The organism is Pseudomonas sp. 05N432 (genome assembly GCF_056396945.1).
Genome location: NZ_JBFTMM010000002.1, coordinates 286,252 through 398,997, shown reverse-complemented (window position 1 = coordinate 398,997; position 112,746 = coordinate 286,252). Strand labels below are relative to the sequence as shown.

General features: G+C 56.5%; 106 protein-coding genes, 2 tRNA genes and 5 pseudogenes (2 of these 113 cut by a window edge). 60 read left to right on the top strand and 53 right to left on the bottom strand.

What is annotated here, in order from left to right; translation table 11 throughout:
* Positions 1-360: the 3' portion of a TauD/TfdA family dioxygenase gene (locus tag AC1DHT_RS04195; RefSeq protein WP_427536685.1), read on the top strand. 510 nt of this gene lie to the left of the window's left edge; 360 of the gene's 870 nt are visible here — the last part of the coding sequence; its start codon lies beyond the left edge, outside the window; its stop codon occupies positions 358-360.
* A 365-nt stretch (positions 361-725) separates the two neighbouring features.
* Here the strand turns inward: AC1DHT_RS04195 and AC1DHT_RS04190 are convergent, their stop codons facing one another.
* A complete protein-coding gene (locus tag AC1DHT_RS04190; protein WP_427536687.1) occupies positions 726-893 on the bottom strand; it encodes a helix-turn-helix domain-containing protein in 168 nt (55 codons plus the stop codon).
* A gap of 571 nt (positions 894-1,464) precedes the next feature.
* On the opposite strand from AC1DHT_RS04190, the pseudogene AC1DHT_RS04185 reads away from it, so the two are divergent.
* The 6 genes and pseudogenes from AC1DHT_RS04185 to AC1DHT_RS04160 all read left to right on the top strand — a co-directional run.
* Positions 1,465-1,560: pseudogene (locus AC1DHT_RS04185) on the top strand (glycine betaine/L-proline ABC transporter ATP-binding protein); the annotation flags it as partial.
* 135 nt (positions 1,561-1,695) lie between these two features.
* Complete coding sequence (gene hutH / locus AC1DHT_RS04180) at positions 1,696-3,234, top strand: histidine ammonia-lyase (RefSeq protein WP_427536689.1); 1,539 nt, start codon at positions 1,696-1,698, stop codon at positions 3,232-3,234.
* 614 nt (positions 3,235-3,848) lie between these two features.
* Positions 3,849-4,613 (top strand): transporter substrate-binding domain-containing protein, encoded by a 765-nt coding sequence (locus AC1DHT_RS04175; RefSeq protein ID WP_427536910.1) that lies wholly within the window; start codon positions 3,849-3,851, stop codon positions 4,611-4,613.
* A 67-nt stretch (positions 4,614-4,680) separates the two neighbouring features.
* A complete protein-coding gene (locus AC1DHT_RS04170; protein WP_054596120.1) occupies positions 4,681-5,397 on the top strand; it encodes an ABC transporter permease in 717 nt (238 codons plus the stop codon).
* Positions 5,398-5,418: 21 nt separating this feature from the next.
* Complete coding sequence (locus tag AC1DHT_RS04165; protein ID WP_427536691.1) at positions 5,419-6,156, top strand: ABC transporter permease; 738 nt, start codon at positions 5,419-5,421, stop codon at positions 6,154-6,156.
* An 18-nt stretch (positions 6,157-6,174) separates the two neighbouring features.
* Complete coding sequence (locus AC1DHT_RS04160; protein WP_427533213.1) at positions 6,175-6,966, top strand: ABC transporter ATP-binding protein; 792 nt, start codon at positions 6,175-6,177, stop codon at positions 6,964-6,966.
* Positions 6,967-7,075: 109 nt separating this feature from the next.
* On the opposite strand, the gene pdxR is transcribed toward AC1DHT_RS04160, so the two are convergent.
* Entirely contained in the window at positions 7,076-8,629 is a 1,554-nt protein-coding gene (gene pdxR, locus AC1DHT_RS04155) for a MocR-like pyridoxine biosynthesis transcription factor PdxR (RefSeq protein WP_427536693.1), read from the bottom strand.
* A gap of 92 nt (positions 8,630-8,721) precedes the next feature.
* Between pdxR and AC1DHT_RS04150 the strand changes: the two genes are divergently transcribed.
* From AC1DHT_RS04150 to AC1DHT_RS04140, 3 genes are all read left to right on the top strand, one after another.
* Positions 8,722-10,293 (top strand): FAD/NAD(P)-binding protein, encoded by a 1,572-nt coding sequence (locus tag AC1DHT_RS04150; protein WP_427536695.1) that lies wholly within the window; start codon positions 8,722-8,724, stop codon positions 10,291-10,293.
* Between the two features lie 3 nt (positions 10,294-10,296).
* Positions 10,297-11,514, top strand: coding sequence for a multidrug effflux MFS transporter (locus AC1DHT_RS04145; protein WP_427536697.1), 1,218 nt, complete (start codon positions 10,297-10,299; stop codon positions 11,512-11,514).
* Positions 11,515-11,837: 323 nt separating this feature from the next.
* Positions 11,838-13,040, top strand: a complete 1,203-nt coding sequence (locus AC1DHT_RS04140; protein ID WP_477761257.1) for a tyrosine-type recombinase/integrase — start codon at positions 11,838-11,840, stop codon at positions 13,038-13,040.
* A gap of 72 nt (positions 13,041-13,112) precedes the next feature.
* Here the strand turns inward: AC1DHT_RS04140 and AC1DHT_RS04135 are convergent, their stop codons facing one another.
* A complete protein-coding gene (locus tag AC1DHT_RS04135; RefSeq protein WP_477761256.1) occupies positions 13,113-17,198 on the bottom strand; it encodes a KAP family P-loop NTPase fold protein in 4,086 nt (1,361 codons plus the stop codon).
* A gap of 327 nt (positions 17,199-17,525) precedes the next feature.
* Here AC1DHT_RS04135 and AC1DHT_RS04130 point away from each other — a divergent pair, with 327 nt between their 5' ends.
* The 3 genes from AC1DHT_RS04130 to AC1DHT_RS04120 all read left to right on the top strand — a co-directional run bounded on the left by AC1DHT_RS04130 (position 17,526) and on the right by AC1DHT_RS04120 (position 19,377).
* Positions 17,526-17,861 (top strand): hypothetical protein, encoded by a 336-nt coding sequence (locus tag AC1DHT_RS04130; protein WP_477761255.1) that lies wholly within the window; start codon positions 17,526-17,528, stop codon positions 17,859-17,861.
* Between the two features lie 143 nt (positions 17,862-18,004).
* The gene (locus tag AC1DHT_RS04125; protein ID WP_477761254.1) at positions 18,005-18,973 is read left to right on the top strand and encodes a DUF932 domain-containing protein; all 969 of its coding nucleotides are present in this window, start codon (positions 18,005-18,007) and stop codon (positions 18,971-18,973) included.
* Between the two features lie 86 nt (positions 18,974-19,059).
* On the top strand, positions 19,060-19,377 hold the full coding sequence (locus AC1DHT_RS04120; protein ID WP_477761253.1) for a hypothetical protein: 318 nt from the start codon (positions 19,060-19,062) through the stop codon (positions 19,375-19,377).
* A gap of 27 nt (positions 19,378-19,404) precedes the next feature.
* Here the strand turns inward: AC1DHT_RS04120 and AC1DHT_RS04115 are convergent, their stop codons facing one another.
* Positions 19,405-19,752 (bottom strand): helix-turn-helix domain-containing protein, encoded by a 348-nt coding sequence (locus AC1DHT_RS04115; protein ID WP_477761252.1) that lies wholly within the window; start codon positions 19,750-19,752, stop codon positions 19,405-19,407.
* Between the two features lie 131 nt (positions 19,753-19,883).
* Here AC1DHT_RS04115 and AC1DHT_RS04110 point away from each other — a divergent pair, with 131 nt between their 5' ends.
* Positions 19,884-20,222, top strand: a complete 339-nt coding sequence (locus AC1DHT_RS04110) for a hypothetical protein (protein ID WP_462045245.1) — start codon at positions 19,884-19,886, stop codon at positions 20,220-20,222.
* A gap of 236 nt (positions 20,223-20,458) precedes the next feature.
* Positions 20,459-21,046 (top strand): hypothetical protein, encoded by a 588-nt coding sequence (locus tag AC1DHT_RS04105; RefSeq protein ID WP_477761251.1) that lies wholly within the window; start codon positions 20,459-20,461, stop codon positions 21,044-21,046.
* A gap of 388 nt (positions 21,047-21,434) precedes the next feature.
* Here the strand turns inward: AC1DHT_RS04105 and AC1DHT_RS04100 are convergent, their stop codons facing one another.
* The 5 genes from AC1DHT_RS04100 to AC1DHT_RS04080 all read right to left on the bottom strand — a co-directional run bounded on the left by AC1DHT_RS04100 (position 21,435) and on the right by AC1DHT_RS04080 (position 30,225).
* On the bottom strand, positions 21,435-23,243 hold the full coding sequence (locus tag AC1DHT_RS04100) for an AIPR family protein (RefSeq protein ID WP_477761250.1): 1,809 nt from the start codon (positions 23,241-23,243) through the stop codon (positions 21,435-21,437).
* Positions 23,243-24,256, bottom strand: a complete 1,014-nt coding sequence (locus AC1DHT_RS04095; RefSeq protein ID WP_477761249.1) for a PD-(D/E)XK motif protein — start codon at positions 24,254-24,256, stop codon at positions 23,243-23,245. The genes AC1DHT_RS04100 and AC1DHT_RS04095 overlap by 1 nt, the downstream gene beginning before the upstream one ends.
* Entirely contained in the window at positions 24,256-27,075 is a 2,820-nt protein-coding gene (locus tag AC1DHT_RS04090; RefSeq protein WP_477761248.1) for a Z1 domain-containing protein, read from the bottom strand. The genes AC1DHT_RS04095 and AC1DHT_RS04090 overlap by 1 nt, the downstream gene beginning before the upstream one ends.
* A gap of 13 nt (positions 27,076-27,088) precedes the next feature.
* Positions 27,089-28,534: an ATP-binding protein gene (locus AC1DHT_RS04085; RefSeq protein WP_323562909.1), complete on the bottom strand. Its 1,446-nt coding sequence runs from the start codon at positions 28,532-28,534 to the stop codon at positions 27,089-27,091.
* An 89-nt stretch (positions 28,535-28,623) separates the two neighbouring features.
* Positions 28,624-30,225: a DNA cytosine methyltransferase gene (locus tag AC1DHT_RS04080; RefSeq protein ID WP_477761247.1), complete on the bottom strand. Its 1,602-nt coding sequence runs from the start codon at positions 30,223-30,225 to the stop codon at positions 28,624-28,626.
* A gap of 29 nt (positions 30,226-30,254) precedes the next feature.
* Here AC1DHT_RS04080 and AC1DHT_RS04075 point away from each other — a divergent pair, with 29 nt between their 5' ends.
* Positions 30,255-30,668, top strand: a complete 414-nt coding sequence (locus AC1DHT_RS04075; RefSeq protein ID WP_477761246.1) for a very short patch repair endonuclease — start codon at positions 30,255-30,257, stop codon at positions 30,666-30,668.
* Positions 30,669-30,699: 31 nt separating this feature from the next.
* Here the strand turns inward: AC1DHT_RS04075 and AC1DHT_RS04070 are convergent, their stop codons facing one another.
* Positions 30,700-31,713, bottom strand: a complete 1,014-nt coding sequence (locus AC1DHT_RS04070) for a hypothetical protein (protein WP_477761245.1) — start codon at positions 31,711-31,713, stop codon at positions 30,700-30,702.
* Positions 31,714-32,134: 421 nt separating this feature from the next.
* Between AC1DHT_RS04070 and AC1DHT_RS04065 the strand changes: the two genes are divergently transcribed.
* The 3 genes and pseudogenes from AC1DHT_RS04065 to AC1DHT_RS04055 all read left to right on the top strand — a co-directional run.
* The gene (locus tag AC1DHT_RS04065; RefSeq protein ID WP_477761244.1) at positions 32,135-33,025 is read left to right on the top strand and encodes a hypothetical protein; all 891 of its coding nucleotides are present in this window, start codon (positions 32,135-32,137) and stop codon (positions 33,023-33,025) included.
* A gap of 259 nt (positions 33,026-33,284) precedes the next feature.
* Positions 33,285-33,533: a hypothetical protein gene (locus AC1DHT_RS04060; RefSeq protein WP_477761243.1), complete on the top strand. Its 249-nt coding sequence runs from the start codon at positions 33,285-33,287 to the stop codon at positions 33,531-33,533.
* A gap of 24 nt (positions 33,534-33,557) precedes the next feature.
* Positions 33,558-33,705, top strand: a pseudogene (locus AC1DHT_RS04055) (Tn3 family transposase); the annotation flags it as partial.
* Between the two features lie 31 nt (positions 33,706-33,736).
* Here the strand turns inward: AC1DHT_RS04055 and AC1DHT_RS04050 are convergent.
* From AC1DHT_RS04050 to AC1DHT_RS04040, 3 genes are all read right to left on the bottom strand, one after another.
* On the bottom strand, positions 33,737-34,123 hold the full coding sequence (locus AC1DHT_RS04050) for a hypothetical protein (RefSeq protein WP_477761242.1): 387 nt from the start codon (positions 34,121-34,123) through the stop codon (positions 33,737-33,739).
* A gap of 265 nt (positions 34,124-34,388) precedes the next feature.
* Positions 34,389-35,051 carry an inovirus Gp2 family protein gene (locus tag AC1DHT_RS04045; RefSeq protein ID WP_477761241.1) on the bottom strand — a complete coding sequence of 221 codons (663 nt, stop codon included), beginning with the start codon at positions 35,049-35,051 and terminating at the stop codon, positions 34,389-34,391.
* 493 nt (positions 35,052-35,544) lie between these two features.
* Positions 35,545-35,766 (bottom strand): AlpA family transcriptional regulator, encoded by a 222-nt coding sequence (locus AC1DHT_RS04040; RefSeq protein WP_477761240.1) that lies wholly within the window; start codon positions 35,764-35,766, stop codon positions 35,545-35,547.
* Between the two features lie 746 nt (positions 35,767-36,512).
* Here AC1DHT_RS04040 and AC1DHT_RS04035 point away from each other — a divergent pair.
* Positions 36,513-37,760: a hypothetical protein gene (locus tag AC1DHT_RS04035; RefSeq protein ID WP_477761239.1), complete on the top strand. Its 1,248-nt coding sequence runs from the start codon at positions 36,513-36,515 to the stop codon at positions 37,758-37,760.
* A 397-nt stretch (positions 37,761-38,157) separates the two neighbouring features.
* Here the strand turns inward: AC1DHT_RS04035 and AC1DHT_RS04030 are convergent.
* From AC1DHT_RS04030 to dapA, 5 genes are all read right to left on the bottom strand, one after another.
* Positions 38,158-38,247 (bottom strand) — tRNA-Ser (locus AC1DHT_RS04030).
* Positions 38,248-38,331: 84 nt separating this feature from the next.
* Complete coding sequence (gene purC, locus AC1DHT_RS04025) at positions 38,332-39,042, bottom strand: phosphoribosylaminoimidazolesuccinocarboxamide synthase (RefSeq protein WP_019692525.1); 711 nt, start codon at positions 39,040-39,042, stop codon at positions 38,332-38,334.
* Positions 39,043-39,070: 28 nt separating this feature from the next.
* Positions 39,071-39,829: an MBL fold metallo-hydrolase gene (locus tag AC1DHT_RS04020; protein ID WP_103319983.1), complete on the bottom strand. Its 759-nt coding sequence runs from the start codon at positions 39,827-39,829 to the stop codon at positions 39,071-39,073.
* A gap of 4 nt (positions 39,830-39,833) precedes the next feature.
* Positions 39,834-40,949, bottom strand: a complete 1,116-nt coding sequence (gene bamC / locus AC1DHT_RS04015) for an outer membrane protein assembly factor BamC (protein ID WP_427530310.1) — start codon at positions 40,947-40,949, stop codon at positions 39,834-39,836.
* Positions 40,950-40,966: 17 nt separating this feature from the next.
* Entirely contained in the window at positions 40,967-41,845 is an 879-nt protein-coding gene (dapA, locus tag AC1DHT_RS04010; protein WP_427536706.1) for a 4-hydroxy-tetrahydrodipicolinate synthase, read from the bottom strand.
* A 329-nt stretch (positions 41,846-42,174) separates the two neighbouring features.
* On the opposite strand from dapA, the gene AC1DHT_RS04005 reads away from it, so the two are divergent.
* Together AC1DHT_RS04005 and AC1DHT_RS04000 are read left to right on the top strand one after the other, a co-directional pair.
* Complete coding sequence (locus AC1DHT_RS04005) at positions 42,175-42,735, top strand: glycine cleavage system transcriptional repressor (protein ID WP_019692529.1); 561 nt, start codon at positions 42,175-42,177, stop codon at positions 42,733-42,735.
* A gap of 10 nt (positions 42,736-42,745) precedes the next feature.
* A complete protein-coding gene (locus AC1DHT_RS04000; RefSeq protein ID WP_427536708.1) occupies positions 42,746-43,219 on the top strand; it encodes a peroxiredoxin in 474 nt (157 codons plus the stop codon).
* A gap of 125 nt (positions 43,220-43,344) precedes the next feature.
* Here AC1DHT_RS04000 and AC1DHT_RS03995 read toward each other — a convergent pair whose 3' ends face one another.
* Both AC1DHT_RS03995 and AC1DHT_RS03990 read right to left on the bottom strand, forming a co-directional pair.
* Positions 43,345-44,415, bottom strand: coding sequence for an AI-2E family transporter (locus tag AC1DHT_RS03995; RefSeq protein ID WP_477761238.1), 1,071 nt, complete (start codon positions 44,413-44,415; stop codon positions 43,345-43,347).
* A gap of 30 nt (positions 44,416-44,445) precedes the next feature.
* Positions 44,446-44,685 carry a sulfurtransferase TusA family protein gene (locus tag AC1DHT_RS03990; RefSeq protein WP_427530302.1) on the bottom strand — a complete coding sequence of 80 codons (240 nt, stop codon included), beginning with the start codon at positions 44,683-44,685 and terminating at the stop codon, positions 44,446-44,448.
* 97 nt (positions 44,686-44,782) lie between these two features.
* Between AC1DHT_RS03990 and AC1DHT_RS03985 the strand changes: the two genes are divergently transcribed.
* Positions 44,783-46,216: a M48 family metalloprotease gene (locus tag AC1DHT_RS03985; RefSeq protein ID WP_427530300.1), complete on the top strand. Its 1,434-nt coding sequence runs from the start codon at positions 44,783-44,785 to the stop codon at positions 46,214-46,216.
* Between the two features lie 64 nt (positions 46,217-46,280).
* Here the strand turns inward: AC1DHT_RS03985 and AC1DHT_RS03980 are convergent, their stop codons facing one another.
* From AC1DHT_RS03980 to rpoE, 4 genes are all read right to left on the bottom strand, one after another.
* Positions 46,281-47,708, bottom strand: coding sequence for a DegQ family serine endoprotease (locus tag AC1DHT_RS03980; RefSeq protein WP_427536712.1), 1,428 nt, complete (start codon positions 47,706-47,708; stop codon positions 46,281-46,283).
* A 248-nt stretch (positions 47,709-47,956) separates the two neighbouring features.
* On the bottom strand, positions 47,957-48,916 hold the full coding sequence (locus AC1DHT_RS03975; RefSeq protein WP_427536714.1) for a MucB/RseB C-terminal domain-containing protein: 960 nt from the start codon (positions 48,914-48,916) through the stop codon (positions 47,957-47,959).
* A gap of 8 nt (positions 48,917-48,924) precedes the next feature.
* Positions 48,925-49,512 carry a sigma-E factor negative regulatory protein gene (locus AC1DHT_RS03970; RefSeq protein WP_427536716.1) on the bottom strand — a complete coding sequence of 196 codons (588 nt, stop codon included), beginning with the start codon at positions 49,510-49,512 and terminating at the stop codon, positions 48,925-48,927.
* A 31-nt stretch (positions 49,513-49,543) separates the two neighbouring features.
* Entirely contained in the window at positions 49,544-50,125 is a 582-nt protein-coding gene (rpoE, locus tag AC1DHT_RS03965) for an RNA polymerase sigma factor RpoE/AlgU (RefSeq protein WP_019692537.1), read from the bottom strand.
* Between the two features lie 557 nt (positions 50,126-50,682).
* On the opposite strand from rpoE, the gene nadB reads away from it, so the two are divergent.
* On the top strand, positions 50,683-52,299 hold the full coding sequence (nadB, locus tag AC1DHT_RS03960) for an L-aspartate oxidase (protein WP_427536718.1): 1,617 nt from the start codon (positions 50,683-50,685) through the stop codon (positions 52,297-52,299).
* Here the strand turns inward: nadB and AC1DHT_RS03955 are convergent.
* Both AC1DHT_RS03955 and AC1DHT_RS03950 read right to left on the bottom strand, forming a co-directional pair.
* Positions 52,268-52,717, bottom strand: a complete 450-nt coding sequence (locus AC1DHT_RS03955) for a protein YgfX (RefSeq protein WP_427536720.1) — start codon at positions 52,715-52,717, stop codon at positions 52,268-52,270. The two genes, nadB and AC1DHT_RS03955, sit on opposite strands and share 32 nt — an antisense overlap.
* Before the next feature lie 69 nt (positions 52,718-52,786).
* Positions 52,787-53,041, bottom strand: a complete 255-nt coding sequence (locus AC1DHT_RS03950) for an FAD assembly factor SdhE (RefSeq protein ID WP_019692540.1) — start codon at positions 53,039-53,041, stop codon at positions 52,787-52,789.
* A gap of 149 nt (positions 53,042-53,190) precedes the next feature.
* On the opposite strand from AC1DHT_RS03950, the gene ygfZ reads away from it, so the two are divergent.
* Together ygfZ and AC1DHT_RS03940 are read left to right on the top strand one after the other, a co-directional pair.
* A complete protein-coding gene (ygfZ, locus tag AC1DHT_RS03945) occupies positions 53,191-54,132 on the top strand; it encodes a CAF17-like 4Fe-4S cluster assembly/insertion protein YgfZ (protein WP_427536722.1) in 942 nt (313 codons plus the stop codon).
* Positions 54,133-54,168: 36 nt separating this feature from the next.
* Positions 54,169-54,990, top strand: a complete 822-nt coding sequence (locus AC1DHT_RS03940) for an HDOD domain-containing protein (RefSeq protein WP_427536724.1) — start codon at positions 54,169-54,171, stop codon at positions 54,988-54,990.
* Between the two features lie 120 nt (positions 54,991-55,110).
* On the opposite strand, the gene AC1DHT_RS03935 is transcribed toward AC1DHT_RS03940, so the two are convergent.
* Both AC1DHT_RS03935 and AC1DHT_RS03930 read right to left on the bottom strand, forming a co-directional pair.
* On the bottom strand, positions 55,111-56,496 hold the full coding sequence (locus AC1DHT_RS03935; RefSeq protein WP_427530286.1) for a sensor histidine kinase: 1,386 nt from the start codon (positions 56,494-56,496) through the stop codon (positions 55,111-55,113).
* On the bottom strand, positions 56,489-57,160 hold the full coding sequence (locus tag AC1DHT_RS03930) for a response regulator (RefSeq protein ID WP_019692544.1): 672 nt from the start codon (positions 57,158-57,160) through the stop codon (positions 56,489-56,491). Before AC1DHT_RS03930 ends, AC1DHT_RS03935 begins: the two co-directional genes overlap by 8 nt.
* A gap of 235 nt (positions 57,161-57,395) precedes the next feature.
* Here AC1DHT_RS03930 and AC1DHT_RS03925 point away from each other — a divergent pair, with 235 nt between their 5' ends.
* The 5 genes from AC1DHT_RS03925 to AC1DHT_RS03905 are packed head-to-tail and all read left to right on the top strand — an operon-like array spanning position 57,396 to position 62,795.
* Positions 57,396-58,688, top strand: coding sequence for an OprD family porin (locus tag AC1DHT_RS03925; RefSeq protein WP_427536725.1), 1,293 nt, complete (start codon positions 57,396-57,398; stop codon positions 58,686-58,688).
* A 54-nt stretch (positions 58,689-58,742) separates the two neighbouring features.
* Positions 58,743-59,732: a Bug family tripartite tricarboxylate transporter substrate binding protein gene (locus tag AC1DHT_RS03920; RefSeq protein WP_442114499.1), complete on the top strand. Its 990-nt coding sequence runs from the start codon at positions 58,743-58,745 to the stop codon at positions 59,730-59,732.
* 58 nt (positions 59,733-59,790) lie between these two features.
* On the top strand, positions 59,791-60,249 hold the full coding sequence (locus tag AC1DHT_RS03915) for a tripartite tricarboxylate transporter TctB family protein (protein ID WP_427536729.1): 459 nt from the start codon (positions 59,791-59,793) through the stop codon (positions 60,247-60,249).
* Between the two features lies 1 nt (position 60,250).
* Positions 60,251-61,765 carry a tripartite tricarboxylate transporter permease gene (locus AC1DHT_RS03910; RefSeq protein ID WP_427536731.1) on the top strand — a complete coding sequence of 505 codons (1,515 nt, stop codon included), beginning with the start codon at positions 60,251-60,253 and terminating at the stop codon, positions 61,763-61,765.
* Positions 61,758-62,795, top strand: coding sequence for an AbrB family transcriptional regulator (locus tag AC1DHT_RS03905; RefSeq protein WP_427536733.1), 1,038 nt, complete (start codon positions 61,758-61,760; stop codon positions 62,793-62,795). Before AC1DHT_RS03910 ends, AC1DHT_RS03905 begins: the two co-directional genes overlap by 8 nt.
* A gap of 96 nt (positions 62,796-62,891) precedes the next feature.
* On the opposite strand, the gene ung is transcribed toward AC1DHT_RS03905, so the two are convergent.
* Complete coding sequence (gene ung / locus AC1DHT_RS03900; RefSeq protein ID WP_427536735.1) at positions 62,892-63,584, bottom strand: uracil-DNA glycosylase; 693 nt, start codon at positions 63,582-63,584, stop codon at positions 62,892-62,894.
* 131 nt (positions 63,585-63,715) lie between these two features.
* Here ung and AC1DHT_RS03895 point away from each other — a divergent pair, with 131 nt between their 5' ends.
* Positions 63,716-64,828, top strand: coding sequence for an enoyl-CoA hydratase/isomerase family protein (locus AC1DHT_RS03895; RefSeq protein ID WP_427536737.1), 1,113 nt, complete (start codon positions 63,716-63,718; stop codon positions 64,826-64,828).
* Between the two features lie 53 nt (positions 64,829-64,881).
* On the opposite strand, the gene AC1DHT_RS03890 is transcribed toward AC1DHT_RS03895, so the two are convergent.
* Entirely contained in the window at positions 64,882-65,316 is a 435-nt protein-coding gene (locus AC1DHT_RS03890; RefSeq protein ID WP_427536739.1) for a hypothetical protein, read from the bottom strand.
* A gap of 280 nt (positions 65,317-65,596) precedes the next feature.
* Here AC1DHT_RS03890 and AC1DHT_RS03885 point away from each other — a divergent pair, with 280 nt between their 5' ends.
* The 4 genes from AC1DHT_RS03885 (at position 65,597) to AC1DHT_RS03870 (ending at position 68,147) form a co-directional block, all read left to right on the top strand.
* Entirely contained in the window at positions 65,597-65,803 is a 207-nt protein-coding gene (locus AC1DHT_RS03885; RefSeq protein WP_427536912.1) for a cysteine-rich CWC family protein, read from the top strand.
* 37 nt (positions 65,804-65,840) lie between these two features.
* On the top strand, positions 65,841-66,533 hold the full coding sequence (locus tag AC1DHT_RS03880) for a pseudouridine synthase (RefSeq protein WP_427536741.1): 693 nt from the start codon (positions 65,841-65,843) through the stop codon (positions 66,531-66,533).
* A 311-nt stretch (positions 66,534-66,844) separates the two neighbouring features.
* Entirely contained in the window at positions 66,845-67,729 is an 885-nt protein-coding gene (locus AC1DHT_RS03875; RefSeq protein WP_054596091.1) for an alpha/beta fold hydrolase, read from the top strand.
* Between the two features lie 344 nt (positions 67,730-68,073).
* Positions 68,074-68,147, top strand: a tRNA-Gly gene (locus AC1DHT_RS03870).
* Between the two features lie 77 nt (positions 68,148-68,224).
* Here the strand turns inward: AC1DHT_RS03870 and AC1DHT_RS03865 are convergent.
* Both AC1DHT_RS03865 and AC1DHT_RS03860 read right to left on the bottom strand, forming a co-directional pair.
* Positions 68,225-69,386 (bottom strand): annotated as a pseudogene (locus AC1DHT_RS03865) (IS3 family transposase).
* Between the two features lie 226 nt (positions 69,387-69,612).
* Complete coding sequence (locus AC1DHT_RS03860; RefSeq protein WP_427536743.1) at positions 69,613-70,515, bottom strand: LysR substrate-binding domain-containing protein; 903 nt, start codon at positions 70,513-70,515, stop codon at positions 69,613-69,615.
* Positions 70,516-70,674: 159 nt separating this feature from the next.
* Between AC1DHT_RS03860 and AC1DHT_RS03855 the strand changes: the two genes are divergently transcribed.
* The 3 genes and pseudogenes from AC1DHT_RS03855 to AC1DHT_RS03845 all read left to right on the top strand — a co-directional run.
* Entirely contained in the window at positions 70,675-71,220 is a 546-nt protein-coding gene (locus tag AC1DHT_RS03855) for a sugar ABC transporter (protein ID WP_427536745.1), read from the top strand.
* A 503-nt stretch (positions 71,221-71,723) separates the two neighbouring features.
* Positions 71,724-72,584, top strand: a complete 861-nt coding sequence (locus AC1DHT_RS03850) for a LysR family transcriptional regulator (RefSeq protein ID WP_427536747.1) — start codon at positions 71,724-71,726, stop codon at positions 72,582-72,584.
* Positions 72,565-72,782: pseudogene (locus tag AC1DHT_RS03845) on the top strand (transposase); the annotation flags it as partial. The gene AC1DHT_RS03850 and the pseudogene AC1DHT_RS03845, both read left to right, overlap by 20 nt.
* A 107-nt stretch (positions 72,783-72,889) precedes the next feature.
* Here the strand turns inward: AC1DHT_RS03845 and AC1DHT_RS03840 are convergent.
* Positions 72,890-74,116, bottom strand: coding sequence for an MFS transporter (locus AC1DHT_RS03840; RefSeq protein WP_427536749.1), 1,227 nt, complete (start codon positions 74,114-74,116; stop codon positions 72,890-72,892).
* A gap of 296 nt (positions 74,117-74,412) precedes the next feature.
* Between AC1DHT_RS03840 and AC1DHT_RS03835 the strand changes: the two genes are divergently transcribed.
* From AC1DHT_RS03835 to AC1DHT_RS03795, 9 genes are all read left to right on the top strand, one after another.
* A complete protein-coding gene (locus AC1DHT_RS03835; protein WP_427536751.1) occupies positions 74,413-75,843 on the top strand; it encodes a bifunctional 2-methylcitrate dehydratase/aconitate hydratase in 1,431 nt (476 codons plus the stop codon).
* Between the two features lie 31 nt (positions 75,844-75,874).
* The gene (locus AC1DHT_RS03830; RefSeq protein ID WP_427536753.1) at positions 75,875-77,014 is read left to right on the top strand and encodes a hypothetical protein; all 1,140 of its coding nucleotides are present in this window, start codon (positions 75,875-75,877) and stop codon (positions 77,012-77,014) included.
* The gene (locus AC1DHT_RS03825) at positions 77,014-77,970 is read left to right on the top strand and encodes a hypothetical protein (RefSeq protein WP_427536755.1); all 957 of its coding nucleotides are present in this window, start codon (positions 77,014-77,016) and stop codon (positions 77,968-77,970) included. The genes AC1DHT_RS03830 and AC1DHT_RS03825 overlap by 1 nt, the downstream gene beginning before the upstream one ends.
* 347 nt (positions 77,971-78,317) lie before the next feature.
* Positions 78,318-79,862, top strand: coding sequence for a Fic family protein (locus AC1DHT_RS03820; RefSeq protein WP_427536757.1), 1,545 nt, complete (start codon positions 78,318-78,320; stop codon positions 79,860-79,862).
* A gap of 640 nt (positions 79,863-80,502) precedes the next feature.
* Positions 80,503-81,237, top strand: coding sequence for an ABC-three component system protein (locus AC1DHT_RS03815; RefSeq protein WP_427536759.1), 735 nt, complete (start codon positions 80,503-80,505; stop codon positions 81,235-81,237).
* Positions 81,230-81,445 carry an ABC-three component system middle component 7 gene (locus AC1DHT_RS03810; RefSeq protein ID WP_427536761.1) on the top strand — a complete coding sequence of 72 codons (216 nt, stop codon included), beginning with the start codon at positions 81,230-81,232 and terminating at the stop codon, positions 81,443-81,445. The genes AC1DHT_RS03815 and AC1DHT_RS03810 overlap by 8 nt, the downstream gene beginning before the upstream one ends.
* Positions 81,438-83,066, top strand: coding sequence for a DUF2326 domain-containing protein (locus AC1DHT_RS03805; RefSeq protein WP_427536763.1), 1,629 nt, complete (start codon positions 81,438-81,440; stop codon positions 83,064-83,066). The genes AC1DHT_RS03810 and AC1DHT_RS03805 overlap by 8 nt, the downstream gene beginning before the upstream one ends.
* Before the next feature lie 738 nt (positions 83,067-83,804).
* Entirely contained in the window at positions 83,805-84,074 is a 270-nt protein-coding gene (locus tag AC1DHT_RS03800; protein WP_054596089.1) for a hypothetical protein, read from the top strand.
* Positions 84,075-84,271: 197 nt separating this feature from the next.
* Positions 84,272-84,832: a magnesium transporter gene (locus AC1DHT_RS03795; protein WP_347929172.1), complete on the top strand. Its 561-nt coding sequence runs from the start codon at positions 84,272-84,274 to the stop codon at positions 84,830-84,832.
* Positions 84,833-84,876: 44 nt separating this feature from the next.
* Here AC1DHT_RS03795 and AC1DHT_RS03790 read toward each other — a convergent pair whose 3' ends face one another.
* From AC1DHT_RS03790 to AC1DHT_RS03770, 5 genes are read right to left on the bottom strand one after another with little or no spacing between them, the layout of a single operon-like run.
* On the bottom strand, positions 84,877-85,194 hold the full coding sequence (locus tag AC1DHT_RS03790; RefSeq protein ID WP_054598259.1) for a cytochrome C oxidase subunit IV family protein: 318 nt from the start codon (positions 85,192-85,194) through the stop codon (positions 84,877-84,879).
* Between the two features lie 33 nt (positions 85,195-85,227).
* Positions 85,228-85,941, bottom strand: coding sequence for a heme-copper oxidase subunit III family protein (locus AC1DHT_RS03785; protein ID WP_427536765.1), 714 nt, complete (start codon positions 85,939-85,941; stop codon positions 85,228-85,230).
* Between the two features lie 6 nt (positions 85,942-85,947).
* Positions 85,948-86,640 carry a cytochrome c oxidase subunit 3 gene (locus tag AC1DHT_RS03780; protein WP_427536767.1) on the bottom strand — a complete coding sequence of 231 codons (693 nt, stop codon included), beginning with the start codon at positions 86,638-86,640 and terminating at the stop codon, positions 85,948-85,950.
* A complete protein-coding gene (gene ctaD, locus AC1DHT_RS03775) occupies positions 86,637-88,412 on the bottom strand; it encodes a cytochrome c oxidase subunit I (protein WP_427536914.1) in 1,776 nt (591 codons plus the stop codon). The genes AC1DHT_RS03780 and ctaD overlap by 4 nt, the downstream gene beginning before the upstream one ends.
* A gap of 48 nt (positions 88,413-88,460) precedes the next feature.
* Complete coding sequence (locus AC1DHT_RS03770; protein ID WP_427536769.1) at positions 88,461-89,918, bottom strand: c-type cytochrome; 1,458 nt, start codon at positions 89,916-89,918, stop codon at positions 88,461-88,463.
* 454 nt (positions 89,919-90,372) lie between these two features.
* On the opposite strand from AC1DHT_RS03770, the gene AC1DHT_RS03765 reads away from it, so the two are divergent.
* The 3 genes from AC1DHT_RS03765 to AC1DHT_RS03755 all read left to right on the top strand — a co-directional run bounded on the left by AC1DHT_RS03765 (position 90,373) and on the right by AC1DHT_RS03755 (position 91,816).
* The gene (locus tag AC1DHT_RS03765) at positions 90,373-90,711 is read left to right on the top strand and encodes a hypothetical protein (RefSeq protein ID WP_054596084.1); all 339 of its coding nucleotides are present in this window, start codon (positions 90,373-90,375) and stop codon (positions 90,709-90,711) included.
* A 483-nt stretch (positions 90,712-91,194) separates the two neighbouring features.
* Positions 91,195-91,377, top strand: coding sequence for a type II toxin-antitoxin system HicA family toxin (locus AC1DHT_RS03760; protein ID WP_095082823.1), 183 nt, complete (start codon positions 91,195-91,197; stop codon positions 91,375-91,377).
* Between the two features lie 31 nt (positions 91,378-91,408).
* Complete coding sequence (locus tag AC1DHT_RS03755) at positions 91,409-91,816, top strand: type II toxin-antitoxin system HicB family antitoxin (RefSeq protein ID WP_071551463.1); 408 nt, start codon at positions 91,409-91,411, stop codon at positions 91,814-91,816.
* A 35-nt stretch (positions 91,817-91,851) separates the two neighbouring features.
* On the opposite strand, the gene tam is transcribed toward AC1DHT_RS03755, so the two are convergent.
* Positions 91,852-92,622 (bottom strand): trans-aconitate 2-methyltransferase, encoded by a 771-nt coding sequence (gene tam / locus AC1DHT_RS03750; protein ID WP_427536771.1) that lies wholly within the window; start codon positions 92,620-92,622, stop codon positions 91,852-91,854.
* A gap of 313 nt (positions 92,623-92,935) precedes the next feature.
* Complete coding sequence (locus tag AC1DHT_RS03745; protein WP_019692252.1) at positions 92,936-93,265, bottom strand: YXWGXW repeat-containing protein; 330 nt, start codon at positions 93,263-93,265, stop codon at positions 92,936-92,938.
* A gap of 306 nt (positions 93,266-93,571) precedes the next feature.
* On the opposite strand from AC1DHT_RS03745, the gene AC1DHT_RS03740 reads away from it, so the two are divergent.
* The 5 genes from AC1DHT_RS03740 (at position 93,572) to AC1DHT_RS03720 (ending at position 98,940) form a co-directional block, all read left to right on the top strand.
* Complete coding sequence (locus tag AC1DHT_RS03740; protein WP_427536773.1) at positions 93,572-95,107, top strand: DUF1800 domain-containing protein; 1,536 nt, start codon at positions 93,572-93,574, stop codon at positions 95,105-95,107.
* A 21-nt stretch (positions 95,108-95,128) separates the two neighbouring features.
* Positions 95,129-96,325 carry a DUF1501 domain-containing protein gene (locus tag AC1DHT_RS03735; RefSeq protein ID WP_427536775.1) on the top strand — a complete coding sequence of 399 codons (1,197 nt, stop codon included), beginning with the start codon at positions 95,129-95,131 and terminating at the stop codon, positions 96,323-96,325.
* 186 nt (positions 96,326-96,511) lie between these two features.
* Positions 96,512-97,459, top strand: a complete 948-nt coding sequence (locus AC1DHT_RS03730; protein ID WP_477761237.1) for a hypothetical protein — start codon at positions 96,512-96,514, stop codon at positions 97,457-97,459.
* Positions 97,460-97,774: 315 nt separating this feature from the next.
* Positions 97,775-98,278, top strand: a complete 504-nt coding sequence (locus AC1DHT_RS03725; protein WP_123582560.1) for an inclusion body family protein — start codon at positions 97,775-97,777, stop codon at positions 98,276-98,278.
* A 122-nt stretch (positions 98,279-98,400) separates the two neighbouring features.
* The gene (locus AC1DHT_RS03720) at positions 98,401-98,940 is read left to right on the top strand and encodes an AidA/PixA family protein (protein WP_427536779.1); all 540 of its coding nucleotides are present in this window, start codon (positions 98,401-98,403) and stop codon (positions 98,938-98,940) included.
* A gap of 210 nt (positions 98,941-99,150) precedes the next feature.
* Here AC1DHT_RS03720 and AC1DHT_RS03715 read toward each other — a convergent pair whose 3' ends face one another.
* The 6 genes and pseudogenes from AC1DHT_RS03715 to yiaY form a co-directional block, all read right to left on the bottom strand.
* The gene (locus AC1DHT_RS03715; RefSeq protein WP_427536781.1) at positions 99,151-99,675 is read right to left on the bottom strand and encodes a DUF4142 domain-containing protein; all 525 of its coding nucleotides are present in this window, start codon (positions 99,673-99,675) and stop codon (positions 99,151-99,153) included.
* Positions 99,676-99,804: 129 nt separating this feature from the next.
* Positions 99,805-101,148 carry a sensor domain-containing protein gene (locus tag AC1DHT_RS03710; RefSeq protein WP_427536783.1) on the bottom strand — a complete coding sequence of 448 codons (1,344 nt, stop codon included), beginning with the start codon at positions 101,146-101,148 and terminating at the stop codon, positions 99,805-99,807.
* 106 nt (positions 101,149-101,254) lie between these two features.
* A pseudogene (locus AC1DHT_RS03705) lies at positions 101,255-101,449 on the bottom strand (LysE family translocator); the annotation flags it as partial.
* 27 nt (positions 101,450-101,476) lie between these two features.
* Entirely contained in the window at positions 101,477-101,890 is a 414-nt protein-coding gene (locus tag AC1DHT_RS03700) for a VOC family protein (RefSeq protein WP_427536785.1), read from the bottom strand.
* A 4-nt stretch (positions 101,891-101,894) separates the two neighbouring features.
* Entirely contained in the window at positions 101,895-102,635 is a 741-nt protein-coding gene (locus AC1DHT_RS03695; RefSeq protein WP_427536787.1) for a PA3715 family protein, read from the bottom strand.
* Between the two features lie 94 nt (positions 102,636-102,729).
* The gene (gene yiaY, locus AC1DHT_RS03690; protein WP_427536789.1) at positions 102,730-103,878 is read right to left on the bottom strand and encodes an L-threonine dehydrogenase; all 1,149 of its coding nucleotides are present in this window, start codon (positions 103,876-103,878) and stop codon (positions 102,730-102,732) included.
* 155 nt (positions 103,879-104,033) lie between these two features.
* Between yiaY and AC1DHT_RS03685 the strand changes: the two genes are divergently transcribed.
* Entirely contained in the window at positions 104,034-105,053 is a 1,020-nt protein-coding gene (locus tag AC1DHT_RS03685) for a DUF4917 family protein (RefSeq protein WP_427536791.1), read from the top strand.
* Positions 105,054-105,156: 103 nt separating this feature from the next.
* Here the strand turns inward: AC1DHT_RS03685 and AC1DHT_RS03680 are convergent, their stop codons facing one another.
* Positions 105,157-105,699 carry a helix-turn-helix domain-containing protein gene (locus tag AC1DHT_RS03680; protein ID WP_427536793.1) on the bottom strand — a complete coding sequence of 181 codons (543 nt, stop codon included), beginning with the start codon at positions 105,697-105,699 and terminating at the stop codon, positions 105,157-105,159.
* A gap of 158 nt (positions 105,700-105,857) precedes the next feature.
* Between AC1DHT_RS03680 and AC1DHT_RS03675 the strand changes: the two genes are divergently transcribed.
* A complete protein-coding gene (locus AC1DHT_RS03675; RefSeq protein ID WP_427536795.1) occupies positions 105,858-106,640 on the top strand; it encodes an aldolase in 783 nt (260 codons plus the stop codon).
* Positions 106,641-106,671: 31 nt separating this feature from the next.
* A complete protein-coding gene (locus AC1DHT_RS03670; RefSeq protein ID WP_427536797.1) occupies positions 106,672-107,559 on the top strand; it encodes a dihydrodipicolinate synthase family protein in 888 nt (295 codons plus the stop codon).
* A gap of 130 nt (positions 107,560-107,689) precedes the next feature.
* Here the strand turns inward: AC1DHT_RS03670 and AC1DHT_RS03665 are convergent, their stop codons facing one another.
* Genes AC1DHT_RS03665 through AC1DHT_RS03655 form a run of 3 tightly spaced genes read right to left on the bottom strand, consistent with a single transcriptional unit; the run spans position 107,690 to position 108,993 of the window.
* Complete coding sequence (locus tag AC1DHT_RS03665) at positions 107,690-108,034, bottom strand: YegP family protein (RefSeq protein ID WP_427536799.1); 345 nt, start codon at positions 108,032-108,034, stop codon at positions 107,690-107,692.
* A 57-nt stretch (positions 108,035-108,091) separates the two neighbouring features.
* A complete protein-coding gene (locus AC1DHT_RS03660; RefSeq protein ID WP_054596073.1) occupies positions 108,092-108,397 on the bottom strand; it encodes a ribbon-helix-helix domain-containing protein in 306 nt (101 codons plus the stop codon).
* 14 nt (positions 108,398-108,411) lie between these two features.
* Positions 108,412-108,993: a DJ-1/PfpI family protein gene (locus tag AC1DHT_RS03655; RefSeq protein ID WP_427530234.1), complete on the bottom strand. Its 582-nt coding sequence runs from the start codon at positions 108,991-108,993 to the stop codon at positions 108,412-108,414.
* Positions 108,994-109,234: 241 nt separating this feature from the next.
* On the opposite strand from AC1DHT_RS03655, the gene AC1DHT_RS03650 reads away from it, so the two are divergent.
* A complete protein-coding gene (locus tag AC1DHT_RS03650) occupies positions 109,235-110,209 on the top strand; it encodes a DMT family transporter (RefSeq protein WP_427536801.1) in 975 nt (324 codons plus the stop codon).
* Here the strand turns inward: AC1DHT_RS03650 and AC1DHT_RS03645 are convergent.
* The 3 genes from AC1DHT_RS03645 to AC1DHT_RS03635 form a co-directional block, all read right to left on the bottom strand.
* Positions 110,200-111,414 (bottom strand): class I SAM-dependent methyltransferase, encoded by a 1,215-nt coding sequence (locus AC1DHT_RS03645; RefSeq protein ID WP_427536803.1) that lies wholly within the window; start codon positions 111,412-111,414, stop codon positions 110,200-110,202. The two genes, AC1DHT_RS03650 and AC1DHT_RS03645, sit on opposite strands and share 10 nt — an antisense overlap.
* 284 nt (positions 111,415-111,698) lie before the next feature.
* Positions 111,699-112,316, bottom strand: a complete 618-nt coding sequence (locus AC1DHT_RS03640; RefSeq protein ID WP_427536805.1) for a TPM domain-containing protein — start codon at positions 112,314-112,316, stop codon at positions 111,699-111,701.
* A gap of 28 nt (positions 112,317-112,344) precedes the next feature.
* Positions 112,345-112,746: the 3' portion of a TPM domain-containing protein gene (locus AC1DHT_RS03635; RefSeq protein ID WP_427536807.1), read on the bottom strand. The gene runs 351 nt beyond the window's last position; the window shows 402 of its 753 coding nt (coding positions 352-753); its start codon lies off the right edge, out of view; the stop codon is at positions 112,345-112,347.

Here is a 112,746-nt window from a genome sequence, read left to right as displayed (position 1 = left end):
GAGATCATCGGCCAGGACCCCAACACCCGGATGGAATACAACCCGGACACCGATTGCGTGGCCTATGCCTACAGTGTCCCGGCGTGCCAGATCTCCAGCTTCTGTGAGCATCCGGCCTTCGCCAACAGCATTCTCGGGCCGTCCTTCAACTACGAAAAACCGGTGATCGATTTCGAGAACGGCGAAGAGATTTCCGCCGACCTGCTGGCGGAGATTACCGAGGTCACCGAACGCAACACGCACTCCGTGGGTTGGCAGGACCTGGACCTGGTGATGATCGACAACCGTCGGGTCATGCATGGCCGGCAGGCGATCATCGATGACCAGCGTCGCATCTTCAATGCGCTGAGCTATCGGTAATGCTCGCCATGACGAATCACTCATCGAAGGCCTGTACGAGCGTTTCGTCGACAACCACGGTCATCAACTGATTGACCGCAACGGCGACTTCAGCCTGTAGGTGCCGAAGTCGTGCGCTCGATCCCCGCATCGGCGCACGGCTCGTTGTGCGCGCCCCCCATCGGCACCTATCACCTACCGCCATGCGCAGGCCCGCAACGCCTACGGCAAAGCCTCGCCCGCCAAACACGGTGGCATCACCGCCGGTAACCCGCTGTCACGCAACCCGGCGCAGATGCACCGCCGCACCTTGATCGAACAATTGCCACCCGCCCCGCTTGAGGATCAAGTTTGTGGCCAGGACCGATTGAAGGTCTCGGGGCTCTTCAGACCGGTGTAATGCGATAAGCGCAACGGCGGGCATTCATCAGAATGTGCTCCACACGTTCAACCCTGGCTTGCAGAACCTGCTCGAACACATTCAATTCGGCACGGCAGAAACCCTGGCACGCGGTCGCCGCCGCGCAGATCGGGCAATGGTTTTCGATCAGCACAAAAGCCCCCCGGCGTGAACAACATCACGTCAAATCAAGGAATCAGAAATTTCCTCTTGTGCTCTCCCTCGGCCAATCAGCCAGCGTTGAAATGCCCGACATTGCGTTTTCTGCAAAGTGTCCGGGTGCCTACTCAGGTCATACGGCGAAGGAAGAGGCATGGCTCGCTGCCAGGGAATGATCAAGCGCCCCTCATTGATGTCACCTGGGGCACCTTCCAGCTCAAACCATTCGGCCCAAGAGAGGGGGTGAATCAAATTTCGGCTCTGGTTTGCAGCCGTTTCCTAAGCACACCCTATTGTTACCGAACGTCCCGGCGCGACGTAATTCCACGCTCAAGTAACAGCCGTCACGCCTTCGCAAAATCTCCCGAAAAAATCGCCTCCGGCCAAACCCTTGCCCCAAAAGCGTTACAGCCAAATCCTGAGCTTTATTGAACAGCGATCCAACAAGTTGGCCGCTTGATTGCATATTCTTGTATGTACAAGTAAACGCGTGTGCACAAGAGATCGCGGGGATCTCTTCACCTCCACCGCTTTGCTTGTAGAGCAATGCCGCGCACAACAAAAACGTGTGCATCGGCAACCGCATCGTGATTCTCAAGGACGGCCGATTGATTCAGATCGATGCGCCGAAAGAGATCCTTGACTCGTCTGCTGACGAATAGGTTGATCGCTTCGTTCAGCGTCCTGCTGCACCTGCTTGAAATGAGTTTTCCGGACGACGTGTATCCAATGTGGCCAGGGGCCGAACCTTCTGGCCACAGGTGTAACTCGACAACAACCCTTGCGTGAGGCTTCACATGTCACAGGCTAAAAAAATTGTTATCGCCGATGCGCCGTTGCGTTGGCAGGATGTGGTCGCAGTTGCCCGGCACGGAGCCGTGCTTGAATTGTCGGCTCAAACCTGGGCGCGGATCGACAATGCCCAGGCCATCGTCCAGCACATTGTCGTCAGCGGCGAGCGCGCGTATGGCGTCAATACCGGTCTGGGTGCACTCTGCAATGTCTCGCTGCAAGGCGAACAACTGAGCCAGCTGTCGCGCAATACATTGCTTAGCCATGCTTGTGGCGTCGGTGCACCACTGACCGATGAGCAGACGCGGTCGATCATGTGCGCGGCGATCATAAACTACAGCCACGGCAAATCCGGCCTGCATCGGCAAGTGGTCGAAGCGCTATTGGCCTTGCTCAATCGCGGGATTACCCCACAAGTACCGTCCCAGGGTTCGGTCGGCTACCTGACTCACATGGCGCATATCGGCATCAGCCTGCTGGGGGTCGGCCAGGTCAGTTACCGCGGGCAGATCGTCCCTGCGCAGCAAGCTTTGGCTGAAGAAGGCTTGAAGCCGGTGCAGTTGGGCGCGAAAGACGGGCTGTGCCTGGTCAACGGTACGCCGTGCATGACCGGCCTGAGCTGCCTCGCCCTCGCCGATGCAACCCGCTTGATCCAGTGGGCCGACGTGATCGGTGCCATGAGCTTCGAAGCCCAGCGCGGTCAGATCGACGCATTCGACGCCGAAATCATCGCCCTCAAGCCACATCCGGGCATGCAGCAGGTCGGTATCAACCTGCGCGGCCTGCTCGATGGCAGTGAAGTGATTGCCAGCAGCAAAGGCATTCGCACTCAGGATGCACTGAGCATCCGTTCGATCCCGCAAGTACATGGCGCGGCCCGTGATCAACTTGACCACGCGACCCGACAGATCGAAACCGAACTCAACTCCGCCACCGACAACCCGCTGCTTCTGGGTACACCGGATAACTACCGGGTGATGTCCCAGGCCAACCCGCACGGCCAGTCGGTGGCCTTGGCTGCCGACTTGCTGGCGATTGCCATTGCGGAGGTCGGCTCGATTGCCGAGCGTCGTCTGGACCGTTTGATCAACCCGCACGTCAGTGGCTTGCCGGCATTTCTGGTGAGCAACCCTGGGGTTAACTCCGGAATGATGATCGTCCAGTACGTTGCCGCTTCCCTCTGTGCGGAAAACCGTCAGTTGGCGCAACCGGCGGTGCTCGACAACTATGTCACATCGGGCCTGCAGGAAGACCACCTGAGCATGGGCACCAACGCTGCACTGAAGCTGCATCGGGCGCTGGAAAACTGCACGCAGATCCTCGCTATCGAGTATCTGCTGGCCGCCCAGGCCTTCGAATTTCTCAAGGCCGACTTTCTCAAGGGGCCATGCTTCGGTGCAGGCACGGAGGTCGCTTGGCGACTGCTGCGCGAGCGCGTTCCGGCCTATGACCAGGACCGCTGGCTGGCGCCGGATATCGCCAGTGCTGCAAGCATTTTGAAAGATCCGCAATTGCTGCAAACCGCGTTTCCGAGCCTGCACTAAAATCGATTCCCACGCAGCGTACCAAGCCGCAGCCATTCATAAGTGGCTGCGGCGGATAATCGCCACAAAAGCACTCACCCAATCGTTCCCCATCGCGCACCAACATCTCTCAGTTTGTTACCGAGCGCCCCGGCATGGCGCAATTCCACGTTCAAGTAACGGTCGTCACACCTTCGCAAAATATCTCAAAAAAAAAAGCCTCCCGCCAAACCCTTGTCCCAAAGCCATTCCTACCAAACCTGAGCTTTATAGAGCAGCGATCCATTAAGTTGGCCGCTTGATTGCATACTCTTGTATGTACAAGTAAGTATGTGTGCGTAAGAGTCGTGAGAACCTCTTTGCACCCGCCACTATTTCGCTTGTAACGCAGTGCCATGCACGGGCTTGCTCGCCCGCTGCCTGGGCTGGTTTTCATTGCTTTGTCCGGTGTGCACAAAAATAGATGTGCATACCCGCACAGGAGATTCGGCCTGAGCCGGATCAGATCGCAACACTCCATTGATTAGGCAGGAATTATCAAGATGTCGAAGAAATCAAGCTGGTTGGGTTCTGTAGCGCTCAGTGCAATGGTTCTCGCCTGTGCTCCGGCACTGCAGGCCAAAGAATGGACCTCGGTGAATATTGCAACCGAGGGCGCCTATGAGCCCTGGAACGTGACTCTGCCAGGCGGAAAAATTGGCGGCTTCGAACCGGAGCTGATGGATATCATCTGTCCGCGCATGAAGCTCAAGTGCAACATTGTCGTGCAGAACTGGGACGGGATGATCGCCAGCCTCAATGCCGGTAAATTTGACATGCTGATGGACGCCATTGTCATCAACGATGAGCGCAAAAAGGTAATGGCCTTTTCGATTCCTTACGCCCAGACACCTGCCAGTTTCGTTGCGCTGAAAGCTGATCTGTTGCCGGGCAAAACCGGTGCCGAAGCCGCCATCACTCTGGGGACCGATGCCAAGGAAGTGCGCGCCGGCGTTGAAGAGCAGCGCAAGGCACTCAAGGGCAAGACCATTGGTATCGCCTCCGGCACCATTTACACGTCATTCATTGATCAGAACTTCAAGGACGTGGCGACCATTCGTGAATACGGCAGCTCGGCCGAAGCCATTCTCGACCTGCTGGCCGGCCGCATTGACGTCGCTTTCGATGACGTGACCTTTTTCAATTCGGTGATGGACAAGCCGGAGAACAAATCGCTGGCCTTTACCGGCCCGGTCATCAAAGGCCCGATCTGGGGTGAAGGGGAAGCTCTAGGCTTCCGCCAGACAGACCCTGAGCTCAAAGCCAAGTTCGACGCAGCTCTCAAGGAAGCCATGGCTGACGGCACGATCAAGACACTTAGCGAGAAGTGGTTCAAAGTAGACCTCACACCTAAGTCTTGACCCCTGAATTGCCCGGCACCGTGAAGGCTGCCGGGCTGCTTAAACCTTCTCAAGAATGGGAGCCTCTATGAACCTCTTGCAGCTACTCAGTTTTGGTGACTCAGGCTGGGGAATGGCGCTGCTCAAGGCAGCGGGCATGACCGTGATATTGACCCTGGCAGCGCTGCTGGTGGGTGCGGTATTTGGCAGCCTGGTCGCGGCTGCCAAGCTATCCCGTCGACGCAGTTTGCGCTGGCTGGGAGATCTGTATTCGATACTGTTCAGGGGGATCCCCGAGTTGCTGGTGATCTACCTGTTCTACTTTGGCGGAGCCAGTGTAGTGACGGCGGTTGGCCACTGGTTCGGGGGTGAAGGCTACATCGACGTGCCACCTTTTCTGGTCGGTGCGCTGGCGGTCGGGCTGATTTCCGGCTCCTATCAGGCTGAAGTCTACCGCGGCGCTTTTCTCGCGGTATCACGGGGCGAACTGGAAGCCGGCCTGGCCATAGGCATGTCCCGCGCGATGCGCTTCAAACGGATTCTGGTCCCCCAGGTGCTGCGATTTGCGCTGCCCGGGCTGGGAAATGTCTGGCAAATGAGCCTGAAAGACTCGGCGCTGATTTCAGTCATCGGCCTGGTGGAATTGATGCGTGCCAGCCAGGTCGCGGCCGGTTCCACTCGTCAATATTTCACGTTCTACATCATCGGGGGCGCCGTGTACCTCATTCTAACCGGCTTGTCCGGTCGGCTTTTCAATATGGCTGAGGCTCGCGTGCGTCGCACGCGGCAGCGCAGTCCAGTCTAGTTCGAGTCGGGAGCGCTACGTATGATCGATTTTTCGTTCCTCGCTGACACCATGCTCAAGCTTTTGGCAGCGCTGCCCACAACGCTGACGCTGTTTTTCAGCTCATTGGTGATCGGCCTTACCCTGTCTGTCGGCATTGTCAGCCTGCGGGTCAGCCGCTGGTGGTTTTTCAGCTATCCGGCGCGGTTTTACATCATGTTGTTTCGCGGTACGCCACTGCTGATTCAAATGTTCCTGATTTACTACGGGTTGGGCCAGTTCCCGGCCATTCGCGATAGCTTCGCCTGGGTACTGCTCAAATCACCCTATGGCTGCGCGGTGCTTTCACTGGCCTTGTGTACCGCCGGTTACACCGCCGAAATTATTCGCGGTGGGCTGCTTAGCGTGCCACAGGGACAGATCGAGGCGGGCAAGGCCGTGGGCATGTCGCCTTGGGAACTGCTACTCCGGATCATTGCTCCGGTCACCCTGCGCCAGGCCCTGCCGGCCTACTCCACCGAAGCCATTTTGCTGGTCAAGTCCACGGCTCTGGCTAGCCTGGTGACCGTGTGGGACGTCACTGGCGTCGCGCAGCAGATCATCCAGCGTACTTATCGCACGATGGAAGTGTTCATTTGCGCAGCCCTGATCTATCTGGTGCTGAATTTCCTGGTCGTCCGCGCTGTCGCCTGGCTCGAGTATCGCCTCTCGCCGCACTTGCGTGAGCGGCCAGTTGACGCCATCAAAAAAGCCAGCCCCTCGCTGCCTTCCCATTCCTGATTTGATACGGAGCATGCCATGAGCACTCAGCCCGCTTCAGCCTTGTCGGTAACCAATATTCAGAAGTCCTTCGGCAACGCACATGTCCTCAAGGGCATTTCCCTGGAAGCCCACAAGGGCGATGTGATCTCGATCCTCGGTGCAAGTGGATCAGGCAAAAGTACCTTCCTGCGTTGCATCAACCTCCTGGAGACACCCGATCAAGGCATCATCAGCGTCAATGGTGAAGTGATCGAAATGAAGCAGCATGCCGACGGCCGCCAGACACCGAGCAACAGCCGCCAGGTCGAGCGCATGCGCAGCTGCCTGGGTATGGTGTTCCAGAGCTTCAACCTCTGGTCGCACATGACGGTGCTGCAAAACGTCATTGAAGGCCCGATGCGGGTTCTCAAACGCTCTCGTGCCGAATGCGTCGAGGAAGCAGAAGCCCTGCTGCACAAGGTCGGCCTGTACGATCGCCGCGACTATTACCCGGCGCACCTGTCCGGTGGCCAGCAGCAACGCGTAGCGATAGCCCGCGCACTGGCGATGAATCCACAAGTCATGTTGTTCGACGAACCGACCTCGGCACTTGACCCTGAACTGGTTGGAGAGGTGTTACGCGTAATGCGCTCTCTGGCTGAAGAAGGCCGCACCATGCTGGTGGTCACGCACGAAATGGGCTTTGCCCGACACGTGTCAAATCGGGTGGTGTTCATGCATGGCGGCCTGATCGATGTGCAGGGGACACCGGCGGAACTATTCGAAGGCTTACCCACCGAACGCTTCCGGCAATTCGTCTCCAGTCATCATGAGAGAAGTGCCGAATAAGCACGGCCCGCGCACAGCGCGCCAAACCATAAACCCAAAAACGAAAAAGCCCCGTAGTGTGTTCAGCTACGGGGCTTTTCATGTATTGCGTACAGCACAGCCTGATTTGTCATACGCCGAAGCGCTGGAAATCTTCAGTAGCGCGCCGGCAGCCAGAATCGACGACGCCTGAGCCTGATGCGAGAAGAACCGCCTGCCCGGCCAGCAACTGTCCGAGCTTGCGGCCACTAAAGCGGATCTGCGACAGGCTCAGGGCCGTAAACCCGATCATCACCGCCGCCGGCCGTCGCACCTCCTGACAGAATTCGCTGACCGGTTGCAAGGCCAGTCCGATGGCGCTGGCACGGCGACAGAAGTCGGATTCGTCACTGCCCGCAGGCAACTCCAGGACGAAGTGCAGACCGGCATGTTGCCCGGAAACCGAATAACCTCCCGGCGCCTGTTCCTCCAGACAGGCCAGCAGCGCGTCACGGCGCTCCTGATAGGCCTGGCGCGCCGAACGCAGGTAACGCACGAACGCCCCGCTCTTCATGTATTCCGCCAGCGCCGCCTGCTCGGTGACCCCAACGGAGCGGCCGGTGGTCTGCAGGGTCGCCAGCAGGCGATTGCGTAACGCCCCGGGAACCAGCATGAAACCGACGCGCAGTCCGGCGAACAAGGTCTTGTTGAAGCTGCCGCAGTAGATCACCCGGTCATCGCGGTCCAGGGCCTTGAGGGCCGCCAGTGGCGCGCTGTTGTAGTTGAATTCGCTGTCGTAGTCGTCCTCCACCACCCACGCATCGGTCCGGCTGGCCCAGTCCAGCAGGGCCAGCCGCCGCGACACCGAGAGGGTCACCCCGAGCGGCGACTGGTGTGCGGGGGTGACATAGACCAGCCGGGCATCGCCGTGCCGACGCAGCGCCCCATCGTCGATGCCGTCTTCGAGGACCGGGATATACACCAGCCGCGCTCCAGCCATGGAAAAGATCCTTTTCGCCGACAGGTAGCCCGGATCTTCGACACACACCTTGTCGCCCTGCGTCACCAGGCTGCGGGCCACCAGGTCCAGGGAGTGGCGAATGCCCGTGGTCACGATCAGGTCGTCCGGCTTGCAGCGGATGCCACGGTACTTGGCCAGGTAATCGGCAATCTGTTCGCGCAGGGCCAGCATGCCGCCGGGGTCCGGCGAACAGAGCAACTGCGCCGAGGCTTCGGCCATGGCCTTGGCCACCGCCCGCGACCACACGCGAATGGGGAACAGCGCCGGGTCCGCCAGGCGCGCCACGAAGGGCAGCCCTACCCTGACTGCGGTCTCCAGCGCCGGTGGCGATGCCACTGACGCCTGCTGCTCTCGCGCATGGAGGGTCGCCTGAACCTGCGGCGCGCGGATAAAGAGATCGGGCACCACCGCACTGACACGAGTCCCCGAACCCGACACCCGGGTCACGTAACCTTCGCTGCGCAAGCGGTCGAAGACCATTTCCACCGTTCCCCGGGACAGCGACCAGCGCTGCGCCAGGGTTCGCGTAGAGGGTAACTGGCTACCGGCGGGCAGGAGTTTTTCCAGGATCGCGCCGCGCAATGCCTCATAGGCGCTTTCCTGTTTGGTCAATACCCGGCTGCCATTGCTCAGGCTGCCGGGCTGGGGCAGATCAAGGGGAACGGAAACCTTTCCTCGGCTCATAGTGGTCCAGTCGAAATACTAATAAACGGCTCTGCGAATTAAACCACAAAGCGCCTAACGTCGCGGCCCTGTAATGGATACCCGAGAGCGACATGGCTTCTACAACACAACCCCCCGAATTCACCCTCGCGATCATCGGCGGCGGTGGCGCCTGCGTAGCGTTCCTGCATCATTTCGTCGCCTCGATCAGTGCCGAACAGGCCCGGGGGATGCGCATACAGGTCTTCGAACCACGCAACAGCATCGGCCCGGGCCTGGCTTACCACCCGGACGTCGACTCGCTGCTGCTCAACCGCGTGGCGGAAACCATGTCAGTGTGCGCCCGGGATTTTTCCACCTTCTCCGCCTGGTTGCGCTGGAAGGCGCACCACGCCGAAGAACTCAAGGCCGTTTCCAATACCGACCTGGCGGAAGCCTTCGTGCCGCGCGCAATATTCGGGCGTTTTCTCAGCGATTTCTTCGCCGAGACCTGCGCCATTGCCCGTCGCAAGCACCTGCAGATCGAGGTGGTGCAAGCCCGGGTCACGGCGATCGACAAGGACAGCCGCTACCGCCTGAGCACCGCGGGCTCGACCCATTTCGCCGACCGCGTGGTGCTCGCCGTGGGCAATACCGGTCCACGGGATCATTACGGACTGGACGATCATTACCGTTTTATCCGCAGCCCCTACCCCATCAGCGAACAGATCGCCCCGACCCTGATCGGCCAGCGTATCTGCGTGATCGGCAGCGGCCTGACTGCGGTGGACGTGGTACTCAGTCTCCAGGCGCTGGAGTTCACCGGCCAGATCGACATGATTTCGCGCAGCGGTCGCCTGCCCTTCGTCCGGGGCTTGCCCGGACCGCGCCACCCGCTGCAGTTCCTCACCCACGCGGCCCTGGAGCAACTGACTCAAGGCGGTGCCCGACAGCTGGCACTGCGCAGTCTGTTACGCCTGCTGCGGGCCGAGCTGCGGGCGATTCACTGCGACTGGCGAACGCTTTTCCGCTCTGACAGCGACCCGTTGCAACACCTGCACGAGGAAGTCGCGGCCGCGACCCAGCGCAGGGACTGGCAGTTGGTCCTCGCCGCCACCAATGAAGTGATCGAGTACGCCTGGAACGCCTTGGACAGCGTCGACCAGCAGACCATCACCGAGCATTTCGCCAAGGACTGGCTGGCCCGTCGTGCACCCATGCCGCTGGCCAACGCCCTGAAACTCAAGGTCCTGATCGAAACCGGCAGACTGCGCCTGCTGGCAGGCGATGTACGTTTCGAGGGGCAGCAGGAAGACCTGATCAAGGCCCATTACGCAGCGACCGCCGAAACCTGCGAATACGACTACGTGGTGAACGCCACCGGCGCGGCCAAATGGGTGGAATGCGAGCAGGACTCCGGCGTGCTCTGGCAGCTGCAGCAGGACGGCCATGCACTGCGCGATGAACGAGGTGGCCTGCAAGTGGAGTTTGCCAGTGGCGCACTGCTCGACCGGCACCGACAGCCGGATCCGCACCTGCGCCTGCTGGGCCATATGACCAGCGGCACCTACTTCTTCGTCTCCTCGCTGGAAATGATCGCCAAGCGTGCCCAACACATGGCCGAAGACCTGATCCGCGGCCTGCCCTCGCACCTCTCGGCGCCCACCGCTCCCCTCGCCTCGCCATTGCCCGCCCCTACGGAGTAACCCATGCCTGTAAAATCTAACCTGGCACCCTGGATCTGGTCCGCGCTGTTGCTGGTGGTCGTCTGCCTGCCACGCGTCACCATCGACATCTACCTGCCCTCGTTGCCGGCGATGGCCGACGCCCTGCATGCCAGCGATGCTCAACTGCAACTGACGCTCACCCTGTACATGGTCGGGTATGCCTTTTCGATGCTGATCGGCGGCCCGCTCTGCGATCGTTTTGGCCGGCGGCCAGTGCTGATCGGCGGCACGGCGCTATATCTGGGGGCGACCCTGGTGTGTGTGCTCGCCCGCGATGTCGAGGTGCTGATCGTCGCCCGGATGCTCCAGGCCCTCGGTGGCTGCTGCGGCACAGTGATTGGCAGGGTCATGGTCCGYGACCGTTTCGATCGCCATGAACAGACCCGCCTGCTCAGCAGGATCTCCATGGGCATGGCCATTTCGCCGATGGTGGCCCCGATGATCGGCAGCCTTATCGAAACCGCCTTCGGCTGGCGTGGAGTGTTTGTGGTCTTGAGCGTGATTGCCACGCTGGCGCTGATCCTGATCAGCCTGCTGCTGCCGGAAACCCGTCCGTCCGCCCAGCCCGATACGCGCCAGCAAGGCACCCTGCGCATTTACGCGCGGCTGCTGCGCGACCGCTATTTCCTGCGCTACTCCCTGGCCATAGGCTGCGTGTACTGCACCTATTTTCCGTTTATCGCCGAGTCCTCGACCCTGCTGCAACGGACCCTGCACCTGTCCTCGATGGAATATGCCCAAGTGTTCGCCGTCACCGTGGCCGGTTATGTGCTGGGCTCCAATCTGTTCCGCCGCCTGTCCGTCAGACACGATGCCGATGCCCTGATCGGCTACGCCATCGCCCTGAACCTGGTGGGCTCATCGCTACTGATCATGGCGACCCGGCTCTGGCCCGAGGCGCTGCTGTCGATCGTCTGCCCGATGCTGCTGATCATGCTCTCGGTGGGTATCGCCATCCCGGCCTGCCAACTGGCGGTACTGCAACCCTTCTCGAGCATTGCCGGCACCGCTTCGGGACTGTTTTTCTTTATCCAGATGGCCATGACCGCGGTGTGCGGCTTCGTCACCGGCAAACTCTCGGATGGCAGCGTCTACCCGATGATGATCATGACCTCGATCTACAGCATCAGCTTCTGCCTGGTCTGGATGCTGTTCAAAACAGAGACCGCCCCGCTGGAAGAGGCGCTGGGGGAACGCTGAAGCGGCACACGAGGAACGGCTTTTTGCGTCATGCCGCAGCCTGAACCGGCGCTGGGCGTAAGGCAAACAAAACGCCAGAAACGAAAAAGCCCCCGTAACTTTTCAGCTACGGGGGCTTTTTCTATGTAATGGCGGAGAGATAGACCGCCAACGTAGTGTCCGGCAATGTCCAACAAAATACCGACACCCTAGATAATACAAGGGCTACAGCCTAGTATCCATCCATTAGCGTCCTGAGAGCATCCACTGAATCCCACGATCAGTGGGGGAACATGTGGGGGAACAGTCTCTTAGGCCCGACAATTTCTGATGAGTGAACATCCGTGGGAAAACTAAATACAAAACAAATCGAGAACCTGACTGAGCCAGGGACTTACGAGGACGGCGATGGACTGCGTCTAGTCGTAAAGGCGAGCGGTAAGAAGTCCTGGGTCTTGCGGTTTCAGTTGGCGGGAAAACGCCGTGAAATGGGATTGGGTGGATTCCCAGACGTCAAGCTGAAGGATGCACGTTCTGAGGCGGTTACTCAACGACAGCTCCTTCAAAAGAAGATAGACCCTCTCGCAGAGCGCGAGGCCACACGCGTGGCTGCGGCCAAAGCAGTGCTCGCCGAACAAGCCAAAGCCATCACCTTCAAATCCGTTGCTCTGGACTATATAGCGGCTCATCGTTCCGGCTGGAAAAACGCGAAGCACGCCCAGCAGTGGGAAAATACGTTAACGACCTATGCCTACCCCGTACTCGAAAACTTAAACGCCAAGGACGTGACGACGGAGCACGTGCTGAAAGTGCTCACCCCCATATGGCAGTTAAAGCCAGAAACTGCGTCCCGTGTTCGCAACCGAATGGAAATGGTGCTGGATGCCGCAAAAGTTCGAGGGTTGCGTGAAGGGGAAAATCCCGCCCGGTGGCGTGGACACCTCGACAAACTGTTACCTGCACGCTCGAAGGTGAAAAGCGTGGTCCATCACCCTGCTCTGCCTTGGGTTGAGATGCCAGCCTTTATGAAGGAAATCGCCAAGCACAATGACCTCAGTTACAAAGCCATGCAATTGACCATTTTGACTGCGTGCAGAACCAGTGAGGTACTCGGAGCGACTTGGGATGAGCTAGATTTGGAAAAGAAGGTTTGGAAAATACCACCCCATCGGATGAAGGCTGCAAAGGAGCACCGCGTCCCTCTGAGTCAAGCAGCCTTGGATCTGATCAATGGATTAGGACGGTTAAAGGGAAATGCTCATTTGTTTCCAGGAGCAAGGGAAGGGAAGCCTCTGTCCAATATGTCGATGCTGATGTCGCTTCGCCGCATGAATCGTACTGACTTGACCATGCACGGTTTTCGCTCCACGTTCCGTGATTGGGCAGCGGAATCGACTCAATATCCGAGAGAGGTTTGTGAGCTGGCGTTGGCACATTCGCGCCAAGACAAGGTGGAAGCCGCGTATTTTCGTGGTGATCTGTTTGAGAAACGTCAGGCCATGATGTCGGATTGGGCGGTATTCGTGACTCAGCCTTCTGGTAAGTAAATTGCTCCAAGCCCTCTCCTGCATCGATAAACGATGCAGGAGAGGTGGATTCTATTTCGTGCCCGAGATGCATTAGTTGTCTGGAATCAACTTTCTAAGGCGCCGAAGTTCAGGTGATCCCCCGAAATGGGTCTCCAAGAGCTCAATGTCACTTATATTGAGCTCATTGGGTTTGAACTGCTTCAGCGCTCCACTGCCAGTCAGTCGGTTGCAATAAGCGGCAATGCGCCCTTTGATGGTGTTGGTCTTGGCTTCGGTAAACGCGGTCATCAGACTCTGCGCCATCTCTGACCGATTGTCCGTATCCCCCAACACCTCCGAAATGGCCTCATGGTCATCGAAAAGCACAGCTGCCGTCTCATCAATGGAGGGCATCACCACGATTCGCGGGACTACCTCGAGGAAAAATTTAGAGCCGAGGATGCGTGCGCGCGACACCGCCTGTTTCCACAACCGACTTCTATGCGCATCGCCAATGTCTTGACCCGTTATTAAGGATGTCAGCAAAGCTGTTCCTGAGTCAGGCTGCGTTTCGAGCCAAGTACGCAAGGCAAGGTCAGGTTCGGCCTCCGTACCGATAGGTCCTTTGGCAAGGATCTTCATGCTCGTATCCGTCCTGGCCTGGTCAATCATAATTTTTGTAATATTTGACCAGGCCGACTGCAGAGCAGAAATGTGATCCTGGTTGCTCCAATCTATTGGGGTCAACAAATTTGCAGCCTGATCGGCCGAAAGGACAGCGCGTTCGCTGGTAAAGATGTCCAGGGCGTGTTGGGGGGCTGCCGCCCATATGGAACAGGCCGCTTCTATCAGTTTCGAATAATTTTCAGCTGGTACCAGTTCACGCTCAAGCATGTCAGCCATTGAGCGCAAGATTCCCTTTGTCGATGCAGCAGCCTGAGTGAGCGCAAATGTGTGTGCTTCATCAAAAATCAATTGTGGGTCATATGAGGTCAGCGCATCGCTTCGTACGGGCCAATTACCAGTCATCCAATGGTGTAACCATGAGTAATGCTTCGGAGTGCTCTTGGCTTGCGAGAACAGTTGTTGCAGCGAGGTTCCAAGAACGCTGGGCGTTGCATGTTTCAACAGTCCAACCGTATTGGGGATGACCGCGGACAGGTAACTACTCGGGTTGTTATATCGGACAGCGATCTGTGGCAGCAGCTTGTCGAGGTAGCCGCGCAATGGCTCTACTTCCCAACTGGAGCTAGGTGCGGCCTTCACAAAAGCTCCATAGCGTTTATTGATATCGTCGCTGAGCTGCTCGTTATTCAAAATGGTTGAGAACGCGGAGGCCACCGCCGTTTGGGTGCTGCCTTGCAGTGCGGGGAACGACGTCGCGAGGAATTTCACGCACTCGATTGGCAAAGTGGAAATGATTAGCGGCGCCCAAGCATCGAGCACTCTTGATGCTGCAGCCACATCGCGCATGCGCAACTGCTTCACAATTTCGCATGAGAGGGTAGCCAGCGCGGGATCTCTACTCCATTGGTCAGCAAGATCGGCAAGCTCAGAAGTGGCAGTGCCATCCAGTGCGCTCAGCCTTGCTGCAACAATATCGAGAAGCGGGGCAGCCACCTCCTCTCGATCAATGTCCCAGCGTCCATCATTGGGGAATTTTTTTATCCTTTCGACGAAGGTAGTGACGAAATCAGACACTTCACCATCTGTGGCCTTATCTAGATTGCGCGCTGTGACCTCCCAAACAGCGCGAACTGCGTCAGCCTGTGACAAGCCGACATAACGGACTAGGAGCTTCCACAGATTGCGCCGAGTTTCTTCTCCGATGGGTAGCAGCTCAATGAATATCCTACTGGCCCGGCCCGCCGCGGCTGCAATGTCGAATGTGGAGGGATCGTCTTTCTCTAGTTCATCTGCAAGCGCGGACAAGTAACGTATGCCCAATGCGCTAGACAGACTGTCTTGATATTCGTGTAGCCATTGCTCTAATTCGTTAAAAGGGAGTTGGAAGGACTTACTTTTCACAACTATTGTGCGGTCTACAAGCCAGTCCAGCAGTGACTTTTCGGCGGATGGCTCTAGGCCTTGCTCCGTCCTGACAGAAAGCACCAGCGGTGCCGTAATACGCACCATCTCGATCGCCTCTTCAAGGCTCGCAGTTTCGAGAGACTCTAGGCGGAGGCTCATTTCCTTTCCACTGGTCAGTGCGTCATCGACCAGACGCGAAGCTACCACTTGCTGGTCTACACCAGATGCGCGAGAAAGGATCATTCGAATTCGAGTCGGGCCTAACTGCGAGCGCAGATCAGGTGTGTCGCTGATTTCTCGGCAGAGCGCGCCCAGTAGCTGCTGGGCTGGCGGCTCGGGGATACGCTCTATCATGTCGGCAATGACGCGGGCTGCGTTTGTTCGCCGGATTGGGGATTCCTGCCGCAAGTCCTCGAACATCTGGTACAGCGTGCGAGCCTGTTCAGGTGTGAGCGGCGAAGTATCGTTGTGCCTGCCCATACCTTCGAGAAGACCTTTTGTGTCCCCGGAGACAAAGGAACCGTAGATAGCTGACACTTTAGAGCCCAAGCGTCGTGTTATAGGATCCTCGGAAAGGAGCAGAAGGCTCTGAAGTGGATCGGCCCAGCGTAGGCCAATCAGGCTCGCAATGAACTGTCGAAGTGGCCGATGCTCCGGTCGGAGCTCGACCTTATTGAGAACGTCATCTTTGCCATTCGATACCCGAAGATACTTCTCAAGCAGAGTTTGCTGGGACGGTAGCGGTAGTGAATCGAGAGCCTGATTTTTAATTACAACATCGGTAAAGCGATGAAGAAACGCTGGATCTTCCTGCAAGTCACGGTAAAAGTCGGGAAAGCTCACCTTCATCGCGCATAGAGCGCCAAGAGAGATTGGGTGCTTTGTGACAGCCCCCTCATGCAACCCGCCGGGACGATCCGTACCCAGCCCTTCGATTTCGCGTTTCTTAGCAATCCACCACGCCTGAGCAAACGCATTAACAATTTGAAGGGCGTTGCGAGGGTCTTGGACGCCTACGTGGATCATCCGGTCGATGATGGGGGCTAGCGGCACTCCGCGGACTTTTAGATCCTCAGAAATACTCGTGAGACTATCCAGATGATTTGTTGCAAATGTTCGCATGTCGTGACGGGGAGGCGGTGGAATCTCCAGCCTGAACTGAAAGATACGATCAAGATAACGGCGCGCATCGTAGTGATTAAAAACCGTTGCTGGGGATTCTGCGTGTCGACGCCCTTTAGCAAGCGCATCGGCGATCTTGGCCTCGTCGCAAGAAATAACGAAGACCAGCCCCAAACCATCTGGCAGGCGTGTCCTCGGTATTTCCATGAAGGTCCTGACTGCATCCAGCCCGAGAATCATTTCATCTGCGGAGAGGCGGTCTAGGTCGTCAACGAACACGACAAGGCGCTCACAGGTCTTACCGCACTTACCTTCTGGTGATTTGCTCTTCCCGGACTTGTACTGGCGAATTTGGCCCAACAGCATGTCCTCGTACTGCTCTGACGTTGTACTTGGGAGAGCGACCTTGGTCATGGGCCGGTTTGCAGATACTGTCGGCGGCTTTAGGTGCTTGAGCAGATAGGTGTAAGCGCCGGTGATGCAGATAAAGATCACCGATCTTAGATAGGTATCTTCAACCTTGAAGGCGGAGATGGTCAGATAGCAAATAAACAGCAAGGCCGCCATGGCCAAGAACAGTGCTGGAATGGGAAGAGCCCAGGCTTTCAGAATTTCCCACGTTACACGGTGCCACGGCTTAGGAACTTCTCTGGTTTCACTGATCTGCCGAAACAGCTTGTCATGTAGATTCTCCTCGGCCCCTCCCAATTCAAGGAATACATGTCGGAGGAGCGCGCGCTTAATATCCTGATCCCGTCCGCCGAATCGCCACGCATTGAACGTTATGCAGTGAAAGCGTTGTTCACGAGTCAGTCCATGACCCTTACGAGCATCATCTCGGAGTTCAGCGGTATAAAGCTCCTTGATACTGCTCTTGCCAGTTCCCCATCCACCTAGAAGGCCAATGCTGAAGGGGGTTGGGTGGTTGCCTGACTCGATGAGGCTCCTGAGCGCGTGTGCAAAATGTCGATGTCCAAACGCATCCTGCTCTACTTTTGATATTTCCCGATCCAGTGTCGAGGGCATCATGTCGTCATGGGACATCTATTCGTTCCTTGAGCGTATTCAGATAGTTGAATGGATAGTGACTGGATCACTGTAGCCACGCAACTCAACCCAGGCCATCGACCACTCTACGAAACCAGGGAGTGATTCAGCCCTTGCCGCTAAATTTCGCGATGGAATTCAGCCAATCAAATCGTACTCAACAAATTCGTAGTCACACATCACGAATTAGTATCTCTACGCATTAAGCATCACATCCCCAGACTCGGTGTAGCTCACCACTCAAGCAGGTCGCATACGCGGCCTGCTTGATGGGTTCTATGCCCGTGCAATGACTTCCCGACTCTATCTACAGGAGCCCTGTACATGACCACTCAATGCCCACGCTGCCACTCCACCGCTGTTATCACCAAAGATTTAGCCAGGAAGGTAGGCGCCCTTATCGGTACCGTCGGTGGCGCCGCCCAAGGGGTCACCGGCGCCATGGCCGGTGCCGAGGTGGGCGCAGTCATCGGCGTTGTCGCCGGCCCCGCCGGTGTCATTGCTGGCGGTATGGCCGGAGCTATACTCGGCGGCTTAGCCGGCGCGGCGACCGGCTGTATCGCCGGCGCCAAACTCGGCGAAATCATCGATGAGCGAGTTTTGGACAATTACGCTTGTCTCGACTGCGGACTGTCGTTTAGCGACCGTCATTCCGCTTGAACGGCTCAGCTTCCGTTTAACACCACTGCTGCTCCCCATCTGCTCCATCGCTAACCCCCCTCTCGATCAACACCCCGCACGCCGACTGATCCCTGCTGAATGCTCAGCGGCTTCGCCGTGCGCCTATGAAAAGGAAGCTCCCCATGGCACACCTCATCGAACATATGGCTTATGTCGGCGCTACGCCTTGGCATGGACTGGGCAATCAGCTCTCGCCCAACCAACCACTGGAAGTTTGGCAGCGTGAAGCCGGTATGAATTGGCAGATCCAGGAAAGCCCTGTGCACTTCAAATCCGACACAGTCGGCAAACTCGGCACCATCCATTCGTTTGCCGAACAGAAGGTGCTGTTTCGCTCCGATACCAAAGCGCCGCTATCGGTGGTCTCGCAACGCTACCAGGTGGTCCAGCCCCGTGAGGTCCTGGAGTTTTACCGCGACCTGACCGAGCGTTCCGGGTATGAACTGGAAACGGCGGGCGTGTTGAAAGGCGGACGCAAGCTCTGGGCACTGGCGCGCACCGGGCAATCGACGGCGCTCAAAGGCAACGACGTGGTCAACGGTTACCTGCTGCTGGCGACTTCCTGCGACGGCACGCTGGCCACCACCGCCACCCCAACCACCATTCGGGTGGTGTGCAACAACACCCTGACCATGGCCGTCAACGGCGCCAGCCAGGCAATCAAGGTGCCGCACAGCACACGCTTCGACCCGCGAGCGGTCAAACAGCAGCTGGGCATCACCGTCTCGCAGTGGGACGACTTCATGTACCGCATGCGCACCCTCGCCGCCCGTCCCGTCAAAGACCATGAGGCCAAAGACTATCTGCGAAGTGTGTTGTGTGAGGTACAGACCACCAATCCCGAGCGCAGCGGAATGTCGAATGAACGCGCGTTAAACAAGGTACTGGGCATGTATGACGGCCATGGCCGAGGGGCAGAACTGGAAGCCGCCAAAGGCACCGCGTGGGGACTGCTGAATGCAGTCACCGAGTATGTGGACCACGAACGCCGGGCGCGCAGCAGCGAGTACCGCATGGACACCGCCTGGTTCGGCCAAGGGGCAGTCATCAAACAACGAGCGCTCAACACCGCCCTGCAATTGGTGGCCTGACGCGTTCGCAGCATAAAGGGAGGCCTGGGCCTCCCTCATCCATAGGTTTTCTCTCAGTGATTTAACCCTTTTTCCGGAGGTTCACCATGCCCCCACACTGCTTGATCTGCAATTCCAAGGCTGTACTGTCCAAGGAGGCCGCCAACGCAGCCGTCATGCTCATTGGCACCATTGATAGTTTTCTCCTCAGTGTTCGTCAGGCTCATACCCAGGGCCAGGAAACCCAACCGGAAAGCCTGCTTGTGCAACTGCTCGACCTGATTGGCGAGAGCGTTTCCAGCGCGACCTCCGGCTATACCGCCATGACGGCCTTTGCCAGGGACGTGCAGAAATATCAGTTCGGCGACTACGACTGTCTCTGTTTACGCTGCGGTGCCAGGTTCGATCAGAACCTCGAGCCCTGACAGCGCCACTACAGGGCTATCCGACGATCAAGCCTTCCTAAGCCGTTCAACTAAACGCTCAACCAAGTCCACAACCAGTTGCCGATCATCATGCCCCAACTGCATCAATAACCGACTTATCCGGTTGGCCTGGTCATCCGGGCGTGAACTGGCCTCGGTCAACAGCTCGGCCGCCTCGCAACCAAAGATGCCGGCGAACTCCAGCAATCGCGCAATATTAGGAATCACGACGCCACGCTCAATGCGGGAAACGGCTTCGTTGCCGATGCCCAGAAGCTCGGCCACGTCCTCCTGCGTCAAGCCACCGCGAATGCGTTGCTTGGCAATCGCACGCCCCACCACACCCGCCAAATACTTCTGATCAGTCTCTATCACGGCACCTCCCAATATCCACCTAGATGGTTGGGTAACGCCTCATTGACATGAAGAGCTATTCAGGTTGAGAATCAACCTTTAAGGTTGTTTTTCGACTATTTGTGCCCACAGGAAAAACAAGGAGTTTTACAATGGATACTGGCGTTTACTCGGCTTCCAGCATAACAAACGAAGAAATATCGAAACTAATTTCTCAGAAAAAAACATTCACAATAAAAGACATCCCCACTTATTCCTTTGGGAATACGGTCGAAACAATTGAAAAGCTCATCGAAGCAGAAGGCTTAAGCTGTCGAGTATACGTTGCAGGCCGCATCGCCGCAGTGGCTGCAAGTGCATGGACGGTAATGGGTGGCTTAGCCGCAGGGTTGGCGATAGCAGCTCACAATATTGCCACATACGACCCAGACTATGAAATAGCAAAATATTTCGTAGTGAGCACACTGATAGTCACATATAAGAAAAAATGACTTTAAACACATGACGTAATCTTTGTGTGGGGCACCATTAACTATGCTGAACGGCCAGTGATCGGTAAGCACCTATTTCGTGATCATCGTAGCGACATGCCAATCCTTAACGTAATCCTCTGGATCATCAAGGCCCGCGTCCATGGCGCACTGGAAAGTCAGCTCGACAGGTTGATTTTCCAGCCATTCATTCCAAGCACCACACCGCCACCTACTCAACAGAAGGAAACATCTCCATGAACAAGAAGTTTCTATTGATTGCACTACTTAGCTTTATTTCGAGTGCATACTCTCTAGGCGCAGCCGCTTGGCAAGCAAACGAAATACAAGAGTGCCCGGCCAATAAACGCAACGCAGCTTGGTTGGACTGCGCACCTGAGGATGCTCCTGCCAAACTCCCTTACAAGATGCAGGATGGCAGCGTGAAAGTTCTACAAACACGTGGCACGGTATTCTGCGACCAAGGCACCTGTGAGTATCAATATCAGCGCGACAGCGGTCTATGGGACTCAACTAACGAATATGCAGGGCAAATACAGCAAACTCAAAAAACTCCCGTAGTCCTATTACGTGGATACTATTTAGGAAATGCTGAGGATGGTCGTATCGTTGCGTACCTAAAAGGCACAGGCCCAGAAGTGGGTGGACGAGCAGCTCCAGCCATGCAGAAAACCTCTACCAACTCATCGAATAAAGCAAATATAGACAGCTGTGTCGATCAATGGGGCGCTGCGTTCCACAAGGAGAATGGTGAAGACGCCATGGTTATCTCCGACATGCTCGACGAGTGGGAAAATTGGTGCAAAGCAGGCAAGCATCCGTGATTGAAAGAAACTTACAAAGTTCAACCAACGCTAGAAAATCTATCATCTGCACGAATTAATCCCTCTTGATCAAGCTAGAAGTAACCATCCAGCCGCCCTACCTTTCTGACCCAACGCTTAGGGCGATGGTATCCGAACCAATGATGGACACTATTTTTGCTGATTTTTGAGGCTATCAGGAGTAGGTGCTGGCCGGACGGTTACGGTGGGTAGAGGAGACGGGCGCAATTTTGGTTACGGACGGCAGCTAAGCTAGGCCGCAGACACTACGTGATCATAAAGTCGGAGACCACTGACATGGCGATGCTACCTAACGCACCATACATACGGAGACGCCGCAATGTATGGTGCGTTTAAAAAAGCTCCACCTGAAACTTGATTTGCTAATTCAGGATATCTCCGGAATATCGGTATCCGCTTCCGAATACCTGAAATCCCTGACCTGCCACCAGCACTCAAGCTTCTTGGCCCATTCGGAAATCATCTTCCCATCAGCACCACGATGAAGCGCTTCATTCACCTCATGTGCCCAGGTAGCCAGCTGTCTTTGCAGTTGTGGTGAAATGGCCTGCTCCTGCCAGACTCTATCAAAATCGAAATTTTGTCCCAGTTTGAGTGCAAGAACGGAGATCGTGTAAACCGTGATATTGCCCTGAAATGCAGGAAATAGGGGTCTGATTACCTTCTGAGCAGATTTGAACAAAATGGCCTTTGCAATCATGTCCTTAAACTGCCTCTGATCCGGAATCACGTTCTCTCCGGTATCCTCCCGCTCTCCCATCTCATCCATAAAGGCCTGAAAGTTCTTCTGACTGCCCAAACCTACCACGTGTGGTTTCTGCTCCCACGTGAACAGAAACTTCGCCAGATCAGGTTTGGTGATCTTGCGATATGGTGGAATGGCTACCTGCAGCTTTTTCTTTTGAACAACCGTTGTCGCTTCTTTTTCTAGCATCACCTTGTAACTACCAGCGGATCGCTCATAGAACCAGCGCCCCACACCATCCGGGCAGTATGTGCGCATTGAAAGCTTTTCCAGCTCGCGGTGAAATGGCTTGTTTGCGGAAAGATCGGATTGTTTTACGACGTTCTGGCTATTGGCATAGCGAGAAATGTTAGAGATCAGTTCCTCGTCATCTCCCTGACCATTTCGAAGCACAATGATCTTCGCAGGAACTCGGACGCTGCTCAGATCTATATCGGGATTTTTTTTCTTGGCGAAATAGATGGATGCTGTCGTCTGCCCGCCGTTGACGATTTGCATACCCTGAAGCCACAAAATACCTGTCGAACCATCAGCGGTACGATCCAGCTTTGCAGCATCGGCTACAACAACGATGCCATTGTTGTAGGCCATAAAACGGTCCGGATTATTCCGCAAACTGTCCCGAATCCCTTTGTTTACACCTCTGCTGCCAACCCCCAGAAACGAACGCACATTCGCTTCGAGAATGCGCGGCCCGTACTTCTCGTAGAGAAAGCGCAGAGCCTCACCGGGTATTGCAGTCAGGGCATAATCGTATTCGTCGTCACCAGCACCGGGAACCCATACACTCGGCAATGCCGTACCGCAAAGGTCCTGAAAGTTGACCACTAGCTCATCCCGTGGCCGGCCCTGCTGCCAATGGTTGAACAGACGGTGAATATCCATTACTTCAAGGCGTACCTGCTTGCCCTCGATATCTTGGGGCGCATAGTTCCTTGTCTTAACCTGACCATCGGTAATTACGAAAATCCGGATGCTATCCAGCGTTTTGAATATACGTTCAACTTCTGTGACTAGCGGATAAGCCTCGTTGGTTTCATCAAGCTCTTCTGAAAGCTTTCCCGTGGCGCAAAATTTGAGAAAGTGCAGCCCTTGCTTCGCCGCTCTGCCAATTTCAGGGTCGGGGATATCTTCAATGTCCTCAAGCCCTTTATAGAGACTCACGAACAGATCCAGTCGATCAGGGTTCCCCTGTTCGTCGGTTGTGTCCGAGACAGAGTAGCCACTGATTTTGACCTTGTAAGATCCGACCTTGGCGCCGTAGTGGCAGACTGTTGGCTCAAAGGTTATTCCCTCGTCGGCCATATGCGTCATCACATGCTCAGTAAATACGGCCTCTGCAGGCACAGGAGCTTCCCCCGGTGCAACATCCTTCAAAATTTCTTCTCGAATCGATGCCTGCGTGTCCCGCAGAAAATCCACAAGTTCCATCAAACGACTCCAAGTTGCTCAAGCACATCCGCCAAGGGATGGTTATCGGCGAGTATTAATGCTAAATCGAGCTCGTACTGCGCTCGACGAATGGCTGTCGAGATGCCGAAAGGAGTCAGCCTAGGAAACTCCGCATCAACGAGATGCACCCTTATCTCGCTGAGCGAAAAGCGACGACTGTAGTTCTCTGCCTGCATGTCCAGATACCCAGCCTGATGAAGTGCCTGTTCGAAAAGTCTGGTCGCTGCGGGATCAGGCTCCAGCAGACAGCGCAAATCCGCCACGGACTCGGGAAGTGACATTCCCGAGTCCGTCGATCCGAAGCGAAGTGCTGCAAGGAAGAGTGGCGGACACTGGGATTCATCGAGTTGATCCAGGGAGGCGATCCTCACCGGAAAGCCTTCCGTTGCCATTGTGGACTTGACCTCTATCGCCCCCGTACCAATTTGAAAGTCATGAAGCCCGTCGAGCGGCCCTTTCCACCCTTGTACAGCCGAGAAAAGCAGCACGCCTTCATCAAGCAGCTGCCGCAGCAGACAGAGCTCACCCACAAGCCCCAGTTCGGCTTCGGGCTCCAGCCCTTCCCGTCCTTTTCGCATAAATTCCTGCCACCCGCGCACTCTTCCAAGCAGTCGCTGATACACAAGTTCTTCGGTACAGCCATTGGCGGATTCCAGCAGTCCGCATACATCGGAGACAACGGCTGCAAACAGCTCCAGGCTGCCTTCCGGTTGACGGACGATTGCAAGCCACTGGTAATCACCAGCGGCCTCACCCAGCCCGACCCTTTCAATGCGAAATCCCTGCCCCTGAGGCAACTGTGAGGTCGGCGCCATTCTGCAGTTCGCAAAACCGACCAGAACAGCCTCCTCATTGCCTGGCGCATGTCTGGCTGCCTTGATCCTGATTGTTGCTCTCTGAAACAGATCAATCGACCGCCATCCCGGTGCCGACGCATTGCCGGGGAGGGCTCGCCAGATACCAAGCAACTCAGAACTACTCACTGCCGCCATTACTGTTGCTGCTCCCACATGAGGTTAGTGACGACATAGGGCACAGATTTGCCCGCATTGCTGGAAGGAAAGCTGATTGCAAATGCAACGACAGGCACATCAACTCCCGAGACTTTAGAGTCCTCTGGGTCAAGAAGGTAAATAAGCAGAAGCCCTCTTTCGGGATGCGGTGCTACTTGTCCACGTCCTTGACCACGAACACGTCTGATGTAAGGTCCGCTTGGCATCTCGGGCAATTCCTTGCCTCTGGCACGGCCGGGGTCAGGCTTCCAGTCCGTCCGAGTCCACTCAAGCGCGGCATTCCACGACGACTCATCAAGGTCCAGAGCTTCATCCTGAGGAGAAAGCAGACGACCTATCGAATACTTGTGGTCAACCTCCTGAGACTTGTTTATTCGCTTCATTCGCTTTACCGGAAAGCCTGCAACATCTTCGGTGCCGGCAACCCCACCCCCGATCACGGCAACTGTCCAAGAGGTAAGCTCGCCCGACCGGCTCATCTCCTCAATGAAGTTCGCAAGCAGGTCACTTCTCACTTTTCGGGAGTCCGGGTGCGTCTGGTACGCCCTCAGAAAGTCGACGACGGGCTGTGCCTGAATACCATCCCAGGTAACCCCGTTCCAGCTATCGCTCCGGCCGTTTCGGCTCTGCGGAGGAATCGATGATCCCGTGCCCATGGTGCTTACAAGAAAGTTGAAAGCCGCGATATTCTGTTCGAGCTGGGTGGGTTCCTTGAAGAAGCTGACCGTCTCGACAATGTCCCCGCTGAAAGACAGATACAGTGTTTTGGCGGTCCTCATTTTCAGGGGCGAGGTCACCATCAACACCGGGTGAGAGACGACCTTGAGACCATACTGACGTGGTGTCAGCCCGCTATCTTTCATGAAGTCGAATTCGGCTCTCAACTCTTCCGCTGCGTCGGCAATGTGCTCGAACCATTCAACCAGATCCGTCGTGGTGTAGAGGCGACACAAGTCCAAGTAACCCGGTCGATAGCCGAACCAGCGTCCCATCTGCATTAACGTGTCGTACATCTTAGAAGCCCGAAGAAAATAGCTGACACACAGGCCTTCAAGCGTAAGACCTCGGGCCAGCTTGTCTCCTCCAATTGCAATAACCTTAAGCCCCGTGGCGCTGTCTACATAGTCCAGCGCATCCTTTGCAGTACCATTAATCATGCGCACATCGATCTGCTCCAGCAGATCAGGTAACGCTCGCTCTATCTCGAGCCAATCGTCAGCTTTGCACCGAGAGCCCTCTCCCATCTGCTTTTCAATTTCGTGGCTTGTCGTCCGGATGTCTCTATCCCACAGACTGCAGAGTTCAGCCAGAACGCCCTCATGGTCGATGCGCCTTCTAAGCCGCTGCTTCAACTGCATGATGTAACTGCGTACCTGCCCGTGTACATGCTGCTGAACCAAGTTGAATCGCGTGACGTGTACTAGCATCGAGCTGTGTTCGGCTCCCTGCCCCCGCAGTTGACGAATGGTGCATGCCAGTACGAATGCCTGTATTGCCTCGACCAGCGAAGGAGGCATGACGTCGGAAGGCACATAACTGCTTTTGTGGCCGACAGGCATCCAGCCGCCCTTTCCGTCAGTGGAGCAGTGATCCGTGACCGGACGAACCAGATCGAGAGCGCCGATGCGTCCATTCTCTCCTGCCAGTCCGAACACCCTTGACGGGCCGATGTAGCTGGATGGCGCGGACAGATTGGTGATGAATGCTGCCGGGAACAGATCGGGCCCTTCCTTTACTGTCTCTCCCTGCTCGTGGATATAGATGTTTGCAAACGGAGTGGCCGTATAACCGATATAGGCCTTTCTCGAGAAGGAGTGCAGTATCTGGCGAATCAGGCTGTTAATTGCCGTGGGTTCATGTTCGAGATCAGGCTGGCCGTTTTCGTCTACAACCTTCTCACCGGTATCCACCGATGCATGATCCGCTTCGTCATCAACGATCAGCAGAGGGAGATGGGTTACCAGTGGGCGACCGGTTTCCGGATCCGTCGTTTCTGCAACATGCTTGTGAATCCACTTCAACAGACGCTGCAGAACCGTCTTGTTCTTCTTGACGACGAACAGCCAAGGTTTCTGTTCCGGCGAGACACCAAGATTTTTCACAAACTTGGTGTTGAAGTCTCCAGTCTCGGTCCTGTTGGTAACATATTGGGGACGCAACGCAGGAGAGGGGTCAATTTTTCCAACTCCGATGGCTACATTTCCCTCTCCCTCTATGGGGCTGGTTTCATAGCCAAGAAACCCCTCATCCAGTCGCATCTGAGTCTGGGAACGCAGGTTGTTGTGAAGCCCTGCCAGCACGATTATGATTTTATATCCAGCATCCGCCGCCTTGCAGATAAGCCCCGTATAGTTCCCGGTCTTGCCGGACTGCACGTGGCCGACAACCATGCCGCGACGATCCCAGGGGCCTTCACGCCCAGGATCTTCCAGCATGGAAAGAACGTTGTCGGTGGTTTCATCGAGTGCTTCCACAGCACTCCATGGCAACTTCTTTTCCTGCCACTCTCTGTACCGGCGCCAGTAACGCCACTCCTTCTTAACCTCGCTAGTCAGCCAGGGAACATGCCCGGCCATGTCGACAAGAGAGGAGTCCTTGCCAACCCAGATACTGAATCGTCTGATGAGCTCGTCAGTGACGGCCTCGCGATCCAACCCCTCGGCCTTGTTCGGCATGATCTTAAGCACCATGTCGATTTTTTGCGAAATGAGTGCAGGGGTGATCGCCAACTTGCCCTGCTCGTCCACAATCATCTCTTGGACAAACTTGACCACACTCCATTTGTTGTCTTCGGACATTCGTCGCAGCTCCTTAAAAATTGTCGGGCAGGGCATCCACCAATGAAGGAAAAGCATGGAAAGGCTCCGTTGTCCGAAGCTGCTCCCTGGCAGAAGAAGCGGAATATCCTTTCTTCTCGATCATACTGCGGTACATGACCATCAAGACCTCATTGACCTCACTGGACGGGGTCTTCTCAAAGCCAGTGCAGGGCGTATCCCTGTTTTCCGCCGTATCAATCCATATCCTCTGAACAGGGACCGTTTCCTCGATGACCCGCAACATCGCTCTGATCTGCGGAAGCAGCCCTCCCGCATCATCCAGTACGTCCCGTATTGCGGGGTGGTCACTGTCTATCCGGTATCGTATTCCACTGGCTAGGCGCTCGACCTTCCAGGCTTCGGCAACCTGTTTATTTCCAAGCAAAGTGGGCCTGCCTCTGTGAGCAAAGGCTCGGCGCGCACGTCCACGCGTAGCCTCGGCAAGACGGGTCAACCAGTCTCGAAGATAGACAGGGGGTCTGGCTGTGGACTTGCGGATATCGATCTTCCAGTCGGCATCGGCAGAGTTGGGTATGTCCAGACGAATTCTTGCCAATCGGTGAGCTTCGTCCTTTGTCCAGGACCTGCCGGTTCCCAGACCTAGCCAACTGCCTGCAACGAGAAGGCGCTCGTTGCGGTAAACATAAAATCCCTGCTGGGCCGTCCAGCCTTCAGGGCCACCCAGCACTTCAAAATCCTCGCCAGAGAGCATGTCCTTGTGCGGCAAAACATGGCATTCCGCTTCAATACCCTTGAGTGTCGGGTGCTTGAATACGGGAGGGTTGTAGGGTTTTCCCGGATGGTCCGTCATGAAGGGATCCCAGGGTTTTACCGGCTGTCCGTTGAGCAGAATTCTGAGACGTGGTCGGGTTCCTTCCAGATATCTGTGGAACACCATTCCAAGATGCTGCTCGACCTTGTCGGCTAGGTTCAGAAAGTCCTGAACAGTGCTTCCCGGAGTAATGATCCGATCCAGCTCCTCCCACAGGACCAGAGTCCCACGACCGGCTTCGGAAAGCTGCTCCGCATACCCTTCGGAGCCGGGATGGGGCCCCTCCAGCAGATGCCAGCCGCCATCGGAGCTGTTTGCAAGATAGTCAAGGTCCCAGCGCAGAGCCTGCATGCCATCCACGCCAATAGTCGCCACGGTAAGTCTGCGGCACTGCGAAAAAGACGCCGTCTTGAGGCCCAGTCCAAAGCGACCAAGATCGGACGCTGCTCTCTCTTCCAGAGGGTTGCGCTCACCCAGCCTCATGGCCAGATCAAGTCCGGCTGCCGACATTCCGGTGCCGTTGTCCAGACAGGTAATTCGACTCTCTGTCTGAGCCCAGACGAACTCGATTCTGACTTCCGAAGCTCCTGCTGCAACGCTGTTGTCAATGATGTCAGACAGTGCTGTCTGAGTGTTGTAGCCCAGCCCTCGCAAAGCCTCGACCATTGCACTGGCCTTGGGCGGGGCACTTCGACTCTTGAATGTGGGTGACAAAATAACGCTCCCCTGTCGTGCCTGCGGTGGTGGGTTAGACTCTACTTCGCGTTTTTTCCGTTTCTAACGATCCGGGCAACAACATCTGCAATCTGCCGAGCCAAAAGCGGCGGAACCGCATTACCCACTTGATGGAACTGTTGCGTTCTATTGCCCAAGAAAAAGTAGTTGTCGGGGAAAGTCTGCAGTCTTGCAGCCTCGCGAACAGTCAGACTTCGGCACTGCCTAGGGTCGTAATGAATAAAATAGTGACCGTCCTTAGCAATGTGGCTGGTTATTGTCGTGGAAGGAATACCTGCTCTCTGGACACGAAAACGGTCACTGAACTTTCCGCTTGTCCAGTTCTTGTGATCCGGCGCCAGACCGGGAAGGTTGAAGTTCTGGTGCCCCTTGGGCGAGTCCCTGTAAGTCTCGGCAAAAGCGGCAGCGTAAACATACCTGCGCAGATCGGAGCTCATGTGCCCCCTAGCCTCGTGATTGAGCCAGTACTTCAGTCTCGGGTCATGCAGCCAGCTATCGAGAGGGGTTCCCGTCACTCCATTACAAGCGTTTTTTTTAAGTACCCGCAGCCCGCCCGAGTTCATGTCGCGGCTGTCATAACTGCTGGCAAGAATGCCAAGCTTGGTTGCCAACGCAAGTCTTTCAGGTGTCTCACTTACTAGCTGAAGGCACTCATGATTCAGTTCCTTCAAGTGCTGACGCACTATGTCCGCCCACGCATCGGGAGAGTCTTTCTGCTTGGTAAGGGTGCTGCGCAATGGCGGCAGACAACCAATTATCTGATCTATTGTCGGCCCCGAGACGGAGGACAGCTTGTGATCGCCAAGTGCATCTAGATACTCCTCGGAAACACCGAGAAGTATCACTCGATGCCTGGCCTGGGGAACGCCGTATTCCTCTGCCCGAATGATGTAGTTGCTTGGTTCGATGCTGTCCTGATCTGCTCCACTTTCGTAGATGTCATCGGCGACGAGAGAACAGATTCTGTACTTCGGACCATTATCGCTTTCTCCAAACGCCGCGTCCGGGTCTGCAAGATCACGCAAAATCTGGGGAAACATCTGCTCGCCAGCGACCTGTGATGAAAGAATGCCTTTCACGTTTTCCATCACGAAAACTGCAGGTCTCTTTTTCTGAATGATTCTCAGGTACTCACGATAGAGAAAATGTCTATGATCATTTTCCGCACGATAATCCACCTTCCCGCGATTTCTGGCTCGACCTACGATTGAATAGGCTTGGCATGGAGGTCCCCCAATGAGAACCCATGGCCTAGTCTCATCGAGACGGCTTGCCAGCATTTTGTCGAGTCTGGTGTTGCCCGCTTCGGTACCCAATTCCAGCAACTGTGCTTCGTTGTCGGCATGTCTCCACGCCTCAAAACTTTTGGCCGTATGGGGTTCAGGTACGTCTGCCGTTTCACAAAAATTGTAATAATCCTCGAGGGATTCGGGTTGTTCACTCTTTAGCAGACGATAGAAGGCCCTGAGCCGGAGAGTGGAACGCGCGGAAACCTCCATTTCGGCCGATACCTTGATCTCGAAGGTGTCACCGTTAATGTCCGAATGAGAGGAAAACCCCTCCCCTAGACCTCCGGGGCCAGCAAAGAGATCCACAACCTGAATGGGATAGCTACGACTCATGAAACCACGCTATTTTGAGAAAGTACGAAATGGATGTAGTTGACCGCGCCACGAGATCCCGAATGATGTCCGGCATCAGAGGAAAGGACACCAGACCGGAGCTCGCTGTCAGGCGCTTTCTGCATGCACATGGTTACCGCTTCCGACTTCATCGCAGGGACCTGCCGGGAAAACCGGACATTGTACTGCCTCGACTGAAAGTCTGCATTTTTGTGCACGGTTGTTTTTGGCATAGCCATACCGGCTGCAAGTACGCAGTATTGCCCAAGACACGCGTCGATTTCTGGACAGAAAAACTGAAATCCAATGTGGATCGAGATCGCAAGGTAATGAAGGAGCTGGGCAGCAACGGATGGCGCGTTTTTACAGTGTGGGAATGTGAGCTGAAAAATCCCGAGGCGGCATTGCCCGCACTGCTTGAACGCCTAAAGACTCTTGAGTAGCCGCACTCGACGGCAACGGGCATTAACCCCCTCACAAGGCGTCATCCAGAACGAGCAATACGCCTGAAACCCACGAATGGCACACCCATCCACCTGATTGGGTTTTCTTCAGATAGTGGTTCAGAGACCCCGATAGAATTTTATTGATATCCGTCACGTGATACCCCAACACGAGTTCCGCGTGAGCAGCTCGATCTCCCGGATTGTCTGCAAAGTATCTCAGTAGATCTAGGGCTACCGTGCCGAGCTTGGCGGTGCGCTCTACAAGGACCCTCTCTTCAGGCGATCTTGTACTTGCAGGCGGAGGAAGGATTGACTCTTCATTCCAGAGAGTGCCGTCAAAAGGCCCGACTAAACTTGGAATCACTGCACCTTTTTCCAGAGAGCGGTAGGTACCGATAGCCCCCTGAATTTGGCCCGCAACGGCCCTCAGGTCCTTATCGTCTATTTCGGGAATCCCTATCTCATCTGTTGCCGTCCAGTCCCAATCCAAATCCAAATCCAAATCCAAATCCTGCAGACTTTCACCTTCGGCAATTGACTCAACCTCTATATCTGTCTCAGAGGTACCAAACGTAGGGACTGCATTCGCTGGACAAGCAGCAGCGCTTGATATTTCGCTGCAAAGTAATTGGGTCTGCAGCTGCCTGCTTAGACTTATCGAATCGTATTTCTCGCACAGGAAGTCGACTAGCAGCTCGCGTCCGTCCTGTTCTAGCCCCATGAATGCAAGGGAAGAAAGTGCGCGCACAACTCCATCAGGCAGGTTACCTTTGAAAAGCACGCGAAGAAGCTCGGAGCACTCCTCTCTTCGCGCTGGAAGTGACTCTGGCACCAGACGTGCGACAAGCACTCCCCACTCAGCTCTATCGGGGCGTTGACCGGGCGAGGTGTCACACTCGTTTTCGACGTGAATGCAGCCGTCCTCTACTGGCCACAGCTGCTCTCTGTAGATGACGGCAGCTTGCCGTCCATCCATCTTGAGAGGGCCTGTAATGCGGTCAATTTCCTGCCCGCAAGACATCACCCTTACCGTCACTTTCATATCCCTATCGCCTAGTCGGTAAGTTAGCAACACCCGACATCCGAATGCTGGCCGCATGCCGCATAATGCCTAGAAAAGATGCTATTTCCAAGAAGAGTTAATTCCGGGCGTGTCAGGAAAAGCGGTCATGCGCATGAACATGAGGTAGGTAGCCTTGCGTGTGAGTTCAGCGAAAAAATATACGGCGTTGCTTGCTCATCTGGCACCTCAATTTGGCAGGTACTCTCGCCTTAAATGGGTGTCCGGCTCCAGATCGACAGCGCGCACCTTTTAAAATCCCGGACTCGATTCCACTTAAGGCCATAACTAGTTATCGCCTTAAGGTTAGGCTTGGCAGTTCAAAGCGCTAGACGTAGGCCTCGCTACGATGAGATCGGCTTCCGTCTCGCACCAAACGCTCTGCTTCAAGTAGAATTATTGCGTGAAAAAGCTCTTGCCAGACAGGAACAATGTTCCCAGCATTGCGCTAGGCAAAACGAAGCAGCACCCCATAGTGACGGAGCAGGATGACATGACACTCAAAAAACAAGCCAAGCCTACTGAAGCACTTCTGACGTTCGAGGTTTTTTATAACGGCGAGCTGTTTAAAACTGTCGAGTTCTCCAGCCTCCGCAAGTGCAACAACTGGCGCGAAAAAAGCCTAGAAACGCCATTCCTTTATGTGGTCAAAACGCCTAACTGTAATCGTGAGAGCTGCATCGAGCTATCCAAGCGTTACTTCTTAACCAAACACCGCGTGTACCCGGATCTATTTGAGCGCCCTGAGTGGGACGTCGTGACCGAGGCAGAACTGCAACAGCTTGCAGAAACCCGCATTGTGCGGGAAACCCGCGAGCGCACTGGGGTACCGCTTTCTGTCCAAGTCGGCGGTGGTAAATACGACGTCACCATCGTTCACTTTGACAAGCCAATGCGTGACCGCGTTGAGATCGTCAAGGGAGACCTAAGCCGCGAAGAAGCTTACGAATTCATTCGCAGCTACGGCACCGATACCGTCACCAAAGAAGTGACACCAGCAGAAGAGGAAATGAAGTCAATGACAACGATGAATCAAGCCGATCGCCAGCATCTGATCCTGACAACCTTGCTGAACACCATCAAGCCAGAAAAAACTGGCTGGAGAGAAATCATCAAGGCCATTGAAGCGCTGCACCTGATCAAGTCAGACGGCTGGATGGAAGTGCGTGACGTGCTTCAATACGCCTTGGATCAAGGCCGCATCGCTCGCCCTAAGTTTGATCCGCATGCGGATGACGAGTATTACTTTGCAGTTACCCCGACTACCCCCGCCACCCCGAAAGCTGAGGAATAAGCACCGGTTGACGTGCTCGTAGATAGAAGAACCAGTGAGGAATTTTGGTATGTATTGCATGGGGCAGCTCATCGACAACCTTGAAAACATGACGTCTAAGGGCGGGGCCTGGCGCTAGAGCATTGCACGGCTGTTCCATATGAATCCGTAGGCGCATAACAGCCAGCGGCACAATGCCCCCCCCCTACATTGAGATTGAGGTTTTCCGGTAAATACCACTCACCCGGTTATACGGGATACGGGATACGGGACAGACGACATGTACCCTCGAAAGCCAGACGCCTCACTGCACGACCCGTCCCCGGCTTATCTGCGTGGACTTCTGGAGACGGCAGGCATCACTCAAGAAGCAGCAGCGACTGCACTCGGCATCACTGACCGGGTTATGCGCTACTACTTGAGCAGCCAAGAGTCGGCCAGCTACCGACCAGCGCCCTATGCAATCCAGTACGCGCTAGAACAACTGGCTGCGTACGGTGCGAAGAAGCGGAGCGTTAAACGCGTCTGATTCTTAAGTGGGTCGCCGGGGACCGCATACCCGCACCTGAACAGCCTGGCCTTGACCCAAAGCATTCTTGGCCGGATCGAGCGTACACCGTTCATCTTGGACTGGCTCCGAAGCGTCGAGCTGCACCGCCGTGTACATGCGACTGAACAAGTGCGAGGCCCGAACTTCTTTGCATAAATAACAAGTTTTTTATTTTCAATTACTTATATCGATAAAAGGCTAAACACAAGCCGAATTCTATCTGCCAGTGCGTTCATCGATTGAGCAGTGCTCAGGTAACCTGTTTCGGTATCATTCATGCAGACCAGCCCCAAGGGGCTATGTTCAAGCCCAACCTCCTGGTACGCGACCCAAAACACCTCTTGGTGTTCATCGTCGCAGCAGTCCGCATACGCCTCGTTTATCTGCGGCACGCAGTCAAATAGCCTGGACAGCGATGTCGACTTGACCTGCTCATCACCCAGAGCATCCAGAGCGACGAGGTAGGCCGGCTCGTCCGTGCAAGCGACAGCCTCAACCATCCGGTTGATTAGGATTGAAGCGTTTGAATGGGAGAGATCGATGCGTGAATCACTGATGGGAAAATTCATTATCACTCCTACTAAATAATTGATGGATTGAGAATGGAATTAGCGAAATAGCTCATGCCCACGAGCATGGCCGTAGCTATACAACGCCATTGCTCACGCATGACCAGAATGTGCCGTATGCAAACACAGGGCGAGGCTGGAGGCGTGAGGTTGGCGTTCGGTAGTCAGGAGGAATCATCGCCCGATGACGAGCCGATCTGGATCGGTATCAACGATGACGTCGCTGCGGGAAAAGGTGTTTAGGCTGTGGCGGTGACGCCGTCACTCAGCCTCTGCTGCAACCGAATGCCCGGCATCGACTGCCGAACTCCTTGGTCGCGGCCTTGCAGATATAGCTCACTCGGTGGAAGTACCGATCCATCTGCGCTGGATCGTCCTGAGAGAGGTTAAATGTGGCGTTTGCCGGGATATGCACCAAGCCCTCGGCATCGTCGACGCATATTTTCAGCGCGCTGGCCCAAGCGGCCTGGATGCGGCTGTACAGGTTCTCCCTCTCAGATTGAAAGCGTCCCACCGTGTGGAACGCATCCCTGTTGAGCAGCAGGACGAAGTGAAAGTGCGGGCGCCCCTTTTGCCCTACCTCTCTCACCCAGCACCAGCGAACACTTGTCTGATGCGCAGAGCCATTCACACGCTTGGCACGCTCACGTGCAATTCCAATCTTTATGGACAAGGAAGCGACAAACCTGGAGATCACGGCGTTGCTGGATGCTGGTGGCAAATAGTCATCTGGGAAGCGCAGATCGAAACGTACCGCAAACACCCGACGGTGGGCGCTCAGTGCCAACTGAGTCGTTTCTAAAAGACTTTGCAGGTATTCGGTAATGAAGGGAGCGTGGGACGCCATCACAGGTAGACCGTGAAAGGTGTCATCGTAATGCAGGTGAAGATTGCTGTTGCCAGAATGACGCTTGGATTGATGAGCCATGGAAGGTGATCCGCTGAGTGAATTCATAAACTCAGCTGGCTGGGTATCTATTTACGGTTTTGAGCTGACAATCGGATCAGCGCTTGGCGCTGAATCCTGTTACTGGTTGCAATGGGGATGGGTGACTGAGCTCATGGCACTTACCCCATGGTGGGTAAGCCTGATAAGTCTCTGAATAGATTCTGAAGATTGGTAGGTTCGATTGGCTGTGATGGGCTGACGCAATGAGCAATGGATATCTCGTGTAAATATTGGCTATGAATATCGACTCTATGAATGACCCTATAAATATGACCCTATAAATAATACTAATACCGAGACACAGCTCCCCACGCCTGCAAGGGCGCGGGGAGCTGCAATGCCAGGGAACGCGGGAAGAATGCGACGATTTCAATGATTCAGATGCTCTGGAACTAAACCACTTTTGAGACTCATCCGATCAGCACAAACGCCGACCGAATGACAGGGCGCCAGCTCAACCCATGGACGCGGATCATGCAGCCTTTAGCTGCGACACCGCAGCGAGGGAGTCGTGCCTATCACGCGCCTCGATCCTAGTCATGACCCAGGCCATAACTTCACTTTCAACCCAGGCCACGGCTCTTTCCCCCAGCGACACTGACTTGGGAAAAGCTCCGTCTTCGATGTATTTGTAGATGGTGGACCGACCTAAACCAGTGACGTGTTTGACTTCCTTCAGGCGAATTAACCTCATGAACAGGCTCCTCTGTATTCCGTTCAGAGGATTGGGAGGTCCTGTAATAAACTACGCGCCCCGTCAAGCGCAGGGTGACCGCTCCAGGGGCTCTCGGGTGGCTTGAATCAGCACCGGCATCGCCTGCCGCAAACTGGCGTCTCTTAGCGGAAGGGCTTCAATGGCCAGTGGTTGAGCCAACACATCCATTCCTGTATTGGTCAGTTTCACTGACTCCTTAGCAGCCAAGATGTGCGACGGTAGCTGGACGAGCCGCACATAGCCCGGCGCCCATTTATGCCCTTCGCCTCAACCACTAACCCAAGACTACAGACACCAACCATGATCAGTCGCTCGCGGCAGTAGGCAAGATATCCATCCCCGCGCCTCAACAAAGTGGCGAACATGGGCATCAGCGCTTGCATAGTCCGTCAATCTCACCAGCACTCGTAAGTGTGCCCCAAGAGCATGGCAAAGCATTACTGGCGTCCTCTTCACACTCTCGAAAAATCCCCCAACCTAAAAGCCGAAGCGATTCACATCGTGAATATTAGCTACGTACCGTTAAATCACGACCAATATCGGCTACAGAGCCTTTATTCACGGGCCACAGCAGACAAATAAAAACCTAGAATATTCCTAGAATAGTAATAAAATCTACATTGAATTCTCGTAGAGGCTCTATATTCCTTGCCTAGAGTGGGGTTAGGATCACCGCTTAAAATAGCCAGAGAATTTCAGATAATGAGCTTTAATAGGTTTTATCTATGACAAATAATGATGGTTTTGTCACAAAGAATCTCCAGGAGGATGAACTGGCCCGACTGCTCAAGGAGCCTCGACCGAGCACTCGTCACGACATCTGGCTATGGCTCTACCTTTACGATTTCGAAAGGGCAAAACTAAACCCAGACACTTGCAACGGCGCCGCCATGAGGGACGACATCGCCCACTTTCTGAAGCGCAATACCGATTTACTTGATGAAATAAACCGGCAGAAAGACCGATTTATGGTCAAAGATGACTACCTCAAGTGGATTGACGGAGGTGAAAGACAGTATCGGTGGCTGCTCAACAGGATTGAGGGCATCACTGCCTCGGGACTACCTAGAGGGCTGGTACACCTCACCGGCAAAAAACGCCTCATCGCCATGCTCGATCACTGGGATGTCGCTATTACAAAGAAAGTCGAAGAGATTGAACGCCTTCGCAGGGACTGGCTTCAGCGCAAAGCAAGGGATAGTGATTTCAGTGTATTTGAAGACAAAAAAGACGGCGCCAGCCGCTGTAAATGTGCCTGGGAATGGCTAGAGAAGAACTACAAAAACCTCCCTGAAAAACAGCTCCCCATCAGCAATTACACAGAGCTGCTCATATTCTTCGATCAAGAGAATCTTAGTGCCATTGAGCAAAAGCACTTCATTCAAAAAATCAACAAACACTGGAATCGCCAGCAATACGACAAGCGAACACCAGATAAGAAGCAGTTCAATGTCAAGCTGTCGCTAACTGCAATCAACCTCCTTTCTGAGCTAGCCCAAAAGCACGACCTGACACAAGCCCGAGTCCTAGAGCTTCTGATAACAATGGAGTCTGAGCGAGGCATGATAGAAAAACATTTCACCCGCCACGCATCGAAAGATATAGCGGCAGAGAGCGACAACAGTACACCGACGCAACCAGCTCGCACCCAGATGACAATTGATAAGAGCCCAGCCGCTCTCCTAGCGCCTCAGACCCAACCGACCCTAGAAGCAAAGCGAGAGCCCAGCTCAGCATTCATGAGTGATAGCGCCACCCCAGTGATCGACCATCCTGTTAGTGAAAACCTGGAGGCACAACCCAATAAAAATGCTTCATCCCACTTCGAAACAGACAGGCCGCCCCTGAGCATTCAAGCAACCACGCAATGCCCACCCAGCAGAGGTGAGCGCCCCAAGACCCTCGGGGATATCCTGCGCGAAAAAGAAGAGGAAGAGTCCCGTCGCTTAAAAGCAGAGATTGGGCCTGTTTAAACCAGGCCACGCGACATCTCTTCAGGCAGGCGCTGTGCTCCCTGGGCAGCATGGGCAGTTCGCAAAAGTCACGCCCCACCCAAGCGGTCAGTTTGGAACGGAAGGATGAGACTGCTTGCAGCAGCATTGGCGCCTATCCGGGCCTCAATGCCGGAATTGCAGCATGACGACGATAGCGTGCTCACTGACTAGCCATAACACTTTAGAGGGTTAGGCTGCACAATGCCTTACGACCGGATGAGCATTTCGATGTCACACAGCGCTCACGCCGCTATATCAAAGCCCTTAAATGACGGCAGCGTGAAATCACGCAAAAAGAGAGTGGGGGAACAAATGGGGGAACAGAAACCGCACAATGCAAAAAGGCCCCATAAAATGGGGCCTTTAGGTGTAAATATGGCGGAGAGATAGGGATTCGAACCCTAGGTACCGGTGAAGGTACAACGGATTTCGAATCCGTCCCATTCGGCCACTCTGGCATCTCTCCAACGGCGCGCATCATAACAGCACATTCAGCGGAAGCGAACCCCCTGAGTGAAATTTTTTCCGTGCTATCAGATGCTTGCGTCGATTACAGCGGTACGCCGAGGCGCTTGGCGACTTCTTCGTAGGCTTCGATGACGTCACCGAGGCCCTGACGGAAGCGGTCCTTGTCCATTTTCTTGCCGGTGGCCTTGTCCCACAGGCGGCAGCCGTCCGGGCTGAACTCGTCGCCGAGGACGATTTCACCGTGGAACACGCCGAATTCAAGCTTGAAGTCGACCAGCAGCAGGCCTGCGTCGTCGAACAGTTTGCTCAGGACTTCGTTGACCTTGAGCGACAGTTCTTTCATGCGAACCAGTTGCTCGGCCTTGCCCCAACCGAATGCCACGACGTGGGATTCGTTGATGAACGGGTCGCCCTTGGCGTCGTCCTTCAGGAACAGTTCGAAGGTGTAAGGGTTGAGCTTCATGCCCTCTTCGACGCCCAGACGCTTGACCAGGCTGCCGGCGGCGTAGTTACGCACGACGCATTCGACCGGGATCATGTCGAGTTTCTTCACCAGGCACTCGTTGTCGCCCAGCAGTTTGTCGAATTGGGTCGGCACGCCGGCTTCTTCGAGTTTCTGCATGATGAAGGCGTTGAACTTGTTGTTCACCATGCCTTTGCGGTCGAGCTGCTCGATGCGCTTGCCGTCGAACGCCGAGGTGTCGTTGCGAAACAGCAGGATCAAGCGGTCAGCGTCATCGGTCTTGTAAACCGATTTGGCTTTGCCGCGGTAGAGTTCTTCACGTTTTTCCATGATGGGCTCCGCTTGCTAAGTAGATGGGCTAGGCGATATGTCGCCAGTCGAGCCCTGAATCTTGATCGGCCAATTGCAGCCAGTCCGGGTCGCACCCGAGGGTGTCGACAAAACATTGCCGGGCCAGCTGCGGCAGGTTGTTCTTGCTGCTCAGATGGGCCAGTACCAGGTGTTGCAGGTCCTGCCAGCCCAACTCGGCCACCAGGCTTGCGGCCTGATGGTTGTTCAAATGTCCCAGTTCACCGCCTACCCGCTGCTTGAGAAAGTACGGGTAGTGACCGCGGGCCAGCAGGTCGCGGCAGTGATTGGATTCGATCATCAATGCATCGAGATCCCGATAACCGTCCAGCACCGTGGCGCAGTACGAACCAAGGTCGGTCAGCAGGCCGAAACGCCGCGAACCGTCACTGAAGACGTATTGCGTCGGTTCCTGCGCATCGTGGGCCACGGCAATGACGCCGATACTCAGCCCGCCGATCTGCAACTGCTCACCACCGGCGACAAAGCCTGCCGGTTCAACCGGTTTGCGCATCCCGCGCAGGGTGCCACGACTCAGGTAGACAGGAAGATTGTAGCGCCGAGACAGCAAACCCACGCCATGCACGTGGTCGGCATGTTCGTGGGTCACCAGTATCGCGCTCAGCTGCGTAGGGCTTACACCCAGGCGCAGCAGGCGTTTTTCGGTTTCGCGCAAGGAGAAACCACAATCGACCAGGACGTACGTGTCATCACTGGCTATCAGCGTGCCATTCCCTTGGCTGCCACTGCCGAGAACGGCGAAACGCATCTGATCAGCCCAGGTTGTCCTGAATCACGCCCAACACTTTGCGCGCCACTTCAGCCGGCGCAACGGTGTTGATGTTCTTCTCGACGGTCACTTGTACGTTCTCGCCAACCTTGCTCAGGCGAACCTGATAACGCTCGGCGCGGGCTTCAACTTCTTCCTTGCTCGGCGCACTGCCGAACAGGTTGCTGAAGAAACCTGGCTTCTCGTTTTTCTTCTCGGCTTTTTCGGAAAGGTTGATGTAGTACAGGCCCAGGCTGCGGTTGATGTCTTCAACGCGCCATTCACCCTTTTCCAGCGCGCGCCCTACGCTCGACCAGGCACGGTCAAGGTCGGTACCGACGTTGAGCACCGGGTTACCGCTGCCGTCTTCAGTCAGGCTGACACGGTTTGGCGTATCGAAATCACGCGAAGCGAGCATCGAGACCGAACCGCCCTTCTCCGACGTGCGGCTCATGCTCGCGAGCATGTCGTCGATCAGCGCTGCGTCCAGGCCGGTGTTGACCGAACGGTTGGTGAACGCGACATCGGCGGTGCTACCGGCAGGACGCTCGGCACTGACCACATAGACTTCACTGGTGTTGCGCTGCACGCCTGGTTCGATACGCACCCGCACGCGAGTCTGGCTGTCAGAACCAACGCCGGTACTGCTCAGGCGCTTGGCCATCGCCGCGGAAAGCTCGTCAGGACGCTGCCAGGCCGTGGTGAACTCGCCGGTTTGCGGGCGCTGCTGATCCAGACGGAAGCCGTTGTCCTGGAAAAACTGCACAGCCACTGGCCAGACTTCAGCCGGTGGATGCTGGGCCATGACCCAACGCGTATCGCCGCTTTTTTGCAGGCTGTAATCGCTGGCATCGGCAATCGCCGACAACGGCTGCGGACGAGGAACGACGTATTCGCCCTTGAACGTGTCATCGGCGACGTTGCGCGGAATCGGCAGCAACGGGTCCAGGCGCTTGGAGGTATGGACATCCGGCGGCAGTTGCATCGGTGCAGTCTGTTGCGCTTCCAGGTAATCGCTACCACGGTCACGGAAGTAACCTTCCGGGCCCCAGATCCATCCACAGCCACTGGTGCTGGAGATAATCAAGGCAAGTGCGGAAAGTCCGGCCATTCGCTTCATGCGTTGTACTTCCTCAATTAAACCAATACGCCGGACTGGCGCATGGCCTGTCGCAGCGGTTCGTGACAGGCTTCGCTGAGCCAGGTGAGCGGCAGACGGATACCGTCCGGCATCAAGCCCATTTCATGCAGCGCCCATTTCACGGGGATAGGGTTGGATTCGATAAACAGGGTTTTATTGAGCGGCATCAGCTTTTCGTGGATTGCGCGGGCTTTCACGGCATCACCGTTCAAGGCGGCGATGCACAGATCGCTCATGTCACGCGGCGCAACGTTGGCGGTCACCGAGATATTGCCTTTGCCGCCCAGCAGGATCAGCTCGACTGCGGTGGCGTCGTCACCGGAAAGCACCAGGAAGTCCTTGCTGACACCGTCCAGGATGGCCTTGGCGCGCGAAAGATCGCCCGTGGCTTCCTTGATGCCGATGATGTTCTTCACGGTCGACAGGCGGATAACCGTCTCGGCCTGCATGTCGCACGCGGTACGACCCGGCACGTTGTAGAGGATCTGCGGGATGTCGACAGCTTCGGCGATGGTCTTGAAGTGCAGGTACAGGCCTTCTTGCGTCGGCTTGTTGTAGTACGGCGTTACCAGCAGGCACGCATCGGCGCCGGCGGTCTTCGCATTGGTGGTCAGTTCGATCGCTTCGCGTGTCGAATTGGCGCCGGTACCGGCGATCACCGGGATACGGCCGTTGACCTGCTTGACCACGCGACGAATCACTTCGATGTGTTCGTTCACGTCAAGGGTCGCAGACTCACCTGTGGTGCCGACCGCCACAATGGCGTGGGTGCCGTTTTGCAGGTGAAAGTCCACCAGTTTGCTCAGGCTGTCCCAGTCAAGACGACCCTGTGCATCCATGGGTGTGACCAGTGCCACCATACTGCCCGCAATCATGCAACCGCTCCTGCCGGAAAAAGAGAACGGTAATGGTACTGGCGCCAAGATGCTTGTACAAGCGAAGTACTGCGCTCGCGCCATTCCCCTGAGCGCCGGTTTTCGCTACCCTTCAGACTTTGATCAGTACCGACAGGCTCGTACGCCGGGTTCCAGCCTCCACTTTCGGCCTCACAAGCCCCGATCCTGCGTTGCCGCCTACCCGATCTCGCCCCACTGGAGCTCGTCGCAACCATCTGGCTCGGGCTTTTTGATTTCGCATCCGGACGCCCACCCCGACGAATCGGCCCTTGATAAGTACCGACCGCTCATCGCTTTAGGAATGCTGCATGTCCACCCCCACAGTTCGCGAACAATTCCTTGTCATCAGTGCCCTCGGCGCCAACCCCATGGAGCTGACTAACGTCCTGTGCCGCGCCAGCCATGAAAACCGCTGCGCCGTGGTTACCTCTCGCCTGACCCGTCACGGCGAGTGCAGTGCGTTGGTCCTCGAGATTTCCGGTAGCTGGGACGCGCTGGCGCGCCTTGAAGGCAGCCTGTCGAGCCTCGCCAAAAAGCACGCCTTCACAGTCAACGTGGTGCGCAGCGCGGCGCTGGAGAACCGTCCGCAGGCCCTGCCGTACGTCGCTTATGTCAGCTCGGCTTATCGCTCAGACATCATCAACGAGCTGTGCCAGTTCTTCATGGACCACAACGTCGAGCTGGAAAACCTGACCTGCGACACGTATCAGGCGCCGCAAACCGGCGGCACCATGCTCAACGCCACGTTTACCGTGACGCTACCGGCCGGCGTGCAGATCAGTTGGCTGCGCGATCAGTTCCTGGATTTCGCCGATGCGCTGAACCTGGACGCGCTGATCGAACCGTGGCGCCCACAGAACCCAATGTAAGGAAGCTCCCATGGCCGTTGCCATCGACCAACCTGTCGCCGACTTCGAAGCGCCTGCCACCAGCGGGCAGACCGTCAGCCTCGCGGCCCTCAAGGGCAAGCAAGTGGTGATCTACTTCTACCCCAAGGACAGCACGCCGGGTTGCACCACCGAAGGTCAGGGCTTTCGCGACCAGTATGCGCAGTTCAGCGCGGCCAACACCGAAGTGTTCGGCGTGTCGCGTGACAGCCTGAAATCCCACGAGAACTTCAAGTGCAAACAGGAGTTCCCGTTCGAGTTGATCAGCGACAAGGATGAAGCCATCTGTCAGCTGTTCGACGTGATCAAGCTGAAAAAGCTCTACGGCAAGGAATACATGGGCGTTGATCGCAGCACCTTTCTGATCGACAAGAATGGTGTACTGCGTCAAGAGTGGCGTGGTGTGAAAGTGCCAGGGCATGTTGACGCGGTATTGGCTGCGGCCCAAGCGCTGAACAAGGCCTGATTATTTCGGCGCCTGTCCGGACCTCATCGCGAGCAGGCTCGCTCCCACAGGATATGCGCAAACTCTGTGGGAGCGAGCCTGCTCGCGATGAGGTCGGCCCGCCAATGCACATCTAGAATCGATCGCTACAACAACGGCGCAACAATCGGCTCTTTGCGCGGCCAGGCATCCAGCACGGCCTTGAACAGGGTGGCCAGCGGAATCGCGAAAAACACGCCCCAGAACCCCCACAGCCCGCCGAACAGCAGCACTGCGCAAATGATCGCCACCGGGTGCAGATTGACCGCCCCCGAAAACAGCAGTGGCACCAGCACATTACCGTCCAGCACCTGAATGATCCCGTAGACCGCCATCAAGTAGATGAACTGATCGCTCCAGCCCCACTGGAACAACGCAATCAGCAGCACCGGCACGGTCACCACCACCGCCCCGACATACGGCACCACCACTGAAATGCCAACCAACAGCGCCAGCAGCGCGGCATAGTTGAGCCCCAGGGTAACGAAGCCGATGTAGGTCGCCCCGCCGCAAATGACCATTTCCATGACCTTGCCGCGAATGTAATTGGCGATCTGCCGGTTCATTTCTTCGGCAACGCGGGTGATCAGTGCACGCTCACGCGGCAGATACCCGCGAACCCACTGGCCGATCATCACCCGGTCCTTGAGGAAGAAAAACACCAGAATCGGCACCAGCACCAGATAGATCATGATGTTCACCAGCAGTGGCAAGCTGGACAGCGAGAACGTCAACGCCCACTGACCGAACTTGCCAATCTCGCCGCGCGCCACTTCGATGGCTTGCAGCACCTGTTGATCGGACACCAGATGCGGATAGCGCCTGGGCAGCAACAGCAGCAATGACTGCCATTTGGCGAGCATGCCCGGCAGTTCGTTGAACAAGGCAATCAGTTGATGCCAAAGCAACGGCAGCACCACGACCAGAAATAGCAGCAACATGCCCATGAACAACGCGAACACCAGCCCCACCGCGGCAGCACCCGGCAAATGCCAGCGCTCGAGTGTGCTGACCAGTCCTTRCATCAGGTACGCCAGCACCATCCCCGCCAATACTGGCGCGAGCATTCCCCCCAGAGTCAGGACCGCGGTGAAGGCCAGAAAGAGCAGCACGGCCAGCACCACGGCCTCCTCATCGGAGAAGTAGCGCTGAATCCAGTCGCGTAACACTTTGAACATCAATATTCCTCAAGAATGAACGCCGCACACTCAGGCTTTTTTCAGCCAATAGCGAAAAACGCCAGCCTCATCCTCTTCATGAAGCAGCGTATGACCGGCCAAACGGGCAAAGGTGCGAAAGTCGCGTTGTGAGCCGGCATCAGTAGCAGTTACCTTGAGTACCGCGCCGCTGGGCAGGCGATTGAGTTCAAGCTTGGCCTTGAGCAACGGCAATGGACAGTTCAATCCGCTGGCGTCCAGTTCGGCATCATGCTCTACAGCGTCGGTCATTGCGTCACTCCGGATAGGTGATTGAGTGGTCTAGAATATCTGGTCGCAACGCATGTGTCCGGCTACAGTAAGGTCTTTGTCGACTAAGGCTTCGTGCATGACTTTTCTGCGCCCCACCCTGCTGACGCTCGCTTGCCTGCTAGCCTCACCGGGCTTTGCCGACGACCTGCCGTCACTTGGCGATGCCAGTTCTGCCATCGTATCGCCACAGCAGGAATACCAGTTGGGCCGCGCATGGCTGGCGATGTTGCGCAGCCAGGTGTCACAACTCAACGACCCACTGCTCAAGGATTACGTCGAAACCAGTGTCTATAAACTGGTGGAAACCAGCCAGGTCAATGACCGGCGCCTGGAGTTCATTCTGATCAACAGCCCGCAACTCAACGCCTTCGCCGCACCCGGCGGGATTGTCGGGGTCAACGGCGGCCTGTTTCTGAACGCCCAGACCGAAAGCGAATACGCTTCGGTACTCGCCCACGAATTGGCTCACGTGTCGCAACGCCACTTTGCGCGCGGCGTCGAAGCGTCGCAACGGATGCAAATCCCGATGATGGCCGCCCTGCTCGGCGGGATCATCGTGGCCGCGGCTGGCGCCGGAGACGCTGGTATCGCTGCTATCGCCAGTACCCAGGCAGCGGCCATTCAAGAGCAACTACGCTTCTCCCGGGAGAAGGAGCAGGAGGCCGACCGTATCGGTATGCTCAACCTCGAGAAAGCCGGTTACGACCCGCGCTCGATGCCGACCATGTTCGAACGTCTGATGCGCCAGTACCGTTTCAATGCCAAACCGCCCGAATTCCTGCTGACTCACCCGGTCACCGAATCGCGAATCGCCGACACCCGCAACCGCGCCGAGCAGTTCAAACCGGGCGGCAAGGAAGACAGCCTGACGTATCAACTGATTCGCGCACGCGTCCAGTTATTCTACGAAGACAGTCCAGGCCTTGCCGCTAAACGCTTTCGCGCCCAACTCGATGAAAACCCGAAAAGCGATGTGGCTCGTTATGGCTTGGCCATCGCCCAGATCAAGGGCAGCCTGTTCAACGAGGCCCGCGAGAACCTCAAGCAGTTACTGGCCAAATCGCCTGACGAAATCATCTACAACCTGGCGCAAGTCGATCTGGACATCGCCAACAATCGCCTGCCGGACGCACAGACGCGGGTCGACCGGATGCTCGTGCAGTACCCGCGCAACTATCCGCTGAATCAGGTGCGGGTCGACTTGCTGCTCAAGCAGAACCGCCCGGCTGACGCCGAGAAAGCCCTTGAGGCCCTGCTCAAGAACCGCCCGAACGATCCGGACGTCTGGTACATGGTGGCCGAGACTCGCGGCCTGTCCGGCAACATCATTGGCCTGCATCAGGCTCGCGCCGAGTACTTCGCACTGATCGGCGACTACCGCCAGGCGATCCAGCAACTGGACTTCGCAAAACGTCGCGCAGGCACCAACTTCCCACTGTCGTCACGCATCGATGCGCGTCAACGGGAGCTGATGGAGCAAGAGCGTCTGGTCAAGGACATGATGGGCTGACGTTTCTTTGCCCCATAAAAAAACGCCTCATTCGAGGCGTTTTTTTATTCAGTGACTAACCGGTTTACTCGACCAGTTTGAAGGTAATGAAGCTGGCACGCCCCTGACGCAAGACCCGCATCGATACAGAGCGGTTCTTTGGCAGCGCCTGGGCGATCTCTGTGAACTCCTTGGCAGAACCAATCGCCTGATTGTTCAAATGAGTAATCACATCGCCCGGCTGCAAGCCGATCAGGGCAGCAGGACCTTCCTGCACGTCCTTGATCACCACGCCGCCCTTGAGGTCCAAGGCTTTTTTCTGCTCATCGCTCAAGTCGGCTACGGATACACCCAATCGATTGCTGCTGCGCTCGACACCGGGCTTGGCAAGGGCATCCAGCTCTTTACCTTCCTCTGGAATCGCGCCAACCGTCAGCTCGACATTTTTATGCTTGCCGTCACGAATCACTTCAAGCTTGGCTTTCTCACCCGCCTTGAGCGCACCCACCAGATGCGGCAGGTCCGCTGACATGATGATCGGCTGAGCGTTCATGCTCAGGATCACGTCACCCACCTGCAAACCACCCTTGGCAGCCGGACCACCCTCCTGGATCTGCGCTACCAGCGCACCGGCCGGCTTCTCCAGACCAAAGGACTCGGCGAGATCCTTGCTCACTTCCTGGATCACCACACCCAACCAGCCTCGGCTGACTTTCCCGCCACTTTTCAGCTGATTGGAAACATCCATGGCGACATCGATCGGGATCGCGAACGACACGCCCATGAAGCCACCGGAGCGGGTGTAGATCTGCGAGTTGATCCCTACTACTTCGCCCGCCAGGTTGAACAGCGGACCACCCGAGTTACCCGGGTTGATCGGCACGTCGGTCTGGATGAACGGCACATAGTTTTCGTTCGGCAGACTGCGACCAACGGCACTGACGATGCCCTGGGTCACCGTGTGGTCGAAGCCAAACGGCGAACCGATGGCAACAACCCACTGCCCGGCTTTCAGATCCTGGGATTTACCCAATTTGAGCACAGGCAGACCTTTGCCCTCGACCTTCAGCAACGCCACATCGGAACGTGGGTCAGTGCCGATCAACTTGGCTTTCAGTTCACTGCGATCGGCAAGACGCACGATGATTTCATCAGCATCGGCGATCACATGGTTGTTGGTCAGAATGTAGCCATCAGGCGAGATGATGAACCCCGAACCCAGGGATTGCGCTTCACGCTGGCGACTGCGAGGTGAACGCTGCTGTGGCGGCATGCCACGCTCGAGAAACTCGCGCAGTGCCGGCGGCAAGCCTTCCAGATCCGGAATATCCTGATTGGAGACCTTACGGTCCGGCAATTTCTGCGTGGTACTGATGTTCACTACCGCAGGCGAGGCTTGCTCGACCAGCTGCGTGAAGTCAGGCAGCTCGGCCGCCTGGGCACTGACGGCCTGACCGAGTACTAATACAGCAGCAAAAATGGAGAGGTAGGATTTCAAACGTGGTATCGACATACGGCTCCCGTTACGACGAGCATGGTTAAGCGATATGGAGCAAGGAATACCGGGAAACATACACCGGTACTTTTGTTCCGGGAACAACAAACAAGGCCAGAGCCGTGGGGCTCTGACCTATAGAAAATTTTTGGGGATTTTGCAAATAGAAATGCTCACCAAACATTTCAACATCTCAATTGTGGAGTGGACAATTGCTGGCCTCTTTCACAACCAACCGACAGTCCGATGAGCATCACCGGATCAGCTCACTGCTTGGCCGCAGTGGTATTGGAACGCATGGAGAGTGCAATGCGCTCAGCGGTGCCGATCGGAATTTCGCCGACTACAGTGACCATCATCTCGCCTTCAGGCGTGGTCAGACGTCGCGAAACCGCAACGGTCGGGCCTAACTGAGTACGTGTATCGGTAACCACCGCGCCATTGAGCGGCTCCAGGAACACCGAAAAACGCGCCAGGCCATCGTCATACATCAAGCTGCTGATCTGGACCTTGGTCTGCGGATCCTGGCGTGCACTACTGCTGCTGAGCTCGAAGCCAGGTGGCAGCCAGTCGGAATGCCATACCTGAGCGGTTTTCACCGCTAATGCCTTGTCGCTGTCGAGCGTCACAGCCTTGCACTCGGACGTGGCTTGCAGATCACGCTCAGTCGGTACGTCAGCCGTATCCAGTCGAGTGAACTGGAAACGCTCCAGCAACTGCCCCTTGTCATTCAACAGCAATGATTTCAACGGCAAGCCGGTTTCGCGGTCCAGGTGCAATTCAAAGCCATAACGATGCTGATCACGCGGCGTCAATGAAACGATGACCGCCGGGCGCCCAGCCACGCGTGACTTGCCGATTACGGCAAGATCGTACCAATTCTTGAGCTTTTGTGGATCGAGCGCACGACCAGAAGAGTCGGGAGTATCCCCCAGCCCCGCCACCAGGCTGCCGCTGACGCATTGAGTATGCCCATCAATACGTACGACTTCCTGAGCAGAACCGTCAAGCTGAAGCAAACGCTCGCGGACTTTGCCATCCTGGACACGATGCCAGATGTTGTGGGTAGAAAAACTACCGTTACGCTCGTAGACGAAAGTGCCTTGGAAACTCTGCTGTTGTTCGGCCTGGCCCAGGCGGGTCAACCAGTCCTGAGCCTCATCGGCATAGGCTGGAACAACAAACCAGCCAGTTACCAGCAGCGTAAGTAGAGGGATGGCGCGCATGATCCTCCTTAACGGTTTTCCATGCTTGCCGCACGAGCGTAAGGCAGAGCACTTTCAGTGCCTTTGAGTGCAGCTTGTTGAGCATGTTGGCGCAAGTAGCCTGGCAGACGTTGATCATGCCAGCCCGGCTGACCTTGCAATACGCCGTTGGCCATAGGACCAGTGGCTTCCGAACTCTCATTGTAGCCTGCCAAAACGGCTGGACCTTTTACTTGAGGAACGGCCAGACCCGGTTGAGTGGAGTGCTGGGCCAATTCGACACCGGCGATCTCATCCTGGTTGTACAGACGCACGCCCGCCAGAACAGCAAGGGTCACCGATGCAGCCACCGCCAGGCGACCCACGGTACGCCACGGACCACGAGTGGCCTTGACCGGTACGGCTTCGTCAGCCAAGGCAGCAGAAACGGCCGAAGCCAGATCCAGGCGAGGGATCAGCAGGTCTTTGTGCATGACTGCCCGAGCGACTTGGTAACGGGCCCAGGTCTCGCGGGTTTCAACATCGTCAAAGGCATTTAATACCCGACGCAATTCCAGTTCGTCCGCTTCGTTATCCATCACTGCGGACAGCGATTCCTGCAGGGCTTCACGACTCATGGCGGTTCCTCTCTTGGCTGTCGCCGCTGTCTCAGCTTTCCTGCAACAACGGCTGCAGGGCTTTATCGATGGCTTCCCGAGCGCGGAAAATCCGGGAGCGCACGGTACCCACCGGACACTGCATGACGCTCGCAATGTCCTCGTAACTCAGACCATCGAATTCACGTAAAGTTAATGCCGTACGTAAATCTTCTGGCAGTTGCTGGATGGTTCGATGGACGGTGCCTTCGATCTCATCACGCAGCAATGCACGTTCCGGCGACTCGAGATCCTTGAGGCCATGATCGCCATCGTAGAACTCTGCATCCTCTGAACTGACATCGCTATCCGGCGGCCGACGGCCGCGTGAAACCAGATAGTTTTTCGCCGTGTTGATGGCGATGCGGTAAAGCCACGTATAAAACGCGCTGTCGCCGCGAAAATTTCCAAGTGCACGGTAGGCCTTGATAAAGGCTTCCTGTGCGACATCCTGGGCTTCATGGGTGTCGTGCACGAAACGCACGATCAACCCGAGAATTTTGTGCTGGTATTTCAGCACTAGCAGATCGAAAGCGCGCTTGTCGCCGCGTTGAACGCGCTCGACCAGCTGCTGATCCTCTTCCTGGGTTAGCATGAACACTCCTCGATAAGCTCGGAGGAGGCTTGCATAACTAATCGATCAGGCTTGCAAACATAGACTCGGGCTTTTCGCAAAAGTTCTCCCCCTCCAAGCAAGTTTCCTGTGCGCTCTGATTTGGCACACACGAAAGACGCAGCACGGGCTGGCCGGCTACGCGAATAATCTTTATCGTCGAATCCACCCGCAATGACCAAAACACAAATCCTGCGTGAAGCCGACGCTGTTCCTTGTTTCAGGCAACCTTCTATTGAGCTTGGACGCCAGGCAAAGTTCCCAACCTTTATAGTCGTGCGAAACGAATAATGTATGACCACGCGGCGAAAAACAGCGCTTCATCGGCGATCAGGCTGTCTTATCGTCGATCCCGCGTGTAAATTGCCCTACACGGCCCTCTACCCTTCCCGTCACAGTAGTCTCATATTGCCACGTAGGCCCGACTATTGTGCCGATCCACCCCTCTATATACTAGTGCGCTGTGTGGCTGTCTCGACTCGCCGATTCAGGTGTCTTGCGCCAACCCCGACCCGGGTCGCTTTGAGCGGAATCCTGAAATGAGCCAACAGTTTCAACACGATGTTCTGGTAATTGGCAGCGGCGCTGCCGGTTTGAGTCTGGCATTGACCTTGCCCGATCATTTGCGCATTGCCGTACTGAGCAAAGGCAACCTCGCCAACGGTTCGACCTACTGGGCCCAGGGCGGTGTCGCTGCCGTGCTGGATGACACCGATACCGTCGAATCCCACGTCGAAGACACCCTCAACGCTGGCGGAGGTCTGTGCCACAAGGACGCCGTGCGCTTTACCGTCGAGCACAGCCGCGAAGCCATTCAATGGCTGATCGATCAGGGGGTGCCATTCACCCGCGATGAACAATCCGGCACTGAAGACGGGGGTTTCGAGTTTCACCTGACCCGCGAAGGCGGCCACAGCCATCGGCGCATCATCCATGCCGCCGATGCCACAGGCGCTGCGATTTTCAATACCTTGCTTGATCAAGCACGACAACGGCCGAACATCGAACTGCTGGAGCAGCGGGTCGCCGTTGATCTGATCACCGAAAAACGCCTGGGCCTGGAAGGTGATCGCTGCCTTGGCGCCTATGTGCTCAATCGCGGCACCGGCGAAGTCGATACCTATGGCGCGCGATTCGTGATCCTCGCCTCCGGCGGTGCTGCGAAAGTCTATCTCTACACCAGCAACCCTGACGGCGCTTGCGGCGACGGCATTGCCATGGCCTGGCGTTCGGGCTGCCGGGTGGCGAATCTGGAGTTCAACCAGTTCCACCCCACCTGCCTCTACCACCCACAAGCCAAAAGCTTCCTGATTACCGAAGCCCTGCGTGGTGAAGGCGCACATTTGAAGCTGCCGAACGGCGAACGCTTCATGCCGCGTTTTGATCCACGCGCCGAGCTGGCGCCACGGGACATCGTCGCCCGGGCCATCGACCACGAGATGAAGCGCCTGGGTATCGACTGCGTGTACCTGGACATCAGCCACAAGCCTGAAGCCTTCATCAAGTCGCACTTCCCGACGGTGTACGAACGCTGCCTGGAGTTTTCCATCGACATCACCAAGCAGCCGATCCCGGTGGTTCCGGCTGCGCACTATACCTGCGGTGGTGTCATGGTCGACCAACACGGCCGTACTGACGTGCCCGGCTTGTATGCGATTGGTGAAACCAGCTTCACCGGCCTGCACGGTGCCAACCGCATGGCCAGCAACTCGCTGCTGGAGTGTTTCGTCTATGCCCGTTCGGCGGCGGCAGACATTATTAAACAACTGCCGCAAGTCGCGATTCCGAGCACCCTGCCCGCCTGGGACGCCAGCCAGGTCACCGACTCCGACGAAGACGTGATCATTGCGCACAACTGGGATGAGCTTCGGCGATTCATGTGGGACTACGTAGGCATCGTGCGCACCAATAAGCGCCTGCAACGCGCCCAGCATCGCGTGCGCCTGCTACTGGACGAGATCGACGAGTTCTATAGCAACTACAAGGTCAGCCGGGATTTGATCGAACTGCGCAACCTGGCTCAGGTGGCCGAACTGATGATTCGCTCAGCCATGGAGCGCAAGGAAAGTCGCGGCCTGCATTACACCCTCGATTACCCGAACATGCTGCCAGAAGCACTGGACACTATTCTGGTGCCGCCCACCTACGCCGACTGAACTTGAGCCGCACCCGCAGGCGTCGGTGAACATCCGCCGCCTGCGCATCGCGCGGCACACAGATCGCCCGGACCCGCCGCTCACCATGCAGACGAAAACGCAACACGACGACCAACGGTAGCGCCAGGCTGTCAGGGCGTAACTGCACGGATTGCCAACCCGACTCCTGATTCCACAACTGCCAACCATCAGCGTCCCGACGCAAGCCGCGGAATGCCTGCGGGTGCGTCAGCAGAATCTGTCGCGGCAACACCCAAAAACCGTGAGCCACGCACAGCGCGATGCCGAGCAAACTGGCCCATACCGGTATAGAGAGTAGAAACAGCGAACCCAGCGCGAACAGCTGGGCGAGAAGATAAGCCGCCAGCAATTGCCGTGAGGCATGCCAGCGGCACTCAAACTGGGTGTCCTTTCTCACAGTTACGTTTCTCTTTTGGCGACAACAGACGCCATCAAAAAGAAACAGTAACTGTGAGACAGGACACTCTCACTTGGGTTGGACACGGTCCAGAATCATGCGAACCATGCGCTGCAGCTCAGGGTCTTCCGACTCGGCGCGTTCCATGAACCAGCCGAACATGTCCTGATCTTCGCATTCGAGCAGTTTGCGGTAGCACTCGCGATCGACATCGTTGAGGTGCGGATAGACCTCTTTGACAAACGGCACGAGCAACACGTCAAGCTCGAGCATGCCGCGGCGGCTGTGCCAGTAGAGGCGGTTCAGTTCAACATCTTCGACCATGGAGCGCTCCTCAAATAGAGCGCAAGTATACAGCCCCAATCCCTGTCGAACAGTCGGCTTTGGTCGGGCACGTTCGAACCTTTGTGAACTACCCATTTCAAGGGCGCCCCCTTATGATGTGCTCCAGACTCTTTACCCTGCGATGACCCATGGCTGATTCTGCTTTTTTCTGCACCTTGTCCCACGAAGGCGTGCTCGCCGTCCGCGGCTCCGATGCCAGCAAGTTCCTACAGGGACAATTGACCTGCAACCTCAATTACCTGAGCGACACCCACGCCAGCCTCGGTGCCCGCTGCACCCAGAAAGGCCGCATGCAGTCGAGTTTTCGCATCCTGCTGGAAGGTGATGGGGTCCTGTTGGCGATGGCCAGCGAGTTGCTGGAGCCACAACTGGCGGACCTGAAAAAGTACGCGGTGTTCTCCAAATCCAAGTTGACCGACGAAAGCGCCGCCTGGATTCGCTTCGGCCTGCAGCACGCAGAAGCCGTCCTGTCCGGCCTGGGCCTGGCGCTTCCCCGGGAAGACGGCGCAGTTGCTCGCGCGGGCGACCTGATTGCCATTCGTGTGTCATCCGATCGCGTCGAACTCTGGGCGGCGGCCACTCAGGCCGACACCTTGCGCAACACGCTGGCCGCATTGCTGCCTGAAGGCAATCTGAACCAGTGGCTGCTCGGGCAGATCCGCGCCGGCATCGGCCAGGTCATGCCGCAAACCCGCGAACTGTTCATTCCGCAAATGCTCAACCTGCAAGCGGTGGGCGGCGTGAGCTTCAAGAAAGGTTGTTACACCGGCCAGGAAATCGTCGCGCGCATGCAGTACCTGGGCAAACTCAAGCGTCGGTTGTATCGCCTGCAACTCGACACCACCGAGCTGCCCGAGCCAGGCACCGCACTGTTTTCCCCAACCCATGGCAGTTCCATTGGTGAAGTGGTGATCGCCGCTCACGCCGAACAGAACATCGAGTTGTTGGCGGTACTGCAAGCCGAAGCCGCGGACAGTGGTGACGTGCACCTTGGCGCCCTGGAGGGCCCGGCCCTGCACCTGCTCGACCTGCCTTACCAACTGGATCGTGACCTCGAGATCCAGCGTTAACTGCAGCATTTTTTTGCAATGCCCTAGAGAAACTAAATGAGCGAGCTGGCGGAAAAGGTCCAACAGGATTTGGTTGAGGCCATCGATAACGATGACCTGGTTCTGCCAACATTGCCGGAAGTGGCTTTGCAGATTCGCAAGGCCGCCGAAGACCCGGAAATCAGCGTCGCCGACCTGAGCAAAGTCATCGGCCGCGACACCGCGCTGTCCGCGCGCTTGATCAAGGTGGTCAACAGTCCGTTGCTGCGTGCCGCTCAGGAAGTGACCGACCTGCACACGGCAATCACCCGACTGGGCATCAATTACAGCAGCAACCTGGCTATCGGTCTGGTCATGGAGCAGATTTTCCATGCCCGCTCCGAGGTGGTGGAACAGAAGATGCGCGAAGTCTGGCGCAAGAGCCTGGAAATCGCCGGTGTCAGCTATGCGCTGTGCCGCACTCATACCCAATTGAAACCGGATCAGGCGGCCCTTGGCGGGCTGGTGCATCAGATCGGTGTGCTGCCGATTCTGACCTACGCCGAAGACCACTACGAATTGCTGTCAGACCCGGTCAGCCTCAACCATGTGATCGAGCACATTCATCCGTTGCTCGGTGACAAGTTGCTGCAGGTCTGGGAGTTTCCGGAAATGCTGGTGAAGCTGCCGGGGCTGTATCTGGACTTCAAGCGTCAGTCCAAGCAGGTCGATTATGTCGACCTGGTACAGATCGCCAGCCTGTATTGCCACAAGGACACCGATCATCCACTGTCCAGAGTTGATGTGCTCGGCGTGCCGGCGTTCAAAAAACTGGGGATTGATCCGGAGAACACGGCAATGTGCAGCGATCTGGATGAGTCACGATCGATGTTCTACTGATCAAGAGACCGCAGCGCCCCCATCGCGAGCAGGCTCGCTCCCACACTTGGTCCCCCTGTGTGTCGGAAATCCTGTGGGAGCGAGCCTGCTCGCGATGGGGCCAGAACAGGCACAACAAAACTACCCGGCGATAAAACTGACCCGAACCTTCAGCCCACGCTGCGCGCCATCGTGCAGGCTGATCTGAGCCAGATGGGCGCGGCAGATTTCACCGACAATCGCCAGGCCCAGGCCTGAACCCGCCACCTGCTGATTACGCCGATAGAAGCGTTCGAACACCCGATCGCGCTCCTCAAGCGGAATCCCCGGTCCATCATCCTCGACCTCCAGCACCGCCGGAGCACTGACGCGCAAGATCACGTTGCCGCCGGGCGGCGTGTGAGCCAAGGCGTTATCCACCAGATTGCTCAACAGTTCATTCAACAGCGTGGGCTCGCCGCGCAGCCACACCGGTTCCTCAGCCTCCAATGCCAACGCGACGCCCCGCGCGTGGGCCAACGGCGCCATGGCCATGCCCAACTCGCGAGCCAGTTGACTCAGATCGAGCAACTGCGCCCCACCCTCGGCAATCGCCCGCGCACCGTTCTCGACGCGTGCAAGCGACAGCAATTGATTCGCCAGATGAGTCAGCCGATCAGTGCCCTGAGCGGCGCTCTCCAACGTATTTCGCCAAGTATCGGGCTCAGTCGCCCGCAGCCCTAATTCAAGCCTTGCCTTAAGGGCCGCCAATGGCGTTCGCAACTCATGGGCGGCATCGGCAATGAACTGCGCCTGACGCTCGAACTGCCCGCGCAAGCGCTCGGTAAAGTGGTTAAGGGCGCGCACCAGCGGCCACAATTCGCGCTGCACTTCTACCAGCGGCAAAGGCCGAAGGTCATCCGACTGCCGCTCCTCCACCACCGTGCGCAAACGCTCGAGCGGGCGCAATGCCGCGCTCACCGCAAACCACACCAGCAGCAACGCTCCTCCGGCCAGCATGCCCAGACGCAGCAAGGTATCGGTCATCAGGCTGCGAGCCATGCGGACACGCGCCTCGTCGGTTTCCGCCACGCGGATTTCCGCCATGCCATTCATGTTCGGCTCGGTCACCGGCTTGAGCAGGCTCACCACCCTCACGTTCTGCCCTTGGTAAATGGCGTCATAGAACCGCGCCAGCGCTGGATAATCGTCGGTTCGCGGCGTGCCTGGCGGTGGTCCGGGCAGGTTCTCGTAACCGGAAATCAGCTGCTGATGGATGTCGTTGACCTGGTAGTAAATGCGCCCGGCGCTGTCGTAGGCGAACGTGTCCAGCGCCACGTAAGGCACATCGGCACTGAGGCTGCCATCGCGCTGGGAAAGCCCGGCGGCGATGGTTCGCGCCGAGGCCAGCAAGGTCCGGTCATACGCCGTGTCGGCCGCTTCGCGACCATTCCAGTAGGCACTCAAACCGCTGGCGATCATCAGCACCACCAGCAGCAGTGCGAGGTTCCACAGTAGCCGCCAGCGCAGACTGCCGGGCTTATGCATCGCGGGCTTCCAGCAGGTAACCGAGCCCCCTGAAGGTCACGATTGCGACTGCATGGCCGTCGAGTTTCTTGCGCAAACGGTGGACGTAGATTTCGATGGCGTCAGGGCTGGCCTCTTCGTCCAGACCAAACACCTGGGAGGCCAACTGCTCCTTGCTCATCACCCGCCCAGGGCGCGCGATCAACGCCTCGAGCACCGCTTGCTCACGGGAAGTCAGGGTCAGCAGCTCATCGCCAAGGGTGAAGCGCCGAGTGTCCAGGTCATACACCAACACGCCACAGCGTTGCTGACGCTCGCCGCCGAGTACGCTGCGCCGCAACAGGGCCTTGACCCGCGCTTCCAGCTCCGTCAGCTCAAAGGGTTTGGCCAGGTAGTCATCGGCGCCAAGGTTGAGCCCGTGAACCCGATCCTTGACGTCGCTGCGGGCCGTCAGCATCAGCACCGGCAAGTTCTTGCCACGGCTGCGCAAACGCGCCAGCACCTCGAAACCATCCATGCGCGGCAGGCCGACATCAAGGATCGCCACCGCGTACTCCTCGCTGTTCAAGGCCAGGTCGGCGGCCACCCCATCGTGCAGCACATCGACGGTCAAACCGGTGCTCTTGAGCGCTTGGGCGACACTTTCGGCCAACTGCAGATGGTCTTCGACGAGAAGAACACGCATGGTTTTTTACCTCGTTTTGGGGATGGTCGACGCCATTCTTTGGCGCGGAGTTTACAGCCGCATCCGCCTCTGTGAAGCCCGAAAACAATGAAAGTCTGCTGAAAGGTTGGAGAAAGGTTAGCCCGTTAGAGTCCAGCCACGGACCGTTTCGACTGCCGTGACCATGAAGCGCTGCAACCGAAAAACGCCTCGAAGCGTTTTCGTCAAATAAGAACAATAAATGGAGTATTTCAGCATGCTGTCCACACAGCCTCAGGCTTGCCCGCCTGCGCGTTTTTTCCGCCTCGCCTCCACCGCTCTCGCCAGTGCCGCCGCCCTCGCCGGTTTTTCGCCCGTCAGCCAGGCAGCCTTCTTCGACGACAGTAGCGCGACCCTCGAAACCCGCAACATGTACTTCAACCGCGACTTTCGCAGTGGCACCAGTGCCCAGCAATCCAAGCGTGACGAATGGGCCCAGGGCTTCATGCTCAACGTGCAGTCAGGCTACACCGACGGCACCGTGGGTTTTGGTGTCGACGCGCTGGGCATGCTCGGGGTCAAGCTCGATTCCAGCCCCGACCGCACCGGCACCGGCTTGCTGCCAACCCACGATGACGGGCGCGCCGCCAATGAGTACTCCAAACTTGGCCTGACCGGCAAAATGAAGATCTCTGCTACCGAGCTCAAAGTCGGCAGCCTGATACCTGAATTGCCGACCCTCAAGCCCAACGATGGGCGGATTCTGCCGCAGACCTTTGAAGGCGGCCTGGTGACTTCAAAGGAAATCAAGAACCTGACCTTCACCGGCGGGCGCCTGGATAAAGCCAAGGACCGCGACAGCACCGATTTCGAGGACATCGCCCTCAACAACAAGAACAGCCGTTTCGCCGGTACCGTGCCCGGCACGCATTTCGATTTCGGCGGTGTCGACTACAAGTTCACCGACAAGATCACCGGCAGTTACCACTTCGCTCAACTGGGCGAGGTCTACAACCAGCACTTCCTTGGCCTGGTCGCCTCGCAACCGTTCGGCCCGGGCACTTTCGCCACCGACCTGCGGCTAGCCATCAGCAATGACCAGGGCCAGGCCCGTGGCGGCAAGATCGACAACAAATCCCTCAATGGTCTGGTGAGTTATGCCTTGAGCGGGCATAAACTTACCGCCGGTTATCAGCACATGTCCGGTGACAGCGCCTTCCCGTATGTCGATGGTGCCGACCCGTATCTGGTCAACTTCGTGCAGATCAACGACTTTGCCGGCGCCGAAGAACACTCCTGGCAGGCGCGTTACGACTACGACTTCGCCAAGCTCGGGGTTCCAGGCCTGAGCTTCATGACCCGTTACATCAGCGGTGACAACATCAAGCTGAAAAACGGCGCCACCGGCGAAGAGTGGGAACGCAATACCGAGATCAAATACGTGGTGCAAAGTGGTGCCCTCAAGGACGTCGCCGTGCGTCTGCGCAATGCCACCTACCGCTCCAACTATTCCGCCCGTGACGCTGATGAAGTGCGTTTGCTGGTGAGCTACAGCGTTGCCCTTTGGTAATTGATTCAACAAACGACAGCTCCGACACAACAACAACTCCTGTGGAGACGAAAAATGGACTTATCACTGCGTAAAGTTGCATTAGCCGCCAGCTGCCTGCTGTTCGCCGGCCCATTGTTCGCCGACGTCGCCGGCGAGCCCAAACGCCCGGAATGCATCGCCCCGGCCTCGCCGGGAGGTGGCTTCGACCTGACCTGCAAACTGGCGCAAAGCGCGTTGGTGAACGAAAAAATCCTGACCAAACCGATGCGCGTGACCTACATGCCCGGCGGCGTCGGCGCGGTGGCCTACAACGCCGTCGTCGCCCAGCGCCCAGCCGATGCCGGCACGCTGGTGGCCTGGTCCAGCGGCTCGCTGCTGAACCTGGCCCAAGGCAAGTTCGGTCGCTTCGACGAAAGCGCCGTGCGCTGGCTGGCAGCAGTGGGCACCAGCTACGGCGCCATCGCGGTAAAAAGCGATTCGCCCTACAAGAACCTCGACGACCTGGTTCAGGCGCTGAAGAAAGACCCGAGCAAAGTAGTGATCGGCTCCGGCGGCACGGTGGGCAGCCAGGACTGGATGCAAACCGCGCTGATCGCCAAGGCCGCCGGGATCAATCCGCGTGACCTGCGCTACGTCGCCCTCGAAGGCGGCGGTGAAATCGCTACCGCGCTGCTCGGTGGTCACATCCAGGTCGGCAGCACCGACATCTCCGACTCCATGCCGCACATCCAGAGCGGTGACATGCGTTTGCTGGCCGTGTTCGCCAACGAGCGTCTGGACGAGCCGGAAATGAAGGACATTCCGACCGCCAAAGAGCAAGGCTACGACATCGTCTGGCCAGTGGTTCGGGGTTTCTACCTCGGGCCAAAAGTCAGCGATGCGGAATATGCCTGGTGGAAAAACGCCTTCGACAAACTGCTGGCCTCTGAAGACTTCGCCAAGCTGCGCGATCAGCGTGAACTGTTCCCGTTCGCCATGACCGGGCCAGAGCTGGACACCTACGTGAAGATGCAGGTAGCGGACTACAAACTGCTGGCCAAAGAGTTCGGCCTGATTCAGTAATCGCCTCTGTTACGCGGCCAGCCCCTTACGCATCAAGGGGCTGGCCCAGGAGTTTGTCATGCTCTTACAACGTATTTTTGCCTCAGTGCTGTTACTGGCCTGCATTGGCCTGGCACTGATGGCCAGGCCGTATCAAGCGGCTTTTTCCTATGAACCCGTCGGCCCCAGAGCCTTTCCGTTGTTGATGCTCGGCTTGATGGGCGCGGCACTGCTGTACATGGTGTTTCGCCCTGCGCCGATCAAACACAGTGAAGACGAGCCGCCACTGGACCGCGAAACCCTGACCAAGATCGGTATCTGTGTCGTTCTGCTGCTGGTGTTCGCCGGAACCTTCGAACCGCTCGGGTTCATTGTTTCGAGCATCCTCATCGGCGTACCGATGGCCCGTTTGTACGGTGGCCGCTGGTTGCCGAGCGTGGTGATCATCAGCTTGATGAGCGTCGGTCTGTACATGCTGTTCGACCGATTGATGGACGTGCCACTGCCGTTGGGCCTGCTCGACGTTCTGGAGAACTGATATGGATACCCTTAACTACCTCGGCCAGGGTTTCGGCGTCGCACTGACTCCTTACAACCTGGTCACCGCGTTGTGCGGCACCCTGATCGGCACCGTGGTCGGCTTGTTGCCGGGTCTTGGGCCGATCAACGGCGTGGCGTTGTTGATCCCGATTGCGTTCGCCCTCGGCCTGCCACCGGAGTCCGCGCTGATCCTCTTGGCTGCCGTCTACCTGGGCTGCGAATACGGCGGGCGTATCAGTTCGATTCTGTTGAACATTCCGGGCGAAGCGTCGACGGTCATGACCACCCTCGATGGCTACCCCATGGCCCGCCAGGGCATGGCCGGCGTGGCGCTGTCGTTGTCGGCCTGGAGTTCGTTCATCGGCGCGCTCATCGCCACCTGCGGCATGGTGCTGTTCGCCCCGCTGCTGGCGAAATGGGCCATTGCCTTCGGCCCTGCGGAATACTTCGTGCTGATGGTCTTCGCCATTGTCTGCCTCGGTGGCATGGCCGGTGATCGACCGCTGAAAACCTTCATCGCCGCGCTGATCGGGTTGTTTCTGTCGTGCGTCGGGATCGACGCCAACAGCGGCGTGTACCGTTTCACCGGAGACAACATCCACCTCACCGACGGTATTCAGTTCGTGGTGTTGGTGCTGGGCCTGTTCTCCATCAGCGAAATCCTCTTGCTGCTGGAAAAAACCCATCATGGCCAGGAAGCCGTGAAAGCCACCGGACGGATGATGTTCAACTTCAAGGAAGCCGCCTCGGTGTTCGTGGTGAACATTCGTTGCGGCGTTCTGGGATTCATCATGGGCGTGTTGCCGGGTGCCGGTGCGACGCTGGCCAGTGCCGTTGCCTACATGACCGAGAAACGTATCGCCGGCGCCAGCGGCACCTTCGGCCAGGGCGACAAACGTGGCCTCGCGGCACCGGAAACCGCCATCGGCGGTGCAGCCTGCGGCGCACTGGTACCGATGCTGACCCTCGGCGTACCGGGTTCGGGCACCACGGCGGTGATGATCGGCGCCCTGTCGCTGTACAACATCACTCCGGGGCCGCTGTTGTTCCAACAACAGCCGGACATCGTCTGGGGCCTGATCGCCTCGTTGTTCGTAGCCAACGTCATGCTGGTGATCCTCAACATCCCGATGATCCGCATCTTCACCCGCATCCTTGCCGTGCCGAACTGGGCACTGGTGCCGGTGATCGCGATCATTACCGGGATCGGCGTCTACGCCGTGCACGCGACGACCTTCGACCTGTTCCTGATGATCGGCATCGGCATCTTCGGCTACATCCTGCGCAAGCTGGATTTCCCGCTGTCGCCGGTTTTGCTGGGGTTCATTCTCGGCGGGTTGATGGAACAGAACCTGCGCCGTGCGCTGTCGATTTCCAACGGTGCGCTGGAAATCCTCTGGTCGAGCCCGATTACGTTCGGTGTCTGGGTGCTGACGGCGATCATGCTGCTGATGCCTATCCTGCGCATCTGGCGCAAACGTTCCGTGGCGCGGCGTGCAATCGCCGATGTCTGATCGGCCGTTCAAAAGCTGGTGGGGAACCCCGCTGGTCGGTCTGCTGGGCGGGTACCTCGCCAGCCAGATCGGCTGGCCGCTGCCATGGATGGTCGGCTCGTTGCTGGCGATCATCCTGGTGCGCTGCCTGACCCCCTGGCAATTGGCGGAAATCCCTGGCGGGCGTAAATGCGGCCAGTGGATTGTCGGCATCGGCATTGGCCTGCACTTCACCCCGCTGGTGATCGAGCAGGTCATGCGCCACTTTGGCCTGATCTTCTTCGGGGCGCTGGTCACCAGCCTGTCGGCAGTGGTCGGGGTCTGGTTGTTGCGGCGCACCGGCGAGGATCGCGCCACCGCCTTTTTCTCCAGCATGCCGGGCGGCTCCGGCGAAATGGTCAACCTTGGCGCACGCAATGGCGCCGTGCTCAGCCGGGTGGCGGCAGGGCAAAGTCTTCGGGTGCTGGTGGTGGTGCTGTGTGTACCGGCAGCCTTCAAATACCTGCTCGGGGACGGCGTTCCACAACTGCATCCGGCCAGCGTCGATTGGCGCTGGCTGGCTGTGTTGTTTCCGGCCGGTGCCCTGCTCGCCTGGATCTGGCAACGGTTGCGCCAGCCTAATCCCTGGCTGTTTGGCCCATTGCTGGTGAGTGCGGCGGTGAGCATCGGCTGGGACTTGCACATCGGCCTGCCCCATGGCGGCAGTCAGATCGGCCAATGGCTGATCGGCAGTGGCCTGGGCTGTCACTTCAATCGGCAGTTCTTTCGTCGCGCACCGTCGTTCATGGGCCGGACCCTCATCGGTACGGCGCTGACGATGCTGATCGCCGCACTCGCGGCGCTGGGGCTGAGTGCGCTGACCCAACTGGATCTGCGTTCACTGACCCTGGGCATGATGCCTGGCGGCATTGCAGAAATGAGCCTGACCGCTGAAACCTTGCAACTGTCGGTGCCTTTGGTGACGGCGATGCAGGTGATGCGCTTGTTGTTCGTACTGTTTCTGGCGGAACCGTTGTTCAGGTATTGGAACCGGTTGCCGGATTCCGTCTGATAGACCGAGATGCCCCCATCGCGAGCAGGCTCGCTCCCACATTGGATCTCCTGTGTGTCGGAAATCCTGTGGAAGCGAGCCTGCTCGCGATGCTTTTCAGACTGGAGGCAACCGCCAGTCGATCGGCGTCTCGCCATTCTGTTCAAGATACTTGTTGGCGCGGCTGAAGTGCCCGCAACCGAGGAATCCACGGTAAGCGGACAGCGGCGACGGGTGCACCGACGTCAGCACCAGATGTTTGGTCGCATCGATCAGTTTCTGTTTGCTCTGCGCATGAGCGCCCCACAGCAAAAACACCAGATGGGGCTGATGCTCGCTGACCACCTCGATAATCCGATCGGTAAAGTGCTGCCAGCCCTTGCCCGCATGGGCGTTGGCATTGGCTCGCTCCACGGTCATGGTGGTGTTGAGCATCAGCACGCCCTGGTCGGCCCAGCTTTGCAGGTAACCGTGGTTCGGGATGTCGATGTTCAGGTCGCGCTTCAACTCTTTATAGATGTTCACCAGCGACGGTGGCGCCGGTACACCCGGTTGCACCGAGAAGCACAAGCCATGGGCCTGACCCGGGCCGTGGTACGGGTCCTGGCCGAGGATCACCACTTTGACCTTGTCCAGCGGCGTCGAATTGAGGGCGTTGAAGATCATCGGCCCCGGCGGATAGATTTCCTTGCCTGCAGCGTTTTCCTGCCGCAGAAACTCGCGCAACTCAGCCATGTAAGGCTGGTCGAATTCGGCACGCAGTGCTTCCTTCCAGCTCGGTTCGAGTTTGATACGGTCTTCAGCAGTCATGGTTACACCCAAGTATTCAATGGGGCGAACCCTAGGAAAGCCCACCGCGCTTGTCAATTGATCTGACGCAGATCCAGCACTTTCTCGTACAGCGATCATACTGAACGTTCAATTCAGTCATCGAGGTCAAAATGAATCTGCACTTCGAAGAACTCACCGGCACGGACGGCGCACGCATCGGTATCGCCAGCCTGGATGCCGAAAAAACCCTGAACGCCCTCTCGCTGCCGATGATCAGGGCCTTGAGCGATCAACTGGAGGCCTGGGCCAAAGAGCCGCAAATTGTCTGTGTACTGTTACGCGGCAACGGTGCCAAGGCGTTTTGCGCCGGCGGTGAAGTGCGCAGCCTGGTAGAAGCCTGTCTAGCCCATCCCGGTGAAGTGCCGCCCTTGGCTGCGCAATTTTTCTCGGCGGAATATCGCCTTGATTTTCGCTTGCACACCTACCCTAAACCGCTGATCTGCTGGGGCCACGGTTACGTCCTCGGTGGCGGCCTGGGGTTGCTGCAAGGCGCGAGCATCCGCATCGTCACCCCCAGCAGCCGCCTGTCCATGCCTGAAATCAGTATCGGCCTGTACCCGGATGTTGGCGCCAGTTGGTTTTTGTCACGACTGCCCGGCAAGCTCGGCCTGTTTCTTGGCTTGACCGGCGCGCAGATGAACGCACGCGACGCCATTGATCTGGACCTGGCTGACCGCTTCTTGCTGGATGAACAGCAGGAGGAGCTCATCGAAGGTCTGCTGCAATTGAATTGGCAGGAGCAAACGCCAATGCAGCTCAACAGCCTGCTCAAGGCCTTGCAGCAAGAAGCCGTCAAGCAAATGCCCGAGGCTCAATGGTTGCCACGACGCCAGCAGATTGACGAGTTGCTGGATGTCAGCGATGTGCGCTGTGCCTGGCGCGCCATCAGTCTGTTGCGCGATCACCGCGACTTGCTGCTGGCCCGCGCGGCGAAAACCCTGTACGAGGGCTGCCCACTGACCGCCTATCTGGTCTGGGAGCAGATCCAGCGTGCTCGGCACCTGTCATTGGCCGAGGTATTCCAGATGGAATACACCATGAGCCTGAACTGCTGCCGGCACCCGGAATTCAGCGAAGGTGTTCGTGCGCGCTTGATCGACAAGGACCAGAAGCCGCATTGGCATTGGCCGAACATCAACGCGATACCTGAAGCGGTCGTCCAGGCGCATTTTCATAAGGTCTGGGAAGGTCGGCATCCGCTGGCGGATTTATCGGGTTATTGAAATCCGGGCATAAAAAAAGCGGCGCTGAATGCGCCGCTTGTTCGTTGCAAGGCCTAACGGTGGCCGTCCCAATTGCGGCGGCCATCGCGACCATCACGGTCACCCTGTCTGTCGTGATCACGCCCGTCACGATGCCCCCGATTATCCCAATCCCGGCGGCCATGGCCACCCTCTTCGCGATGACCCCAGCCATGGTGGTCGCGATCATCCCAGCCACGGTTCTGGTAAACGCGGTACTCGACTCGTGGTGGTGCCTGGTAATAACGCGGCGCTGGCTGGTAGTAGCGCGGCGGCGAGTAGTAACGCGGAGCTGGCTCGTAGTAACGCGCAGGCGGTGCGGAATAATAGGATCCACCTCCGTAGTAATAGGCTGGCGCCGGAGAGGTGTAGACCTCAGAGCGGTAATTACCGGGGCCTTCGTCGTAATAGGGAACACAAGCAGAAAGCGTCAAACCCAATGAAGCGATAAGAAGAAGTCGACGATACATGGCGGCCTMCTGGACCGCGAATGAGCCATACCAGCGACGCTGGTCAGCGGCAGCCAATTCATCTGACTGACGAAACATCTGACAGCAAAATCAGAATCTGGTGCGATTTAGAAACAAATATAAACAAGTAGCCGATAACGCTTCTCGACCGCTGGAAGCCGGCATGAAATCAGTGGCCCGCCCAACTTGCACAACCTGTTGTCACGCGCCGATCAGGCGATGTACCGTGCCAAACCTATCGACCCTGACCGAACCTGCGCAGAAGTGCCCCACTCCAGTGATGAATAAACCAGACCTATGCCCGGCCTGCGGCGCCAGCAACGATTGCAGCCTGGCCGACCCGCGAACCGCCGACCAGGCCTGCTGGTGCTACGCCGTGGCTATCGACCCGGCGGTGCTGCTGGCATTGCCCGCCGAACTGCGCAATCAGTCGTGCCTGTGCCCGAGCTGCGCTCAAGTCGAGTCGCAGCTGCAAGCAGCCCTATAGGGTAAGATGCGCGCCCTTTTCCGATCTGCCGGCCGTCATGCGCGTTGACCGTTTCCTCAGCAACCTGCCCCGCTTCAACCGCAAACAGGTGCGTCTGCTGTTGGTCGAACGGCGGATCAGGGTCGACGGGCAGATCGTCAGCGATCCGCATTGGGAAGTACGCGAGTTCAGCCGTGTCGAGTGCGACGACGAAGTGCTGCAAGCCGGCAAACCACCGCGCTACTTCATGCTGCACAAACCGCCAGGCTGTGTCAGCGCCACTCGCGACCCGGAACACCCGACCGTCCTCGACCTGATCCTTGAACCTGACAAGGACGACCTGCACATCGCCGGGCGACTGGACTTCAACACCACCGGGCTGATGCTGATCACCAACGACGGTTCCTGGTCGCGGCGCCTGACCCAACCGCAGACCAAGCTGCCGAAGGTCTACTACGTCGAAACCGAACAGCCGATAACGCCAGAGTACGCACAAACCTTCGCCAAAGGCCTGTACTTCGCCTTTGAGGATCTCACCACCCAGCCCGCCGACCTGGTGCTGCTGGGAGAAAAATCTGCACGGTTAAGCATTGTCGAAGGTCGTTATCACCAGGTGAAACGGATGTTTGGCCACTTCGATAACAAGGTCTTGCGCCTGCACCGCGAACGCATGGGGCCGCTGGTACTCGACGACACATTGAGGCCGGGTGAGTACCGCCCGCTAAGTGCCAGAGAAATCCAGCTGATCTGAAGCAAGCGACCGCTGAGCAGAAGTTGTCGAACAATTTACGAACTGCACTTGCGCGATGGCCACTCCCCTGCTTGAATCAGGACGTCGGCCCAAATGTGACCGGCAAGTCATAACATACTTCTAAGAAACTTTTGTCGGCAGAGCGCCTCGCAGATTCCACCTCTCCCGACAGACTGCCCGCCAATAACAATACCCGTCGACCAGCCTTCACCGGATCGACATGGGCTCAAAAATTCCAGGCGTATGCCTACCTGTCACAAAGCTCGTGCAATCTCATTGCGCGCATACCCGCTTGCCAGGAGTCTTATGACATGAGGCCAGAAATCGCTGTGCTGGATATACAAGGTCAGTACCGGGTTTACACGGAGTTCTATCGCGCAGACGCCGCAGAGAAGACCATTATTCTGGTCAACGGCTCGATGGCCACCACTGCATCGTTTGCACAAACCGTGAAAAACCTGCACCCGCAATTCAACGTGGTGCTGTACGACCAGCCCTACGCGGGCAAGTCCAAAGCCCACAATCGGCATGAGAAAATGCTCACCAAGGAAGTCGAAGGGCAGATCCTCCTTGAGCTGATCGACCATTTTGCCGCGGAACACGTGATGTCATTCTCGTGGGGTGGCGCAGCCACCATGATCGCTCTGGCACAGCGTCCGCGCCGGATCGAAAAAGCCGTGATCAGTTCGTTCTCGCCAGTGGTCAACGAGCACATGCGCGATTATCTGGAGCGCGGTGTCGACTACCTCGGCAAGCTCGACCGCGACCGTGTCGGCCATCTGGTCAACAACACCATCGGCAAGCACCTGCCATCGCTGTTCAAACGCTTCAACTATCGTCACGTCAGTACCTTGGCCGAACACGAATACGGGCAAATGCACTTCCACATCAGCCAGGTACTCAACAGCGATCGCATGTGCTACCTCAAGGCGGCCAAGCACATCGACGTGCCGGTGCTGTTCATGAACGGTGAATGGGACGAGTACACCGCCGCCAGCGATGCCCACCTGTTCGCCAGCCATGTGCAACACAGCACATTCAGCACCATCCGGGCCACCGGGCACTTTCTCGACATGGAACACAAAGCCGCCTGCCGAGACAGCCGCCACGCACTGCTGGGGTTCCTGAAACCGGCTCATCATGAAGGCCGAACGCGTTCCCACTTCACCCAGGACCACCATGCATTGGCCATTTGAAACAGCGTCCTCGCGAGCAACCTCGTCTTCCTAGGTACACGCATCACTTGCCGGAACGAGGCTTGCCCGCGACAGACCGCAACACGGTTTCAAACCCTGCGTACCATCACCATCGCCAGCGCTGAGCCCAGCTGCCGACGAGGTATATCCCTGCCCGTCCGAACCTGCAAAAACTCACGTAAACACAGATCCGCCAAAGAAAAACTTCAAATCCAGCGCCACATCTGGTACAAAGTCAGCCGCTCTGAGCGGGTGTCGTATAATGGCATTACTCCAGCTTCCCAAGCTGATAACGAGGGTTCTTATAGGACACCCCGTTTTGTGAGCAAAGGCATATGTATAATGCGGGTATAGTTTAGTGGCAAAACGAAAGCTTCCCAAGCTTTAGTTGAGGGTTCGATTCCCTCTACCCGCTCCACTTCCAAGCCTTGTATCTTGCGGGCTAGAGACCAGATTCCCAGATACTTTCCTGCTTAATCACAATACTTGTAATGGTCAACTGATCCCGGACACGACGTTAAGTTTTTTCTCGGCCGAACGGGCGCCAGCCCACCGTTGAATTGATGGGGCCGAATCCAGTTGTACCGATGCATCAAAAAATGACTAATGTCGCGCTGGGCCTCTTGGTTCGTTCGGTAGCCCTTGGTCAGTATCCATCCGGTTTTCAAACTCCGAAATACCCGCTCCATCAGCGCATTGTCCCAGCATTTTCCCCCGAGACTCATGCTTTGGCGCATGCGATAACGCCAGAGCCGCTGGMAAAATAAACGACTCGCATACTGCGACCCTTGATCTGAGTAAAACAACAGGCCCTGAGGTCTTCCACGTTGTTGATAGGCCATGTCCAGTGCCTTGATCACCAGCTCGGCGCCCGGCTTTTCTGACAATGCCCAACCCACTATCCGGCGCACGCAAAGATCCAACACAACAGCCAGGTAATGCCATTTGCCCTGAGCCCAGATGTAAGTGATGTCGCCACACCGGACCTGATTAGGCGCCGGGACATCGAACTCTCGATTCAACGTATTCGGGATATCCAGTCCTTCAACCGTCGCTCGTTTATAGGCATGAGAACCTGGCTGTTTGCTCACAAGTTCAAGCTCGCGCATTAAGCGTCCTACCTTGAACCGACCCAGTTGTTCACCATCTTCACGCATCATCGGCAAGATGCTGCGGTTGCCCGCAGCACTACGACTATCTGTGAACAGTTCATTGACCCGACTGCGCAGCCGAAGCCGCTCAACATCCGGAGTCCGGCGCCTGAGATGCTGGGCGTAGTAACACGAGCGAGTGGCTTCAAACAACTTGCACAGCCAATCAACCGGCTCGCGGACGCTCAGTTGGTCAATCAGTGCGAACGCTCGTGATCTTCTGACATCAAGAGCGCGGTAGCCTTTTTCAGGATGGATTTCTCTCGCTCGAGTCGAGCGATACGAGCTTCCAGCTCCTGGATTTACTGTTGTTCCGGGGTCAGCGCTTTACTTTGCGGAGTAACGCCTTTGCACTCCTGCCGAACCTGGTTGACTCAGCGGCGTAGTGCCGACTCACCGACGCCGAGTGAACGACTGGCTTCGATGAAACTGTAGCTTTGCTTGAGCACGAGGTCGGCAGCCTCGCGCTTGATTTCAGCGGAAAAAACACGGCGTTGTTTGGTCATCTGACACCTAGATCTGGCGAGCATTCTCGCCTAAATGGGTGTCCGGCTTCATTAGACCACTACATCATATACGGTAGAAACATCGAGTCGTACAGCATTGAGCCATGGTTTCTCAAATACGTCAGGGTGCAGCAGAGCTCGGCCACTGGGGCTGCCGAACCCTCTTCGGATCGCAGTGGTATCAAGCCGTTTAACAGTGTCCGCTCTGACCAACGCTCTCTCACGCCTACAGCTCAACCATTGTTGCCTTCTTCGCCTCATCCAGTATCCATTGAGCAAACGCTCGTATTGGCTCTCTGCTCAGTCCAATAGGCTCGGGGAGGATGAGGCTGAAGGTTTTGGAGATTGTTTTCCCATCTGGCCACGGAGCAGCCAACCGACCTTGCGCAAGTTCGGTTTCAATGTAGAAACGCGGTACCAAAGCAACGCCAAGACCGGCCAAAGCAGCCTCGATCAACATTGCATGAAGATCATAACGCGCACCAATTGCAGGATTGGTCAGTGCGATTCCAGTCTCCTCGGCGTAGCGTTGCCACGCATCAGGGTTCTGTCGTCGATGCAGTCGCGGCAGGATATCCAGTGCAATTGCCATTTTGACGTCCTTCAGAAGTTCGGGATGGCAAACCGGAACCAGCACCTCATTCAACAGAGGGTGCGTCCGCATTCCTGTCCATGCCGGATGCTCGAAATGGATTGCAGCATCGAACCCGCTTCCGGCGAGGACGAAGGGTTCCGTACGCTCGGCAAGGTGCACTGAGATGTTCGGATGCTTCTGCCGAAATTGTGGCAAACGTGGAATGAGCCACCGCATTGCGAAAGTCGGGACGGTGGCGATGTCGAGACTCGCGCCATCGCTCGGCTGTCCCATCAGGTATTGGCTATCCCGATTCAACCGATCAAGCGACTCCCGAACCTGGGCTGCGTAGCGCTCCCCGTTAGGCAGGAGTCGGACGCGATTTCCGATTCGCTCGAACAGCGTGACACCGAGGAATGCTTCCAGTCGGCCAATCTGACGACTGATGGCCCCTTCGGTGACAGATAGTTCGTCCGCCGCGCGCGCGAAGCTGCCATGACGGGCGGCAGCCTCGAATGCCATCAGTGCAGTGTTGCTGGGGATCTTTCGGCGCATGAGTGTTCCTGATTCAGGGCGAGGTACCCAAGCCATCTTGATATTTTATCAATGAAGGTTACCAAAAAATCGTTTTATACGCCGCGATACAAGTCATACCGTGACAGGATATCAACAAGCGAAGCCGGGCGCATGAGACTCCCGGCCAGGAGTAATCTGATGATCTATACAGTGGAATGCACCTTCGCCGATCCAGCCAGCGAAGCAGAGTGGAATCATTTTTACAGCTTGGAAAAACTGCCCGCGCTCATTTCAGTGAGCGGATTCCATACATCGCAGCGTTTCAAAGCAGTGAGCGCCGGTTGCCCTGTTTACCTTGCCGTTCATTCAATCGACAATCTAGACGTTCTTCAGGGAGATGAATATCGTCAGAAAGGCGGTGGAAACTTCGCGCGCTGGCAACAGCACATCACCGATTGGCATCGCAATCTTTATAGTGGTCTTGACCGTGCTCCTGCCATCGGTGCAGACGAATATCTGGTGGTGAGCGCAACCGGCCCCGACCCGCTCATCAGGATGGGCCTCACGCCTTATCAGATTCAAGCAGTAGCATTGGAGAAGTTTCCGGAGCATCGATGGCTGGCGAAGCTCGATCGTCCCATCGAATCCGGCGTGGAATATTTGCCGGAGGACGTCCACCTCTATGTGCCGATGACAGAGCAATTGACGAGCAGCGGTGACGCCACATCCGAAGTATCACGGTAGAGCAGAAATGCCCAATGTCACGATTTTTATCCCTGCGCAAAAGATGCCGCCAGATGAAGCGCTTGCGGAACTCACGGCGCACTGCATGTTGGCGCTGATTGAAAACTGAGCCGCCTCGATCAAAGAAGCGCTCGTGACTGGCAGTCTCATTTCATCGGCGATGACACCCACTCGGGAAGGATACAGACGACTGCTACCCGAGGCAGAAGCCGTATGCGGTAGTTCCGCACGTACGGATCTGTGCGGGGTGGCAGGTAACTGCCATCCCTACCGCGACCGATGCAGCGACAGCTTGTCACGAAAATACATGCGCCGAATTTTGCCCATCATTTCCATGCTGATCAGCCGGTGTTCTTCTGCTCAAAAATTGAGCAGAAACAGTTGAACACCTGGGGGCAGTTTTGGGTCAGCGGCAACATACACACTTTCTCTGGCCTTTTAAGCGGTAAGCTAGGCCTTTGCTTACGTACTCTAAGCCCCTTACGCCAACCTGATGATTAAATATGCTTGACTGGGATAGCCTGCGCTTTTTCTCTGCCTTTGCTCGTGAAGGATCCCTGGCTGGTGCCGCACGTTCACTAGGAGTGGAGCACGCAACCGTAGCTCGCAGGATCGCGGCCCTCGAAGCATCTCTGAACATGAAGCTAGTGGATCGAAGAGGCCGTGTTTACCAGCTAACTGAAGACGGGGTCAGGGTAAACGAATATGCCACGCAGATGGAGATCGCGTCATTTGCGCTTCAGCGATTCGTTGACCGCGAGGAAAGTCGCATTGAGGGTGAGGTGATCTTGTCTGCACCTCCTGCATACCTCGGGACTCTGGTAGCTCGGCGACTCGGGGCGTTACGCGAACGTCATCCCCGGTTGCAACTGAGGCTCGTTGGCGCCAAGTCCATCGCGTCGTTGGAGAGGAAAGAAACCGATATTGCCATTACCTTCAGCAGGCCGGAAGAACAGAGCGTTGTTGCCAAAAGCCTGGGCTTTTTGCGCTTCTTCCCTTACGCAAGTCAGGATTACATCACTCAACGAAAACCTGACAAGTATGAGTTTATAGGCTACGACCGGAGCATGGGCGATTCGATACAGCAACGATGGCTCTTAGATCGCCTGGAAGGGAGACCGCTTTCCGTTACCAGCAATGATCTGCGCATCCAGGCATTAGCCGCCGTAGGGAACGCAGGCATCGTTTTCCTCCCGGATTTTTTAGGGAAAGAATATCGGCTGGCAAGAGTAGATATGGATCACAGTCCGCTGGAGCTACCGGTCTGGCTCGCGTTTCATGAAGATCTACGCGGCTCACTAAAAATCCGAGTAGTTCTCGATTTCCTCATGGAGGGGCTAGGGCCTGTTGCCGTTTCGCCATAAACCTTTGATACATAAGAACAAGCGTGATCCACGGATGACCGTCGAAGGCATGCAGTATCGCATGCGTACGGGATGTCCCGAGACCCACCCAAGGCGTTCGGGAACTGGAACAAGGTCTATAAGCGCTTCAATGCGTGGTCAGCGCCAGGCAAGTGGCTCAAGGTCTTCAAGGTGCTCGTAGTTGAACCCGACATTGAATAGGTTTTCATCGACGGCAAGCTCAAGAGAAATTACGAGAGTGTGGTCGCGATGGCCTGCGCCTTTCTTTGGTTACCTATGTGAAATGGCAACAGCCCCTAGTGAGATTAACGATCTGCTGCCGCATAAGTGGGGTCGTTAAGCTGCGTGGGGGGCTGGCCTTGATTGCCTCTGCAGAGCTGCACCAGTGCAAAGGACGCGAGACTAGCGATAATAAGAGCCAGCGAGGTGATTCCGGCGTTCAGCCCCCAGCAGTCGATTATATAGCCTGTGATCACTGGAATCGTACCTGCGGGCACATAACCTCCCATGTTAAACACCGCGTTGGCTTCAGCTCTACGCTGAGCGGGTACATTGTCAGCAATCAGGGACAGCCCACCTAGTTGGCCTAAGCCCTGACCGACACCTGCCAGTAGAGCGGAAGCGATCAGCCATGGAGCAGAGCCCATTTTCAATGCAAACCAAACGCAGACCATTGAGAAAATGGTTGCAAGTCCGCTAAACGAAAATACGATACGGCTACTGAGTCTCTTTGCCGCGAACTGCACGCCTACGGCGACCAGAAACATTGAAAATGCCATGCAACCCGTGATGAGGGGACTGTTCACGCTCAGAAAGGTGGATATCATCTTGGGGCCGAGCGACAGGATGAATGAAGTCGATGTTATCCCTGGGCCGAAGAACGCTATCCCTAACAGCACGATGCCAAGATTTTCTTTAGGAACGGTGGGGAAACGTGCTTTGAACGAACCGACCCCGAGCTTCTGGTTCTTCTGTTTAAGCAACGCCACGAGCGCCACACACAAAATCGCGATTTCAATTCGGAAGACTGTTTGAATCGGGTTTGGGAAGTATTGCGCCACAACCCCAGCCAATAGCGGCCCGGTTCCTGCTCCAGCCACCATTGCGACAGATGCCATTAACGAAGCAAAGTGCTTGCGATGTGGCTGAGCATGCTCAACGACATTTGCCATACCGCCAGATACAACGAGGCCTACTGAAACGCCAGTTAGGAAGCGCGCGAGCATCAACACGCCGATACTATCGGCTTGATCAAATAGAATCGCAGCAACGATAGCGAGACCTACACAGGGCAGAAGTAAGGCTTTGCGCCCATAGTGATCGGACAGCTGTCCGGCGACGGTCAGGGTTAGAAGAAGACCGATAATGTAGCAGGCAAAAATCACCGTTAACACGCCGGAAGTGAAGCCCAAGGATTGCTGCCAAAAGCTGTAGAGCGGGGTAGCTGCATTCGAAAGTATAAAAATAGCGGTTACGATCCATGCTGTCCGATACACAGCAAGTGATCCTTGTTTGGAGTAGTTACTGCTCACAGGTGAAGAACCTCTCTAGGGCAGAGAATCGAATTTCCGCCCTAGAATAGAGAGATATTTCGTGATGGCCCACTCACCAAATTCACAAACTAGATGTGAAAAAATTCACAGTGACAAAATAGAAAGACCTGTCTCATTATTGTTTAGTCCGTGATCACGGAAGAGCAGATGACGCCTGCCAGGAAAGTTACAGCCTATAAAAATAACTCGCTGACTCACGTTTGCTGGCTCGCTCGCCTGCGAAAATGATCTAGAGATTACTCTAGATTGACGGTATTCGATATTCGAGAGACAAATTGGGAAATCAAAAGTTTGATCCGTTGATGCAAGAACTCGTTGACCATGTGTATTCGAACGAGCCCAGCAGCGAACAATCACTAGAGCTAGCGCGCTATGCGTTGCTGGATTCGATCGGGTGCGCACTGGCGGCATTGGATAATGAGCCTTGCAAGCAACTGCTTAGCACCATGAAGTTTACGCTAGGTGCTTCTAATGGGGCTCGAGTACCTGGAGCGGGTGAGGAGTTTGGGCCAATTGAGGCTGCATTCCAAATTGGCACGTTGATTCGATGGCTGGAGTTCAATGACACTTGGCTTGCTCAGGAGTGGGGCCATCCGTCTGACAATCTAGGGGCAATACTCGCCGTCGCAGATTGGGTTTCCCGCAACAACAGAATAGCGGGACGAGAGCCCGTGTCTATGCGCACGGTTCTGGATGTCATGGTGAAGGTTTATGAAGTCCATGGGGTACTGTGCTTAGAAAACTGTTTCAACAAGCTCGGTATCGACCACGTAATATTCGTCAAAGTCGCCTCAAGCATTGCTGCTAGCGTTCTTATGGGGCTAAGCAGAGAGCAGGCGTTAAACGCATTATCCAATGCATTTATTGACGGTCATTCCTTACGAACCTACCGTCACGCGCCAAACGCTGGCACGCGTAAGTCCTGGGCTGCTGGGGATGCGACCGCGAGAGGGGTTCAGCTCGCACTGTTCAGCCAATCTGGCGAAATGGGCTACCCGAGTGCGCTCTCCACTCCACGCTGGGGCTTCAATGATGCCGTGTTCCAAGGCAAAGAGATGCTGCTGGGCCGCCCACTTGGAGAGTATGTCATTGAGAACATCCTCTTCAAGGTTCCCAATCCTGCCGAATACCATGCGCAGACCGCTGTGGAGGGGGCAATCAAACTTCATGCGTTCATGCATGAAAAAGGTCTCGTTATTGACGATATCAGCGAAATCTTCATTGAAACTCAAAAACCCGCGATGCAGATTATCAACAAGGTTGGAGTTTTGGGTAACCCGGCTGATCGTGATCACTGCTTGCAGTACATGGTCGCGGTCGCTGCGCTAAACGGCGATCTAACCATCGAAGACTTCGATGGGCCAATTGCGTTTGACCCTAGGGTTGATCAGCTTCGCGACAAGATTCGGTGTGAAGAAAAGCCGGAATACACAGCAAATTACTATGCCCCCGACAAGCGCTCAATCGGCAATACCCTCACCGTTCGCTTCAAGGCTCAGATCGAACCATTTGTGGCAGCAATAGAATACCCGGTCGGACATCGCGTTCGTAGATCTGAGTGTCTACCCTTGCTGGTGCAAAAGTTCACTGCCAATGCAAGTGTTCGTTACGGTTCGGAGCGCTCGAAAAACATCGAGAAATTGATCACAAGCTCTAGTGATCTTGAAGGACTTGCAGCTGACGACTTTATGCAACTACTGGCGTAACTTGGCCATTTTTATATTAAGGATAATGTAAATGAAGACCTGCCTACTGATCGGCTGCGGGGCTGAAATTGGCGCCAATTTACTGCTATTGAATGACCCTACACAAGACGGTTTTTTCATATCTACAGTAATCACTAACGCACCATCTACCGATAAGCATTACCCTCATTTATTGCCGATTCACGGCATCGTAGCAAAGTTAGCTTTGGCACAAGCAAACGCACTTGAGCGAATTAAGGTACTATCGCCAAACCAGATAAAAATCGACGAGAATGTCGTAAATTTTGTATTCTCGAATATTGCGAAAGATGACATTAATGAGTTAGGCCGCTTCGACTTTGCGGTCATTGCAACTTCAAAATCCGATATTCTGCCGGAAAGTGCCGTCGCCCAGAAGGTGAGGAAGGTTGCGCCGATTGTGCTCGGTGTAGCTGAAGCAGATGCCCTGCCAAGCATTTATGGTTGTTTGATTGACTTATCGCATGAGCTATTGCCATCTGTCGCTCCAACAGAGGTTAGCTCGGGGATGTTCTGCTTAGGCTCCTGCCAGTCAAACGGTATGCATGCGTCGTTAAGAGTGTTATTGGAAGCGTTGGCGAGCCATGGCAAGGACGCGACTGCAATTCTCTCGGTACAAACTGACATTGTGCATCCTGATACTCCCAACGGCGTACTGGGCACCCGTTCGTTCGAAGGACGTATGCAGGATGCTCGCAACAACCTGCGCCCCAGCTTCTCTCAGATCGTCCAAAGCCGCCGCAAGGTTCTGCCATGGGCTGACATGCTGAATACTGTTTCGCTTCGTGCACCAGTCCAAGCTCCCGGCTACCAAATCAACCGGTTTGTAATTTCGGATCAGGGAATGTTGCTCAAGAGCGACATCATCGATGCTGCCGCTAAAGTCCATGAGCACTATCCATACATCGCGATGGCTACAGATTTGCCGTTGGGTAGCCGCGCTTATGGCTACCAACCTCGCTGCGGTAGTCTCGTTGCCGACGATAAGCATCTGCTAATCAACCGTCCAAGCTACCTAAGTAAACAAGGTCTGTCCGAGGTGATAGTACAATCCTATGTCAGCAACACCATTGGTTACTCAGCCGTTGTGCTCGCAACACTACGCACTCTCAGTGCAGGCAAAAAAGTTTCTGTCTTCGAAGGTGTTTGCTAATGGCCAAGTCACATGATGTGGATCTTCTCAGCGCCGGATTTGTTATCAAAACGGCAAGGGACGAAAAATTCAATGAAAAGCTGACCAAGGAGGTTTTGCAAATCAAGGCACTATGCCAACTCCATCCTGATCAGATGATTCCCGTAATCCATGAAGGCGCGATAAACGGACGAGCCTTTTACGCATTAGAAAAAATCTCGGGCAGCACGCTCTCTAATATTGTATTCGACGCAAAACTGGCCAACACTTCGAAACGCGCCTCTCTGCAGAAAGCGCTGGCCACGATTGGCCCGGCAATTTCCAGGGAGTACCAGAATGCGAAAGGAGAGCGCTTTGACCTCCTTCGTAAGCTGCAGCAAGAATGGGACGCGATCAAGAGTCTTGACCCCATGTTTCTTGAGTGTCCTATTTTCAATGGTGTAATGCTTAACGAATCCTTGTTCGAGATTTATACAAAGGCATCAAACTTTGCCAGGTCCGAAAAGTTCTCTTCCGTCGATGTTGCACATTTGAATTTTCATTTTGGAAACGTGATCAGCAAAGAGGGAAATGGGCCAATTGTGTTCATTGACCCGGACGACTCAGTGAGAGGAGCGGACCCCCTGTTTGGCCTTGCGCGTTTTGCATTTTCCTTTTGGCATGAGATTGGCACCGAATCCCGAGGAAAAGTGACCGTCGACACCCAGGCGGATGGCAAACGGCACTACCGACTTGCTGAGGCGGATCACCAAACACTGTTGGATGAAGTTCCGGAGATCTCTCACCTCGGTGGCATTGCAGACTGGATCCTGTCGGAGGATCTCAAGCGTCTTTACGCTCTGACAGCGTATTGCTTCCTTCGCAGCATCAGGCTGAATAACACGACAGTTCCAGCACCATGCGGCGAGGCACTCCCTCAAGAGGTTCTGGCGTTAGGTTGTATTGTCTTCCTTTCTGGACAGTGCCCCCTTAATTAAAGAGCAGGTCACCAGAATCAGTTGACCACTACACACATCGTATTTGACGGGGGATGCAGGTAAAGAAAAAACCGGCCTTGATGGCCGGTTTTTTTGTGCCTGGGGTTTGGTGGAATCGGGCTCTGAGGCATCTCCCCCACTTTCGTCCGTTGTCCGCTGATCGATGAGTAAGTGCTCTCGGGGCGTTAGCGACTACCCTGAAGTCTGTTAGCGTTTTTTTCTAAAAACACGGATTTATTATCAAATTTCATCAAGCGTTAGCATTTTCACGCCTACGAAAATTAGCGTTTTCGCATATGATCAATGTTCTGTTAGCGTTTTCATTGCACCAGTAAAGGATTTCGTCAATGCAAGTCGGTTTCAAGACCCTCGCAAACCGTCACGACATCGCACTGGCACAGCCTCTACGAGTCGACTCGATGATCGGCACTGTACGTGTCAGTCGCGAAAGTGACGGAAATGTGGAGAACCGCTATCCGGCAAGCTATCGGCCCGCAGACGATTTCGCAGGACATTTCGAATTCGGCCTCAAGTACGAAGAGATCCATCTCGAGTTCTTCGCCCGCCTGTTTGCGGTCACAGGTCCGCAGCCTATCGAAGACTGGTGTCGACGGGAGCCATTCGGCCAGTACGCCCGCCGTACGGGATTTCTCTACGAATGGCTGACAGGGCAACGTCTGGATGTGCCAGACGTGACCAATGGCGGTTATGTTGATGTACTTTCGCCACAAGATTACCTGACTCGTCACAAGGCACTGCGAACACGGCGTTGGCGAGTCAATAACAATCTGCCGGGGACGGCGCAGTTCTGCCCCTTGGTTCGTCGTACGGCACCGGTGCAGGACGCACTGCAATTCGATCTACGCGAGGCGTTGGATGAGTTGGATCAGGCCTTTGGTGCCGACATCCTGATGCGTACGGCCAGTTGGCTGACGTTCAAGGAATCACGCGCAAGCTTTCTCATCGAAAAGGAAGCCGACCAGGCCGATCGCATCCGGCGGTTTGCCCATGTCATTGGCCAGTACTGCGGTCATATCGAAGACCCGTTGAGCAACGACAGCCTGCAGTCCCTGCAAGCTGGCATTCTGGGGCGGGATGCTATCGGACTGGGCTTGCGGCACTCTCCTGTGTTCGTGGGACAAGCCACGATGCGCGAGGACATCGTGCATTACATTGCCCCACATTACGCGGATCTCGCTCAGCTATTGGCTGGACTCAACGAGTTTGAGGTCGCAACTCGAGGTGCGGAGTCAGTGGCACGTGCCGCTGTGTTGGCATTTGGCTTTGTGTACATCCATCCCATGCGCGATGGCAATGGCCGGATTCATCGCTTCCTGATCAACGACACCCTTATTCGGGATAAGGCAGTGCCCGACGGCGTGATACTGCCGGTGTCAGCCACAATCACGAGTTCGATCGACTTCAGGGCCGGCTACGACCGTACGCTCGAAGTATTCTCGCGACCGTTCATGCGACGTTACGCAGCGGACTATCGGTTCGGCGAACTCGTGACCTATGAGGACGGGACTCGCAGCAACTTCATCTTCGATGAATACAAGGACGCGTGCTTTGCCTGGCGCTATCCCGATCTGACCGAACACGTCCTGTACACCGCACGTGTCGTCGAGCACACGATTCGAAAGGAAATGGCGGATGAAGCCAGAGTACTGGTGATCTTTCAGCAAGCTCAGGACCGGCTGAAAGAAGTACTGGAAATGCCAGACCAGGATGCGAACCGCATCATTCGCTCCATCAAGGAGAACGGCTGGGTGGTGTCCGGCAAGCTAAAGAAAGGGTACCCGCAGCTTGAAGATGAGCGCATGGCAGAACGCATTGTGGAGGCCGTGCGTTCTGCGTTTGAGGATCGTGAGATGGGGGGCGGTGAAGAGTGACTTTCGGTGGATTAGGATAAGGCGCAGGGGGATTGGGGAAAAACCGCCTTGATGGCTTTTTATTTATGCTAGGGATTTGGTCGAGTCATGATCGACCTGGCTATTCGCTGATAAATGAATCTGTCACCTTTTTACTCTTCTGCTCCCAATCGGGACGGCGGTCGGGATAGAGGACGTTAAAGACGCGCTTCAAAACCTTCAGCATCATTCCAAGCCTGATTTGAGGGAGGCAAGCTCCGACGATCATACCTCACAGCTTCAATGATGCTGACACTGCMATCGGTTGTCCCGCCCTCAAAAGATGGGGCTTGGCTATACCGGCGATGATGGCAAAATGKTATGTTGCGCAGGACAAGTGGAAATCAGGCACAGGGAATGTGGAATCTTGAAAAGGCAACCTGCGAAAGCAGCGTGTTTATATCAACAAGCGCAGCCGCCGCGTCGGCTGACAGCGTCTTGCTACCCTCCCAACCATCCGTAGGTCAGGCGATCCCATCATGCCGTATGGAGCTTATACCTGCGCCTGTTCATCACTCTTATATCAGCCAGCCGGGGCACTGCTCAGCCCTGAGTGGCATGCAGACAATTTAGGTTTTATATGGCGAATGCAAGGACAACATACCATCCTGAAGAGCACAGCATGCTTTATGCGGAGACAGGTGGTATCTGTCCGCTTTGCGCTCGTGTAATCATAGATAAGAAGCCAGGTTCAAAAAACCCTAGAAAGTTTTATGAAGTCGCTCACATCTATCCTCTGAACCCAACTACCGCTCAAACTTTGGCACTGGTAAATCACACGATCCCTATCGACATCAACGGGCTCGATAACGTGATCTGCTTGTGCCCTTCTTGTCACCGGAAGTATGACAAGGATTTTAAAATTGCAGAGTATGATCGGTTGCGGGAAATCAAGGACGGTTTCATCCGAGATACGGATGCCAGAAAGTCGATTTCTGAGCACAGCCTCAGGATAGAGATAAAAGAGCTGATTGAGTCCTTCGCCGATCTGGACGACGAAAACCTTGTCGCCTTTGACTTAGAGCTAAATGCTTTCACCTTGAAAGAGAAACTAAAGAAAGGTGCAAGTAACATCCTGAAGCGCAACATACGACACGATGTGGTTGGCTATTTCGTGACAATCCGTGATGAACTGCGGCTGCTTGAGCAACGGGATCAAGCAGCCGTAAAAATGCTACTCAACCAAGTTAATACCTATTTCTGGGCGATGCACAGAGAGCACCCCGACAACAAGGATGTCATTTTCAATTATATCGCTCAATGGATCAGCGCCAAGAGCGGTAAGTCGCTGGACGTCTCGAAGATTATAACTTCATTCTTTGTGCAAAACTGCGAGGTTTTCGATGCTAGTGCCTAGTAAGTTTACCAAGCTTGAAGAATCCACCATTTTCAAGATGCACGCCATCCTAGCAGAGAAGGAGCTTGGTGAAACTGTAGCCAAAGCCCTCGCCAAGACTCGCGATCAATTCTTAGACGCATCTGAATTTCTTGCTGCGATGGATGTTTTATTTTTCTTAGGCTATCTAGATGTTCAGGATGAAACTGGAGTGATTGAATATGCTTAAACAGATAAAGTGCAACCTATTCAATCAAAGCCCTATTGAATTCCATGCCGGGCTAAACATTGTCCTTGGTGATGATGAAGCAAAGAACTCCATTGGCAAATCATCAACTCTCTTGGTAATCGACTTCGCAATGGGCGGTAGTAGCCTATTGGTAGACGACGCCGGAGTGATTAAGGTGCTTGGGAGCCATTCATACGAAATCACATTTGACTTCGGTGGTGTCCCCCTATTCGTCACTAGATCTACTGAGCAGCCAGACGTTGTTGAAATCTGCAACTCTAATCATGTCAAAGAAGACGAAATATCACTTGAAGCGTATAGAGAGAAGCTCAAAAGCCTATATGATCTGTCTGAGCTAGAGAGTTCCTTCCGATCCATCGTTGGCCCATTTGCTCGGATATGGAACAAGGGAGAAGCTGATCCAGATCATCCATTAGCAGGAGCTTCAAAAGAAAGACTCAGCGCGGGCGTGGCCAGGTTGCTCGATCTCTTTGAACGCACGGGTGATGTTTCCGTGGAGCGGGCTGTACTTCAGATCTTGAAAGATAAACAAGATTTGATGAGGAAGTCGATGACTGCGGAAATTATCCCACGGATCACGATGACCAAGTATAAATCCAACAATCAGCTCATTAAAACCAATGCGCAAGCCATCAGTGACATCAAGGATAACTTCGCCGGTGCCATCACCGCATACGAAGCCCTGTTCGATGAAAAACTAAGGGCCATCCAACAAACCAAAAATGAGATGATCAATAAGAGAAATCTGATTTCGGCTAGAAGAGAAAAACTTCAGAGAGATCTCTCTGGCGTATCCCCTCGCCTGGCTGCAAACATAGCCCTCGTTGCTGAGTTCTTCCCAGAGGCCAACCTCGAGCGCCTCGAGCAGGTAGAGCAATTCCACGCAAAAATTGGCAAGCTAGTAAGCAAAGAACTTAAAAGTGAACTTGAGCTTTTGGTCGCAAATGAGTCTGAGATTACCGGCCTCATCACCGACCTTGATGAACAAATAAAACTCACCCTTAAAGCTAAAGGCACCCCAACAGACCTATTCGCGAAGGTTTTTGAACTCAAAGAGGTTACCGACAAGGCTAGGGAAGAAAATAAATTCTTCGAGCAGAAGGTTTCCATTGATGATAGCGAGACAGCTTCCAAAACACGCCTAGATGCTATCTACGACAAAATCTTCCTTGAGATTGAAGGCGCTATCAATCAGAAACTTGAGAAATTCAACAACCTTGTTTACGGGCCTGAGCGTAACCCGTCACAGCTTCGTATTAAGAGTGCCAACTCTTACAGCTTCACCTCTCCACTGGATACTGGAACAGGCAAATCGTATGCGGGATTGGTCGGGTTTGACCTATCAATGTTGTCGCTCACGCGCCTGCCATTCGTCATCCATGATTCGATGATATACAAAAACATCGAAATTGCCGCCACTGAACATATCATTAAGATCCTGGCCTCCTTCAAACAAAAGCAAATTTTCCTAGCTTTTGATGAGGCAAAGAAGTTCAACAGCGCAACTCAGAAAATCCTGCAAACCAATAAGGTATTACAACTACACCGCGACAAACTGCTCTACAGCAAGGATTGGAGGGCGAAAGAGAAGAGAACGTAGGGAGGCCTAAACGGCGAGGCATGAGCACGGGGATGCTCATGCATACCTCGCAGTTGTTGAAGCGGCTCTGTGCGCCAGTCTGGCCGGCGTGCTTGGCCTGTCTCTACTGGAGGGTCATCTGTGTAGCCAACGATTCCAGGGGCGAACGCCGCTCGCGCACCTACACACCTACACAACATTCGCACCTCCGTGTCCATTAAGAGTTCGATTCCCTTCACCCGCTCCAATCGAATTTGGTCTCACGTCAAGGTGGTTTTGACGGGAGATGTAGAGACATAAAAAAACCGGTCCAAGTGGCCGGTTTTTTGTGGGCGGGATTTAGTGAAGCACTGTTTCTTCCACCCTTGAACAACCTGTTAACACCAGCCAAATTCAGTGTCGACCACCCATTTACTGGTGGCACAAAGAAGCCAATTTCCGAAAAGGCAATGTCCCACACGACACTGGGAATTGTCCGTACACTTGCGCATTGCTGTGCTTTTGTCACGAGGCTTATAGTCGGCCGACGCCCAAATGGCGTGTCGGGTTTGGCGACTCGACGACATGGTGCAGAAGCTTCCGAGCAGTTTCGGAGCGCTTTTGAACGCACTTAGCTGCCTGTTTTTTGGTAGCTGTGCGTGGGAGATCCTAGGATCTGCCGGTTATGCCATGTCCGGTTCGCCAACCCGCGTACAGCTGCCACCCATTTGTTTGGCGACAATTGAGTGGTGGGGTCCTCCAACTACATGGTGATCACTCATGAATGAATACATGGCCTTAACCAGCAACGCCGACGACCTACCCTCCCTGTTCGTCAACACCACTCAACCGCTGCATTCACTGCTCAGCACGGCCAGCTACAGAATCCGAGCCGTGACGCAGATTCTTGAAAACCTCGCGATGCGGGGTGACATCACCACTGACTCGGTCATTCTCAGCGACTTCGCATTGCTCTGCTGCATACCTTTGCGCGACGGTTGCGATGTGCTGGATGTGATTGCGCGACGCATGGATGCAGAACCGTCCTGACGTTACAAGGGGGCGCTGTTTCGGCGCCTTCTCCAGATCTTGACACTGCAAATCACGCATGCTAGCGAATGCTATACTTCTTTCAAATTGCATGAAGTCTGCAACGTCCCCTACCGCTACAGATACCGACTGCAAATCTCAGTTAACGGCTGCAGGACAGAGGAGGTCCACAGCAAGCACGAGATGGGAGGTGTGGTATGAATCGGCACTATTACATCAGTGACAATCTCGACGATCTTGAAACCGTTGAAAATGAACTGGAAGCCAACGGCATCAATACCGAACAAATTCATGTGCTCAGTGAAGAAGTGGCTGATGTTGAAGAACATCACCTCCACGAAGTTAACTCGTTAATGAAGCAAGATACTGTTCACTCTGGCGAGATTGGTGCGGTGGTCGGCATACCACTCGCGGCGCTGGTCCTGGGTGGCGCCTATTGGCTGGGCTGGACCGAATCCGCTGCAGGCTGGATGCCTTTTATCTTCCTTGCCATTGTTATATTGGGCTTCAGCATCTGGGAAGGCGGTTTTTTTGGAATCCAGGTGCCAAACACTCACTTCCGCAGTTTTAAACAGGTGGTCGACGAGGGTAAACATATCTTCTTCGTGGATGTTGAGCCGGATCAGGAATCGGTACTGGACCGGGTAATCGAACATCATCCAAGGCTGAAGATCGCCGGCACGGGAACGGCAGCCCCCCACTGGACAGTCGCCTGGCAGCACAAATGGCATCAGTTCAAACGAGTGATATCGGGTTAGCCCCGCAGGCTTGAGGGCGTCCGGAAGTGCCATCCGGACGTCGCTTATTGGCCGAAGAAAATCACCCGGCTGAGGAACACATAATCAGCCTCGGTGGCCATCAGTCCGACGAGTACCAGTAAACACAACGGTGGCACCAATATGGCGTAGACCATGGCCAACCGTTCCCAGGCCATGTGCATGAAGACGGAGACAATCAGACCTGCCTTCAACAACATGAGCGTGATGATCAGGAACCACCGGAGGTAGCCCTGGAAGTGAAAATAGTCGACGAGATACGACAGCGTGCTGAGGACGAATAACAGCCCCCAGATTTTAAGGTACAAGCTGATTGGATGTTGCTGACCCTGGGTATGCGCCATCATCAGTGCTCCTCTTCAGAAGCTGTTCACGACCTACCATAAATAGAAGAAAGCAAAAATAAACACCCACACCAGGTCCACGAAGTGCCAGTAAAGCCCGGCTATCTCGACGATCTGATAGTTTCCGGAGCGCTCATAATCTCCGCGCAATACTTTCATCGCCACAATGCTGAGGTAGATGACGCCGACTGACACATGCAGCCCGTGGAAACCGGTAATCATGAAAAAGCTGGCACCAAATTGCGCCGCCCCCATGGGGTTCCCCCAGGGACGCACTCCTTCTGCGATGAGCTTGCTCCATTCAAATGCCTGCATGCTGACGAAGGTCACCCCGAAGGCTGCGGTCGCCAGCATCAGGGCAGCGGTTTTCGCGCGATCATGGCGATAGGCGAAATTGACTGCCATGGCCATGGTGCCGCTGCTACTGATCAGCACAAAGGTCATGATGGCGATCAGAATAAGCGGGATTTCTCTGCCGCCGATCGTCAATGCAAACACTTCACTGGGGTTCGGCCAGGCGCTGGTGATCGTCATGCGTACCGACATGTAGCCGGTTAAAAAGCAGGTAAATACAAACGTATCGCTGAGCAGGAATATCCACATCATCGCCTTGCCCCAAGGCACCTGCCTGAAAGCCTCTCTGTCCGAGGCCCAGTCGTTGGCGATGCCCTGCCATCCCGTTGCAGGTGGCGAGCTGGGTGGGTTGGATGAACTGGACTCGAGTGGGGCTAGCGGGTGCGATGCCATGGCTTTTCACCTCAGGCCGCAGAATCTGGCAATGGCTTCATAGGTTGCCGGCGTACTGGTCAGCAGCGCGAATAGCACGAACCAAAGACCCAGTAAGTAATGCCAATAGATGGCACAGAGCTCTACGCTGGCGCTGAGTTGCGGCAACGGAACGTGATGCAGGAATTTAGCGACGGTTCTGCTCCAGGCGATCAGCCCGCCCAGCAGGTGGAACCCGTGCAGGCCAGTCAACAGGTAGAAAAAACTGTTGGCCGGATTACTGGCGACAAAGTAGCCCCAGGCGACAAACTGCTGCCAAACCCAGAGTTGTCCCGTCAGAAAGGCAACGGCAAATACACCCCCCACTGCAAAACCAATGACCGTTGCGTCCAGTCGCCCCTGTCGGGCGGCCATACGCGACCACTGCAGGGCGATGCAGCTGAATACCAGAAAAGCCGTATTCAGCCATAGCTGCCATAGGTTGGCCAAGGGCGCCAAGGGCTCCGTCAGGGGTCGCCAGTCGGCCATTTGCGAGCGTTCGATAAAGGCAACCAAAAAGAGAAAGAATAACGAGCTCACCACGGCCAGAAACAAGCGCAGGCCGACTCTTGCGTTTTGGATTCTATCGGCAACCTCGGCGGCCTGAACATCCTCAGGACCACCACTCCAACTACCGCCGGGGTCAGCACCGTCGGCGTTTCTCAATAGCAGCCTGTTCATGTCTTAACGTCCGCAATACTGGCTCCTGCACTGAGTTGCCGCATCTGCTCCAGCTCCTCGTCGGAGACCGTTTGCGGAACGAAATCCTGGTCTATTCCCGGCATGCTGTAGTCGTAGGCCCAGCGATGCACGACCGGCAGCTTCGCGCCCCAGTTACCGTGTACCGGCGGGGTGTCCGGCGTTTGCCATTCCAGACTGGCCGCGCCCCAGGGGTTACTGCCTGCGGGCTTGCCTTTGAAAGTGCTCCAAGCCAGGTTGAACAGGAACAGCAGTTGGGAAACGCCGACGATCAATGCGACCACCGTAATGAAAGAATTCAATTCTTGCGCCGACTGCGGGATGAACGCGTAGTTGTCATAGGCGTAGTAGCGGCGTGGCATGCCCTGGAAACCCAGGTAGTGCATGGGAAAGAAAATCGCGTAGGTGCCGAGAAAGGTAATCCAGAAATGCAGCTTGCCCAGAGTTTCGTTTGTCATGCGCCCGGTGACTTTCGGGAACCAGTGATAAATGCCGCCGAACACCACCAGTACCGGTGCGACACCCATGACCATATGAAAATGGGCCACGACGAAATAGGTATCCGAAAGCGGAATATCCACGATCACATTGCCGAGAAACAACCCGGTCAGACCGCCGACCAGAAAGGTGACGATAAAGGCCAGGGCAAACAGCATCGGTACGGTCAGATGAATGTCGCCCCGCCACAGGGTCAGAATCCAGTTGTAGACTTTCAGTGCGGTCGGCACCGCGATGATCAAGGTGGTGGTGGCGAAGAAAAAGCCAAAGTACGGGTTCATTCCGCTGACATACATATGGTGTGCCCAGACCACAAAACTGAGTACGCCAATCGCAATAATGGCCCACACCATCATTCGGTAGCCGAAGATACCTTTACGCGCATGCGTGCTGATCAAGTCGGAGACCAGACCAAACGCTGGGAGAGCAACGATATAGACTTCCGGATGGCCGAAGAACCAGAACAGGTGCTGGAATAATATTGGGCTGCCACCCTGGTGATCGAGCTGCTGCCCCAGCGAGATGATCGCCGGCATAAAGAAACTGGTGCCCAACAGCTTGTCGAACAGCGTCATGATCGCGCTGACAAACAACGCCGGGAAAGCCAGCAAGGCCATGATCGAGGCCATGAAGATTCCCCATACAGAGAGCGGCATGCGAAACAATGTCATGCCGTGCGTGCGCGCCTGCAACACCGTGGTGACGTAGTTCAACCCGCCCATGGTGGTTGCGACGATAAAAATCGCCAGTGAGACGAGCATCAGTACGATGCCCCACTCGGTCCCCGGTGTCCCCTTGGTAATGGACTGTGGCGGATAGAGCGTCCAGCCCGCACCGGTGGGGCCGCCAGAAACAAAGAAACTGGCGAGCAACACCAGTACCGCGAGCAGGTAGGTCCAGTAACTCAGCATGTTGACGTAGGGGAAGACCATGTCACGGGCCCCCACCATCAGCGGGATCAGATAGTTGCCGAAGCCACCGAGAAACAAGGCGGTGAGCAAATAAATGACCATGATCATGCCGTGCATGGTCATCGCTTGATAGTAAGTACTGGCGTCCATGAACCCCAAACTACCGGGGAAGCCTATCTGCAAGCGCATCAAATCGGACAACACCACGGCGATGATGCCCACGAATATAGCCGTCAAGGAATACTGAATGGCGATGACCTTGTGGTCCTGACTCCAGATATATTTGGTCAGGAAACTTTTGGGCTCGTGCAGTGCTTCTGTTTCGGCTTGCTCCGCATAGGCCATCACGTCATCCTCCAACTGAAGTTTCGGTGTATTGCTGGCTGCTTACGGCTACTTTCCTGGCTCCGCCTTGCTCGCGTCAGCGTCGGCATTCGCTTTGGATTTGATAAAAGCGATCAGTGCGCTCAACTCCTTATCACTCGGCGTAAAGGTCGGCATGATGGGTGCATAACCCTTGACGATTTTGGCGTTAGGCTTAAGAACCGATTCTTTTATATAGTCCTCATCGACCTTTATCCTCGTACCGTCCTCAAGGGTTTCTGTCTTGCCATACAGACCCTGCCAGCTGGGGCCGACGCCCTTGCTGCCATCGACACTGTGGCAGGCCAGACAGCCGAACGACTTGGCCAGTTGCTGTCCCTGCGCCGCCAAGTCTTCACCTGGGGCAGAAAGCTCATCGCCTTGGCGCGCGGTACCCAGTGATTTGATCAGGGTGACGAGAGCACCCAGTTCATCATCATTGAGAGTATAGGCCACCATGACCGGCGGGTAGCCCTGCACCCGCCGGGCCTTTGGATCGAGAATCGCCGATTTAAGGTAAGCCTCATCGACCTGCACACTGGTGCCATCGGCAAGCTGTTCAGTGCGGCCGTACAGCCCTTTCCATCCCGGGCCGAGACTGGCACTGCCATCCTGGCTATGGCAGGCGTTGCAACCGTACTTCTCGACCAACAGTCGGCCTTTTTCCAGCACGCTGTCGCGACTGGGTTTGGTAGCTGCCGCTAATGTCTGCGCAAAAGTCGGTTGGCTGCTCAGCCATTGATCGAAGGCGTTCTGTTCGTCCACGATCATATGGCCGCGCATGTTGTAATGCCCTACGCCACAATATTCAGCGCACATAATTTCATATTGCCCGGTTTTAGTTGGCGTAAACCAAAAGTACGACACCATCCCCGGCACCATGTCCATCTTGCCGCGCATTTGCGGTACATCGAAATCGTGCAGCACATCTTTAGAACGCAGTAAAACTTTTACCGGCTGATCGAGCGGAAGGTGAACTTCATTGTTGAGTATCAATATATCGTCCTGCCCTGCAGGATCCTTGGGATCAAGACCGAAAGGGTTGATGGAATCAGCAAACTTGATATCCGACTTTCCCAACTTCCCGTCTCGACCGGGAAAACGAAAAGCCCACTGCCACTGTTGGGCAACCACTTCAAGTTCATAAGCTTTTTTCGGCACCCGGACGAAATCACTATAAACAACCAGGCCTGGCGCCAACATCGCGGCAATACCGACCGACGTAACGATAATTAACCATAACTCCAACTTTTTATTGCCTGGCTGGTAAGCCGCCCTGGCACCGTCCTTATGACGATAACGCATCACGGCGACCGCCATAAATACCGTGATGGCGATGAAAAATATTCCGCTGATGACCAGGGTGATGAACTGGGTGGTGTCTATCGACCCCCAGTTGGAAGCGGCCGGTGTCGCATGCCAAGGCGCCAGAATATTGAACAACACTGATGCAACAACGATTAGAATCAAGATAATTGCTATTGCCATTTTCTCTTCATCCTATTCCTGTTACGCGTGGATTATGCAAAAGCATCGCCACTTAACAGCATCGTCAAATTAATATTAATCTGACGTCCCAGCAGAGCAGACAAGCACCACTGCTCCTGACGGTAAAGTCAGCAAGAAGTATAGTGCAGGAACGGAGCACGCGCTTCTCCTGAAGTACCGTGACGCACGAGCACTCCAACTCCAACTCCAACAACAAGTTAATTATTTAAATCCATTCGCCACCTATAGCTAAAGAAATTCAGCATCACGTCTCCCGGTACTGGATTGGGCATAGCGACTTGTTTCCGATCAGTCAAAAGAATCAGGGTCGAGCCCCACGCCCCTAAGCGAGGCCCGGTTGCCAGCTATACTTAATTTCTGATTACGGACAGTAGCGATCGACCAGCAGCGGCCCGAGCTACAGAGTCCAGCAGTCCACAACGGAGGTTCCGTCATGAGTGCCTTGACGATCGAAGGCTGGTGCAAAATCAGCGGCGCCCAAAAATCCACCCCGGTGGGAGAGATCCATTTTGACGTCGATGCCCCCCTCCACCTGCGCCTGGAGGAAGCTGAAGAACGCCTGCAGAAGACCCATGAGCGTGAAGCCATGGTCGATGTCGACATGAGTTCAATGGATTTGATCCTGCCTGAGGGATACGGCCCCTTGTCCGACTGCCAAATGCGCGTCTATTTGCAACACGAACGCGGTCAGTTCCATCTGGTCGGACATCGAGCAAGCGATGGAAGCTTGATCTATACCAATGCGGTATTGATTGATCAGCTGCTTGAGTAGCGACTCCGTGATGATCGGCATTGGTCTTTCTCTGTCCAGATTGCGTGAAGTGTCCAACACCGCGATGGTTTGACGGGGATGCAGAGACATGAAAAAACCGGTCCTCAGTGACCAATGCCAGTCAGTTAAGGCACAAACCTGTGGGAGCGAGCCTGCTCGCGATGACGGTATAACATCCAACATCAATGTTGACTGACCCACCGCTATCGCGAGCAGGCTCGCTCCCACATGGATTGCGTTTAATTGACTGGCATTGTCCTCAGTGACCGGTTTTTTTATGCCCGCCGTTCAGCAGCAACACGCGTTGAACTGGCTTGAAGGAATCAGAAACACTCCAGCGCTGCTCCTGGACACCGTGTCTTGCGGTGGTTCCTACACTGTTCCCTACCACTCATCCATTCTGTCGCCACCCGCGGTGGTTATAGTGTTGATAACTTATTTTCAGTAGGTATAGTAACCACCTACACAGCACAGGGAAGTGATGTGAATAGCCGATATTTGATAACCCAAATCGTCGCAGACGGCTGGTATCTGGTACGGGTCAGGGGCAGTCACCACCACTTCAAGCATCCCACGAAGCCCGGCCTGGTCACCGTCCCACACCCGAAAAAGGATTTACTGACCAAAACGGCCGTCAGCATCCTGCAACAGGCCCTGCTGTATTGAGTCGGCGAACAGCACCCGGAGGACAACGTACATGCTTTACCCAATTGCGATTTCTATGGGCGATAACGAACACGCCTGGGGCGTGGAAGTGCCGGATATTCCGGGCTGCTTCTCGGCCGGTGATGACCTGGACGATGCGATCGCCATGGCGCGCGAAGCCATCGAAGGCCACTTCGAGATACTCGCCGAAGACGGATCGGCGATTCCGCCCGCCAACAAGGTCACCGTACACGCGGCCAATCCGCAGTACGCCGGCGTTACCTGGGCATTAGTGGACATCGATGTCACCAAGTACCTGGGCAAGGCTCAGAAACTCAACATCACCCTGCCCGGCTATCTGCTGACCCGTATCGACGAATACGTGCTGCATCACCCGGAAGAGAAAAGCCGCTCCGGCTTCCTCGCCTCGGCGGCGTTGAAAGTGTTGCAACAGGGCTGAGGGCAACAGCCTCAGTCCTGATGCAGCAACGGCCTTTAGCGGGTCGCCACAATGAATAAACGCGGGAACGGCAGCAACACCGAACCATCGGCCAGTACCGGGAAGAATGGCTCTAACGCAGCCAGGTATTGCTCGAGGTACTGCGCTTTTTCCGCCTCGTCGAGCGGTTCAAGAAACGGCCGCAAACCGCTGCCCTTGAACCACTCGACCACGGCCGCGGGACCGCCCGCCAGCGGATGATGGTAGGTGGTGCGCCACACATCGACCCGCGAGGCGCACGAACACAGCATCTGGTAGTAGGTGTTGGCATCGTCGAGGGGCGTCCGTTTCCCGGCGATGTCCGCAAGCTTGCTGGCCCAAGGCCCGTTATTGGCGACTTCACGCATCATCCGGTGCGACGGTTGATCGAGGTTGTCGGGCATTTGAATCGCCAGGCTGCCACCGGGTGCGAGCTTGGCCACCAGCGACGGCAACAGCGTGGCGTGGTCGGGCAACCACTGGAACACCGCATTGGCGAAAATCACATCGAACGGGCCGGGCTCGCTCCAGGCGGCGATATCGGCGGTGTCGAAGCGTACGTCCGGCAAGCGTTTGCGGGCAGCGTCGATCATGTCGGCCGAGCTGTCCAGGCCGCGCACCTTGGCGTTGGCAAAACGCTGCACGAGCAATTCGGTAGAGTTGCCGGGGCCGCAGCCGATGTCGATCACCGAACGCGCATCGGTGCTCGGGATAGCCGCCAGCAAATCGCGCGCCGGGCGCGTGCGCTCATCTTCGAAAGCCACATACTGTTTGGCAGACCAGCTCATCGCGTACTCCTGTAACGGATCAGGACATGAGCGACGCACTAGCCTCGGCGTTTCGCCCGTGGGGCGCCAGTAAGCGACGGACCCGCCAAGTTCGTCAAGACTCGGTGGGTAGGTGATGTGGTGAAGGTGGTTACGCCGATGTCAGGCATGCGCAATCCATGTGGGAGCGAGCCTGCTCGCGATAGCGATGGGTCATTCAACTTAATGTTGAATGTTATGCCGTCATCGCGAGCAGGCTCGCTCCCACAGGCTTGTGCCTTAACTGACAGGAACTACCCGAAGGTCGCTCTTTTAATTCGGCGAAACGCTGGATCTAGTGGGCCCAGCCCCCGCCTTGCCAATGCCAGCCATCGTTGCGCTGTTCCCAATGCGGGTGCACGTAACGATAACCCCGGCGTTCCGGTTCCCAGTGCCCGCGAACGGCGACATAACGCCCGCCTTCCCAGCGCCAGTAACCGCGCGACCAGACATAACCTGGCCGGCCCGCGGGCTCCACTTCGATCACCTGGACCGGTGGTGGCTGCGGTGCGATGACTTCGACGTACTCGCGTGGCGGCGGACGCCGGTCGTGAACCACCCGCTCCTGTACGCAACCGGAGGCCGCGATGACCACTGCTACCAATGCCGCGTAACGTAACAACATGCTGCCTCCTGAGGCTCATCGGCCAATAGAGTAACCCTGTAAAACCATGCCCCCTTTACCGCCGCGCTCCTGCTTGGCGTATGAATATTTGTACCAGCAGATATCTGTCTAATACCTGAACCAACCCACAGGAACTGTGTAAAGAAAACTTGACCTTCCACAGCTCGCAGAACCTGCAAGAACACGCGCAACGCCATCTTTGTCGAGCTGTTCTAGATGCACGTTATTCAGCATAGCGTCAGCTGCACGGGTGGAAACTACACTGGCTGCAGTCGACGTCTCTCTTGATACTCGGGAACCTCCTACATGCACATGTCACATGCCGTTTTGCGCCCGTTGTGCCTGTCGGCCTGTTTGCTGTTGTTTCCCTCACTCGCCTTGGCCGGCACACCCGCAGCGCTCAACTCGAGCGACATTGCCTGGCTGCGTCGCGATGGCTTCGATCTGGATGCCGCCAACCTCGCGCGCTTGCGCAGCATGGGGCGCGAGGGCCTGCTTCAAGCCCAATTGGCCGACCGCATCAATGACCCGCTGCCACCGGCAATCAACGCGCTGTTGCACAGTTATCCGGTATTGAGCACGTCGCCCGAATCCTTGTTACAGGCATTCAAGAGCCAGCAGGAACAGTTCAAGGCCATGCCCGAAGGAGACGCCAAAAACGCCGCGAAAAAAGATGCGCAACAACAAGCCAACGAACTTGCAGAACAAGCGCGTGAAGCCGTGCTGTTGCGTGCAGTGTATGGGCCCAATCAGCTCAAAGAGCAGTTGGTGGGTTTCTGGCTCAACCACTTCAGCGTGTTTCAGGGCAAAGCTCGCATACGGGTGCTGACGGCGGACTACGCAGAACACGCAATCCGCCCACACGCGCTGGGTAAGTTCAAGGATCTGGTGATGGCCACCCTCAAGAGTCCGGCGATGCTTGAGTACCTGGACAACGCGCAAAATGCCAAGGGCAAGGTCAACGAGAACTACGCCCGCGAATTGATGGAGCTACACACCCTGGGTGTCGGCTCCGGCTATACCCAACAAGACGTCCAGCAACTGGCGTTGATTCTGACCGGTGCCGGGCTGATGCCGCTCGATGGTCGCACGCAGAAATTTGCTCCTCGGTTACAGGCCTTGGTGGTGCGCGAAGGGCTGTTCGAATTCAATCCTCGTCGTCACGACTTTAGCGACAAGGTACTGCTCGGCCATCCGATCAAGGGCAGCGGCTTTGACGAGATCCGTCAGGCCGTGGAGCTGATTACCCGGCAGAAAGCCTGTGCGCATTTTGTCTCGCAACAGCTGGCCAAATACTTCGTTGCCGATCAGCCGCCACCCGCGCTGGTGGAGCGGATGGCCAAGACCTTCCAGGACAGCGACGGCGATATCGCCCAAGTGATGCGTACGTTGTTCGAGTCGAAGGAGTTGCTGCAAAGCACTGCTACCAAATTCAAGGACCCGATGCAGTTTGTGGTGTCGGCGGTGCGGCTGGCCTATGACGGTAAGCCGCTGGCCAACGCCAGACCGATGATCAATTGGCTCAATCAGTTGGGACAGCCAGTATTCGGTCGCGTGACACCGGACGGCTGGCCTCTGGAATCCAGCGGTTGGTCGAGCTCGGGGCAGATGTCCAAACGCTTCGAAATCGCCCGGGCAATCGGGCGTGGGGATAACCGATTGTTTACCCCACAAGGTAGCAACCTGCCCGGTCCGGGGTTTCCGATGATCACTACACCGTTGTTCTACGAGGCCATCTCTCCACACCTTTCAGCAACGACCCTTGCCGCGCTGAACAAGGCCGTGTCGCCTCAGGAATGGAACACCTTCTTGCTCGCCTCACCTGACTTCAATAACCGCTGAACCGCGTAATGAGGTACCGCCATGAATCGTCGAGAACTGCTGGTTGCCGCTGCGGCCGCCGCGACACTGCCGTCCTTGTCGTTTAGTGCAAAGCTGTTCGCCGCCCCTGTTTCGGCACCGCGCTTTCTGATCGTCTTTCTGCGCGGCGGCTACGACTGCAACAACCTGCTGGTGCCCTACTCCAGCGATTTTTACTACGAGTCGCGTCCAACTCTCGCCATCGCCCGGCCGGACTCGCATAACCCCAACAGTGCCATTGCACTGGACAGCCATTGGGGCCTGAATCCGGTTTTACGTGATTCGATCTACCCGTTGTGGCAACGCAAGCAGATCGCCTTCGTGCCGTTCGCCGGGACCGATGACGTGTCCCGCAGTCACTTCGAAACCCAGGACAATATCGAGTCTGGCGAACCGACCCAACAGCGCAACCGTTACGACTCTGGCTTTCTTGCACGCTTGTCGCGTCAGGTGCCGAACAGTGCGCCCATTGCCTTCACCGATGCCTTGCCCCTGAGCTTTCAGGGCGGCAACGCCATCCCTAACATCTCCTTGCGCGGTACCTCGAAACCGGCCTTCGATGCTCGACAATCGGCGATTCTTTCGTCGATGTACCAAAACACACCTTATGCCGCTTCCGCAGCCGGTGGCCTTGAACTGCGCCAGCAGGTGTCAAGGGATCTGCAAGAAGAGATGGTCAAGGCCAATCGTGGCGCGCCGAATGCACAGAACTTCGCGGCCCAGACCCGGCGCATGGCGACGCTGATGCGCGACCAGTACCGACTGGGTTTCGTCGATGTCGGCGGCTGGGATACCCACGTCAATCAAGGCAGCACCAGCGGCCAACTGGCCAACAACCTGGCGAACCTCGGTGAAGGCCTGGTCGCCTATGCCCGGGCGCTGGGGGATGAATGGAACAACACCACCGTGGTGGTGATCTCGGAGTTCGGCCGCACCTTTCGTGAAAACGGCGCCAGGGGCACCGACCACGGACATGGCACGGTGTACTGGGTACTTGGCGGCAACGTTCGCGGTGGACGCATCGCGGGTGAACAGGTGGCGGTCAACCCACAAAGCCTGCTGCAAAACCGCGATTACCCGGTGCTCAACAACTATCGGAACCTGCTCGGTGGTTTACTTGGCAGGACCTGGGGCTTATCCGCTTCGCAGTTGCAGAACGTATTTCCCGGTGCGCGTCCGGACGCATTGCAGTTACTCTGATCGGCGTAAGAAATATGCATCCGTTCGCGTAGGAAATTTCATCTAACAATTCCTCCGGCAACCCTCACACAGACCTCGGTTATAAACGTGGGCGATCGCTTCAAGATTCAACGGAGCACCGTCTACTAAAACTAGAGAGTGACTACTGTGCTGAAAAATTCCGGATCGAATGCGGGCAAKGGCCCCATGCCCATCGTGCCGTCTCCGGCAACACCCAACACGTTGCCCACCGGGCAAAAACCCAGGAGCAGCAGCGTCTTTCCCCCGGTTGAAAATCCTCAGGTCGCATCATCAAGCCCCTCCGCACCACCCCCTCGACCAGCGCCTGCCATTCCACCAAAACCACCCGTATTTTTAGTCCCCAAGCTATGCGCCGTGTGCAAATCCAATCATCAGGGACCCTGCCTGGTTCAACCTTCCAGCGCAGCATCGCCCTCTTCACAAAAACCGGCTTCGGCGCTGGAAATGTATGAACAGCATCAGGCGAACTATCAGCCACAGGACCGGACCCAGCCGTTCGAGATCATGCAGTCGGTCACGGACGACAATCTGAAGTTCAGCAACAAAAAGGCGACCGACCCCGAGCTCGCAAAAGTTGCGGACAAGAAATTCACCCTCCGGCACTACACCACGTCAAAGGACGGTCCCCCGCCGTTCAACACTATTTCATCGAACTTTGAACTGGTGCACCGCAAGATCAAAACCCTGCAAAGAACCCAGGGCAGCAACACCAATCAGGATGATTGGGTGCGGCTGGGCAACACGGCGTTTACCTTCTTTCTGTTGGCGATCGACGGCGAGGTAGCGAACCGGAAGTTCCTCGCAGGTGCAACGCATTACGCTGAAATCGACCCGGAAAATCTGGAGCAGATGACGGCGGCGGGTCTGGGAAATGCAGAGTTTTTCGCCTCGCCCGACCTGCTGCACACCAAGGATCTGTCCAGTGCCAAAGCCATCAAGGGCCCGTTGAAAGACCTCAAGGCACTGATGGTTGCAAGCTCCGGACTCAAGGCCATCAGCTTGGGTCGAACATCGGCGCAAGGCCTGCTAAAAGCCATCGACGGTCAATTCGCCGACACCCTGGAAGTGAAGCTGCCGGGCTCGGTAATCGTTGCTCAATGGCACACGGTCTAGAGGGAAATCAACGTTTGGGAAACGTTCTGGATCGCTGTTTTCTTATCGCCAAATCATCGAAAGCCAGAAGAAAAACGACCGCTCGTCGAACGAAGTCCCCTCTGTTTTGACAGCTTAAGATGGGCATCTATAGTGCAGACGCGGCCTGTTGGAAGGAACCCGGGCCGGTCACTTTCATAGGCAAGGAGCCAGGCCAGCTCGTACCTTGTGATCGGTAGGTTCCCCGTAGTAGCGCGCTTACAGCAGCCGTATGGCAATCAAGCGTTGTTGTGCCTGGTAGACGCCAGGCTCTCACTATGAACAAGGAGCTTTACTATGTCTCGAGTCACGGATGTGCTTGTTTCGATCGACACCGAATCCATTCTGAAAAACTACCCGAACATCAGCAAAAATCCCAACGCGCCAACGCTTATCGATGTCAGTCATGTGTACATGGTCACCAACCGAGACAACGTGATCAATGGCCAGGCCGGTGGCGAACTGAATCTGAAAGCCTCCGTCGGTGACCTGATTCGCTGGCGCGAAACCAGCCTGTCGCAGAGCTTCGAAACAGCGGTCATTTTCTACAAGTTCATCGGCAACGCCGGTAATGAACTGATCTCGACACCGACTCCACGCAAAGCCACCGCGTGTGTTGCCGTGCCAAACACCAGTAACCCGTCGGTGCCTAGCTGCCAGAAAGTCGATAACCATTACTGGTCTTCGGAAACCCTGGCCACCGGCAGCGTGACCTATCACTTCAACTTCCTGATCGTGAACAGGGACTGCCAGATTGTAGCTTGCTGCTCGTGGGACCCGTTCATCACCATCCGTAACTGATCTGGACGGCCCCTTGGCGACAAGGGGCTTTCCCCTCTGCCTCGCGCCCCGACTGGAACTGGATGTCTTGCGTAAGCCGCAGCGGTGGCCGTGATCGACCCACATCATGAAAGGAAGCCGTGATGTCCACAGATACCAGCGCAAACCCGTCATCCACCACTGAGCAGGCAACCAATGTGTTGCTGATTGTCGACGCCGAAACCCTGCTCACCCGCTACCCGGAACCGAGCCTCGACCCGCAGAAACCGACCGTGATCGAGGACGGCTTCATTTTCACCTTTGGCGCGTCCCTGGGGACAACGCCAACGTCCAAGAGCCCTTGCCTTGAACTACCGGCAAGTTCAACCAAAACCTTCCACATCCGTGGCCGAACCGTTGGCCTGCACGCCGAACACAGCGTGGTGTTTTACAACCTGACTGTGGGCGACGCCGGTGTGTTCTCAAAACCGCATCTGGTGGTGCATAACGGCCAGACCTTGCCGGCCCCCAATCCCGAATCCCCCACCGAACCGCTCCCGGTGAAAGCCGATGATCACTATTGGCATTGCCAGCAGCTGAGCACCGGTGTCGAACAGTGCGAGCTGAGCTTTATGCTGGTGAACAGCAGCTGTGAAGTGCTGGGGTATTTCAGCTGGGCGGTTGGGGTGAAGCTGTCGAACTAAAGTACCCGGACTGTTTTTGTGGCGAGGCTCGAAGCGGTACCGGCTCGCCACCTACTTCGTAGCAGCTGTCGAAGGTTGCGTTCGGCCCGCGTAGCGGCCGTAAATCTGACACCGCATCATTTCCGAGATACAGAGAACACGGTTTTGCAAGGGGTGCACCCTCGAACGCAGGCTTCGCCAGCTGCTACGGATCGAGTGAGCATGCATGCCTCAACCATCCACCCGACCCGATTGGCTATTGGCCTGAAGAGCCCTGGCCATATGCAAATGGTTTTCGAGCTTGGGCAGGGTTTCTGCAACGAAGGCCTTGAGCTCCGGCACGTCGGTGGTTTGTGCCTCCTGCTTCAACTGTTCGATGGCTTCCTGGGTGGTTTTCACCTGGCTGGCGGCATAGGCCGCGTCGAACGAGTCGCCGTCCTTGACCTCAGGAATCAGCGCCTTGGCCTTGCTGGCCACCTCCTCTCTGGGAGCTACGGGCAGATCGAGTTTCTTGGCGATTTTTGCCAGATGCTGGTTGGCCGTGGTGCGGTCGTTGATCACCACAATCGTGTAATCCTTGACCTCTTTGGATTCGGTTTTCTGGTGAGCCAGGCGGCTGGCTTCGATGTCAGCCATACCTTTGAGCGAGGTGTCGTTGATGAAATCGGTTGGCGACTGGGCCAAAGCATTGCTGGCGCCCAGGCCCAGCAATACGGCAAAACTGATGGTCGATAATCGGCTGGCCATACGGTTCATGGTCGCGCCCTCCTTGAACAGGCAAATGAGTGCAGCAGGTTTCCCCGCCTGACGTCTGAAGTTAAAACACCGCAAAGGTTTAGAAAAATTGCACCGGTCGCGACGAACGGCGCCCGAACGGAAGCCGAATCAGACGCGATCCAGCCGTCCACTCAGGCGTTTGACTGCGTACATGGCCTCATCCGCATGCTTGAACAACTGCTTTTCTTCGCTGCCATGCTCGGGGTAGAGCGCGATGCCGATACTCGGCAGTATGTTCAGGGTATGGCTGTCCAGGCGCATTGGCTGGCCGAGCACCTGACGGATTTTGATCGCCACACGGGCGGCGTCTTCGGCGGCCTGAATGCTGTCGAGCAGAACGACAAACTCATCACCGCCAATGCGCGCCACCGTGTCGGACTCACGCACGCAGCCTTGCAGTCGATTGGCCACCGCTTGCAGCAGCATGTCGCCGACGCCATGACCATAGGTGTCGTTGACCTGCTTGAAGTGGTCCAGGTCGACGTACAGCAGCGCCATCCGTCCAGAGTCTTTTCTGGCTTTGCCGAGGGCTGCTGTCAGGCGTTCACGCAACAGTTCGCGGTTAGGCAAGCGGGTCAACTGGTCGTGCTGCGCCATGAATTGCAGCCGGAAGTGCAATTGCTTGCGCTCAATGGCTGCCGCGAGCTGGGCACAGACGTATTGCAGCAGCTCCTTGTCGCGCTCGGTATAGCGTTCGCCACCGGGTACGCTTTTGACGATCAGTGCACCGATGGTGCCTTTCTGTGAGTTCAGCGGCACACCCAGCCAGCAGGGTGAGTCCTGGCCATTGCCGACCTCGGACAGTCCGGGCATCGAGACAGGTTGGTCAGGCGTCACCAGCACCGGCTGCCCCGTTTGGATCACCTCGGTGCAAAGCCGGCCGGTAACGCTGCACAGCGGATCGCTCTCGTGTTCATCGACGTGGTACGGAAAACTCAATTGCTCGCAGTGCTCATCATAGAGCGCCACCGAGAAGTTCAGCGCCGGCAGCCATTCGCCAATCAATTGATGAACGAGCTTGAACAGCGCCAGCAAATCCTCAGCGGCATGGGCGGCTTCGGAGATCGCGTACAGTGCGGCCTGCCGGGACTCTGCCTGTTTGCGTTCGGTGATGTCACGAGCCACGGCGATGCGCAGTTGGTCAACTTCAGACCAACGCGCCGACCAGAGAAGATGCACCACCTGACCATCCTTGCGCAGGTAGCGGTTTTCAAAATTCGGGTTGGGCTGGCCGCGCATGATTTCCCGGGCGGCGTCCAGGGTCCGTTGGCGATCGGCCGGGTGGACCATCTCGATCATCAACTGGCCGATCAGCTCGTCCGGGGTGTAACCGAACACTCGCTCGCTAGCAGCACTGACAAAGACGAAGCGCCCCTGGCTGTCGACCGCACACACGACGTCGAGCAAAAGATCGATGTAACTCGCCAGCGGCGCGGAATTACTGGTGGTCATCAAAGATGGATACTGTCCAAAAGTGCAGCCGTGAGTATCAATCCCTGGACCCGGCCATCGTTGAAACGGATGTCCTGACGCAGCTGTCGCAACCCTGCGCGCAGCCTCAAACCTTGTTCGTCAGCAACCCCGGCACCGCGTGCAGCAAGGCGTTGATGGCGAAACCGGTGAACATTACCCCGCAAATCCGGGTAATTGCCAGCTCATGACGCTGATACAACGTGCGCACCCGACGAGTGCCCACAATGCCGATCAGAATAGCGTATGCAGCGATACCGCTAATGAAACTCGGAAAGATCAGCTATGGACATGCCGGGAGTGCGCCCGGTCACGGAGTGAAAAACTTCATCCCGGCATAAGGTCTCTGGCGGCACGCCTGAAGGCGCGACACCAGATCCCCAACATGGGCCTCGATCTTGTGCCCATCTGGATCCAGAAAATAGAACGACGCGCCTTCGCTGCGATTGTCACGCCACTCTAAAACACCCACAGCTCGCAGTCGCTCAACCAATACCGGGAAGTCGCTGGCGCCTACGCTGAATGCGTAATGGGTGTAATCGACCGCCGCCTCAGGCTCGCGCAGCGGATCGAGAGACAGGCACAGCCACAACCCCGGCAACGACAGATAGGCACCGCCGTCCCAGGTGGCGTCGAGGCGCAGTTGCAACAGGCCATGATAGAACGCCACGCTGCGGTCCAGATCGGTGACCGCCAGGGTCAGGTGGCTGAGGCCGGAGAGCATCGGTTCAGAGCCCTTTTAACTCTTTCGGAACAACATACCGCTGACCGTCATACCGCAGCGTCGTCAGTACCGTTTTCCCCACTGTATCTTTGGATTCGCATTCGCCATTCTTCACCGCGTCTTGCGAGCCGGTGGTCACCGATTTAACGATCAGGTCGGCGAAGCCGTGGCTGCTGGTTTTGGCTATATCCAGAGTGCGTTTGATGTTCGAGAACTCGCCCGCACAGTTGGTATCCCACTCACCGCTATCGGATTCGATCACCAGTTGCTCCAGTACCGGGCGCAGTGTGTTGCCTTCGCGAACATACAGCGACAGCCGGGACTCGCCGAAAGGATTGGCCCGTGATGAGCCGGTGAACCCCGCACGCACACCGAATGCCCGCAGGTCGGAAGTGAGCTTGTAGCGTGCGGTGTCGATGCTCAGCCCATCGAACCGGACAGCATCGGAGCTGAACACCGAGGCTTTGGAATAGCGAGCCAGCGGCTTACCGTCGACGTTGGACACCACGGCCAGTTTCAAGTCGTACATTCCGGTGCCGTCCGCTTCATCGCTGAGGGTTGGATCCGGCTCGATTTGCGACAGCGCAGTGATGGTCTGGCCGTCATAGGCCGGCCAGTCCTTGCACACCGAATAACCCGGCACACCCTCGGGCAATGGCGGTGTTACACACTCGGCATATGCCTGGGTCACGCCCAGCGCACCACTCATTGCCACACATCCCAACCAGCTGTATTTCAAGGTCATTCCCTGTTCCTTGCGCACGTCATCAATCGATAAAAGATCAGCCCTGCACTATCGCCCGCCCGGACCGTCGATTCAACCGGTTCGATACAGCAGTTCAAAACGCGCTACGAAAGATCTCCTCGATCTGCCGCTGATCCGCCGCCCGTGGATTGGTCAGGCCGCAGGCGTCTTTCAAGGCGTTGGCGGCGAGGATCGGGATGTCTTGCAACTTGGCGCCGAGATCACGCAAACCGCCGGGGATTTCCACATCCCTGGCCAACGCGCGGATCGCCACGATGGCCGCCTGGGCCCCCTCTTCCGGGCTGACGCCACGAGTGTCGGCCCCCAGAGCCTGCGCCACCACGGCCAGGCGTTCGGCACAGACCGCGGCGTTGAAGCTTTGCACGTGCGGCAGCAGTACTGCGTTGCAGACACCGTGGGGCAAGTCATAAAAACCGCCCAACTGGTGCGCCATCGCATGCACAAACCCCAACGAAGCATTGTTGAACGCCATGCCGGCGAGGAACTGCGCATACGCCATGTTTTCCCGGGCGATCATGTCGCTGCCGTCGTGCACGGCCATGCGCAGGTTGCGGCTGATCAGCTCGATGGCTTTCAGCGCGCAGGCGTCGGTGATCGGGTTGGCGGCCGTTGAAACGTAGGCTTCGATGGCGTGGGTCAAGGCGTCCATGCCGGTCGCTGCAGTCAGGCCCTTGGGCATGGCCGCCATCAGCGCCGGGTCGTTGACCGATAGCAGCGGCGTGACGTTGCGGTCGACGATGGCCATTTTCACGTGACGCGATTCGTCGGTGATGATGCAGAAACGGGTCATCTCGCTGGCAGTACCGGCGGTGGTGTTGATCGCGATCAGTGGCAATTGCGGCTTGGCTGATTGGTCGACGCCTTCGTAATCGGCGATCTTGCCGCCGTTGGTGGCGCACAACGCGATGCCTTTGGCGCAATCGTGGGGCGAGCCGCCGCCCAGGGAAACCACGCAATCACACTGGCTACGCTGGAGCAGCTCCAGGCCGCTTTCGACGTTGGCGATGCTCGGGTTCGGTTTGGCGCCGTCGAAAATCACCGAGTCGATGTCCTGCATCGCCAGTTTTTCAGCGATCAACCCTGCCACACCAGCCTTGGCCAATCCTGCGTCCGTCACGATCAAGGCCTTGCGAAAACCATAGTTGCGAATGGCGTTCATGGCTTCGTCGAGGCAACCGGTGCCCATGATGTTCACGGCAGGAATGAAAAACGTGCTGGTCATGACCAATCCTCTTCGATAGGGCCGAACCGGCAACCCCGATTCAGCGGAGGCCCAGAGGATCGACCTATCCGTTACCGCGCATCTTGATCTGGCTCAACACCCGGTCGTGATAAAGTCTGCGCCCTGCACTCCACCCGTTTGAGATGACCGACGCAATGACCGATTTCCAGGAATTTGATGCCCGACTAGAAGACTGGAATGCGTTGCGCGCAACCACCCCGTTCAGCGGCCTGCTGGTGGGCAACGGCGCCAGCCGCGCGGTGTGGGATGATTTTGGTTACGACTCGCTGTTCGAGAACGCCCGCACGGTCGAAGAAAAGCCGTTGAGCCAATCCGAGCTGAGCGTGTTCGACGCGATGCAAACTCGCAGTTTCGAGCAAGTGCTGAGTGCACTGAAAACCACCAGCCGGGTCAACAAGGCCCTGGCCGTGAGCTCCGCCGCACCGCGCAATCGCTACTACGCGATCAAGGAAGCGCTGATCAACACCGTGCACGCGGTGCACATCCCGTGGCGCCTGGTGCAGGCCTCAAGCCTGGCAGCGATCAATCAGGAATTGAGCACCTATCCGACGGTGTTCACCACCAACTACGACCTGCTCAATTACTGGGCGATCCAGCACCAACCCGATGCCATCAGTGACCTGTTTCACGGTACCGAACCAAGCTTCGACCTGAGCGCCAGCAGCGCGGATAAAACCCGCCTGCTCTACCTGCACGGCGGCTTGCATCTGGTGCGCAATCAGGACGGCACCGCACGCAAACTGACCTCGACCGAAGGCACGCTGCTGGGCAGTTTTGCGATCAACAACACCATCAAGACGCTGGACGACGTGCCACTGTTCGTCAGCGAAGGCAGCTCTGAAGACAAGCTCAAGACCATCCGCAGTTCGGATTATCTGTCGTTCTGCTATGACCAGTTACTCAAGCAAAGCGATGCGCTGTGCATCGTCGGCCACAGTCTGGGCAAGCAGGACGCTCACATCGTTCATGCGCTGCGCCAGGCGAAACCGAAGACCGTTGCGGTCTCGATTTACCCACGCAGCGCGGCGTTCATCCAGAGCCAGAAGCGGCATTACGCGAAGGTGTTTGAAGGGACCGGTGTGGCGCTGAGGTTTTTTGATTCCAAAAGCCATGCGTTGGGTAGCCCGAAGTTATCGGTTCCAGTCGAGGTCTAGTGGCGCCGGGATCGACGCCATCGCGAGCAGGCTCGCTCCCACAATTGATCTGCGACGTCCCCCCTGTGGGAGCGAGCCTGCTCGCGATGCTTTTGCTGTCGACTCACTCCTCTGCGCTATGCACCACCACCAGCAACTGTGCCTGCACCTCGCCTACCGAGCGCAGGCGATGCGGTTTTTGCGCGTTGAAGTGCAGCGCATCACCCCGGTTCAGAATCACCCGTTCGCTCATGAAGTCGACTTCGACCTGGCCTTCATGGACGAACAGGAACTCCTCGCCCATGTGCTCCTTGAAGGTCTTGTCGCTGAACTCTTTGGGCGGATAGATGATGAACGGCAGCAGGCTGCGCTCGCTGACCTGATGGGCCAGCACCGCGTAACCCGGAGCCTGGTCATTGGCCGCCAGCGACTGGCGCTCTTCGGCACGCACCAGGCTGTAGCTGTCGAGGCTGATGGTGTCCTCGGAGAACAATTCCTCGACCTTGACGTTCAGCGCCTTGGCCAGTTTCAGCGCCGCAGCGATGGACGGGGTGTTCAGCCCGCGCTCGACTTTCGACAGATAACTCTTGGTCATGCCGGATTTTTCGGCCAAGGCCTCCAGCGTAACGCCGAGTTTTTTTCGCAGTAATTTCAAACGGATAGACATGTGGAGCGATTAATCCATCAAGGAGGCAACGATTAGCCCTTGCCAATGACACAAAGTGTCATATAGCCTCTTAAGTGTCATTTGTGTTCACCCAACGACTTTGCGAGCAGCGGGAAAACACATCCGACGTCCATTGATCACTGCAAAGGACACCCGATATGGCCAAGACATTAGCACTACCCAAGGACCAACTCATCAAGCAGGCGCTTTCGCAGATGCAAAGCACGCTGGCGGATAATACGTGGACCGACCGGCAAAAGCTGGCCCTGACCTGCCGCATTCTGTTCGAGAACGGTCACGACTCCGGCCTGGCCGGGCAAATCACCGCCCGTGGCCCGCAGCCCGGCACCTATTACACCCAACAACTGGGCCTGGGTTTCGACGAGATCACTGCGAGCAACCTGCTGCTGGTCAACGAAGACCTGGAGGTGCTGGAAGGTCACGGCATGCCCAACCCGGCCAACCGCTTCCACAGCTGGGTGTACCGCGCCCGCCCGGATGTGAACTGCATCATTCACACGCACCCGATGCACATCGCGGCGTTGTCGATGCTCGAAGTGCCGCTGGAAATCTCGCACATGGACCTCTGCCCGCTCTATGAAGACTGCGCCTTTCTCGAAGCCTGGCCGGGTGTGCCAGTGGGCAACGAAGAAGGTGAAATCATCGCCGGGGCCCTGGGCGACAAGCGTGCGATTGTGCTTTCCCACCATGGCCAGCTGTCGACCGGAAGGACTATCGAGGAAGCCTGTGTCATCGCGCAGTTGATCGAACGCGCGGCCAAATTGCAGCTGCTGGCGATGTCGGCCGGCGAGCTTAAACCGATTCAGCCGGCGCTCGGCCGCGAAGCCCATGACTGGATTTCCAGACCCAAACGCCACGGTGCCGCCTTCAACTACTACGCTCGGCAGAACCTGCGTCAACACGCCGATTGCCTGAACTGAATCCATCCCATTGCTTAAACGGAGAGACGCCATGTCTACCCCTTCTATTCACGGCATCATCGGCTACACCATCACCCCGTTCACCGCTAATGGCGAAGGCATCGATCTGGATACGCTGGGTCGCTCCATCGACCGTTTGATCGACGGCGGCGTACACGCCATCGCCCCGTTGGGCAGCACCGGCGAAGGTGCGTACCTGAGCGATGCGGAGTGGGACCAGGTCAGCGAGTTCAGCATCAAGCATGTGGCCAGGCGTGTGCCAACCATCGTCAGCGTCTCCGACCTGACCACCGCCAAATCCGTGCGCCGCGCACGTTTCGCCGAGGCACAGGGCGCCGACGCGGTGATGGTCTTGCCGACGTCCTACTGGAAACTCAGCGAAGCCGAGATCCTCGCCCACTACCGTGCCATCGGCGAGAGCGTCGGTGTGCCGATCATGCTCTACAACAACCCGGCCACCAGCGGTACCGACATGTCGGTGGAGCTGATCCTGCGGATTTTCAATGCCGTGGAAAACGTGACCATGGTCAAGGAGAGCACCGGCGATATCCAGCGCATGCACAAACTGCAATGGCTCGGCGAAGGTCAGGTGCCCTTCTACAACGGCTGCAACCCGCTGGCGCTGGAGGCGTTCGCGGCGGGCGCCAAAGGCTGGTGCACGGCAGCGCCGAACCTGATCCCGCAGTTGAACGGCGCGCTGTATCAAGCGGTGTTGGCCAATGACTTGGGCACGGCCCGGGAGTTGTTCTATCGCCAGTTGCCGCTGCTGGACTTCATCCTCAAGGGCGGTTTGCCCGCGACCATCAAGGCCGGTCTGCGCATGACCGGGCTGGAAGCTGGCGATCCGCGTCTGCCGGTGTTCCCGCTGGGTGAAGCCGCTCGCAGCCAACTGCAAGAGATGTTGACCGAATTACGCTGATTTCCAGACGCATACATAACCATTGTGGGAGCGAGCCTGCTCGCGATGAGGCCATAACATTCAACATCTATGTTGACTGTTATATCGCCATCGCGAGCAGGCTCGCTCCCACATTGGATCTTCGGTGCATTCAAAACACCGGCAACGTTTTGTCCTTGATCACCTTGGTCGGCCCGTTGGCCTTGACGCTGGCGATGCCTTTTTCCAGTGCCGCGTCGGAAGAATAGGCCTCGCTGCTGCCGATGATCTGATGATTGGTAGCAGTGAGATTGAAGTAAGGATGGCCATCCTTGGTGGACTTTTTCTCGTAGCGTTCATCCAGTGGGCTATTGGCCTGAACCGAGGCGATGCCGTCATCGGCGGCGCTGCGCGTGGTGTACAGCTCGCTGGTGAGAATGGTCTCGGCGTTGGCCGCTTTCAGCACAAAGCGAAACTGGCCAGTGATGCTTTTGCTCAACTCGTACCATCCAGACATGCTCGTTCTCCTTGGCGATTGAAGGGGTTCGCGCTTCAGAGTAAAGACCACGCCCCCCTACTTCACCACCGCGCGCACCACCGACAACTCCGGCGTCGTCACCCGGCGCTGGCTCAGGTAACGCGTGCAGCTGACCCGCAGAAACGAGGCGAAGTTCACCACTTCGCCCCGGTAGTCCATCACCTCTTCATAGAGCTTGGCGATCAACTGGTTGGTGGTCATGCCATCGACTTCAGCAATCTCGCTGAGGATGTCCCAGAACTGGTTCTCCAGCCGCAGCGTGGTCACCACCCCGCAGATGCGCAGCGAGCGCGAGCGTGACTCGTACAGGATCGGGTCGGCTTTGACGTACAGCTCGCACATGCGCAGGCCTCCGCTTACAAAGTGATTTTGGTGCCCAGCAGACCGAGGAAACCGGCCAGCCAGCTCGGGTGCGCCGGCCAGGCTGGAGCCGTCGCCAGGTTGCCCTGAACGTGACCTTGAGTCACCGGGATATCGATGAACGTGCCGCCGGCCAAACGCACTTCTGGCGCACAGGCGGGATAAGCACTGCATTCGCGGCCTTCAAGAATCCCCGCTGCTGCAAGCAATTGCGCACCATGACAGACCGCCGCAATCGGTTTGCCGGCCTTGTCGAAAGCTTGCACCAGCTGCAGGACTTTTTCGTTCAGGCGCAGGTATTCCGGCGCCCGACCACCCGGTACCAGCAACGCGTCGTAGTCCGCCGCATTCACCTTGGCGAAGTCGAAGTTCAGTGCGAACAGGTGACCGGGTTTCTCGCTGTAGGTCTGGTCGCCTTCGAAGTCATGGATCGCCGTGCGCACGGTCTGCCCGGCGGTTTTGTCCGGGCACACCGCGTGCACCGTGTGACCGACCATCAGCAGTGCCTGAAACGGCACCATCACTTCGTAGTCTTCGACGTAATCGCCGACCAGCATCAGAATTTTTTTCGCGGCCATGGGGATGACTCCTCTGGTAAAAATTGGGCAGGAAGGAGTATTCAAGGTAGTCCGAATCCGGCGGGACGGGTAATAACCAGCTACTACGCCGTAGGTACCGCGTCATTGTTCATCGCAGGCAAGCCCGCGACGGCGTCTGCAAACTGTACGGATAAGTCTGCGTCTAGCTGTAACAGCGCAGCCTGCACAGTTTATGGCTAGATGAACACTCTCCCGCCACTTTCAAATTCTGGTTACCGTTATGTCCTCCCGCGAAAACACCGGCATGGCGCTGGGCCTGCTCGGCGTCGTCATCTTCAGCCTGACCCTGCCCTTCACCCGGATCGTGGTGCAAGAAGTCCACCCGCTGCTCAATGGCCTGGGTCGAGCGTTGTTCGCGGCGATTCCGGCGGCGATGTTGTTGCTCTGGCGGCGGGAAAAATGGCCGACCTGGAAGCAGGTCAAAGGCCTGACCCTGGTGATCGCTGGAGTGATTCTCGGTTTCCCGGTGCTCTCGGCCTGGGCCATGCAAACACTGCCGGCGTCCCATGGCGCACTGGTCAACGGTTTACAGCCATTGTGCGTGGCGCTGTATGCGGCATGGTTGTCCCATGAGCGGCCGTCGAAAGCCTTCTGGGCTTGCGCCGCATTGGGCAGCGCGTTGGTCCTGGGTTACGCGTTGATCAGCGGTGCCGGAAGTATCCAGGCCGGTGATCTGTTGATGCTCGGGGCGATTGCCATCGGTGGCCTGGGTTACGCCGAAGGTGGCCGGTTGGCCAAGGAGATGGGCGGCTGGCAAGTGATCTGCTGGGCGCTGGTGCTGTCGACACCGCTGTTGATCGGCCCGGTGACGTATCTGGTGCTACAGCACCAAGGCGAGATTTCGGCGAAAACCTGGTGGGCCTTCGGTTACGTGTCGCTGTTCTCGCAGTTCATCGGCTTCTTCGCCTGGTACGCCGGGCTGGCGATGGGTGGCATCGCCCGGGTCAGTCAGATCCAGCTGCTGCAGATCTTCTTCACCATCGCCTTCTCGGCGCTGTTCTTTGGCGAACACATCGAACCGATTACCTGGCTGTTTGCGGTCGGGGTGATCGTCACCGTGATGCTCGGGCGCAAGACGGCGGTCAAATCAAATGTGGGAGCGAGCCTGCTCGCGAAGGGGCCATCACATGCACCCTCGGTGTTGGCTGTCAGCCCGCCATCGCGAGCAGGCTCACTCCCACAGGATCAGAGATAACCGTCGGCTCGCAGCAGCGTTTCCAGACAATGCTCGCTGATGTGGTAGAACGCCTTGAGCTCCTGGATTTTCACCAACAGCTGGGCCGGGTCCACCGGCTCCGCACGTTTGACCGCCAGGATCATCTTGTTCTTGTTGGTGTGGTCCAGGGAGATGAACTCGAAGACCTTGGTTTCATACCCGCAGGCCTCGAGGAACAACGCCCGCAGGCTGTCGGTGACCATTTCGGCTTGCTGACCCAGGTGCAAACCGTATTGCAGCATCGGCTTGAGCAGCGCCGGGCTCTGGATTTGCAGGCGAATCTGCTTATGGCAGCACGGCGAGCACATGATTATCGCCGCCCCGGAGCGGATGCCGGTGTGGATCGCGTAGTCGGTGGCGATGTCACAGGCATGCAGGGCGATCATCACGTCCAGCTCGCTCGGCGCCACGCTGCGCACATCACCACATTTGAACACCAGCCCCGGATGCTCAAGGCGCGCCGCAGCGGTGTTGCACAGATTGACCATGTCTTCACGCAGCTCGACACCGGTGACCACGCCTTCGGCGTGCAAGGTGTTGCGCAGGTAATCGTGAATGGCGAAGGTCAGGTAGCCCTTGCCAGAACCGAAGTCCGCCACGCGAACCGGTTTATCCAGCGCCAGCGGTGAAGACGTCAGCGCATGGCTGAAGACTTCGATGAACTTGTTGATCTGCTTCCACTTGCGCGACATCGCCGGGATCAGCTCGTGCTTGCTGTTCGTTACACCGAGATCCGCGAGGAACGGTCGGGTCAGGTCGAGGAAGCGGTTCTTCTCACGGTTGTGCTCGGCGGACGGTACTTCGCGCAGTTGCTGGGGCTTGCTCTTGAACAGCGAACTCTTGCCCTTCTTGCTGTATTCGAGCTGGGCTTCATCGGTCAGCGCCAGCAGGTGGGCGTTCTTGAAGTCCTGCGGCAACAGCGCGGCAATCGTCGCGATGCCCTCTTCGATCGGGAAATTCTTGGTGATGTCACGCGTCTTGTAGCGATAGACGAAGGACAGGCACGGCTGATCCTTGACCGTCAGTTGCTTGATGATGATTCGCTGCAAGTCGACTTCAGCGCCGACGTACTTGGCCAGCACCAGTTTGATGAAGGCGTTCTGCGCCAGACTGGTGCTCAGCAGGTCGATAAATTGCGCGTGATGATCCGGCGTGAGGCTGGCGGGAGTTGCGGTAACAGACATGTAGAAAACGCCTCGGGCGGTGCGGATCGGGGAATGACCGGTATTTTAGGGGGGATGGCGCGTCGGGACACGCAGTTATTTGCCGAACGGTTTGAAATCGCCCCTCACCCTAGCCCTCTCCCCACGGGGCGAGGGGACTGACCGAGGTGTCTTTCGCAATGCTGCGACCTGAAATATCGAGTCGAACTCAGGTCTTGAAAGCAAAGGAGATCAGCTCCCTCTCCCCTCTGGGGAGAGGATTGGGGTGAGGGGGTGGATTTCAAATCCGACAAAAATCCCCAATCTCACCCCAGCACGACCAACCGATTCGGCAACTCATTGCGCACTTGCGTCACCGGCACATGCACCTTGAGCAACTCGCCACAGGCCTCGATGCAGGTGACAAAGCCTTGCAACGTCTGGCCCTGTTTCACCTGCCGGGTGAAGGCTGCAACGATCGGGTCCCAGTTTTTGTTATCCAGCCGCCGGGAAATCCCTTCGTCCACCAGAATCTCCACATAGCGCTCGGCTTCGCAGACGAAAATCAGCACGCCGGTGCCGCCGACAGTGTGGTGCAGGTTCTGCTCCAGAAACTGCCGATGCGCCAGGTTCGAGGCGCGCCAGTGGCGCACCGACCGCGGGATCAGGCGGGTGGTGATTGACGGAATCCGGAACACCAGGCACAGCACGATAAAACTCACCCACTGCACCAGCAGCAAGCTGTGCATGTTCAGCCAGCCGGTAACGTAGTGCACGATGCCCGGCACGATCAGCGCCAGCAGGCTGGCCCAGAGCAGCGGGATGTACGCGTAGTCGTCGGCCCGGGCCGCGAGCACGGTGACCAGTTCAGCGTCGGTGTCGCGCTCGACACGCGCGATGGCCTCGGCGACTTTGCGCTGTTCGTGTTCCGTCAGTAATGCCATGGTTTTGAATGCTCGCTCATTATTGTTATCACCAGCCGCCCGACGAACCGCCGCCCCCGAAACTGCCCCCGCCGCCGCTGAAGCCGCCGCCCCCTCCCAAGCCGCCGCCAAAGCCTCCGCCGCCAAACCCGCCGGAACCTCCGCGACCGCCGCCACGGGGCAGGATGCCGAGCATCTGCATGATAGAAATCGTCAGGATAAACAGCACCGCCAATAACACGAATACTGTCGGATGACGCCCGATAAAGTCACTCCCCTGATCACCGCCTGAATCATAAATCGTCGACGGTTCATCCAGTGGGCTGCCGCCCAGTACCACCAGCATCGCGGCAACGCCGTCACTGATGCCTTTGCTGAAATTGCCGGACTTGAACGCTGGAGTGATCACCTGATTGATGATCACCGAGCTTTGCGCATCGGTCAGCCGATC

What these genes read in the sequence shown, in the direction of transcription:
- hutH (WP_427536689.1), top strand. Translation starts at nt 1,696, where the DNA reads ATGTCACAGGCTAAAAAAATTGTTATCGCCGATGCGCCGTTGCGTTGG.
- AC1DHT_RS04170 (WP_054596120.1), top strand. Translation starts at nt 4,681, where the DNA reads ATGAACCTCTTGCAGCTACTCAGTTTTGGTGACTCAGGCTGGGGAATG.
- AC1DHT_RS04165 (WP_427536691.1), top strand. Translation starts at nt 5,419, where the DNA reads ATGATCGATTTTTCGTTCCTCGCTGACACCATGCTCAAGCTTTTGGCA.
- AC1DHT_RS04160 (WP_427533213.1), top strand. Translation starts at nt 6,175, where the DNA reads ATGAGCACTCAGCCCGCTTCAGCCTTGTCGGTAACCAATATTCAGAAG.
- pdxR (WP_427536693.1), bottom strand. Translation starts at nt 8,629, where the DNA reads ATGAGCCGAGGAAAGGTTTCCGTTCCCCTTGATCTGCCCCAGCCCGGC.
- AC1DHT_RS04150 (WP_427536695.1), top strand. Translation starts at nt 8,722, where the DNA reads ATGGCTTCTACAACACAACCCCCCGAATTCACCCTCGCGATCATCGGC.
- AC1DHT_RS04135 (WP_477761256.1), bottom strand. Translation starts at nt 17,198, where the DNA reads ATGTCCCATGACGACATGATGCCCTCGACACTGGATCGGGAAATATCA.
- AC1DHT_RS04130 (WP_477761255.1), top strand. Translation starts at nt 17,526, where the DNA reads ATGACCACTCAATGCCCACGCTGCCACTCCACCGCTGTTATCACCAAA.
- AC1DHT_RS04125 (WP_477761254.1), top strand. Translation starts at nt 18,005, where the DNA reads ATGGCACACCTCATCGAACATATGGCTTATGTCGGCGCTACGCCTTGG.
- AC1DHT_RS04120 (WP_477761253.1), top strand. Translation starts at nt 19,060, where the DNA reads ATGCCCCCACACTGCTTGATCTGCAATTCCAAGGCTGTACTGTCCAAG.
- AC1DHT_RS04110 (WP_462045245.1), top strand. Translation starts at nt 19,884, where the DNA reads ATGGATACTGGCGTTTACTCGGCTTCCAGCATAACAAACGAAGAAATA.
- AC1DHT_RS04105 (WP_477761251.1), top strand. Translation starts at nt 20,459, where the DNA reads ATGAACAAGAAGTTTCTATTGATTGCACTACTTAGCTTTATTTCGAGT.
- AC1DHT_RS04100 (WP_477761250.1), bottom strand. Translation starts at nt 23,243, where the DNA reads ATGGAACTTGTGGATTTTCTGCGGGACACGCAGGCATCGATTCGAGAA.
- AC1DHT_RS04095 (WP_477761249.1), bottom strand. Translation starts at nt 24,256, where the DNA reads ATGGCGGCAGTGAGTAGTTCTGAGTTGCTTGGTATCTGGCGAGCCCTC.
- AC1DHT_RS04090 (WP_477761248.1), bottom strand. Translation starts at nt 27,075, where the DNA reads ATGTCCGAAGACAACAAATGGAGTGTGGTCAAGTTTGTCCAAGAGATG.
- AC1DHT_RS04085 (WP_323562909.1), bottom strand. Translation starts at nt 28,534, where the DNA reads ATGGTCGAGGCTTTGCGAGGGCTGGGCTACAACACTCAGACAGCACTG.
- AC1DHT_RS04080 (WP_477761247.1), bottom strand. Translation starts at nt 30,225, where the DNA reads ATGAGTCGTAGCTATCCCATTCAGGTTGTGGATCTCTTTGCTGGCCCC.
- AC1DHT_RS04075 (WP_477761246.1), top strand. Translation starts at nt 30,255, where the DNA reads ATGGATGTAGTTGACCGCGCCACGAGATCCCGAATGATGTCCGGCATC.
- AC1DHT_RS04070 (WP_477761245.1), bottom strand. Translation starts at nt 31,713, where the DNA reads ATGAAAGTGACGGTAAGGGTGATGTCTTGCGGGCAGGAAATTGACCGC.
- AC1DHT_RS04060 (WP_477761243.1), top strand. Translation starts at nt 33,285, where the DNA reads ATGTACCCTCGAAAGCCAGACGCCTCACTGCACGACCCGTCCCCGGCT.
- AC1DHT_RS04050 (WP_477761242.1), bottom strand. Translation starts at nt 34,123, where the DNA reads ATGAATTTTCCCATCAGTGATTCACGCATCGATCTCTCCCATTCAAAC.
- AC1DHT_RS04045 (WP_477761241.1), bottom strand. Translation starts at nt 35,051, where the DNA reads ATGGCTCATCAATCCAAGCGTCATTCTGGCAACAGCAATCTTCACCTG.
- AC1DHT_RS04040 (WP_477761240.1), bottom strand. Translation starts at nt 35,766, where the DNA reads ATGAGGTTAATTCGCCTGAAGGAAGTCAAACACGTCACTGGTTTAGGT.
- AC1DHT_RS04035 (WP_477761239.1), top strand. Translation starts at nt 36,513, where the DNA reads ATGACAAATAATGATGGTTTTGTCACAAAGAATCTCCAGGAGGATGAA.
- purC (WP_019692525.1), bottom strand. Translation starts at nt 39,042, where the DNA reads ATGGAAAAACGTGAAGAACTCTACCGCGGCAAAGCCAAATCGGTTTAC.
- AC1DHT_RS04020 (WP_103319983.1), bottom strand. Translation starts at nt 39,829, where the DNA reads ATGCGTTTCGCCGTTCTCGGCAGTGGCAGCCAAGGGAATGGCACGCTG.
- bamC (WP_427530310.1), bottom strand. Translation starts at nt 40,949, where the DNA reads ATGAAGCGAATGGCCGGACTTTCCGCACTTGCCTTGATTATCTCCAGC.
- dapA (WP_427536706.1), bottom strand. Translation starts at nt 41,845, where the DNA reads ATGATTGCGGGCAGTATGGTGGCACTGGTCACACCCATGGATGCACAG.
- AC1DHT_RS04005 (WP_019692529.1), top strand. Translation starts at nt 42,175, where the DNA reads ATGTCCACCCCCACAGTTCGCGAACAATTCCTTGTCATCAGTGCCCTC.
- AC1DHT_RS04000 (WP_427536708.1), top strand. Translation starts at nt 42,746, where the DNA reads ATGGCCGTTGCCATCGACCAACCTGTCGCCGACTTCGAAGCGCCTGCC.
- AC1DHT_RS03990 (WP_427530302.1), bottom strand. Translation starts at nt 44,685, where the DNA reads ATGACCGACGCTGTAGAGCATGATGCCGAACTGGACGCCAGCGGATTG.
- AC1DHT_RS03985 (WP_427530300.1), top strand. Translation starts at nt 44,783, where the DNA reads ATGACTTTTCTGCGCCCCACCCTGCTGACGCTCGCTTGCCTGCTAGCC.
- AC1DHT_RS03980 (WP_427536712.1), bottom strand. Translation starts at nt 47,708, where the DNA reads ATGTCGATACCACGTTTGAAATCCTACCTCTCCATTTTTGCTGCTGTA.
- AC1DHT_RS03975 (WP_427536714.1), bottom strand. Translation starts at nt 48,916, where the DNA reads ATGCGCGCCATCCCTCTACTTACGCTGCTGGTAACTGGCTGGTTTGTT.
- AC1DHT_RS03970 (WP_427536716.1), bottom strand. Translation starts at nt 49,512, where the DNA reads ATGAGTCGTGAAGCCCTGCAGGAATCGCTGTCCGCAGTGATGGATAAC.
- rpoE (WP_019692537.1), bottom strand. Translation starts at nt 50,125, where the DNA reads ATGCTAACCCAGGAAGAGGATCAGCAGCTGGTCGAGCGCGTTCAACGC.
- nadB (WP_427536718.1), top strand. Translation starts at nt 50,683, where the DNA reads ATGAGCCAACAGTTTCAACACGATGTTCTGGTAATTGGCAGCGGCGCT.
- AC1DHT_RS03950 (WP_019692540.1), bottom strand. Translation starts at nt 53,041, where the DNA reads ATGGTCGAAGATGTTGAACTGAACCGCCTCTACTGGCACAGCCGCCGC.
- ygfZ (WP_427536722.1), top strand. Translation starts at nt 53,191, where the DNA reads ATGGCTGATTCTGCTTTTTTCTGCACCTTGTCCCACGAAGGCGTGCTC.
- AC1DHT_RS03940 (WP_427536724.1), top strand. Translation starts at nt 54,169, where the DNA reads ATGAGCGAGCTGGCGGAAAAGGTCCAACAGGATTTGGTTGAGGCCATC.
- AC1DHT_RS03935 (WP_427530286.1), bottom strand. Translation starts at nt 56,496, where the DNA reads ATGCATAAGCCCGGCAGTCTGCGCTGGCGGCTACTGTGGAACCTCGCA.
- AC1DHT_RS03930 (WP_019692544.1), bottom strand. Translation starts at nt 57,160, where the DNA reads ATGCGTGTTCTTCTCGTCGAAGACCATCTGCAGTTGGCCGAAAGTGTC.
- AC1DHT_RS03925 (WP_427536725.1), top strand. Translation starts at nt 57,396, where the DNA reads ATGCTGTCCACACAGCCTCAGGCTTGCCCGCCTGCGCGTTTTTTCCGC.
- AC1DHT_RS03920 (WP_442114499.1), top strand. Translation starts at nt 58,743, where the DNA reads ATGGACTTATCACTGCGTAAAGTTGCATTAGCCGCCAGCTGCCTGCTG.
- AC1DHT_RS03915 (WP_427536729.1), top strand. Translation starts at nt 59,791, where the DNA reads ATGCTCTTACAACGTATTTTTGCCTCAGTGCTGTTACTGGCCTGCATT.
- AC1DHT_RS03910 (WP_427536731.1), top strand. Translation starts at nt 60,251, where the DNA reads ATGGATACCCTTAACTACCTCGGCCAGGGTTTCGGCGTCGCACTGACT.
- AC1DHT_RS03905 (WP_427536733.1), top strand. Translation starts at nt 61,758, where the DNA reads ATGTCTGATCGGCCGTTCAAAAGCTGGTGGGGAACCCCGCTGGTCGGT.
- ung (WP_427536735.1), bottom strand. Translation starts at nt 63,584, where the DNA reads ATGACTGCTGAAGACCGTATCAAACTCGAACCGAGCTGGAAGGAAGCA.
- AC1DHT_RS03895 (WP_427536737.1), top strand. Translation starts at nt 63,716, where the DNA reads ATGAATCTGCACTTCGAAGAACTCACCGGCACGGACGGCGCACGCATC.
- AC1DHT_RS03890 (WP_427536739.1), bottom strand. Translation starts at nt 65,316, where the DNA reads ATGTATCGTCGACTTCTTCTTATCGCTTCATTGGGTTTGACGCTTTCT.
- AC1DHT_RS03885 (WP_427536912.1), top strand. Translation starts at nt 65,597, where the DNA reads ATGAATAAACCAGACCTATGCCCGGCCTGCGGCGCCAGCAACGATTGC.
- AC1DHT_RS03880 (WP_427536741.1), top strand. Translation starts at nt 65,841, where the DNA reads ATGCGCGTTGACCGTTTCCTCAGCAACCTGCCCCGCTTCAACCGCAAA.
- AC1DHT_RS03875 (WP_054596091.1), top strand. Translation starts at nt 66,845, where the DNA reads ATGAGGCCAGAAATCGCTGTGCTGGATATACAAGGTCAGTACCGGGTT.
- AC1DHT_RS03860 (WP_427536743.1), bottom strand. Translation starts at nt 70,515, where the DNA reads ATGCGCCGAAAGATCCCCAGCAACACTGCACTGATGGCATTCGAGGCT.
- AC1DHT_RS03855 (WP_427536745.1), top strand. Translation starts at nt 70,675, where the DNA reads ATGATCTATACAGTGGAATGCACCTTCGCCGATCCAGCCAGCGAAGCA.
- AC1DHT_RS03850 (WP_427536747.1), top strand. Translation starts at nt 71,724, where the DNA reads ATGCTTGACTGGGATAGCCTGCGCTTTTTCTCTGCCTTTGCTCGTGAA.
- AC1DHT_RS03830 (WP_427536753.1), top strand. Translation starts at nt 75,875, where the DNA reads ATGAAGACCTGCCTACTGATCGGCTGCGGGGCTGAAATTGGCGCCAAT.
- AC1DHT_RS03825 (WP_427536755.1), top strand. Translation starts at nt 77,014, where the DNA reads ATGGCCAAGTCACATGATGTGGATCTTCTCAGCGCCGGATTTGTTATC.
- AC1DHT_RS03820 (WP_427536757.1), top strand. Translation starts at nt 78,318, where the DNA reads ATGCAAGTCGGTTTCAAGACCCTCGCAAACCGTCACGACATCGCACTG.
- AC1DHT_RS03815 (WP_427536759.1), top strand. Translation starts at nt 80,503, where the DNA reads ATGCTTTATGCGGAGACAGGTGGTATCTGTCCGCTTTGCGCTCGTGTA.
- AC1DHT_RS03805 (WP_427536763.1), top strand. Translation starts at nt 81,438, where the DNA reads ATGCTTAAACAGATAAAGTGCAACCTATTCAATCAAAGCCCTATTGAA.
- AC1DHT_RS03800 (WP_054596089.1), top strand. Translation starts at nt 83,805, where the DNA reads ATGAATGAATACATGGCCTTAACCAGCAACGCCGACGACCTACCCTCC.
- AC1DHT_RS03795 (WP_347929172.1), top strand. Translation starts at nt 84,272, where the DNA reads ATGAATCGGCACTATTACATCAGTGACAATCTCGACGATCTTGAAACC.
- AC1DHT_RS03790 (WP_054598259.1), bottom strand. Translation starts at nt 85,194, where the DNA reads ATGGCGCATACCCAGGGTCAGCAACATCCAATCAGCTTGTACCTTAAA.
- AC1DHT_RS03785 (WP_427536765.1), bottom strand. Translation starts at nt 85,941, where the DNA reads ATGGCATCGCACCCGCTAGCCCCACTCGAGTCCAGTTCATCCAACCCA.
- AC1DHT_RS03780 (WP_427536767.1), bottom strand. Translation starts at nt 86,640, where the DNA reads ATGAACAGGCTGCTATTGAGAAACGCCGACGGTGCTGACCCCGGCGGT.
- ctaD (WP_427536914.1), bottom strand. Translation starts at nt 88,412, where the DNA reads ATGGCCTATGCGGAGCAAGCCGAAACAGAAGCACTGCACGAGCCCAAA.
- AC1DHT_RS03770 (WP_427536769.1), bottom strand. Translation starts at nt 89,918, where the DNA reads ATGGCAATAGCAATTATCTTGATTCTAATCGTTGTTGCATCAGTGTTG.
- AC1DHT_RS03765 (WP_054596084.1), top strand. Translation starts at nt 90,373, where the DNA reads ATGAGTGCCTTGACGATCGAAGGCTGGTGCAAAATCAGCGGCGCCCAA.
- AC1DHT_RS03755 (WP_071551463.1), top strand. Translation starts at nt 91,409, where the DNA reads ATGCTTTACCCAATTGCGATTTCTATGGGCGATAACGAACACGCCTGG.
- tam (WP_427536771.1), bottom strand. Translation starts at nt 92,622, where the DNA reads ATGAGCTGGTCTGCCAAACAGTATGTGGCTTTCGAAGATGAGCGCACG.
- AC1DHT_RS03745 (WP_019692252.1), bottom strand. Translation starts at nt 93,265, where the DNA reads ATGTTGTTACGTTACGCGGCATTGGTAGCAGTGGTCATCGCGGCCTCC.
- AC1DHT_RS03740 (WP_427536773.1), top strand. Translation starts at nt 93,572, where the DNA reads ATGCACATGTCACATGCCGTTTTGCGCCCGTTGTGCCTGTCGGCCTGT.
- AC1DHT_RS03735 (WP_427536775.1), top strand. Translation starts at nt 95,129, where the DNA reads ATGAATCGTCGAGAACTGCTGGTTGCCGCTGCGGCCGCCGCGACACTG.
- AC1DHT_RS03730 (WP_477761237.1), top strand. Translation starts at nt 96,512, where the DNA reads ATGCCCATCGTGCCGTCTCCGGCAACACCCAACACGTTGCCCACCGGG.
- AC1DHT_RS03725 (WP_123582560.1), top strand. Translation starts at nt 97,775, where the DNA reads ATGTCTCGAGTCACGGATGTGCTTGTTTCGATCGACACCGAATCCATT.
- AC1DHT_RS03720 (WP_427536779.1), top strand. Translation starts at nt 98,401, where the DNA reads ATGTCCACAGATACCAGCGCAAACCCGTCATCCACCACTGAGCAGGCA.
- AC1DHT_RS03715 (WP_427536781.1), bottom strand. Translation starts at nt 99,675, where the DNA reads ATGAACCGTATGGCCAGCCGATTATCGACCATCAGTTTTGCCGTATTG.
- AC1DHT_RS03710 (WP_427536783.1), bottom strand. Translation starts at nt 101,148, where the DNA reads ATGACCACCAGTAATTCCGCGCCGCTGGCGAGTTACATCGATCTTTTG.
- AC1DHT_RS03700 (WP_427536785.1), bottom strand. Translation starts at nt 101,890, where the DNA reads ATGCTCTCCGGCCTCAGCCACCTGACCCTGGCGGTCACCGATCTGGAC.
- AC1DHT_RS03695 (WP_427536787.1), bottom strand. Translation starts at nt 102,635, where the DNA reads ATGACCTTGAAATACAGCTGGTTGGGATGTGTGGCAATGAGTGGTGCG.
- yiaY (WP_427536789.1), bottom strand. Translation starts at nt 103,878, where the DNA reads ATGACCAGCACGTTTTTCATTCCTGCCGTGAACATCATGGGCACCGGT.
- AC1DHT_RS03685 (WP_427536791.1), top strand. Translation starts at nt 104,034, where the DNA reads ATGACCGATTTCCAGGAATTTGATGCCCGACTAGAAGACTGGAATGCG.
- AC1DHT_RS03680 (WP_427536793.1), bottom strand. Translation starts at nt 105,699, where the DNA reads ATGTCTATCCGTTTGAAATTACTGCGAAAAAAACTCGGCGTTACGCTG.
- AC1DHT_RS03675 (WP_427536795.1), top strand. Translation starts at nt 105,858, where the DNA reads ATGGCCAAGACATTAGCACTACCCAAGGACCAACTCATCAAGCAGGCG.
- AC1DHT_RS03670 (WP_427536797.1), top strand. Translation starts at nt 106,672, where the DNA reads ATGTCTACCCCTTCTATTCACGGCATCATCGGCTACACCATCACCCCG.
- AC1DHT_RS03665 (WP_427536799.1), bottom strand. Translation starts at nt 108,034, where the DNA reads ATGTCTGGATGGTACGAGTTGAGCAAAAGCATCACTGGCCAGTTTCGC.
- AC1DHT_RS03660 (WP_054596073.1), bottom strand. Translation starts at nt 108,397, where the DNA reads ATGTGCGAGCTGTACGTCAAAGCCGACCCGATCCTGTACGAGTCACGC.
- AC1DHT_RS03655 (WP_427530234.1), bottom strand. Translation starts at nt 108,993, where the DNA reads ATGGCCGCGAAAAAAATTCTGATGCTGGTCGGCGATTACGTCGAAGAC.
- AC1DHT_RS03650 (WP_427536801.1), top strand. Translation starts at nt 109,235, where the DNA reads ATGTCCTCCCGCGAAAACACCGGCATGGCGCTGGGCCTGCTCGGCGTC.
- AC1DHT_RS03645 (WP_427536803.1), bottom strand. Translation starts at nt 111,414, where the DNA reads ATGTCTGTTACCGCAACTCCCGCCAGCCTCACGCCGGATCATCACGCG.
- AC1DHT_RS03640 (WP_427536805.1), bottom strand. Translation starts at nt 112,316, where the DNA reads ATGGCATTACTGACGGAACACGAACAGCGCAAAGTCGCCGAGGCCATC.